Consider the following 115343-nt stretch of genomic DNA (forward strand, 5'->3'; position numbering starts at 1 on the left):
TAGACGCGACAACGCGCCCGGAACATGCCCGCAGTGCATGCCGGGGACGCCGCCCCTCAGCCCGCCGCCCCTCACCGGTCGACGCGGTCGAGCCACGCGCGCGCGTCCTTCTCCAGCAGCGGATCCCCGAGCCGCACCGACAGCTCCAAGAGGTCCTCGAACTCCCGCCGCGCCAGCGCGTCATTGCGCGCGTTCTTCAGCAGCATCGCCGCCGCCCAGCGGCCCTGCAGCACGTCGTGCCAGTAGCCCTGCTCCTCCGCCCGCGCGATGAGCGCCTGCAGCCGCTCCCGCGCGTCCCCCGCCCCGGCCACCCCGTCCAGGTACGCGAGGTACAGCCGGTTCGAGGCGGCCACCCGGTCGTACCCCGCCTCGTCCGCCCGCTCCAGCGACTCCGCAAAGAGCGACCGCGCTCGCTCGTGCTCGCCCAGCCGCACGCACGCGTAGCCCAGGTTGTGAAGGCTCACAATCCCGTCGAACCCCAGCCCGAGCGCCCGGTCCAGCGCGATCGCGCGCTCGCACGCCCCCGCCGCGGCCCGGAAATCCCCCGCGTAGAGCTCGATCGCCACGAGCAGCTTCGCCCGCACCGCCTCCGCGACCCGATCGCCCGGGGCGGCCGCCTCCCAGCGCGACAGCGCCTCCAGCGCCCCGGCCCTGTCGCCCGAGGTCGCCCGCGCCAGCGCGATCGACTGGAGCGCCCGCGGATCGTCCGTCGGCCCGAGCGCGGCGAGGTCGAGCGCGGCCCGCCGCGCGCGCGCGAGCTGCCCCTGAAGGCACGAGACCTCCACGTCGACCGTCAGCGCCTCCTGCAGGAGCTCGCGGCGACCTACCGCCATCTCGACAACGTCGTCGAGCAGGTCGTGCGACAGCCGGAACAGGTTGGTCGCCCCGAGCGCACGCGCAAGCTCGATGCGCAGCTTCACCCGGAGCTCCAGCGAGCCGACCGCATCGACGCGCGCGAGGATGCGGTCCGACGCCGCCGGCAGCGACGGCGCGCGGCGCGCTTGGCCGACCGCCTTCGAGAGGATCGCCACCCACCGGGCGAGCTCGTCGGGATCGCGCCGCGCGACGTCCGAGAGCTCGAACGCCCGCGTCATCGCCGCGATCGCCGCGTCGAACTCGCCGCGGCGCACGCGGACGCCCGCCGCGCGCGCCAGGTGCCCCGCCGCGCCGTCCGCGTTCCCGAGCGAGAGCGCCCCGTCCACGGCGCGGCCGAGGTGGCAGTCGACGAGCGCGAGCACCGCCGGATCGTCCCCGCCCACGCGCTCCAGCCACTCGGCCGCGAGCCAGTGGCCGAGCGCCCGGTCCGCGTCCGTCAGCATCTCGTAGGCCGCGTCCCGCACGAGCGCGTGACGGAACGCGAACTCCGGCTCCCCGCGGAACATCGACTCCGGCCGCGGCTCGAGGAGCTCCCGCTTCTCGAGCGTCAAGAGCCACGACTCGAGCTGCGGCACCTGCCCGCCCCCGCCGAGCATCGCCTCCAGACCGCCCCGCCAGAACACCTCGCCCATCACCGCCCCGGCCCGGAGCACCCGGCGCGCCTCGGGCTCGAGCGCCGCGATCCGCGACTGCATCATCGCGAGCACCGTCTCCGGCACCTCCCCCGCCCGCCTGTCCGCCGTCGCGCGCACGAGCTCCTCGAGGAAGAACGCGTTCCCCGCCGACCGGTCGACGAGCGCCGCGAGCTCGGCCTCCGGCGGCGCGTCGCCGAGGACCTCCCGCACGATCCGCTCGCACGCGCGGCGCGACAGCTCCCCGAGCCGCATCTCCGTCGCCTCGCGATCCTCCCACAGGCCCGGGAACGCCTCGCGCACCCCGGGGCGCGCCAGCGCCAGCACCATGAGCGGCTGGTGCCGCAGGAACCGGAGCGCCGCGTCGAGCGTCTCCACCGTCGCGCGATCGCAGAAGTGCAGGTCGTCCAGCACGATCAGCACCGGCCGCGCGTCGCACTCGGCCCGCAGGAAATCGAGCCACGCGCGCCGCGCCTGCTCCTCCATCACCGCGCGGTCCTGCCGCGCCGCGCGCAGCGCCGGGCTCTCCGGGAAGGGCGTCCCGACCAGCTCGCCGAGCAGCTCCGTCACCCGCTCCCGCGAGGCCTCGCCGACGTGCAGCGCGACCCGCGCCGCGAGCTTCTCCCGCCGCGCCTCCGCGGGCTCGTCGTCGAGCAGGCCCGCCGCGCGCCGCACCGTCTGCGCGAGCAGCCCGAGCGGCGCCGCGCCGCACATCGGATCGCCGTGCGCGCGCCACACCGTGATCGGCTCGCTGCGCGCCTCGACACGCCGGAGCAGCTCGTGCGCGAGGCGCGACTTGCCGACGCCCGCCCCCGCCGTGACCAGCACCACGCGCGCCACCCCCTCGGTCGCGCACTCGTCGAGCACGTCCTCCAGCGCCCTGAGCTCCCGCTCGCGCCCCACGCACGTCGTGAGCTTGCCGAGCACCTTGCGCCCGCCGTCCTGCGGCTCGCGCGCGCCGAGCAGCGTGGGGCCCTGGCTGCCCGCCGCGATCTCGAAGCGATCGCCGAGCAGCGCGGCCGTCATCTGATCGATGAGCACCGGCCGGCCCGAGGACGGATCCTCCGCGGCGTGGCGGACCCGCGCGTCGAGCAGCACGCCCGCGCGGTCGATGACCTGCCCCACCGCCTGCGTCCCCGCGATGACGTCCCAGCCCGTCGCCAGCGCCACCCACGCCCCGGGCAGGAGCGCGTGGATCGAGAGCGCGCAGCGGGCCGCCTTGCCGGCGAGATCGGTCGGCGAGCCCGCGCCGGCGACGACCGCGGCGACCGAGCCGTCGGCGAGCACCTCCAGGACCGCGCCGTGCGCCTGCGCGGCCTGCCGGACCTCATGGAACGGCGTGGTCGGCGGCGGGGCGGGCCGGGGCTTCACCGGCGGCGCCGGCGCGAGCAGGCCCTCGGGCAGGGCGTCCTTGCTGCCGGAGACGACGGTCGCGTGGTGCCCCGACAGCATCGTGTCGCTCGCCCGCTGGGGGCCCGCGATCGCCTGCGGGCGGGCCGACGGCGGGCCGCGCCTGCCGGCGCTCATCTCGGCGGCGAGGACGACGCTCACGAGCCGCCGCTCGCTCTTCGTCAGCGCGGGCGTCGGCAGGCCGTTGCCCGTCGACATGTTGCCCTCCACGACGCTCAGCATCCGGAGCTCGGCGGCGACCTCGCCCGCGTCCGCGGGGCGCTCTGCGGGGTTCTTGGCGAGCAGGCGGGCCACGAGCAGATCGAGCGACGGCGGGATGTTCGGGCAGAAGGTGCTCGGGCGCGGCGCGGCCTCGAAGAGCACCTTGGCGAGGACGGACAGCGGGTGCTGGGCGACGAACGGCGACCGCCCGGTGAGGCACTCGAACAGGAGGCACCCGATCGAGTAGAGGTCGGCGCGCGCGTCGACGTCGACGTCGCCGCGGACGCGCTCCGGCGCCATGTAGGCCGGCGTGCCGATCGCCGAGCCGGTAAGCGTGAGCTCGTACGTCGCGTCGGCCTGGCGCGCGATGCCGAAGTCGATGAGCTTCGCGCTCCCGATGTCGCCGCCGGGCAGGAACACGTTCGTCGGCTTGAGGTCGCGGTGCACGATGCCGCGCGCGTGGACGGCGGCGAGCGCCTCGGCGACGCGGCCGACGAGCAGCAGGCTGTGCTCGATCCCGAGCGGCCCGCGCGACAGCCGCGCGCCGAGGTCCTCGCCCTCGAGCCACTCCATCGCGAGGTAGTAGAGGCCGTCCGCCGTGACGCCGTGGTCGATGTAGCGGGCGACGACGGGGTGCTCGAGCTCGGCGAGCAGGCGCGCCTCGCGCTGGAAGCGCACGACGTGCTCCCTGCCCTGGTTGAAGATCACCTTGAGCGCGACCGCCTGGCCGCTCTGCCGGTCGAGCGCCCGCCACACCGCGCCCATCCCGCCGGAGCCCGCGAGGCGTTCCAGCTGGAAGCGGTTGGCGAGGACGTGACCTGAATGCATGGCGCAAGTATCGGTGTGCAGACCTCCGCGGTCCAGGCGGCCGGGGCGCGCGTGGACCGCGAACCGTGGGCCCACCGCCCACGCGGAGCGCGAGGATACTCATCTCGCGGCGCGGCTACGAGCCTCGAAGGCCGCGGGCGCAGCCGCCGGGCCGGCGGGAGCGGCGGGAGCGCGGCCTCGGCCCGCCCTCGCCGGCCGACGGGGCCGCTCACGCCCGCGCGAGCGCGCCTGTCGCGCCCGCAGGGGCGCGCTCGCATGGGCGCGCTCGCAGGGGCACGCGGCCTCGCGCCGCCCGCGCCGCCGCGGCGGAGACCTCAGCTGGCGAGGCGCTCGAGCCGCGCGTCGACCTCGCGCTCGGCGTTCAGCCAGTCTTCAACGGGGTTGTTCCGGAAGCCGGCCCTCTCGGCATATCCATAGGCCACCTTGGCGATCAGGCCGTGGCGCTCCTCGCGCGACAGCCGCGGGCGCGGAGGCGCGGCCTTCGGGGCGCCGGCGCTCGCGCGCTCGGCGGCGCGCTGCACGGCCGCAGAGGGCGTCTCGACGGCGGCGGGGGCAGAGACCGCGCTCTCGGGCTGCGCCGAGGCGACCGGGCTCGTGGCCCGGGTGGTCTTCGTGCGGGCCGGGGTCTTGCGCTTCGAGCTCATCTCGTCGTCTCTCCTTTCGGGTACACGGGTCGACTAACCCAGGTCCGCGCGTACGCACAAATTTTGAGCACGTAGTTTCTCGGCGCCCCCCCCCCGCCGCCGGTCGGGATCTCCCTTCCAAGAGACCGTGATTCGCGGTAGAGTCGATGTCGCTGACCGGGTGAGATCACCCGGCATGTGTCAGCCATCATCCCTCGTTGTTCGTCGCCGCCTCGCGGCCGACGTTCATCCGCCATCGTCCATCTGTCGTTCCCACCATCGTTCCCACCGTCGTTCCCGTTTTCGCTCACGGCGGCCCATCCCTGGTCGCCGCCTGCGCTGAGGACAGCTCGGTAATCCAGAAAACGGCAGGCGCGCCGCTCGCCGTCTGCCCACGAATCGAGGAGATGCGATGTGGAAGAAAGCGCGGCCCCTTCCCGGCGCACGGAACACCTCTGCTCGTCCGGCGGCGGGATGACGCGCGTCGTCTGGGTCGAGGACGACAGCGAGGTGCGGCTCATCGGCGCCTCGGAGCGCTGGGCGCGCGCGATGGAGCAGCTACGCCGGCTGGCGGAGCACGAGCGCGCGCCGCTGCTCATCACGGGCGAGCCTGGCACGGGCAAGGAGCTCTGCGCGCGGCGCCTTCACGCGGCGAGCCCGCGCGCGGGCGGCCCCTTCGTCGCGGTGAGCGCGGCGCGGCTGCCGGCCGAGCGCCTCCGGGAGGAGCTCTTCGGCGTGGCGGCCGGGGCGGACGGGCGGCCCGCGGCGCGCCCCGGGCTGCTCGAGCTGGCGCGGGGGGGCACGCTGTTCCTCGACGAGATCGGCGCGCTCCCGCTCGAGCTCCAGCCGCGGCTCCTGGCCGTGCTCGACGGGGAGCCGCTCTGCCGGATCGGCGGCGGGGAGGCGCTGGGCGCGGACGTGCGGGTCATCGCCGCGACGAGCCAGGATCTCGCGGCGCGCGTCCTCGGGCGCTCGTTCCACGAGGCGCTCCACCGGCGCGTCGGCGGGCTCACGCTCTCGCTCCCCCCGCTGCGCGAGCGCGACGGCGACGTGCGCAGGTTGGTCGAGCACTTCCTCCAGCGCCAGAGCGGCGCGACGGGGCTCGCGAGCGCCGGGGTCACCCCGCGCGCGCTCGCGCAGCTCGAGGCGTACCCCTGGCCGGGGAACGTCCGCGAGCTCCGGGGCGTCGTCGAGCGCGCGTTCCTCCGGGCCCACGGCGCGCCGCTCGATCTGGAGCACCTGCCGCCGGAGATCGGCGCGGCTGCGCGTCCGCCCGCGCCGCCGCGCTCGGGCCCGCCGGGCGCGCCGCGGTCGTCGCCGCCCGCGCGCGGCAGCGCGTCGCTCGGGGAGGCCGTGCGCCGCCACATCCTCGCGGTCTACGCGGCCCAGAACGGCAACGTGACCCGCACGGCGAGCGCGCTCGGGATCACGCGGGTCTCCCTCCGCCGGCACCTGCGCCAGTACCTCGCCGCGGACGCGCGCGACAAGGAGCCGCTGAGCGATCGCTAGGGCCGCGCGCCAGGAATCCCGCCAGAGAAACCGGTCTCGAGCGCAGACAGCCACCGGAGCGGGCGCGCGCCGAAGCAGGCCCAGCTGGCTGCCGCGGTGCCGGTGGCTGGGGATCGCGCCGGCTTGATCGAGATCCAGTCCGCGCCAGCGGACGCGCGGTTTGTGTTTGGCGACTCGACCGTCCAGGGAGGACGCCGCTGTTTCAAGCCTCGGGCGCGACGCAGCCTGTTCGAGTAGACTTCGCAGGCATGGGTCTTCCTCGCCGAGCCCGGACAATTGTGATCGACGACGAGCGCTACCGATGGCTCGTTACCGAGCCGGAGCGTTGGATTGAGAACGCCTCCGCATGGGACGATGTCCTCAGGGCCCGCAGGCTCACCCTCGTCGTTCAGCATGAAGGCGGTCGTGGTCAGAAGCTGCTCGCGTGGGTGCCGGTCTATCGCACGCCCATCCACCACGCTGATGTGACCGTTCCTTGCGGGAACGGCGTCGTCTCCCTGCTCACCCCTCATCAAGAGGCCGTCGTCTCATCGGCTCTCGTACGACGGGTCATCGAGTATGCATTGCAGCGAGGGTGGAGACCGTCAGAGTCCGGCAGCGACTTCACCGTTCCAGAAAATGCGCTCGGAACGCTGCTGCACGAATCTCAACCTGGGCTCAAGTAAGAGCTCGCGGCTTGACTGCTACCGCGCGAAGCGCGGTTTCGTTCTGGACGCGGCCGAAGCTGCGCCGCTGGGCGGCCCAACATGCTTCACGACCATGTTGAAAATTTGTCAAACAGCCCACCAACTTGGCCAGGGATCGCTCCTGATGGGCGGCGACTCGAAGCATGTCACGACCAGGTGCTCAATGAGTAGACGCGTGGGACGCGGCGCGAGATGTTGGTCAGCACCTCGTACCCGATGGTTCCGGCAGAGGCCGCAAGATCGTTGACGCTGATCCGCTCGCCGCCCTGCTCGCCGAGCAGCACCACCTCGTCACCCACCTGGCAGCCGAACACGTCGGTGACATCGAGCATGGTAAGATCCATTGACACGGTGCCCGCGACCGCGCAGCGCTGTCCGCGCACGAGCATGGCACCCCGGTTCGAGTTGGAGCGCATGAACCCATCCGCATAGCCGAGCGGCACCGTCGCGATGCGCACCGGTCGAGTAGCGCGAAACGTGTAGCCGTAGCCGACCGGCGCGCCCGCTGGCAGGTCGCGCATGGCGATGATCTCGGTGCGCAGGCTCATGGCGGGTCTCAGGCCACCGCCCGTGCCGGGCGCGGGCGCGACGCCGTAGAGCGCGATCCCAGGGCGCACCATGTCGAGCTGGGCCGCCGCGTACCCGAAGACTCCGGCGCTATTGGCAACGTGCACTGTCGACGGCCGGTGTCCGCGCGCCGCCACGATACGGCGCGCCTCGGCCATGCGCTCGAGCTGCTCGTGCGTGGCTTTGGGATCGTCGTCGGCGCGCGCCAGATGCGTCATCAAACCCTCGATACGGGCGAGCGGGAAGCTCGCCGCACGCGCGAGGAAGCCACAGAGCTCGTGTACCGGGATCCCGAGCCGCGCCATGCCCGTATCCACCTTCAAGTGGACTGCGAAGGGCGCGCCGCCGCTCGCCCGGTGGAATGACTCGAGCTCCTCGATATCGTAGATCACCGGTGTCAGCCCCGCGCGCAGCACGTCGCGGTGGGCTCCCCCGTGCACGCCGTTGAGCACCACGATGGGCTTACGGATCCCGGCCTCGCGCAGCTCGATCCCCTCCTCCGTGAGAGCGACACCGAAGCCGTGCACCCCCTCTCTCTCCAGGCGGCTCGCAACCTGCACCGCGCCGTGTCGGTAGGCATCCGCCTTCACGACCGCGAGGACCTTCGCGCGCGGCGCCGCGGCCCGGATCACGCCGAGATTGTGTGCGATGGCGTCCAGATCCACGTAAGCGCGCGTGGGGCGCAACGATGAGCCGACGAGCGGGACCCGAGGAGGAGCGGCGACCGTCTGTGCAATCTTGGATGCGGTTCTCATCAAACAACTTCCTCCTGGGGCCCCCAGAGCGCCGACGTGCACTCGAAAACCCAATACTCAATATTCGAAGGCAGGACGTCAATTCACCCGCCGGCCGGCGTCGAGGAGAATACGCTCACAGAGCGCCGCATAATCGATGCCGGCATGGCGAGCGATCTTGGGCAGCAGCGAGCTGCCAGTCATCCCTGGAAGAGTGTTGACCTCGATCACCCAGGGGTGCTCCTCGGGATCGAGCCGCACGTCGACGCGGGCGTGTCCGATGCAGCCGAGGGCGCCGTATGCGAGCAGAGCCTGCTCGCATACTCGACCGCTGGCGCACGCTCCGATGGGCGCCGGGATCAGGTACTCCGTGTCGTTCGACTCATATTTGGCAGCATAGTCGTAGAACGCCCTCGTCAGGCGGATCTCGACGATGCCGAGGACCTCGCCGCCGAGAATCGCCACCGACAGCTCGCGCCCGGGGATGTAGGTCTCGACAAAGGTCTCGCCGTGACATTTGCGCGCGCACTCGAAAGCGGCCGCGAGCTCGCCTTCCTCCTGGACGATCGTGATCCCGACCGTCGAGCCCTCGCGCGACGGCTTCACGACAACTGGGTAGCCGAGTTTCGCAGCGGCGATGGCGGCGTCCTCGGCGCGACGGACGACGACGTGCTCGGGCGTCGACACCCCATTGGCCCGGAACAAAGCCTTCGAGACGAGCTTGTCCATCGCCGCGGAACTGGCAATGACGCCGCTACCTGTGTAGGGGATGCGGAGGCACTCGAGCAGCCCCTGCACGCAGCCGTCCTCGCCGTAGGTACCGTGAAGGGCGTTCCAAACGACTGTGACGTTCTCCCCCCGGAGCAGCTCTGCCAGGTCGCGCGATTCGGTCCAGTCGATGCCTACGGCCTCGTACCCGCTGGCGCGGAGCGTCTCGAGGACCCCCTTGCCCGTACTCAAGGAGACCTCGCGTTCTGCAGAAACGCCGCCCATGAGAACGCCGATCCTCTGCTTTTTCATCTGCTCTACAGTCTTCATAGAATGGGTCCCTTCGTTTTGTCGCGCTCACCAGCACATCTCGTCATCACGAACAGACGGTGGTCCCGGACCGCCGTGCCGGACGTCCTCGAGATGTGCTGACGGATCCGATCTCGCTCGATCTTGACGTTGTGCCTCGGGTCGACGGGGAACGCATCGTCGTAAAAATAGACCGCCTCGATTGGGAAGCCATATTTCTTCGAAATGTCGATGATCTTTGCGTAGATCACGTCGTTCGAGCACGCTCCCTCGCGCTCCTTCTGCACAGCCAGGGCGATCGCTGTACTGCCGTCTCGCTCAAACGTGGTGGCTGCCGTGCGATATACGTCGAGCGCCGCGTTGAACACGGCTTCAACCTGATCGGGGAAGTACCAGGCCCCGTCGACCTCGATCCCGAACGTGATCCTGCCACAGTACCAGACGCGCCCCTTAGAGTCGATATAGCCTGCGTCACCCAGGCGGTGCCACACGTCGACGCGGCCATCTGGCAAGGTCTCATGGATCTTCGCCCGGCGAGTCGCTTCGGGGCGGCGATGATACCTCGTTGTCACGGTGGGCCCCTTGACGATGAGCTCACCCACCTGTCCCGCATTGAGCACGGTCGCTTCGTCCAATGTCGAGATCGGATGATCGACGATTGGGATCACCGAGACAGTGAGGCCGGGAACGGGTCGCCCGAGGCATATGCCCTTTCCGGCGTCGGTCTCCTGCCATGTCTCCTCGCAGATCTCCACTGCGTCGATTGTTGAGATGGGCAGTATGGCCTCGGTGGCACCGAAGGGGACGCACACTTTGGCGTTCGGCGCCACGTCGACGAGCCCCCTCACCGTCTTCAGCGGGACCGTAGCCCCAGCCGACGTCGTGTACCTCAACCCAGGGATCCGCGTCCCGCGACGCCGACAGAAGTCGATGATGTTGTGCCATACGACGGGCGATGCGAAGCAATAGGTCGCCCTCGTCGTGTTCATCACCTCGACCAAGACCGACGGGTCGAAAGCCGCCGGTGACGAGAAATCGACGGGTGGCAGAACGCAGGTGCGCCCCTGGGCGAGGGCCGTCAGCATGAAGAATGGAAACGTGACCAGGTCGATGTGGTCATCGCCGGAGCCATAGAGCTTCTCCTGAATCCGGAGGTGCTGCAGCAGGATCTCGTTCGTCCAGACCACGCCTTTCGGGATCCCGGTGCTCCCGGTGGTATAGAAGATACAGAGGGGATCTTCCTCTTCAAAGCCGCTGTCCGGCGGCAATCCCGCCTCGACGGCAAGAGGTTCAGGCCGCTCGAAGCGCAGCACGACGTCATCTTCACGGCTCGAGACCTCGATGATGCCCTCTACCGCGCTCAGGGACCCGCGGTGCTTCATGTAGTGATTTACGAAATGACTGTCGCCAATCAGATGAGTCGGCGCGCACTCGCTCATGCATGCCGACATCCCGCTGAGATCCATCGTCGCGTCGATGAAGACTGGCACTGAGCCGATGCGGAACAGCGCGAACAGGAGCTCTGCGTATCCGCTCGTCGGATGAACCGAGAAGGCGACAGTTGATTTGGGTCTAATTCCCAGCCGTACGAGCTGCTCGGCGAATGTGTCGCTTCGCCTGAGGAGCGACGTGAATGTCATGCTACGATATGCCAAGGCGGAGGTTTCGTGGTCGCGACTGCAAAAGATGACAGCGGGGTCATCGCTGCGCCGGAGACATGCGGTTTCGACCGCTCGAAAAAAAGATCCCATATTACGCTTGGTTTCAGTAGAAGCGACGATGCGCTGATCGAGCGCCGCGTCGCGCGCCGCCTCCGCGCGGGCAGGGTGGTCGGCTAAGGTCGCGCTGATCATGGTCTGCTGCAGCTATGTTCGGAGCCGGGCGCCGGGATCACGGAATCGTGAGCCGATGCGAGCGGCGGGCTCGACGTTCGGCCCAAGCTTGCTCACCCCTCCGGTGCCACCGGCAGCCCGAGCAGCCGACCGATCGTCTCGTGAACGACCCGGGCCGCCACCTCGTCCCCGAGGGCGACGGCGCGGCTCAGGGTGCTGGCGAGCGAGGCGACCACCGCAGCCCGACGCGACGGCTCGATCACGGCGAGGTCCCCAGGCCCGGGGCTTGGCCGCTGGGCCCGGGTTGTGGGAGCCGCCGTCCCGGTGCTCATCTCCCCAGACAGCTCGCTGCCCTGCGCCTCACGCCGCCACAAGCTTCGTGCGTGCACCTCGATCGCGGCGGCGGCGTGACACGCAGCCATCAAGCCGAAGTGTCGGATCTTCACGAAGCGATGAGGCAGCACGTGCAGCAGGAAGCGACGCAGAAACTCCTCTGCGGAGAGCGTCACGGTCTCGTCTCCGCGGGTCCGGAAGCACACTCCGCGCTCATCCGTCCAAGGAGCCGCCTTCACGCCACAGCCTGCGGGGCGGACCGTCAGGGAATTAACACCGCTCCTCGCCCCTGAGTCCACCCGCCAGAATGTTAACGCATCTGGTCCGCCCTAGCTAAAATTCCTCTCCTGCTAAACCATGGCAGCTTTACCAAACTTGACGATTTCCCTCGTGAAACCGTGGGGAAACCGATGCGACGGCGAGAACCGTGCGAATCGCTGGGAGAGCAAACTTCCCGTGTCCACATGGGGTGACGCCTGTGATACAGGGGTACGAGTTTGTTCGACGTGGGTGAGCCCACGGAGGTTGGAATGCGCGCATTCAAGTGCTCGATGTTTCTTGCCCTGCTCGCGGCCGCGGGTTGCGAGGATGGGCCGGCTCAGGTGTTTCGGCCGATAAACACCGATCCCCCCGCAAAGTCGGGGGATCCGTGGACACAGCCGGGCTCGCGGGATTTCGGATCGAAGACGAGCGGCGACAGCCAGGGCCGAGCTCGCTTCTGCGACGAGGCCAAGACATCGGCGCTCGTCGAGGGCCTCGTCAGCAAGCCGATCATCCCGGACGTGGGAATCGCCGGCATGCGCCTCTGGGGCGACGACGGCAAGCAGCTCCGCGCGGACGATCTCGTCGGGCTGCCCGAGGACGGCAAGTTCTGCGACCCGACCAGCGTCTACTCCAACGCCTTCACGTGGGGCCCGACGGACGAGATCATCGTGTTCTTCAACGAGGAGACGCGGCTCGTCGAGGCCATGATGGCGTATCAGTCGTACCTCGGCTCGATGGAAGGTCAGGTCAAGATCGGGAACAAGGCGGAGGACGTCGTCGTCAAGCCGCGCGAGCGGATCCAGATCGGCGGCAAGGAGCTCGACCAGTACACGGGGCGAGACCAGCAAGGCGAGCGCACGAACTCGTGGCTCAACGACGCCAACATCACGAAGATTTACGGGATGATCCGGCAGCAGTTCTTCGGCTCGGATCCGCTCCCCGAGGGGTTCAACTGCGTCGAGGCGGCGCTGTGCGACGTCATCTACACCGCCGCGGACGAGTCGGTGCCTCAGGACACGTTCCTCGACTTCCAGGACTCGGGCGTCCAGCTCCGGTTCACGCCGGAGGGGCAGGTCACCTTCGTGTACCTCCAGCCGGTGCGCATCGCCCAGTTCGAGGTCGCGGGCGGGCTCACCATGGGCGACGCGGCGCTGGCGCCGGCGTACACGAGCACGTCGCGCGACGAGTGCGTGGTTGGCCTGAACAGCGACGTCACATGGCAGTCGTTCCGGTCGCGCTGCATCGATAGCGAGCGCGAGCTCTCGCGCGCGAACCTCGACGTCTATACGCAGCGCGACGCGGTCTCGGTCGAGTTCAACGGCATCACCTACGACTTCCTCCGCGATACGACGAAGTCCGACGTTTTCCACAACGGCGAGGCCCCGGTCGACTCCGACGTCCTCTTCGGGATGACGTTCACGCGCTCGCTGCAGGCGCCCGTGGCGCAGTTCGTGCCGGAGGCGCTCGCGGCCCAGTACAAGACCCGCCTCGAGGCGCGGCTCATCGCCGCGGTCGATCCGGAGCACGCGGCCACGCACCCCATCTCGAGCTTCGCCGTGACCGTCCCGGCGTCGCTCTCGACCACGCCGCAGCGCATCGGCGCGCTCGCGTACGAGGGCGGCGAGAGCTGGGTCGGCGACGTCGTCGCGGAGGTCCGCGACATCTATGGCCGCCTGTCCCCGGCGGAGCGCGCGGCGGTGGACCCGCGCGTCGCGGACCCCGTGTTCCTGATCGAGCCGTTCGTCGACGCGGTGCTCGACGCGTTCAGCTTCGGCGCCGCGGCCGCGCCGGACGCGTTCAAGGTCTTTCGCACCACGGACGACGAGCGCTGGTCGATCGGCTTCGGCCACTTCCTCCAGGGCGACGTACCCTACCGGCTCACCGTCCAGTACAGCCTGAACTTCGGCGCGGTCACCGCGGTGACGGTCGAGCGCGGTCAGAGCGAGCTCGATCGGGTGTTGCACAGCGTCAGCGACGCTGTCTTCGGTCAGCCCTACTACCTCTTCCAGATGTCCTCGGCGCAGCTCGCCGAACAGAACCCCTACGCGCTCGGGTCGTCCGGGGCCATCGAGGTCGGAGAGGCCGATCGCGGGCTCCGCACGCTGGACGTCACTCTCCTTTCGGTCAACGCGGCGGGAGAGGTGGAGCCCGTGCAGATGACCGTCCCCGGCGAGCACATGGACGATCGCGCCGGCTTCCTCCGGCAGATCCGCGGCGAGCGCTCCGAGTTCGTGCCCGCGCACGAGATCCGGCTCGCGGGCAAGGAGACGCAGCTCCTCGTCCACGCGGCCCCGGACGCGTCGGGCGCCCTCCAGCTGCTCCGCGTGGAGCAGTCGACCTACAAGGGGAAGGCGCGGCTGTGCAGCGGGCTCGACGTCGCATACGGCGACGACGTGCGCCGCAAGGTCGAGGCGTGGCATCAAGGTGTGAGCACGGAGGAGTACCAGGGCTGCGAGCTCGTCTTCAACTACTCGGAGGACGGCAACATCCTGCTCAGCGTGGCGTCCCTCAAGAACCGTGTGTCCGTGGGTGTGGTGGCCGAGCGCGCTGTCAGCGCGGCGACGTGGCTGTGAAGGAGAACGGTGGCGTCATGAAGGTGAAGTCTTGTTTGCTCATGCTGGCGGGGTTCTACGCGGCGGGCTGCGTCGATCATCGTCCCGTCCGCAACGGCCTCGTCAACGAGTCCATCTACGTCGAGAAGGCGGCGCTCACCGAGCCGGCCGAGGGCCGCGACGACGCGTGGCTCTACAAGGTGACCGTGGTGGAAGCGAGCTCGCCGAACGTCCTCGGCGACTACGCCTTCCCCGGCATGGAGAGCGATCTCTACGCCGTGAACTTCCGCTTCACGGAGGACAAGCTGCAGGTCCTCGACGGGCGCAGGCTCCAGCCGGACGACCCGGAGGACCCGAACGACGACACGTCCACGCGCGCCGAGCGCGTGGTGATGGAGTTCGAGGGGGAGCACGTCGACGTGAAGCTGCGAGAGAACCTCGACGGCGAGCGGACGAACTACCTCGAAGAGAACACCGAGGAGCGCTGGCAGCGTCGCCAGAAATTCAAGGTGGACTTCGAGACGGCGTCGATGGACCCGATCACGGCGATGGCCTGGTATTACGGCGACTACCTCACCGAGTGCGCGCGTCCGACGAGCGTGAACCTGGTCGACGACACGTACCAGTGGGAGCCCGACGACGACTACCTGAGCTTCGTGCTCGAGGCGAACTACGCGGTCACCACCGAGGGCGGCTGCTACGACCTCGTCTCGCTCGCGACGGGCACGGGCACGGTCACGATCCGGTACCGCCTGTCGTTCTGGCGGCCGCCGGTGTCGGAGTACAAACCCGAGGTCGTGGCGGAGAAGGACCCCGTCAACAAGAAGTACGGGGCGTTCCAGCAGCTCAGCCTCTACCGCGACCCGGTGACGGGCCTGCTCGACGCGAAGAGCCTGCTCAAGCGCTTCGATCCGAACCGTGAGGAGCCCGTTGTCTACTACTTCCACCCGGGCTTCCCGCCGAAGTTCAAGCCGATGTTCGACGAGATCGAGGAGGAGACGAACGAGGTGCTCGCGGAGTCCGGGGCGCGCCTGCGGGTCGACTTCCGCGACCACGACGACGGCGGCGTCGAGCGTGAGTTCGGCGATCTCCGGTACTCGTTCGTGGCGTGGCACCAGGACATCGACAGCACCCGGGGTCTGCTCGGCTATGGCCCGTCGACGGCGCAGCCGCGCACGGGCGAGACGATCTCGGCGAACGTCAACCTCTACAACGTCGGCCTCGACTACTACCGGTACCTCATCGACGAGTTCCTCACCTACAGCGGCGCGGAGCAGCCGGATCTCGAGAGCTCCTGCGAGCCGGGCGAGCGCGCCGCGAAAGCGGCGCCGTCGGCGCGCCTGCGGAGCGCGCTCTTCACCGAGATGCGCCGCGTGATGGACCTGCCCGATCCGGGGCCGGACGACGAGCCTGCGGAGCTCTTCCTGCCGACGCCGGCGCGGGGGCGCGACGCGTTCCTCGCGGACTACCACCGGATGCTCCCCGAGTACCGTTACGTGCGGCCCGAGTGGAACCAGTACGTCTATATGCAGAGCCGGACGCCGATCGCGAACTTCCAGGAGCGCATGGCGGTCGAGCGCCAGTTCGACGAGACCATGCACTCGATCCTCATGAACGAGAACCCGTACGGCCCCGTGGGGCTCTACGGCCGCGACGGCATCGAGGCGCAGAACGACTTCGCGGACGAGATGCGCCGGTTCCGCCGCAACCACGACGAGCTCGAGGCGGATCGCGAGGACCTGCTCGCGCGGAAAAACATCTACGTTTTCAACGCGCAGGACGCGATCAGCGCGGTCGCGAACGGCGCGCGCGTCTGCAAGGACGACGGTACATGGGAGACGGACGCCGAGTTCACGGAGCGCGTCATCGAGGACGTGGTCGCCCACGTCGCGATCCACGAGTTCGGCCACACGCTCGGGCTGCGCCACAACTTCTACGGGAGCGTGGACGCGAAGCACATGGAGGGCACCGAGCTCTCGTCCTCCGTCATGGACTACGTGCAGGCGTACCAGGAGGCGGGCTCGCAGCACGGCTGGGGCGGCTACGACCGCGCCGCGCTCACGTGGATCTACGGCACCGAGGAGAAGCGCGACGAGGTGATGGCGCACGACTACCTCTACTGCACCGACGAGCACCGCTACCGCTCGCCGCTCTGCACGGCGCACGACCTCGGCATCACCCCTTCGCAGATCGTGCTCAACTCCATCGAGCGTTACGACTGGCTCTACAACATCAGGAACCGTCGCGCGTACCGCACGTTCTGGGACACGAGCGCGTACACCGGCACGGTCTACAACGACATCTTCTCGCTGCAGCGCATGTGGTACCTCGGGATCTTCGACTGGGCGGGCGGCGGCGTGCAGCAGACGCTGAAGAGCCTGGATCAGGTGACGCCTGGCCGGAAGGTGCTGACCGATGAGGAGTACGACGCGATCTCGGTCGATTTCTACGACGACATCTCGTCCGCGATCGACCTCACGATGGCGTTCTACGACGCGATCATCAACCAGCCGGCGAGCCAGCGCAATTACCAGACGGAGTTCGATCCCTTCTTCGGCGACGTGCTCCGGCTCGGCATCGTTGTCGACAAGCTGTACGCGTCTTATGCCTTCATGGATCTCCAGGACGTCTACAACTACAACCCGAACGTCTCGACCTACGTCTCGATGTACGACGCGCCGTTCGGTGAGCGCAACGCGGCGCTGTCGCAGCGCGTGCTCGACAACATGCTGGGCGCGAGCTACGACACATTCCCCTGGTTCCGCTTCCTCGCGGTGAACCTCTTCGCGTCGGCGACGAACACGAACCTGGTCGACAACCTGTCGCTGAAGGAGCGCATCGCGATCCAGCGCTTCGAGAACCAGGAGGAGTTCGAGCTTGTCTACGGCGCCGAGGCGCTCGCCGAGGCGACGAGCCCGGACAACCCGGCGCAGCTCTTCGTTCACGACGGCGAGCAGTTCTCCTACGCGTTCCTGCCCGACCAGGGCTGGCACCTCGTGGCGAGCCGCTCCAGGAGCCCGGTGAGCTTCCAGTTCATGAAGGACTACAACGAGGATCTCAACGCGGGGCGCCCGGGCGATCTGGACAACTATGGCCTGAAGATCCTGCTTGCCTACTACGAGTACTACAACAACTTCACCGGGTTCTGACGTGAAGCGAGCAGCAAGCACCCTGTTCGCGCTGCTGGGGGGGTCGCTCATGGCGACGCTTCCGGCGGCGGCCCAGACGCTGAACCCAACGCCCTCGGTGGCACCGGCTCCGTCAGCCGCACCGGTTCCGCCGGCTGCACCGGTTCCGTCGGCTGCACCGGTTCCGCCGGCTGCACCGGTTCCGCCGGCTGCACCGGTTCCGCCGGCTGCACCGGCTCCGCCGGCCGCACCGGCTCCGCCGGCCGCACCGGCTCCGCCGGCTGCACCGGTTCCGCCGGCTGCACCGGTTCCGCCGGCTGCACCGGTTCCCGCTGGCGCGGCCGCCGCAGACGCGGCCGTCCCCCCCGCGACCGCACCCGCCGCGGACACGGCCGCATCCGCTGCGGCCACGACTGCGCCCGCCGCGGCCACAGCCGCACCCCCCGCGGCCAAACCCACCGCGGCCACGACCACACCCGCCGTGGTCACCATGGGCTTAGCGCCGGCTCACCCCCAGAAGGACGAGGTCTCGGACGGGGAGGGCCAGGCGAAGGACGAGCGCTGGTATCACGTCTCCGGGAAGGTGCAGTACCGGCAGACGGTGGTGAGCGACGACGATCCGGCCAACGACCGGTTCATGGTCTATAGCCTGATGGGCGCGGTCGATATCCCCAGGGTGAAGGGGCTGACGGGCTGGCTGACCCTGGAGGTCTTGCAGAGGACGTGGAGCGCTGAAGAGGGCGAGTCGGGGCTGTTCTTCCAGGACATGTCCCTGGGTGGCACGTACGAGCACAAGCTCGAGGTGCTGCCGAAGGGGAAGCCCTGGTTCTCCTTCGAGCACTCGCTCGGGGTGTACCTCCCGACATCGCGGTTGAGCCAGGCGCGCGACATGATTCTCACACCGGAGCTCCTGTCGCTCGGCCGGGTCCACACGACACTGCACAACCTCGTCGCAGGGATCAGCTTGCTCGGGCAGTGGCGGTACCACCGCTACGCCGAGCGCGCCGGACCCGAGGGGACGATGAACACCAAGTTCGTCGTCGCCCCCGGCCTGTTCCTCGAGGAGGCGATCTTCAAGGACAAGCCGTACGGCAAGCTCGACGTCCGCTTCAGCCTGGCCCGCTACTGGGCGGTCCGCTACGCATCGCGCGAGGACTACGCGTCCGAGGCGAGCGACGAGCGGTACGTCGCGAACGCGTACTCGTGGTCGATGGCGATGACCTACTCGCCCATCAAGTACGCATCGGCCAGGATCGGCCTGGAGCACAACGCCCCGATGATCCGCGGCGACGGCGCCATGAACGCCGACGTCTTCAACCGCAACGACACCCAGATCTCGCTCGCGGTCACCGGCAAGTACTGACCTGCCCCCCGTATAGCAGCTGGACAATCCGCACGTGGCCGAGGGCAGTCGCCTGCGCAAGGCGCTGAGCTACCGTCGGCGCGACCTTGCTCGCCCGTCCGGTGCTGGCGTCAGGGGAGCCTGTGGAGCAACTCCGTGTCCAGGTCGCCCAGCAGGTAGGTGGCGATGAAGGTCGTGGGGGCCGAGCTGGAATTGTTGTCGAAGCGCTCGATGGGCGTGCTCGCGGGCTCGAAGATCGTCTGCCCCGCCGTGTAGTACCTGGCCGGTTGGCCTTTCACCTGGAATAGAATACGCCCTTCGGTCACATAGCAGACGGCCGGACCGGGATGCGTGTGCGGCCCGGCCTTGAACCCAGGGGGCAACGTCAGCCGCTGCACCTCGACGCGGGTCACGGCCTTCCCGCCCGCGACCGCGTGAGTCCCGAGCGAGGCTCGCTCCAGGACCGAGTCTCGCGTGCATCCCGCGCCGGCACAGAGCAAGGCTGTCGCTATCGCGAGCGCAGCCCGGGATAGGCGGCGCCCGCTCCCGGGGAGCGCTCTCCCCGGACGCCGCGTGCGACGAGGGCTGTCGGCGAGATCGCGAGGGAGGTCCCCTTCGCGCAGCGGCGGCTCGCCATTCCGCCGTGATACGTGAGCGAAACGCATGGAGTGTGGGTCCTTGTGCTCTGTCAGGCGGCTCCGGTTCGCCTTGACGCCACCAGCATGACGGAGCACCATCGTGCTGAAAATCAGGTAATTTTGTATTGATAGTTCAGAAAAACGGGACGGTTGACATGCAACGCGTCACCTTCGATCTCGACGTGCTGCGCAGCTTCGTCACGGGGGTGGAGCTGGGCAGCTTCGCCAGGGCGGCGAGCCGGGTGGGCCGGTCGACCTCGGCGGTGAGCGCTCAGCTCAAGAAGCTGGAGGAGCAGGCGGGCACGCCGCTCTTTCGCAAGGCCGGGCGCGGTCTCGCGCTGACGGAGGCGGGCGAGACGATGCTGGCGTACGCCCGCCGCCTGCTCGAGTTGAACGATGAGGCGGCGGCCGCGGTCCGCGGCGTCGATCTCGAGGGCTGGGTCCGGCTCGGCCTGCAACAGGACTTCGGTGACGTGCTGCTCTCTGGGGTGCTCGGGCGGTTTTCGCGCGCCCACCCGAGGGTGCGGATCGAAGTGCGGGTCGCGCGCAATGCGGAGCTGCTCGAGCAGGTCACGTCGGGCCGGCTCGATCTCGCGCTCGCGTGGGGCGACGGGATGGGCGCGCCGCATGGCGAGCGTCTGGCCGAGCTGCCGATGCGCTGGATCGGGTCGGCCGCGGGGTGCCCTGCGTGGACCGGGGCGGAGGGCGAGCCGCTGCCGCTCCTGGCCATCGAGGCGCCGTGCCGGTTCCGGGATGCCGCCGCAGCGGCGCTCGATCGCGCTGGCATCCCGTGGCGGCTCGTGTTCACCAGCCCGGACCTGGGCGGGCTCTGGGCCGCGGCGGCGGCAGGGCTTGGGCTCACGGTGCGCACGCCGATCGGCCTGCCCGCCGGCGTGCGGGCGCTCGGCCCCGGGGAGGCCGGGCTGCCGGCGCTGCCCGCGCTCCCCCTGGCCCTGTACCAGGCAGAGGCGGAACCGGGGCTCCCGACCGCTCGCCTCGCGGCCCTCGTGGTACAGGCGCTGCAACGTCCCGTCGAAATCGCTCGTGGAGTCCAGCGCGAAGCCGTCGTGCGATGAGCGAGAACGCGATGCGCGAAGGCACGAGCCAGAGAGCGGTGTCAGCCCGAATCAGCCGGCCCGTGGCCCGCCGCCCGCCTCGACATCACATCGTTATGGCGTCTCATGGCGTCCTGGCGGTTCAAGAGACCCCACCTTCGGCCAAAGTACTCCTCCATCCCCTCGGCTCCGCGCCGCAAGGCCCAGCTGGCAAAAGGCGGCCCGCGCGCCCCTCTCCTCAGGACGGCTGCGCGAGGCCGAGCTCCCGCTCCGGCTCGACGGGCAGCACGACGACGAAGGTGGTCCCCGAGCCCAGCTGACTGCGCAGATCCACGCGCCCTCCGTGCGCTCGCACGATCTCCCGGACAAGGTACAGCCCGAGCCCGAGGCTCTGCGCTTGATGAAGCCCCGTCGCGCGCTCGAACGCCTCGAACACGCGCCGCTGGTCGGCCTCGGAGATCCCGATGCCCTGATCGGAGACCGACAGGCGAGCGACGGCCCCGTCCCCGTCGGTGACGATCCGGACCGGCTTTCCGGCGCCGTACTTCATGGCGTTCGTGAGCAGGTTCGTCACGACCTGCTCGAGCCGCAGCCGATCCCACTGGCCCACGACGGCGCGCTCCGCCTGCACGTGGAGCGCACACCCAGCCAGCTCGGCCTGCTCGCTCAGCCGCCCTACGACGTCCCGCACGAGGGCCGCCAGGTCCACCGGCTCACGCGTCAGGGCGAGCCGCCCCTTCTGGACGCGCGAGAGGTCGAGCAGGCTGTCGATCAGCAGGTTGAGCCGGCCGAGCTGGCGCTTGAACGACGTGAGGGACGACGACAGCCAGGACGAGGAGACCGTCTCCTGCTGCTTGATCGATCGCGCGAGCGCGTCGAGCTTCAGATGGAGGCCTGTCACCGGCGTCTTCAGCTCGTGGGCGAGGAACGCCGTGCGCCGCTCCGCGGCCTCCGCCGCCGCCCGCGCCTCGCGCTCCCTGGCGAGCAAGAGCGCGTTCTCGAGCGAGATGGCCGCCTGCGTGGCGAGCAGCTCGAGGGCGAGGAGCCGCTCGGGCGTGAACGCGTGCGTCGTGACGTTGTTCTCGAGGTACAGCAGACCGAGCACCTCGGCCTGCCGCAAGATGGGGACGCAGAGGACCGATCTCGGGTTGTGCCGGACGATGTACTCGTCCCCCGAGAACCTGCCCGCCTTCGCGGCCGCGTCATCGAGGAGCACGCGCTCCTTGGTGAGCCGCACGTAGTGGAGGAGCGAGGCAGGGAGGAGCGGAGAGGACGACACCGGCAACGACTGGAGAACCCTGGTCACGGTCCCCTGTCGCTCCTCGATCGCGGCCTCCGCCTCGATCGTCAGGCCGCCGTCCCGCACCAGGATGAGGCAGCCCTTCTGCGCACCTCCCTGCTCGAGGACGAACTCGAGCAAGGTCCGCAGGAGCTTCTCGAGGAGGATCTCGCCCGAGATCGCCTGCGATGCCTTGACGACCGCGAGCACGTCGAGCTGCTCCGCGCGGGCCGCGAAGGTGGCGGTCGGCTCGATCGGCCGCCGCTCGAGGAGCTGCGAATAGCGCTGCTCAAGCTGCTTCACCTTGCCGTCGGCCCCCCAGCGCACGTAACACGAGCGGGCCTCGCGCAGGTACGTATCGGAGAAGCGCTCGAACCCCCGCGCTCGATAGAACCGAGACGCGAGCTCGTAGGCGAGCGCTTCGATGTGGACGAAGCCGCTCTCGCGCGCCGCGCGGATGGCCTCTTCATAGAGGCGCATCGCGTCGAGGTCCCGGCCCTCGATGCGGGCGACCTCGGCGGACACCAGGGCGTAGCGGCTCCGGAAGTTCTCGGGGCAGCTTTCGGCCCAGCGCCTCAGCTTCTGGAGCGGCGCCTCGAGCGCCTGAGCGAATCGCTGCCGCTGCTCGGCCGGCGCCTCCGCGTGGAGCGCCGTCACCGTGAGCGCGTGGTAGAAGTGGTGCGTCGCTTCCATGGCCAGAGACGCCGCCTGCCCCTGCATCAGCGCGGCGGTGGCCGCGGACTCCAGCGCTTCGGCGTGACGCTCGTGCGTGAACGCGGCGATCTGCTTCATGATATGAAACATCGCGATCCCGAGGCCGAAGCCCGCCTTCTGAAGGATCGCGAGGGAGCTCGCCTCGTCGAAGTCGCCGCCGTCGAAGCTCGTGGGCCCCCGCGTCGCTCCCTTCAGGCTCGCCGCGAGCTGCTCTTCGAACCGGACCACGTTGTACACAACGTCGTTGTGGGTCTGCCGGGCGAAGGCGGTGTATCTCCGCGCGACCTCGATGACGCGGTCGAGCGGATCGCCGTTCTCGAGGACGATCCACACCATGTTGTACGTCAAGTAGCCGGCGAAGATGAAGTCTCCGACGTCGAGGCAATCGAAGAATGCCTTGTCCATGAGCGGGATGCTCGTCGCGTAGTGCCTGTGCCAGATGCTGATGACGCCCGCGTGGTGGAAGAGCAGCCTCCCCTTCAGCATGGCCGTGATGCTCTTGAATTTCTCGTTGAGCCGGATCGCCATCTCGGAGAACTGGAACGCGCAGGGGACGTCGCCGAGGAGGGACACCATGACCGCGGCGTAAATGCTATAAACGAAAGAGGACTCCTCGGCGTGTCCGTGCTGCAGGGACGCGTTCACCCCCTTGGCGGCGAGCAGCGGCCAGAGCGCCGGTCGCACGGAGAACATGAGGGGAGCCGACTCGGCGACCAGGCTGATGAACGCCCGCACGTCCTCGTCGGTCGCCACGGGCGCATCGACGAGATCGGCGACGCGACGGCCGCGCAAGGCGATCGGGACCTGCCGGATCTCGGCCTCCACGGCGGCGTGGATCTCCTCGTCGACCTCCGGGAGCGTGGCCCCGTAGAGCCGCAGGGCCTCGATCATCACCGCCATGGCGTCGCGGTGCCGCCCGGCGATCTGGTAGAGCCGCATGCGCAGCCGGTGGGCCCTGGCCCGGTCGGGCCTGGAGCGGGCGTTCTGGAGGATCAGGTCGAACAGCTCGTCGGCCGGCTGGAAATTGCCGGTGATGGACTCGCATTCGGCGAGCTCCAGGTGGAGCCTGAACGTGTCCTCGTACCGCGCGCTCCAGGCGTCCTGCGGCAAGAGGGACGTCGCCTGCGCCAGGTAGCTGCGCGCGGAGGCATAGGCGACCGAGGCCTTCGCCTTGAGCCCTGCCAGGAGGTTGAGCCGGCAGAGCGCCTCCCTCTCGCGTGGATCGGTGATGAGGTGGGCGCCGTGATTGAGCTGGGTCGCGACGTCGAAAGCCCGCTCCTCGACCGCCCCGCCGGGCAGACGGGACACGAGGCGCCGGCCGATCTCGAGGTGCACAGCGGCCCGCCGCGCCGCCGGGATGAGCGAATAGGCCGCCTCCTGGACGCGGTCGTGGAGGAACTTGTAAGAGCCTTCGTGGCAGAGGACGAGCCCGGCGAGGATGGCCTGCCAGACCTCCGCGTGCAGCGCCTCCTCCGAGCGGTCGCACGCTATCGTCAAGACGCCGACCTCCGCGGCGCTCCCGAGGCAGGCGAGCTGCTTCAGCGCCTCCTGGGTGCCAGCGGGGAGCCGCGCGAGCTTGTCGACCATCAGATCGACCACGTTGTCGGTGAAGCCTTTGGCGCGGATCTTCGCCATGTCCCACCGGAAGGCGCCCGCCTGCGGGTCGAGCTCGATCAGCTGCTCTTCGTGGAGGGCGAGGAGGAACTGGATCGCAAAGAACGGGTTGCCGGCCGTCTTCTCGTGGACCAGGGCCGAGAGCGGCGCGGCGTCCTCGGGGCGGCACTGAAGCATATCGCTGACGAGCATGGACAGGTGCTCGCGGGAGAGCGGGCCGAGCACGAGCTCCTGGACGTGCGCGCCCCCCCTCCTCGCCTCGTGCAGCGCCGCCATGAGCGGGTGCGAGGGGGTCACCTCGTTGTCGCGGTACGCGCCGATGACGAGGAGATGGCCCGTGTCGAGGTGGGTCACCAGATCCTGCAAGAGCGCGAGGCTCGCCGAGTCGGCCCACTGGAGATCGTCGAGGAAGAGGACGAGGGGGTGCTCCTTCCGGGCGAACACCCCGATGAAGTGCCGGAAGACGGTGCGGAACCGGTTCTGCGCCTCGACCGGCGGCAGCTCGGGAGCCGGGGGCTGCGGGCCGATGACGAGCTCGAGCTGCGGGATCAAGTCGACGATGAGCTGCGCGTTGACCGTGAGGACCTCGAGCAACCGCTGCTTCCAGGCCGCGATCCGCTCGCTTTCGGCGAGGAGCTCGAGCACGATCTCCTGAACGGCCTGCACGATGGTGGAGTAAGGGATCTCGCGCTTGTGCTGATCGAATTTTCCCGAGGCGGAGAACCCCCGCTCGCCCGCGACGGCCCTGTCCAGCTCGTGGACCAGCGTCGACTTGCCGATGCCGGAGTAGCCCGAGAGGAGCACGAGCTGTGGAGATCCGGTGTCGACCACGCGCTCGAAGGCGCGCAGCAGCGCCGCGATCGCCTCGTCGCGCCCATAGAGCTTCTGCGGGATGCGCAGGCGGCCCGACGTGTCCTGCTCGCCCAGCGGGAAGGGCGCGACGCTGCCGTCGCAGCGCCATGAGTCGAAGCACCGCTTCAGGTCATGGCCAAGGCCGCGGGCCGTCTGGTAGCGCTCCTCGGGCATCTTCGCGAGGAGCTTCATCACGATGCGCTCGACCGCCTCCGGCACGTCGGGGACCACCTTGGACGGCGCCGCGAACGCGCGGGCGACGTGACAATGGATCCATTCGAGCGGGTCCCGGGCGTCGAAGGGGAGCTTCCCCGTGAGCATCTGATAGAGCGTGACCCCCAGGGAGTACAGATCGCTGCGGCTGTCGACCCCACGGTTCATCCGCCCTGTCTGCTCGGGCGACATGTAAGGGAGGGACCCCTCGATGACGCGGGCCGGCTCCAGGGCGTGCTGTTCGCGGGAGAGCCGTGAGGCGAGCGCGAGATCGGCGATCTTCACCTCGCCCGTGGCGGGAATGACGAGGATATTTGCGGGCTTGAGGTCTCTGTGAACGACGTTTCGCTGATGGATGTCGGAGACGGCATCCGCGATGCGGACGGCGAGATCGAGGAACCTGCCAATCGCCATCGGCGCGCCGAGCAGCCGATCGAGCGGCTCAGCGCCCGAGTCTTCCATGACGAGGGCGAGCGCCCCGTCGTACATCTCGAGGGCGAGGGGCCTGACGACGGCTGCCACGTCGAGCATCTTGCCCATCTCGTACTCCCTCGTGAGCCGGGCGAGGTCCTTCGGCCGGCAGCTCCTCGGGTCGAGCACCTTGAGGACGACCGGATGGCCGTCGGCGTTTCGAACAGCGCGGTACACGGCGGTACCGCGGCCCTCGCGAATGGTCTCGGAGATCGTGTACGGGAAGGGAGGGGACGGGCTCGTCATGCAGGCGATGGGCAAGGCAGCCTCGGCAGTGGCAGCAGGAGCCCCTCCCCGACAAGGTATACCATTCCCCGCTCCCGCATCATGGCCAGCGTTGCGGGCGATCCGGCGCGGATTCGCGTCGGCCGGCGGGCTCGGCCGCGCGCGGCTACCGAGGGCGCCGTCGCCAGGCCGGCTCGGCCGAGAGCCGCTGCGTTCAACGCGCCTCAGGCGATCGAGGACGGCACGCTCGACGCCCCGGGCATGCGGGCTGTCGGGCGCACGTCGTTCCAGGAGGACCCGCCGGTGCCTGCCTGGCGAGCGATGGAGTCCGCCAGGTCACCTGGCATATCACGGTCACCCTCCGTGCATCGGCACGGTCATTTCGGTCAGCGCCGCGCGCTGGCCGCCGAAATAGCCCTGGGGCGCGCAGCCGAGGGCGCGCGTGAAGACGCGGTGGCATTGCGCATAACTCCCGAACCCGACGGCGTACGCCGCGCGCGCGAAGCTCGCGCCGCGATCCACCTCGGCGATGAACTGCATCAGCTTGAGCCGCGCACGGTATTCGACGACATTCACGCCCACGTCCTTGCGAAAACGCCGGCTGATCCCGCTCTCGCCCGTGCGCAGGCGCGCCGCGAGGGCCGCCCCGGGGAGATTCGGATCGAGCCGCAAGAGCTCGAAGATGCGGCGGCTCACCACGTGGGGGAGCGGCACGTTCGACAGCGACCGATCGAAGAGCTCCGCGAGGCGATGCTCCACGACCGAGATGTCGCGCGCTCGGTCGAGCGCGCCGAGGAGCGCGAGCTCGTCGGCGAGCACGGCCGGCGTGAGCTGCACAGCGTCGAGCGCGACCTTCGACGCGGCCCCCGCGACGCGAGCCCCCAGCTCGGGGCGGAGCGCCGCGACGTACAGAACGAAATCGCTGCTCTCCTCGAGGAGCGCGTGATCTTGCCCCGGCGCGAAATAGAGCAGCGTGCCCGCCACGAGCGGCACCACGCGCTTTCCCACGCCCATGATGCCCGTGCCGCGGGCGACGAGGTTGATCTCCGGCTCCTCGTGGAAATGTCGGGGCCGACGGTACTGCGGCTGGTGACGGAAGACCTGGGCGCGCCGGCCGGCGAGCATCGGAAAGGGCTGGAACAACGCGGGCCGAGCGCTCAAGGCCAGGTCAGTGTGAGGCAGCGGGGACGCGGACAGAAAGCAAAAAATGCGAAGCGCTCTCGCACCCGGCGCGCCACGTGGAGCTCATGATGTCTTCGACGCGCTGCACGGTCGCTTCGCTTCTGTTCTCCGCATTCACCGCGCTGGCCTGTGACGACGCCAGCCAGCTCCCGGGCTCGACGACGGGGGCTGGCGGGGACGGCACCGGCGCGGGGGCTGGTGGTGGTTCCAGCGCCGGAACGGGTAGCTCCAGCTCCGTGGCGGGGGCTGGGACTGCGGATAGCGCCTCCAGCGCCGGAGCCGGCGCGGGCGGCGCAGGCGGCGCAGGCGGCGCAGGCGGCGCAGGCGGCGCAGGCGGAACGGCGGGTGGCACAGCAGCGGCAGGCGCCACGGGTAACGGCGGCTCAGCGGGCGGCCCTCCCCCGGACGAAGAGGCCTTCACGCTGCTCTTCCGCGACGATTTCGATCGGCTGGACGCGACTCGCTGGCAGCTGATGACACATTCCTGGACCGAGAATCTGGCGCTGTTCTCGGGATCCGCCGCGACCATCGAACGTGGCCAGCTGGTGCTCCGGCTCACGCCGGCCCCTCAGGGCACCACCGACAGCTCCGGAGCCGCCAAGACCTTCCTGGGTGCCGAGGTTCGCTCCATCGACGCGCTCACGTACGGGCGCGTGCGCGCTCGCGTCAAGCTGGCCCGAGGATCGGCGGTCGTCTCGTCCCTGGTCACGATCTACACCCCCTGGCCAGCGGACAACTGGAACGAGCTCGACATCGAGTGCCTGGGGGCCAAGCCGAATGACGTGCAGTTCAACGCCATGGTGTACACCGGCGCTCCGGTACGGCCGCCGGTGACGCAATCCGTCAGTCCGACTCAGCATCCGCAGAAGGTGGACCTCGGCTTCGATCCGAGCGCGGACTTTCACACGTACCAGATCGAATGGACACCGTCCGGCGCCCGCTTTTCCGTCGACGACGTGCTCCGACACGAATGGTCGGAGCGCATCGACCTCATGGTGCTGCCGCAGAACGTGCTCATGACGATCTGGGCGTCGTCGAGCGCGGCCTGGGCCGGGGCCGTGACGGCCGAGACGGGCACGGCGAGCGCGACGTACGATTGGATCGAGCTCTATCGGTACACGCCTTGATCGGGTCGCGAGACCAGGCCGCTCCGGGCGCGTGAGCTCACGCGGTTCGGCCCGGCGAAGCGCGAAGCGAACGCCCGGGTGCGGGGCGGAGCCCCGACGGAACCTGCGCGCGCCTGTTAGCGACACGACAGCATGGGCGGAGCATCGCTGTTCTCCACAGCGGCTGCGGTGATTCAGGGCGACGCGCGCGCTGACATGCCTCTCGCGATCGGATACTGCTCGAGGCCATGTCGCGCCGCCGTTCTGCCGTCATGATCGCCGCTGTCTCCGCCGTCATGCTCCCTGCCGTCCCGCTCGCGTGTGGGGGTGATCGCGATCTCGACGCGGGCCAGGGGCAGGGCACGAGCGGCGCCGGGACGGCAGGCGCCGGTGCTGCAGGCGGCGAGGCGGCTGGCGTGGGCGGCGCAGGCGGCGAGGCCGCGGGCGCCGGCGGGGCAGGCGCCGGCGGGGCGGGCGGAGGCGCGCAGTACGGGAACGTGCTCTGTCCGACCTCGTTCACGTTCAACGCGCCTCCCGGGGCCACGGATGTCCGCGTCGCCGGCGAGTGGAACGGCTTCGATCTCGGCGCCGCCCCGCAGCTGCAGGGCGGTACGCAGGGCCGGCTCACGGCCACCGTCGACCTGCCGCCGGGGCTTCACGGCTACAAGATCGCCTATCGGTCCGGCGGCGAGGTCTCGTGGGTGCTCGACCCGGCGGAGGGGCGCCGCAAGTACGTCGACGGGGTCGAGAACTCGGCCGTCAAGGTCCCTGACTGCCGCCTCCCGTCGTTCTCGGTCGCGTCCAGCCAGGCGACGCGGCCTGCCGCCGGACAGGGCGCCTTCGAGGCCCGGCTCGTGTACCGGGACGGCATCGAGGGCGCGGGCCCCGAGGCGGCCGCGTTCGAGGCGGTCTTACAGGACCAGGACGGCGAGGCGCGCCCGCTCAGGGATCAGGAGCTCTCGGTCGACGCGCGCGGCGACGTGCGGATCCAGCTGGGAGGCCTCGGCGACGGCAAATACCGCGTCACCCTCCGCGGGGCGACCCGGAGCGGCCGCGCCGGTGAGCCGCTCCGGCTGGTGTTCTGGGTCGAGGCCGAGCCGTTCTCCTGGGAGGACGCGCTCATCTACATGGTCGTCACCGATCGTTACCGCGACGGCGATCCCGCCTTGAACCCGCCCGCCACGCCGGGCGCCGATCCGCGGGGCGACTGGGCCGGCGGGGATCTCGAGGGGCTGCGGCAGGCGATCGAGGACGGCACGCTCGACGCGCTGGGCGTTCGGGCCATCTGGCTCACGCCGTTCCAGGAGAACCCCGCCGGCGCCTACCTGGCGAGCGATGGAGTCCACCAGGTCACCGGATATCACGGTTACTGGCCCATCAAGGCGCGCGAGGTGGATCCGCGGCTCGGCGGCGCCGGGGCGCTCCGGGCGGTGGTGGCCGAGGCGCACCGCCACGGGATCCGCGTCCTCCAGGACTTCGTGGTGAACCACGTCCACGAAGATCACGAGTACGTCTCGTCTCACCCGGAGTGGTTCAGGACGGGGTGCGTCTGCGGGACGGACGGGTGCGACTGGACGTCGCACGCGCTCGATTGCATGTTCGCGAGCTACCTCCCCGACGTGGACCACACGGTGCCCGAGGCCAACGCCGCGTTCGTGGCGGACGCGATCCACTGGCTCGACGCGTTCGATCTCGACGGGCTCCGCGTGGACGCCGTGAAACACGTGGAGGAGATCGCGACGCGCAACCTCGCCGCAGAGGTGCGGGAGGCGTTCGAGCCGGCCGGCACACGTTATTTCCTGATGGGCGAGACGGCGATGGGCTGGAGCGACTGCGCCGACCCGTGCAACGACGAGAACTACGGGACGATCGCGAGGTACATCGGCCCTCATGGGCTCGACGGCCAGTTCGATTTCGTCCTCTATCACGGGGTCTCGTACCGGACGTTCGGCTGGGGCGAGGAGGGCATGCTGCACGCCGCGTACTGGGTCGAGCACGGGCAGCGGCGGTGGCCGGAGGGCGCGATCATGACGCCGTACATCGGCAGCCACGACACGGCCCGGTTCGCGACGCTCGCCGACTACCGCGACGAGGCGGGGCCTCGCGGCCGGGAGGTCCCGGGCCGCCAGTGGTCGGACACCGCGGGAGCGCCCGAGTCGCCCGAGGTGTACGCGCGGGCGCGCCTCGCGATGGCGTGGCTCCTGGGCCTCCCGGGCGCGCCGCTGCTCTATTACGGCGACGAGTACGGCGAGTGGGGCGGCGCGGACCCGAACAACCGCGGCGTGTGGCGTCCGGAGGAGGATCTCACGGCGGACGAGCTGGAGACGCTCGATTTCGTGCGCGCGCTCGGGACCGCGCGCCGGGGCATCCCCGCGCTCCGCCGCGGCGCCTACGTGAACCTCACCGCCACGGAGGACACGCTGGTCTTCGGCCGCCGGCACGGCCGGGGGGAGTCCGCCGTGGTGGCGCTGACGCGCGCGGGGACGGAGCAGCGCATCTCGGTCGAGGTCGCTCAGGCGCTCGGCCTCCCGCCCGGCACCGGGCTCAGGGACGCGCTCGGCGGCGCGAGCGAGGTCGTCTCCGCGGCCGGCGTGCTCTCGATGAGCGTCCCGCCGGGCGGGGCGGTGATCTTCGCGCCGTGATCGCTGGCAGGCCGGCGGGAGCGGGCTGCGGCGGCGAGCGCAGGCGCAGCGGGAGCGGCCAGGCGCCTGGAAGAGCGCGGGAGGACGCGGCGACGCGCGCGCTGTCCGATTGAGCTCCGCGGCCGCCCCGGGTATGTCGGAGCGGTACGACATGCAGCCGCCCGACGCGAGCCAGTTGCCCGAGGAGCTCCGCGCGCCGCCCCCGCGCCCCTGGGCGGCCTTGCGGCACGTCCGGCACCAGCTGACGGGCGTGGGGTACTCGCTGCTCTTCTGGGCGGGGCTGGTCGGTGTCGGCTGGTTCTTCCGGCACATCGATTTCGTCGCGATGATCCTCGCCTTCTCGTACGCCGTCATGCCGGTCGTGCTCCTGTATCAGCTGCTGGGCAGCTATGCCGCGTGCCGCCTGGCGCTCCGCGGCGCGCCGTCGGCGGCGCACGTCTACGAGGGAGCCGTCGTGACGAGGTACGGGACGGTGAATATCTGGCACGTCGTCGTCGCCGGCCAGCACGTGCGGATTCGCGCGAACGCGCCGCTCGACAGGAGCGTGGTGGTCCTCGTGACGCCCGAGACGCGGAGCGGCAAGCGCCGAGTCGGGGTCTATCATCCCCGGCTCGGGATCTGCACATCGCTCGTGTGAGCCGCGCTCGCGGCGCTGTTGTTGCGGGCGTGACCGCGTGAGACATTCGCCGGCATGCGAGCTGCGTCGGGTCTTCGCGTGCTGGTCATGGCCGTCCTGGTGCTGGCCGTTGTGGGGTGGATGGGCGCGCTCGGGTGCGCGGCGGGGCACGACGGCGCGGCGGCAGCGGCGCTCGTGCAGCGCCGGTTCCCGGCGCAGGCCGCCGAGGTACTGGGCAGCGGCGCTCCCGGCGCGCCTGTGGCGACCGGCGGCGGCTTCGCGCTGGGCGCGCCTGGCCTCTCGGGGCGCGGGCCGCGGCTCCAGGCCGAACTGCCGCTCCAGGCCGAGCTGCCGCACGACGGCGGCGGCTGGATGCGGCTCTCGGGCGCTGGCGGCTTCGAGGTGCGGGTGCGCGAGGCCGGCGCGTCCGGCCAGGGGGCGGTGGTCGACGGCGCGGTGATCTATGGCCGCGCGGGCGGCGCGTCGTTCTGGCGGGCGGTCGCCGGGGGCATCGAGCAATGGCTCACGGTGGAGCCGGGCGCGGTGCCGGCGGGTGAGCCCGCGGCCGTCTGGGAGGTGGACGGCGCGGCGCTGCGGCAGCGCGGCGAGGCCGTCGAGGTGGTGGACGCGGCGGGGATACCGCGGCTGCGCGTCACCGCGCCGCGCGCGTTCGCGGAAGGCGGGCGGCCGATCGCGGCGCGCCTCGAGGCGCGCGGGGCGGAGATCGCGCTGCTTGTCGAGGCGTCGAGGGAGCTGCTGCTCGTGGATCCGCTGTGGCGCCCCGTCGGGGCGATGGCCACGAGGCGGGACGCCGGGCACACGGCCACGCTGCTGGGCGGCGACGACGGGCGGGTCCTGGTCGTGGGCGGCTATGGCGGCGAAGGCTATCTCGCGAGCGCGGAGCTGTACGACCCGGCGGACGACAGCTGGGCGCCGGCGCAGCCGATGAGCGGTCCGCGCTACGATCACGCCGCCCTGCTGGTGGACAGCGGGCAGATCCTCGTGGTGGGCGGCTCCGAAGGCTCGATCGTGCTGGCGAGCGCGGAGCTGTACGACCCGGCGGAGGACCGCTGGACGCCGGCGCGGTCGATGAACATCGCGCGCCAGGGCCCCACGGCGACGCGGCTGGACAGCGGGTTGATCCTCGTCGTGGGCGGCTGGAGCGACGGCATCCATCACGCGAGCGCGGAGCTGTTCGACCCGCGGGAGGGCATCTGGATCGCGGCGGCGCCGATGAGCACCGGGCGTTACGGGCACACGGCGACGCTCCTTGCCGACGGGCGGGTCATGGTCGCCGGCGGCTTCGCGGGGCAGGGCGACGTCCCTACCGTGGAGGTGTACGATCCGTCGACGAACACCTGGACCCCGGCGCGATCGATGAGCGCCGCGCGCCGAGGGCACACGGCGACGCTGCTCGACGGCGGGCAGGTCCTCGTCACGGGCGGCTTGATGAACGACGGCACGTCCCTCGCGAGCGCGGAGCTGTTCGACCCGGTGAATGGCGGCTGGACACCGGCGGAGCCGATGAGCTTCGGGCGCTTCGACCACACGGCGACGCTGCTCGACGACGGGCGGGTCCTCGTCGCGGGCGGCCTCCACTCGTCGTACCTCCACCTGGCGGACGCGGAGATCTACGACCCGGCGGAGGGCTCCTGGTCGAACGCGCCGGCGATGGCCGTCGGCCGCAGCTCTCATACGGCGACGCTGCTCCCGCGCGGCGGCGTGGTCGTGACGGGCGGCAATCAAGGCATCGAAACGAACGCCGAGGTCTACGACCCGCCGGGCACGAGCCCGTGGGCGGAAACCGCGCCGATGCGCGACTCGCGTTACGTGCACACCGCGACGCTGCTGGACGACGGACGGGTCCTCGTCGCGGGCGGCTACGGTGGCGACTACACCGACCTCACGACCGCGGAGATCTACGACCCGGCCGACGGCACCTGGACCGCGGCGAAGGAGATGCGTGACGCGCGCTACACGCACACGGCGACGCTGCTGGACGATGGGCGGGTCCTGGTCACAGGCGGCTACGGGAGCAGCACGGAGGGCCCGCTCGCGACCGCAGAGCTCTTCGACCCCACGACGAGCAGCTGGACAGCGGCAGCGCCGATGATCGCCGCGCGCCAGGGGCACGCGGCCACGCTGCTGGCCGACGGCCGGGTCCTGGTCACGGGCGGCGTCGGGGCCGACTACGTCAACCTCGCGAGCGCGGAGATCTACGACCCGCGGGAGGACACCTGGACCGAGGCGGTGGCGATGATCGCCGCGCGCCAGGGGCACACGGCCACGCTGCTGGCCGACGGCCGGGTCCTGGTCACGGGCGGCTACGGGCCCCGAGGTGAGGCCCCGAGCGCCGAGATCTGGAGCCCCGGCGAGCGCGGCTGGACAGCGGCAGCACCGATGATCGCCGCGCGCCGGGCGCACGCGGCGACGCTGCTGGACGATGGGCGGGTCCTGGTCACGGGCGGCTCCCCGGATTCGGAGGGGATCAGCGGGCTCGCGAGCGCGGAGGTGTACGACCCGGCGACCGATCGCTGGACGACGCGAGCTCCCATGAGCGCCGCGCGCCAGAACCACACGGCGACGCGGCTCCTGGACGGGCGGGTCCTGGTCGCGGGCAATGCCTCGGTCAATGGGCATGGCAGCGCGAGCGCGGAGGTGTACGACCCGGCCGAGGACAGCTGGTCTCCGGCAGGGACGATGTACTCCGAGCGATCCCAGCACGCGGCGACCCTGCTGCGCGGTGGCAAGGTCCTGATCACCGGCGGCGTGGGCCCCGGCGTCTATATCGCCAGCGCCGAGCTCTACACCGCGGCCTTCCCCGGCGACCCTTGCGAGACCGACGCGGACTGCGCCGGCGCCTCCTGCGTCGACGGCGTCTGCTGCGACATCCCTTGCGCGGGCGCGTGCATGGCGTGCTCCACCGCGAAGAAGGGCGCCGGCCCCGACGGCGCATGCGGCCCCATCCAGGCCGGCGCCGATCCGGACGGCGACTGCGCCGCGGAGCCTGCCCTCTCCTGCGGCACCACCGGCCTCTGCGACGGCCGCGGCGCCTGCCAGCTCCGGGCGCGGGGTACCCCCTGCGGCGCGGCCTCGTGCAAGGACGCCTCCGAGCTCGTCGAGGCCCCCCTCTGCGACGGCCGCGGGGTCTGCGCCGAGGGCGACACCCGATCTTGCGCCGAGTACCGCTGCGTCGCGGGCGCCTGCCTCACCGGCTGCACCTTCGATACCCAGTGCGCCGACTCGGCCTACTGCGCGGAGACCGGCGGCGACTGCCTGCCGAAGAAGCCCGTCGGCGCCCCGTGCTCGCTTCCGAAGGAGTGCCTCAGCGGGCAGTGCAGGGCCGGAGCCTGCGCGCTCGACACCGACGAGGACGGCATCGCCGACAGCGAGGACAACTGCCCTGCGGTCCCCAACACGCTCCAGGCCAACACCGATGCTGGCCTGCCTTCGGGCGATCTCCTCGGCGACGCCTGCGACGAGGACGACGACGCCGATGGCGACGGCGATACGGTGGACAACTGCCCCCTCGTCGCGAACCCCGAACAGGCCGACGTCAATGGCGATGGGGTCGGCGACGCGTGCGATTGCGACAACCCGCGCAAGCCCGACGGCAGCCCCTGCGACGACGGCAACGCCTGCACGCAGACCGATACTTGCCAGAACGGCGCCTGTGTCGGCAGCGATCCCTTCCTCTGTCCGCAGCCCGACACCTCCACCTGCAGGCGCGCCGTCTGCGCGCCGGCCACCGGCACCTGCCAGAGGCGCTACAAGCTCGACGGGGCCCCCTGTCCAGGCGGCGAGTGCATCGCCGGGGGCTGCTTGCTCGCGGAGGCCGCCAGCGGCTCCGGAGGCGGCGCGGGGGGCGAGGGCCAGGGCGGAAAGGGCGACGGCGGCGGCGGCCAGGGCGGCGAGGGCGGCGGCGGGGGCCAGGGCGGCGACGCCGCCGCGAACGGCTCCGGCGGGTCCGGCGGCGTCGGCGGCGATGCCGGCGGCGCGCCTCCGGCGCCTGCTCCGGAGGGGAGCGACCCGCCGCGCGCGCACGGCAACGGCTGCGCCCTGGCGCCCGGCGCTGGCCATGACCCGGGCGGCTCGCCCGCGCCCTGGCTCCTCCTCGCCGCGCTGCTCGCCGCGCGGTCCAGGGGTTTCCGGCGAGCCGTCGCCTCGGGCCGCCGTGGTCGCACGAGCGCCCGCGCTGGCCGGGCCCGACTCGCCGATTCGGCGCGCCTACTCGCCGACCCCGGCTGAATAGAGGCCAGCCGTCGTACCGGGGAGGTCCGTCGTGAAGGCGAGGCGGCGGCCGCCGTGGCTGCTGAAGTAGGTCAGGTTCGCCCCCGGCGCGATGAGCCGAGGCTTCAGGGGCTTGCGCGACAGGTCGACGACCTTCAGGTCGGCCGTCGACCTCGCGAAGTCTTCCGCGTCGAAGTGGGTGTTGTCGTTGAACGACACGAGGCCGCGAACGGCCGGCAGGTAGCTCCAGCCCCCCTTGTCGCTGAACTGCCGCACGCCGCCCTCGGCCGAGGCGAAGAGGGGGGCGGTGCCGGCCGTCAGGTCGACGATGCGGGCGAACAGAAAGTGCTTCGAGTCGGCGCTGAAGGGCGGGCCGCCGAGCACGTTCCGCGCCTGCGGGTCGACCGACAGGGGCGGGGTACCGTCGCGCGCGTCGGCGAGCGCCACGTCGGAGAGGCCGGTCGCCGGGTCGCGCTGGGTGAAGAAGGGCACCTTGCTGCCGTCCGGCGACGCCCACGCGTCGGTGATGACCTTCGACCCGGCCAGGACGGTGAGAATGCCCCCGACCTCGTCGGCGATGGTCTCGGTCGACGGACAGTCGCCCGGCGTGGCGCGGCGCAGCTCGAGGCCAGCCTGCGTTTGCGCGGTGTACACGACGAAGCTGCCTTTGGTGAAGAAGCCTATTCTCGAGCGCACCTCGTCGAGCGCGCTCACCTCGCCGTCGTCGGAGACGACGACGGGGTGCCCCGAGCCCGCCAGCGTCGTGAAGAACGACCCGCCGTCGGCGTCGGCGCTGAAGAAGGGGGGCGTCGCGACGCCGCTGAACAGGTCGACCCTCTCGCCCCGCTCCCAGCTCGACAAGGTGGCAGAGCTCGTGGCGCCCTCGCAGTGCAGCGCGACCGGGTGCGAGCGGCCGTGGCGGCCCACGAACGCGGCGAAGGGCCGACAATACCCCAGGGGGAAGCCCATCGGCACGGCGCCGAGCAGCGTCGTGCGCTCGCTCATGTCGGTCGAGGCGAGCTCGACGTCGCCGACGCTGCCGTCGGCGTTGCTATGGGTAGGGAAGAGCACCGAGCGGCCGTCGGCGCTCGCCGAGGTCGCGAAGGTCCCGATGGGTGAGGCGGCAGACGCCTCGTGCGGGCCGGATGCCGCGCTCCACACGACAAGGGGGCTGACCCCGAAGCCGGGCAAGGTCCGGTCGGGGTTGGTCCAGCAGAACGCGACCTTGCCGACGGTATAGACGAACGCCGTGTTCCCGAAGGGCACCTGGGCGACTCGCTGCCTGGTCGCGCCCGGCTCGAGCGCGGTCGCGTACACGATCTCTCCTTCCTGGTAGAGGGCGTGATTGTCGCTGGTGACGCCGAGCAAGACCAGGCGCGCGCCCGGCTGCACCAGCCATTTCGTGGACGTCGTGAGCGATGCCTGGCTCTCCAATTCCCCCTCCGCGGAGGGCGGGTTCGGCGCCTCGGTCTGGGCGCAGCCGAGCAATGCCACGCCGAATGTCATCCCGGCGAAGAAAGCTTTGACCATGTTCGGGTCTCCTGTTCGGTCAGACCCTAGCCCACGCAGGCACCCTGCATTGGGGCCAGATCGTCGATGTCGAGTAGTCCAGTCGCCCGCGCGCCGCGGGGAGCGAGGCGCGCGTCAGGGGCGATCACCCGCGGGCCTCGACCGGGCCTTCGGCAAGGTCTGCGCGAGCCGCCGCGCCGCGTCCGCGAGCTGGGCCTCGTCGCACGCGGCAAAGCCGAAGCGGGCGAAGTCGAGCGGCCAGCGACCGAGCGCGAAGTGACTCGCGGGCTGGAAGGAGACGCCCGCCGCGTGCGCGCGCCGGGCCCACGCGTCGATGTCGACGCCGGGGGCCCGCGCCCAGAGGGCCATGCCCCCGCTGGGGGGATCGAACTCGAGCCCGGGCAGGTGGCGCGCGAGCGCCTCACAGAGCGCGTCGCGGCGGGCGCGGTAGGCGCGCCGGACCCTCTGCGTGTGCCGATCGATCTCGCCGTCTTCGAGCAGCTCGGCGACGGCGCGCTCGATCGCGTGGTCGCCCTGGTGGTCGACGAAGGCCCGGTAGGCCGCGATCCGCTCGGCGACGTCGGGGGTGGAGACGACGAAGCCGAGCCGCAACCCAGGCGCCAAGATCTTCGACAGGGTGCCCAGGTAGACGACCACCCCGTGGCGGTCGGCGGACGAAAGGGGCAGCACCGGCCGCCCCTCGTAGCGGAACTCGTGGTCGTAATCGTCTTCGAGCACGAGCAGGCGCCGGCGCCGCGCCAGCTCGAGCAGGCGCACGCGCCTCGGCGCGGTCAAGGTGACGGTCGTGGGTAGCTGGTGGTGGGGCGTCGTGTAGACCGCCTTGATCCGCCTGGCCGCGCAGAGGGCCTCGAGCGCGGCGACGTCGAGCCCCTCGCCGTCGAGCGGCACGGGCACGAGCTCCACGCCGGAGAGCTCGAGCGCGCCGCGGGCGGCGGGGTGGCTGTACGCCTCGATCGCCACGCAGTCGCCCGGCTCGAGCAGCGCGCGCGCCGCGAGGTAGAGGCCCTGTTGGCTGCCGCGCACGATGTTGACCGACTCGACGCTCGCCCGCACGCCCCTCGCCCGGGTCAGCGACTCGACGACCGCCCGGCGCAGGCGCGGCTCGCCCCGGGGGTCGCCGTAGTCCATCAGCGCGCGCGCCCCGGCGCCGAGCAGCGCGCGGCGGTAAGCGCGGCACAGCTCCAGCCTCGGCACGAAGCCGAGCTCGGGCACCCCGCCGAGCAGGAGCAGGCCGGCGCGCGGGGTCGAGGAGGGGGCCGGCAAGGGGCGTCCGGGCAGGTCGAACCCGGCCCGGTCGGCGAGGGCTCGTCGGCGGAAGGGGGGCAGCTTGGCGGGCAGGTCGCTCGAGACGTAGGTGCCGGAGGCGGGCGCGCTCGTTATCCAACCTTGGCGCGCGAGCTCGAGGAACGCGGCGATCACGGTCTTGCGGTGCACGCCGAGCTGGATGGCGAGCTTGCGGCTGGAGGGCAGCCGCTCGCCGGGGCGCAGGCGGCCCCGTTCGATGTCTTCGACGATGGCCCGCGCGATCTGCAGAAAGAGCGGCCCCTGACCCGCCGCGCCGAGCTGAAGAACGAGTTCTCGGGTCACCGCCACGCCGCCCGTGCCTGCGTCGGAGGGGCGGAGCGCCCTGGCGCCCGCCCCCGAGCTCTCGATGCCCCGCCGCCCGGAATCTGTCAACCGAGGCGCGCCGCGTGCGGCTACCACGCGCTCGACGCTGCGGTGGTGTCCCAACATCATCGGTCCCGGCGGCGGGCTGAGTAAGCTCTTCCAGACGCTCGGTCCACGCAGGAGGATGTCCGCTTGCCGAGGCCCCCTCTGCGACGGGCTCGGGGTCTGCATCAAGGGCGACATGCCCCCGCCGGGGAGGATGCGTGCAACTGCGCGCCTGGGCGCGTACTCTCGGCGCATGGCACGTCCGCACCTGCTCCCGTTCACCCTGGTGTCGATTGCTGCGCTCGCAGCCTGTGACCGCTCCGAGCCCGCGAGCCCCGCTGCGTCCGCGAGCGCGACCACGCCGGCTGTGCCTGCCCCGAGCGGCGCGTCCGCCGCGGCGCGGGCGGCGAGCTGCCCGACAGGCAAGTGGGAATACGACTATGCCGATATGTTCCTCGAGACGCTGGCGCGCAGCTCGTCGGGCGCGCGCGTCGTCAGCGAGCGCGGGAAGTACATCTGCACGTTCAACGGCAACGAGCGTGGCAGCTACGTGTGCGAGACGAGCGAGGGCGGCGTCGAGAACGTATTCGAGGCGCCCACGGCGGGGACGGCCCTGAGGATCACGCTCAAGATGAACGGCCGCTCCAGCGCGGAATACGAGCCCGCGGGCCCTGGCCGCTGGAAGACGACGCGCGCCGACATGAGCGGGCTGCGCGTCGAGACCAAGGCCACGCTCGGCGGCCGCGACATGCCCGTGCCCGCGACCAACGCCTTTTCTGGCATGGACCGCCCCGGAACCCTCTTCGAGTACCGCTGTGAAGGCGACGTGTTCAAGCTCAAGCCCATCGTCGAGGGCATGGCGACCGACTTCATCACGATGAAGCGCGTGCCTTAGCGCCCGTCCCGGGGCAGCGCGGACCGAGCCAGGCGGCCGAGGTGGGGTGCAGCGCCAGACGCGGCGAGGAGTCCTGCTGTAATTGCGGAAATTGAACAGGGAGACGGAGAGATCGGTGGGATTTTACTCCCCGTCTCCTCGCCTCCCTGTGAATTTTCCCGAAGAATTCGAGCGGGCGCTTCAGATCGCCGACTTCACGAGGCGCAGCCGCTTCTCGGCCTGTCCCCGCTCGCCGAGCCGCAGCTCCGAGGCGGCGGGCGCGCGGCGCCGCACCGGCTGGTGCAGCCTGGCGCTCGCCAGGATGGCCTCGCACAGGTCGCCGAACTCGTAGCCTGCGGCCTCCGCGATCTTCGGCAGGAGGCTTGTCTGGGTCATGCCCGGCAGGGTGTTCACCTCGAGCACGTACTCGTTCTCTCCGCCGGTCACGAGCAGATCCACCCGCACCGCGCCCGTGCACCCGAGCGCCTGGGCCGCCCGCTCCGCCAGGTTCAGGACGCCGCGGTAGCGGGTCGGCGGGAGGCGCGCTGGCATGTGGTACTCGGTCATGCCCGGCGTGTACTTGGCCTCGTAGTCATAGAGCCCCTTCTTCGGGACGATCTCGATCGCGCCAAGGACCTTCCCGTCCAGGATGCCCACGTTGACCTCGGTCCCCGCCACGAACCGCTCCACGATGGCGGCGTCGTCGAACTCGAACGCCAGCGCGAGCGCCGACTTCAGCTCCTCGAGCGACCCGACCTTGGTCACGCCGAGGCTCGACCCCTCGCCGCGCGGCTTGACGATGACGGGGAACCCGAACGAGCCATGAACGGCATCGAGCTCCTCGAGGTCCTGATTCGCACCCACAGTGTAGTAGGGAGGCGTCGGCACGTTGTGCAGCCGGAACATCTCCTTGGCCTTCAGCTTGTCCATCGCAAGGGCGCTCCCGAGCACGCTCGACCCCGTGTACGGGATCTGGGCGAGCTCCAGGACGCCTTGCACGCACCCGTCCTCACCGAGACGTCCGTGCAGTGCCAGGAAGGCCGCGTCGAGCCGCGCGCGCTGCAGCGTCGCGCAGAGCTCCGCGCCGAACCTGTCCCCGAGCGTGATCCGCACGACATCGTACCCGCGGGCCTCGAGCGCCTCGGCGACGGCCGCGCCCGAGCGCAGGGACACGTCGCGCTCACCCGACGAGCCGCCCATCACGACGCCCACCCGCTTCCGGACTTGCCGCTCCACCATCGAAGAACCTCCGTCGCCTTCCCGTGCGGACACCAACACCACGTCAGCTCCTTCCAGTACAGTCCAGCTGCCGGAGAGGTGCTGCGCAAAAACCAAGCCAGCTGCTCCCAAGGCCAAAATCCACGGCCTTGTCAGCGGAGGGCGCTATTCCTGAGCTGTGGTTGAGGAAAACCGCGCCCGCCCGCCGTGTTCACCTGCCCACGGCGTGCCGACCGCCAACCCGGTATCAAGGCCCGCGGCGGAGGTCAACTAAACGGAGCGATCGCGCCGTCGAGGGAGACGGGCGCGGCTGGGGCCATCTCGCGGCGTATTCGGGAGTCTGCGGCCACGGCGGGGCGGCTCCGCGCGCGCTCTCCCCCCCGCGCGGCGGCGCAGGCGCGTCGGGCGCTTCGCACCTGGCAAATCGATGGCGCGGAGCACCCGAGATCCGGCACGTGAGATCCTCTGAAAGGCGATCGCGCTCTCGCCTGCTCGCGGCGCCGGCGGCGACCGAGCGAGGCACTCGATTGCAGATGACCTGATAATTCTTCGCCCCTCCCCGCAAGTGGTTCCAAGCGGGAGTGACCGTCATTCCGGCGCGGGAGAGCGCTTTTCTGCTCCGCCGCCTTACACCCTTTGGTAGGCTCTCTCGGCCCATGCGGAGAACACTTGGCGCCCATGGGCCAGGTTCGATCCTGCGGAGTTCCCCGGCTCGGTTGCGGAGGACACCCTGCAGCGGCCTCGTCAAAAGACCCGTCGAGCGTGAGCTCTCGAGGTGCCAGGGTAGGGTTGCCCGCGTGCTCGTTTCCGACCTTGTCGCCACCTCCGAGCGTGTCGCCGCGCTCTCTCGCCGTGTCGAGAAGATCGGCGCGCTCGCCGCGCTCCTGCGCCGCCTCTCGCCCGCGGAGGTGCAGATCGGCGTCGACTGGCTCACCGGTCGGCTGCGCCAGGGGCGGCTCGGCCTCGGGCCTTCGGTGTTCGCCGAGGCCCGCCGGGCCTCTCCTTCCGTCGCCCAGCCTGCGCTCACCCTGGGGGACGCCGACGCGGTCTTCACGGAGATCGCGCGCGCCTCGGGGCCGGGTGCCGGGGGGGAGCGCCGCGCGGCGCTGGCGGGGCTGTTCGCGCGCGCCACCGATCTCGAGCGCGACTTCTTCGCGCGGCTCCTCGCCGGCGAGCTCCGCCAGGAGAGGCTCGAGCCGGTCATGGTCGACGCGGTGGCGCGCGCGGCGCGGGTGCCGCCGGCCTCGCTGCGGCGCGCGGTGATGCTGGCCGGCGACGCGGCGGACGTGGCCAAGGCCGCGCTCCTCGAGGGGGCGCTCGGCCTCCAGCGCTTCTCGCTGCAGCTGCTCCGCCCCGTGCAGCCGATGCTGGCGCAGTCGGCCGACGACGTCGCGACGGCGCTGAGCGAGCTCCGCGCGATGGCGCTGGAGTGGAAGCTCGACGGCGTGCGCGTGCAGGCGCACAAGGCCGGCGACGAGGTGCGCGTCTTCAGCCGCGGCCTCGGCCCGGTCACGAAGGCGGTCCCCGAGATTGTCGAGGTCGTCCGGGCGCTCCCGGTCCGCTCGGTCGTGCTCGACGGCGAGGCGCTCACCTTTCGCGCGGACGGCGCGCCGCACCCGTTCCAGGTCACGATGCGCCGCTTCGGCCGCGCGCACGACGCGGCCGCGCTGCGCGCCGAGCTTCCGCTGCGCGCCCTGTTCTTCGACGTGCTGCACCTCGACGGCGAGGATCTGCTCGACCGGCCCGGCAGCGAGCGCACGGCCGCGCTCCGGCAGGTGCTCGACCGGTCGCTGCGCGTCCCGCGCATCGAGCTGCCGACGGCGGCCGAGGCCGAGGCGTTCTTCGCCGACGCGCTCGCCCGCGGCCATGAGGGCGTGATCGCCAAGTCGCTCGCCGCGCCCTACGAGGCGGGGCGGCGCCGCGGCTCGTGGCTCAAGGTGAAGCGGGCGCGCACCCTCGACCTGGTGGTGCTGGCGGCCGACTGGGGGACCGGCCGGCGCCGGGGGCTGCTCAGCAGCCTGCACCTCGGGGCGCGCGATCCCGCGGCCGGGGGCTTCGTCCTGCTCGGCAAGACGTTCAAGGGCATGAACGACGAGGTGCTCGCGTGGCAGACGCAGCGGCTGCTGGAGCTCGAGATCGGCCGCGACGCAGACACGGTGTACGTGCGGCCGGAGATCGTCGTCGAGGTCGCCTTCGACGGCGTGCAGGCGAGTCCGCGGTACCCCGGGGGGGTCGCGCTGCGGTCTGCGCGGGTGAGGAGATACCGGCCTGACAAGCCAGCAGACGAGATCAGCACGATGGACGAGGTGCGGGCGATCCAGGCGGGAGCGCTCGCGCGCGATGCGGGCGAGAAGGGGCAGGCGGAGGGGGGAGGAGAGGAGGCGGAGGGGGGCGGATGACGCTCGGGGCGAGCCGTTCGCCCTTGCTGCTATTGAAGCGCGCCGCGCGAGGGCGGGTCGTCGAAGCAAGCTCCGTCGAGATCGGTTGACAGCGCCGCGAGCGGCGTCCCGCTGCTCACGGCGGGGCTGTCCGGCTTGAGGTGATAATCCCCGCCGGCGACGTCGACGAACCCCGGATCGATCCCCGCCATCGAGCCGTCGTCCGTGAGCGGCAACCCGACCGGACTCGACGCCTCCGGATCGTCGGCCGCGTACCACAGGTTCGTGTGCAATGAATTCGTCGCCAGCGTCGGGAACGACGGGGGATAATACTCCTTCGCCCCGACGTCGCTGCGGCGATAGTACGTGATGTTGTTGACGAAGCGATTGTCCGCTGTCGCCCGAACCCTGGGGTTTTCGCCCACGCCTCCCGACCCGGGAAAGAACGACAGCAGGCTGTGGTTCGGGAACACGATGGTGTTGTTGGCGACCAGGCACCCCACACAGCCGTTGAAAGAGACCGCCGCGCCGGGCGCCACGATCAGATTTCCGAGCACGCGGACGTCCTGCACCTCGATGATGTCGGCCCCCGGCGCGACCGGCGGGCGAAACGCCTCGGGCGACACGAATCAGCAGAGCAGAACCGATGATGCGCATGGCATGACCTCCGCCGAACAGGCTAGGTCCCCGCCGCAAGACCCCCCCTTAATCCCATCTTAAACCGACTCGCGCGCGCCCTCCCGCGGCGCCCCCGCCCTCGCTCTCCCATCCAGTCCGCAGGCCCCCGGAGAGGGTGTTCTTGGGGCGGGGTGGGGGATGGGCCGATGTTTGAGGCGGAGACATGGCTCATCCGGCGTTGCCGGATGAGCCATGTCTCCGCCGAGTTCGGCGGGGCCCCCACCCCGCCCCAAAAACACCCTCTCCGGGGGCCGGGCAACCGGCAGCCCCCCTCCCCCTACCGCCTCTCCCCCCCGCCCTCGCCCGTCTCCCCCCCGCGCGACTCGCCCCCTCCCCCCGCGGCCGGCTCCACCGCGACGTAGTGGACCGGCAGCGCCGGATCCAGCGAGTACCCCTCTGCGTCTCTCCGGAGCCACGGCTTCATCCCGAGCTTCCGCAGCTGGTTCATCGCCACGTAGATCCGGTTCGCCGCCGCGTCCGGCAAGATCCGCTCGCCGGGCCACCCCGCCTCCTTCAGCGCGGCCAGGGAGAGCCCTCGGCCGGGCGCAGACCGCTGCTGCTCGGCCAGCGCGTGCAGCAGGCGCCGCGCCGCGTGGCGCTCGCGCAGGTCGTGCCAGCCGCCGCCCGGCGGGCGGACGAAGCGCGCCCCCTCGGTCAGGAGGAGCTCGCCCTCCGCCCGCGCCTCGGGCAGGCCGCCCAGCGCCGCAAGGCTGCGCTCCAGGATCCGGAGCAGCAGCCGCACGTCGTCGGATCGGCTCGCGCTCGACGGCGATCCCTCCCGGGCGCGCGCGATCCTGCGCCGCGCCTCGCCCGCGTGCGCCGCCGCCTCCTCCCCCCGCCCGGCGCGGCGCGCCGCCTGGGCGAGCGCGAGGTCGACGAAGCCGGACGCCACCCGCGCGAGCTCCACGTCAGGCTCGTCCCCGAGCTGCGCGAGCAGCCGCTCCGCGGGCTCGATCGCGCGCCGCGCTTCCTCCACCTCGCCGACCGACGCGAGCGCCGCCCCGAGGCGGCAGAGGGCGATCCCCTCGGAGCGGCGGTCCCCGACCTCGCGGAGCAGCCCCACCGCGCGGCCGTGGCACGCGCGCGCATCGGCGAGGCGCCCCTCCTCGTGGTGGAGCGCGCCGAGGTTGCCGAGCGTGATCGCGAGCAGCCGGAGATCACCCACCTCGCCGAGGATCGCGGCCGCGCGCTCGTAGCGCCGCCGCGCCTGCGCGGGCGCCCCGCGCTCCTGCTCGAGCAGGCCGGCGTTCGTCGAGAAGATGCCCTCCATCCGGCCGTCGCCGATCTCCGCCGCGATCGCGATCGCCTGCTCGTAGTAGGCGGCGGCCTCGCCCTCGCGGCGCTCGTCGTGGTGGAGCGCGCCGAGGTTGCCGAGCACCCGCCCCTCGGCGCGGCGGTCGCCGAGGGCGCGGTGGAGCGCGAGCGCCTGCGCGTAGTGGTCGCGCGCGCGCTCCATGTCGCGCCGGCCGTGGTGGAGCACGCCGAGGTCCGCGAGGATCCCCGAGAGGAGCGCCCCTGCGCCGAGCGCCGCCGCCTGCGCCCGGGCGCGCTCGAGGTCCTCGAGCGCGGCCTCCACCTGCCCTCGGAGCCGCCGCGCGCGCCCCCGCGCCCCGAGCGCGCGGGCCACGACGCGCGGATCGGCCGCGAGCGCCTCGGCCGCCGCGAGCGCCCGGTCGAGCAGCTCGAGCTGCGCCCCGAACGGGCCGCGGGTGCTGAGCACGGGCTCGATGGCGCAGAGCGCCCGCAGCGCGCGCTCGGCCGCCGCCTCGGAGCCGGCGCGAGGCGCCGTCGCCACGGCGAGCGCGCCCTCCGCGACGGCGAGCAGCTCCTCCAGATCGCCGGCGATGCGGTTGAGCGCGTCGAGCGCGCCGCGCCGCTCGAAGTCCGCGGCCGCCGCCTCGCCGGCGGCCAGGTAGAACGCCGCGTGCCGCTCGATCGCGGCCTCGCGCTCCCCGCGCTCGGCGAGCTTCTCGGCGGCGAGCTCTCGCACCACCTCGTAGAGCGCGAAGCGCGTCGCCCCGTCGCTCCTCGGGGGCGCCGCGCGGAGCAGCGACTTGTCGCGCAGCGCCTCGATCCGATCGATCGCGGCGGCGTCGGGCTCCGCGAGGACGGCGGCGGCCGCCGCGAGCGTGAACGGCCCGTGGAAGGCGGAGCAGCAGGCGAGCGCCCGTCGCTCGCGGTCGTCGAGGAGGTCCCACGACCACTCGATCGCGCTGCGCAGCGTCGCCTGCCGCGCCTCCCTGCCGCGCGCCGCACCCGCGAGCAGGTCGAGCCGGCTCCCGAGCCGCGCGAGCAGGCCGCGCACGCCGAGCACGCCCTCGCGCGCCGCGGCGAGCTCGATCGCGAGCGGGATGCCCTCGAGCCGCCGCACCAGCGCGGCGACGTCGGCGAGGTGCTCGTCGCCGGGCGGCGGCGGCGGAGCGGAAGCGCGGTGGGCCGCGGCGCGATCGAGAAAGAGCGCCACGGCCGCGCTGCGCTCGGTCGAGCCCTCCGCGGGGAGGCCGAGGGGGCCGAGCTCGTAGCTGATCTCCCCTGTCAGGCGGGTGCGCTCGCGCGACGTCGCGAGGAAGCGGAGCTCGGGCGCCGCGCGAACCCACGCGTCGAGGGCCGGCGCGGCCTGCTCGATCACCTGCTCCAGGTTGTCGAGCACGAGCAGCGCCGGCCCCTCGGTCGCGAGGGCGCGGCCGATCCGCTCGACGAGCGTCGCTTCCCGGCGCCCTGCCGCGACCTGCGCCCCGATCCCGCGCGCGACCGCGCCGCAGACGGCGCGCAGGTCGCGGCAGGCGGTGAGCTCGCAGACCCACACGGCCTCGCCGGCGTGCGCCTCGGCCCAGCGGCTGGCGAGCTCCAGGGCGAGCCGCGTCTTGCCCATGCCGGCCGGGCCCCAGAGGGTGACGAGCCGTTCGCCGCGCCGGAGCAGCTCGGCGATCGCGACGAGCTCTCCCTCCCGGCCGATGAAGCGCGACGCGGGCAGGGCAAGGTGCCGCCTCCGCGGCCGAGCTGCGTCCGCCATACGCCGACCTTCGATCGGACGGGGGCTGGATTCAACGCCAGAGCGGGCGGACGGCGGGGCTGCGGCGGGACGGCGGAGGCGTGGCGGGGCTCAGGGTCGCACGAGCGGGGTCACGAGCAGCTTCTTCCGTGCGCCGTTGAGCTCGACCTGCACCTCGATCCCGCGCCGATCGAGCACCGACAGCGGGCGGATCGGCGTCACCTGGGCATAGAGATCGCCGGCGCCGCACCAGGTGCCCTGGAGCGCTGGCGCCTCGGTGTCGTCGGGCGTGAAGACGACGGCGCCGGTGCGGCAGCCGCCGTCGACCGCCGCGTAGAGGCCCTCGATGCGGTCGAGCGCCGCGGGGCGCGCGCGAAAGGCGAGCTCCGCGCCCTCGGGCGTGCGCAGCTGGCCGGATTCGCCGCCCGGATCGGCGGTCGCCGTCCACCCGTCGCTCTCGAGCGAGAACGCGCCGCTCGGGTCCTCCGGTCCCTCGAACCACCGGGTCATGGTCGCGTAGCTGCTCACGCCGCCGCAGACGTAGAACGTGACAGCGCCCTCGCCGCGCACGAGGGCGAGCACGGCGTCCGTGCCGTCGACCGTGCCGACCGAGATCTCGGGCGGCGGGGCCTCGGGGTCTGCCGCGCACGCCGCGCAGAGCACGGCGCCGAGCACCCCGGCGGCGCGCGCGAGCGCGCGAACGCTCTTCATGGAGAAAACGATCCCACCGGAGCGATGAAAAAAGCGCATGGGGCCTTATTTTAGTCGAGACCCGGGGCGGAGGGAGCGGCAGTTCCGTGCCAAAGGCAAATGGGAGTCCGTGAGCGCTACGCCCCCCCCGTCCGGCGGAACATCGTGAGCGCTACGCCCCTCCGCACGGCGGAACATCGCCGGACAGCCCCTTTCGTCGCGCGGCGCGGACCGCCGCGAGCCAGTGCACCTTGGCCGGGTCGCTGTCCCACGGCGGGGCCTCGCGGTAGAGCGAGTCCCAGAATTCGCGCGCTGCCGCCTCGGCGGTCGCGAGTTCGCTCTCGCCTTCGGGCGCGTCCTCGACGGCATCCACGAGAGCGCGCCATGGGTCCGAGTCGTAGCCTCTCAGGTTCGGCCACTGCCTTGCGGGCTCTCCGTCGAAGAGACCGTCGCTGCTCTGGAGATAGCCCTCGTACGCGCTCTGCGCCACGGCGTCTCGCCGGCGACGGTTGACCTCGTTCACGCAGGAGTGGCGGTAGGACTCGGCCCATTCGCGGTCCTCCTCCGGCACGTCGTCTCGCCAGGCGCTCGCATAGAGATCGCGCAGTTCCTGCAGGAGCACCGCCGACTCCTTGAGAACCGTCGTGTGACGCAACGCGTCCGCGAGGGCTCGGTTGCGCGCCGCGCTCGGTCCGGGGAGAGGAGGCGCCCTAAACGTCCAGAACCGCGCAACATCCACAATCGGGCGGATGGGCCTCGTCATGGAGCTCGGGAGCCCGCGGCGCCCGCGCCGAAACCCCCTTCGAAAGGCGCGGAGCGCCGAGGGCCGGTCCACGTCGGGGGCGTCGTCGACCGTCAGCGCCCGCCAGACGGACGTCCGGTGGAGGCGCGCTGTCGGATCGCCCGTCGCGCCCTCGCCCTCATCCGCGACCGTCTGCCCGAAGTCGACGACGAAGGCAAAAAACGCGCTCTTGACGGCTTTGAGCAGCATCGGCCACGGCGGAGCGGGTTCCTTGTCGAACCTGCCCGTGAGGCTCTCGGGAGAGCCCGCGTCCACCCTCGGGCGGATGGCCTCGGGCCGTGAATCGTCGACCCACCTCCCGAATTTCTCGCGATGCGCCTCGGCCCAGGCGCGGTCCGCCTCGGGCAGGTCGTCGTGCCATGCTTCGGCGCACAGCCTGCCCAGGGTCTCGAGGTCCATGTTCCGACCCCAAATATCCTGCGGCGAAAATAGGTGACTCGCCGTGCCCGCCTCGACCTCGATGCGCCGCATGAGGTACCACACGCGTGACGTTCTGAGCTTCATGGATGATCCCCTGGCTCACCGCCCGTCGGGTCGGTGGGTTGCTCGCCCGGAAGGTCCGTCGGCCGAGGTGGGCACCCCCAGCCTGGCCCCGCGCCAAGCGGGCAGAGGAGCGGGACGAGCTGAGGCAAGGCAAATCCCGGAGGCGGCGCCGGGAGCGAGATCAGCCAGTCGATCAGCTCGTCGAGTGTGATCGCTCTGGGGTTCGTCAGGTTGGACGGCACCTTCTCCGGCTCGTAACGAAAATCCCACACGAACCTGCACTCGACCTGCGTCACGCCCGGCACCTGCTCCTCGTGCAGGATCTTGAGATTCATGGCCGCATTGCCCCTGCCTTGAAATTCGTCGGCACACATCGTGTACGTCACGGCGATATCTCCTCCTTCAAGGAGACACTGGATCAAGTCCGCGACGGTGTACGTCGGCTCCTGGTCGTTCCAGCCGCTCCAGGTGCCGCCGGCCTTCAACCGGCACTGGAGCTTGCCCACCTGATCGTGTTCGTCCTTGTAGGTCAGCAGCCAGCTCAACGCATTGGTGTTCATTTTCGTTTTCTGCAAGCGCGATAGCGTCGCTGCCGGAAGCGTCGCGATCCGTCGTCTCAGCTCGTCGCGATCGTCGGGGTCCATGATCGAGCAGCCAAGGGCGATCACGGTGACCGCAGCGGCCGCCATAACCTTCAGGAGCAGCTTCATGCGCGCAGGGTCCCATGGACAGGCGGTGAGCATCAAGCCATCCGCGCGCCCAGTCCCCGCGCCGCGCCTTCCCGATGCGTACCTGCGGGCGTCGCTGTTCCTGAGCAAGCTCGCAGGGGCGAGAGAGAGGACCGCGCTTCACCCCCGCGCCAGAGCGGCGCCACCGCATCAAACCCGACGTTTACGCCTGGGACGATATCGCCTGAGGCCGGAGCGACGAAAAAGGCCCATAGGATCGTATTTTAGTCGAGACCCGGGGCGGAGGGAGCCGGAGTTCCGCGGTGGACCGCGCCGAGTGCGTGGTGCCCTCTCAGCCCAGGTCGAGCGGCGCGAGCGTTCGCGGAGCCGCGCTCGACGGAGCGGCCCAACTCTACGCTGCTGGTGAAGGGCAGTTCGGGCGGGCTTCCTCGACTCGGCGATGTTGGGCAAATGGTTCGGCACCGTCACTGCCACTTCTTCAAAGGCGAGGCCCCGGCCAGTGGCCGCGCTTGGGCGCCGGTCACCGTCCTCCAGGTGGTCCGTCGCAGCTTGACCTACGGCGGCGACCGCTGGTAAGGTCGGCCACCGTCTGCGGGTACGTGGCTCGGTGAATCAGGGGGGAACCGATGAATCATCGGCGCAGCGTTCTGCTCGTCGTGTTTGCCTGCGGCCGCTCAATCGTGGATTCCAGCGATCGCGACGAGCTGAGACACCGAATTGCGGCAATGCCATTCGATCCGACCGGCGGCCAACCGGGAGATCGGCCGTGAAGTGGTGGTCGAATTTTCCACCGGGAGGAGTTGGGGTTCAACTGCGCGAAGCAGTCTTCGGATACGGCCTCTTTGAAACCAAAGACCCCAGGTCATGGAACTGGGACCTCGAGAATCTAGGCAGGCATTGCGCCGAAGCGTGGCGAGACGACTTGCTGGAGGAGGACCGCACATGGGCAGAGCGGCACCGCAAGAAGTTCAGGCGGTGGATTGACGATTCGCGCCCCCTAGGCGTCGGCCAAAGAAACGCAGGCGCTCTCCCGGGCCGCCACGGACGCTTCGACGGACAGCCGGCTCCACCTTGGCCGATGCTGCTGGAAGCCGTCCAGAGCGCATTCCATTTTATGCTCGAGGCCTTCAAGGAAGAGCACGGGGACACAAGCGAGCTCGCTCCGATTGACCCCACGTCTCGCCTCCACGGGACCTATTTCTGGCGAACGCTGACGTCCGACGATACGGCCGTGGAGATCCGGGCCGAGGCGCTCCGCGCCTTTCGTAGGGGATTTCGGATCGGCCGCCGCGGAAAACCGAGGACGTTGACGCAGCCCATCCCGCCGATGCTGACGTCACCCCGTTACTGGGGGGGACCCGGATATCCTGAGTTCCCCGGACCGAGCGCCGCGCGCGAGCGCGCAATCAAGGCGCTGCCGTTTCCGGCGAATCGAGAGGAGCTTACGGCGCGCGACGAGGAACTGCGCACGCTGTATGCGACCGCATGGCGAGACGATGTGCCGGAGGAGGACCGCATCTGGGCCGCAGAGTTCCGCAACGCGTGCACGATGTCGGTCAACAGTGCCCGGCGAAACGCCCTCGCGCAAAGCGCCTACGAAGGCTATCTACAGAGCAGCGATGGACGCTTCGGTGGGGAGCCTGCTCGGCCGTGGCCGAGCCTGTACCACCTCGCCGCGGAACCATGGCGTTCGTTCGTGGACCGCGTCGAGGAGGCGCCCGAAGGCGAGAGCGAGCAGGCGACGGCCGAGGCGGCCGTATGGGAATACTGGGACACGCTCTACCAGGAGGCCCCGCCATGGGACAGCGACCCCGACCGGGCGCACTGGCTCGCAGCGGTCCGCGCCGCTAGAAGGAAGGCGCAGGCCGACGATGGTCCGCCGGCGATGGGCAGGTAGCGCTCGGACGGGGTCGCGCGCCGGGCTCGTCGCGCTGTCGCTCCTGCCAGCGGTCGCGCGGGCGGAAGAGGGCGCGCCGCCGCGCTGGGAGATCGACGTCAAGGCGACCTACGTCGTGTTGGGGTCGCGTGCCACGCGCGCAACGGGCGGCATCATGCCGTCGGTCACCGGCTTGCGCCGATGGCCCGTCCGCAACGCCGTGGACATCGGCATCGGCGCCGACGTGGGCCTCTTCGGTCTGGGCGGCGACGCGCGCTGGCTCGGCGTGCTGACCGGCCCCACGGCGGCCGTCCGGAGCATGCCGTTCCGTGCGCCCCTGTCGTTCGAGCTCGCCGCGCGGCTCGACTTCGGGCGCATCCCTGTGTGCAACGCATGGGGGTTGTGCCTGCGGTATTTTGGATTCTTCCCGGCCATGGAGGCCGGCGCTGCCTATCTATCGACGCAGCATGTGGCGCTCGTGGCGACGTGCGGTGTCCGCTTCATTAGCACGCTCACGTGGTCTGGTGTCAGCGTGGAGCCAGCAGCGGCTGGTCGAATCTTCTGGTAGGTATGACCCCGATGGGCGGAGAGCCCACCGACCCCACCGGCGGTCAACCCGGAGGTACTGATGAATCTTTCGATGGGGGAAACGAAGTCCCTCGTGCCTCGCGTCGTGCGCGAGGCGGCCATCGGACACGCGCTGTTCTCGACCAAGGATCCCGAAGAATGGAAGTCGCGCTTCGAGGATCTGGCCGAGCTGTGCGCCGAAGTGTGGAACGACGATCTGCCGGAGAGGGACCGCGCATGGGCGGCGGGCCCACCGCGAGAGCTTCAGGAAGTGGGTCGACGATCCGGGACCGAACGGCATAGAGCCGGGGCCCAGCGAGAGCGCTCTCCGGGGCAGCCATGGGCACATTCCCCGGGCGTTCACCCCGCCATGGCCGATGCTGCTCGCCGCCGTCGAGCGCGCGTTCATCGCCTTCGTTGACGCGTTCGAGGAAGCGCCTGCCAGCAACAGCGAACAGGCCGCGGCCGGGGCAGCCTCGCGCCTCCACCGTACCTACCTCTGGCGGATCCTTTCTTCCGACGACACGGCCGAACAGCACCGGCCCGGGATGCTCCGCGCCTTCCAGCGGGGTTTTAGGCTCGCTCTCCGCGAGCGAGCCCTCCGTGCCGAGCGCGACCAGGCCCTCCAGGCTCCGCCAGTACCCGGCGATCGACAGGGGTGGCTGACACGCCAGCAGGAGCTGCGCGATCTCTATGCGAGCGCATGGCGGGACGACGTGCCGGAGGAGGACCGCGAGTGGGCTCAAGCGGTTCGCGATTGCTGCGCGTGGCATGTCAACCGCCGCCGGCGCAATGCCATCGCACAGAGCGCCTACGAGAGCTATCTCCAGAGCAGCGGTAAGGTCTTCGACAGGGCACCCGGCCGGCCGTGGCCGAATCTGAACCACCACGCCTCGGAACCCTGGCGTGCCTTCGCGGACCGCGTCGATGACGCGCCCGACGGCGAGGGCGAGACGGCCGAGGCGGCGGGCGCGCGAGTACTGGGACACGCTCTACCGGGAAGCCCCGCCGTGGAACAGCGACCCGGACCAGGCGCACTGGCGCGCAGCGGTCCGCGCCGCTCGAGCCAAGGCGCAGGCCGACGACGGTCCGCCGGAGAGGGCGTGATAGCCCCGGGAGAGCCCGTCCGCCTAATCCGCTCCGCTGCAGTCCGAGACGTGAAAGACCGCCGTCTCCAGGCGCGCCTTTGCGCCGTCGAAGAGCCGGATCAGGTCGCACGGCCCCGCCGACACGTCAGCCTCGTACGGGTCATCTTGCAGACCCTCGATGATGATCTCGCAAGCCCCCTGGTACAGTTCTCCGTCGATCTTCGCGGATGTGTGAGGCGAGCCGGCCTCGTCCATCACGTCAAAGAAGGAAAGCGACTCGCCATCCTTCGCGACCGCCACGCTCAGCTCACCTTGATCGCGCACGATGCACCACCCTGAAACATCGTCGCTTGCATCCACGGCCCTCGTGCCGTTGCCCCCGGTGTCGATCACCAGCGCTTCGCCGCCCCGCGAGACGGTGACCTTCCCCGCAACCTCGGGATCGGGGATACACCCGCTGCTCGAGGCGCTGACGGCACCCCAGAACAGGAGCCGGCAAGCCCGCTTGAGGACACCTGCGCCCCCGTCGCTCATGTCGTGCATCCGTCGTAGCTTTGAGCGGTCACCGTCGGCGGCGCCCCCCTGGGGGTGCAGCACATCTCGTGTTCTTCTCCATCCTCTTCAACATACGTTGTTCTGTCCTCGTACCCCTCCCAGCAGACGTCGTCCACCAGGCTGGGGATCACACAGAGGGTATAGCCCTCCGGAATATCGCTTCGAACAACGCCGGCACAAGCACGTGCGAACGTCGGCGACTCCGGCGCGGTAGAGGTATCTTTCTGCCATCCGTCCCAGAGGACATCCGTATCTTCCGCGCAGTCGTGCGCCTCGCTCTGCGTACCCTTCCAGAGCCACACGGCAGGGTATCCCTCGCGGGGACCTCGGCCGGGGCAGTCGCGATCTGGGGCGCAACCTACCCCAGCGCTCACGGCGATGAACAGAAGAACGCATCGCATCGACAGAAGCCCTCCTAATACAACGCAGGACCACAGCTGAAATCGCCGCCCTCGCAGTACGGCCGGCGCCGTTCGGCCTTCACCGTCGCGCCTGCTCGCTGCGAGAGCGCAACACGCGGGCGGCTATCCGCTTCCGTCGGGGCGGCCCTCGCCGCACCTTCCGGCGACGGTAAACGCTGCTGCTCACGCAGCGGCGACGCCCGCTCCACCAGCACCGTCTCAAGCTTCTCCGCGCGGAGCGCCATCGTAGTCGGGCGCGCAAGCCAGAGAGCGCCTGCGCATAGCGCGGCCGTCGCAGCAAGCGAAACGGCGACGCGGCTCGCGAGCTTCCGGGGCGGCGTACCGCCAGGGCCGCTCCCGGCCATCATGAGCTCTCGCCCAGGCTCTCGGCCGAGGGAGAGCGGCGGCAGGACGGGCTCCTTCGATGCGGGCGCCGTCGGCGATGGCACGTCAAGCGGAGGGACCTGCAACAGCAGAAGCTCATCCTCATTCGATGGCGCCGCCAGCGGCCTCTTCTCGGACGGCCGGGTGCCCGACGCTTCTATCACGGGCGCCGGCGCACACGGACTCTCCAGATGGGAGCTGCGTAAGGTCGACGGCGCCGCGCCGGTGACGGGGGCGTGCTCTTCGCTCCGGCACGGTGCCCGGTCCAGCGTGGGCCATGCCTCCGCGAGGCCCTCGAGCACCGTGATGAAGTGGTCGACGTTCCTGTACCTACGACGCGGCTCCTCTTCCAAAGCCATCTCGATGGCGGCAGCCACGGCGCGCGGAATGTCGATGGGGATCGCAGGCTTATCCCGTTGTGCCCCCAGCACACCTGAGTGGCCGACGTCGAGCGGGCGACGACAGACGAGCTCGTACAGCAGGGTCCCGAGGCCGTAGACGTCAGCCCGGGGCCCCACCCGGTCGCCGCGAAGAAGCTCAGGAGGCGCCACGAGCGGCTCCAGCGCGGCCTCGTGCGGCTCGATCCGGAACAGCCGGACGAGGCCGAACTGGCTGATGCTGTAATCCCGATTCGACGTGATGAACACGCGGTCTGGACCAAACGCCCCATGGCACCAGCCCAGCGCGTGACACCGCTGGATCGTCAGGGCAATCTCGATCACCATGTGCAGCGCGGTGGATCCGAGATCGGCACCGCGCGTGGCATCTCTGATGCTGATCCCATGACTTCGCTTGCACGCGACCCAGGCAGAGACGCCGGCCGCATCTCCGTAGAGCACAGGCTCCACCTGCGGGACCGCTCGTCCGACTTCCTGCAAGCGCTGGAGCTCCGCAGCGAAGGCCGTCCGGTCGATGGTCTGGCCCTCGCGCAGGTGCAGCCAGACGGCGGCGCCCTCACCGCCTACCTGTTGGGCGAGGAACGTGCGGACCATGCCGTTGTGAACCTCGCTGAGGATCCGGTGCCCTTCCCAGACGGTACCAGGCTCTACCACGAGAACCGCACCTCCGCGCCGCCCGCGCTTGCGCGGACCTGAGCACCTCTCGGCAGCACCGCGATCGCCAGCGTCGCGGCCCCCAACACGCTACCAGCGACGAGGGCTGCCGTGCTGAGGTGCTGCTCTACATCGATAGCGCGCATCGCGCTTCGCGTCTCGCTGTTCTCCTCCCACTCGAGCCTGCACATCTCGGCCCTCAGAGCGCTGTTCTCAGTCGATGCCACGATGTGCAGCACGATCCCAGACACCAAGAGCGCGCCAGACGTAGCGGAGCCCGTATAAAGAAGCCACGGCGCTGGGGGACCTGCTGGTCCTGCGAGCGCGCTTGCCGGCGTCACCTTCAACGGAGCGACCGAGCGCACGCTCGCGGGTTCGGCGCTCAGGAGGACAACGCGCGATTCTCTCGCGGTGACGTGCACCGTGGAGCGTACCTTGCGGCCATCCGACAACATCGCCGTGATCTCATGCTGCCCAGGCGCCACGTAGATCTGACCGCTCTCGTCCACGAGGCGCCCGTCCACGAGCACGGGCGCCGCCCCGGCGGGCGCGAACACGTGGAGCTGCGCCACCTCGAGCCGCGCAGCCGCCAGGTCCGCGTGCCGCGTCTCGTAGAGCCGCCGCTCCGTAGGCGTGACCGGCGGACGCATCTCCTGCACACACCGCGTGAGCTCCACCACGGCGTCCACCCAGCGCCCGAGTCGGCGGTCGAGCTGCCCGAGCTGGCAGATCCCCACCGTAGAGCGCTCGATGTCGTAGATCTGCGCCCACAGGTCGCGAGCGCGCGCGATGTCGAGTCGCTCCAAGGCGGCCTCTGCCTCCTTGATCAAAGCTGTCACGCGCGGCGACCGTGGGGGCGGCGACGCGGCAAACGCCGGCTGGAGCCCGAGGAGGAACATCGCTACGGCGGCCACATGCGACCAACAGACGACCAGCGCAGAACGCAGCAAGGTTCACCTCGGCCCAACGCGGGGGCCTGGATGCCGCGCTGGCCTAGTCCGGCACAGCATCACTCTTCCCGCCCAGCCTCGGCCGGGCGGCATCTATGCCTCGCGCAGAGGTTGACTACCATGGATCTCCTTGCGCTTTGAATCCTCAATGGACCGAATTTCCGCGTGCGCGTGCATTACAGATCACGGCCAGAAATTCTCATGCCCTATCGCGATTTGTGTGCATTGCAGATCGCGACCAGAAATTCTCATGCCCTATCGCGATTTCACGACCGGGCGATGGTAACCACCTCAGGCCCTTCGCTCGCCCCCGCGGGTCTGTCCGAGCCGACCAGCGCGGTCGCAGACGCGCTGCCGGGCGCGCGGCGCGCGGCGCGAGCCGGCGCCGGCCAACGACATGGCGCCGCCCCCGCCGGCGCCAACAACGACGATTCCCGCGACGGCACCGGAGCCTAGCGCTCTTGCGCTCACCGCCCGCAGCCCATCCCCGGCCCCTCGGCCGTGCCTGCAGCAGGCGCTCGCGTGGCGCCCCGGCGCCGCGAAACCGCCGCTCAGCCGAACCGGTAGTGCTTCCGCACCGGCGAGCGCACCTCCCAGGTGCAGCTCAGCCCCGCGGGGAACGTCACCAGATCCCCCGCCTGGATCCGCACCGGCGCGCCGCTTCCCTCCGCGGGCGTCACGATCACGTCGCCCTCGAGCAGGTAGCAGATCTCCCGCTCGTCGTAGTGCCACGAGAAGGTCGACACCTCCTTCGTCCAGATGGGCCAGCCGCGCGCCCCGAGCTTCGCCAGCTGCTCCTCCGACGGACCGTGCTCCAGCTTGATCGACTCCATGGCTCCTCGTCCTCGCTCGATGCGCCGCCCGCGATGCGCCGCCGGGCCCGCCCCCGCGGCGCCCTCCGCGATCGTCGCGCCGGATGCTAGCAGCTCGGCCCGTCCCCTCGGCACAGCTCGCGCACCTCGCGCGCGATCGCCTCCATGCGCCCGAGGCTCGCGAGCAGCGCGTCCGCGCCCTCGCCGGGCGCGGCGAGCGCCGCCTCCACCCTGTCGGCGAAGCCCTGAGGACACCGAGAGAGCGCCCGCGTCCTCGGCAGGGCTCCCTTCTCGTTCGAGAGGTAGCGCTCGTTCAGCGCGAACAGCGCCTGCACCAGGCAGGCCGCGGCGCGGAACAGGCAGCCGCTCACGTAGAACACGTCGCCGCGCCGCCCGGCCTTCTTCGCGGTGTCGATGGCGAAGCCGGCCTCCCACAGGAACCTCTCGAGGAGCGCCCTCCGCAGGGCCGGCGGATAGGGCGTCACGAGCGCCTTCAGCGGGGCCAGCGCGCCCTCCGGATCGTAGAGCGGCCGGCAGTCGTGGATGTCGGCCAGGTAGTTGGCGCTGAGGAAGCCGTGCGGGTGACCGGGCTGGTAGTCGCACGTCACCTGCCCCGCCCGGCACTCCCCGATCACGCGCCGCACGCGCGCGAGATCCCGGTAGAGCCAGTCGACCCGGTGCCCCTCGATCTCCAGCCACGCGCCCCCGTTGATCCACGGTCCCCAGGCGCCCGGCGGCGTGACGACGTCCTCGGCGGCGCTCCCGTGGAGCTCCCGCGCGAGCGGCGCCACGTCGCCCTCGGCCCCACCGGCGCAGAGCTCCCGCGCGAGCGCGCGCAGCGCCGCGAGGTCGGGCGGGCTCTCGGGCTCGTAATAGATGCCCAGATCGACGTCCGAGTCCGGGTGGCCCGCGCCGCGAGCGCGCGATCCGCCCAGCACGACCGCCACAACGCCCGGGATCGCGCCGAGCCGAGCCGCCACGCGCGCCGCCACGTCCACTGCCTCGTCCATGCCGCCTCCGCCTCCTGTCGATCCCCACCGCGACGCGGCGACCCTAACATCGAGGCGCCGCGCGGTCCCACCCGCGCGCTGCGCCCTCGGCGCCTCGCCCGCTGTGCCTGCGCCCGCCGTTCTGCTACACGGCAACCCGTGCCCGACCTCATCGTCCACCCGGCGGAGCGGCCGCTCATCGGGAGCGTGCCGGTCCCTGCGGACAAGAGCATCGCCCACCGAGCGCTCCTCCTCGCCGCGCTCGCCACCGGGCAGAGCCGCATCCGGGGCGGGACGCTCGGCGGCGACGTCCTCTCGACCGTGGGCGCGCTGCGCGCCATGGGCGTCCGCGTCGAGGAGCCGTCGCCGGGCGACCTCGTCGTCCACGGCGCCGGGCTCTCCGGCCTCCGCGCCCCCGACGGCCCCATCGACTGCGGCAACTCCGGCACCACGATGCGCCTCCTCGCGGGCATCCTCGTCGCCCAGCGCTTCGCCGCGCGGCTCGTCGGCGACCCGTCGCTCTCGCGCCGCCCCATGGAGCGCGTCGCGAAGCCGCTCCGGCTCCGCGGCGGGCGCATCGAGGGGCAGCTCGATCCGCGCAAGATCGGCGAGATCACGGCGCCGCTCGACGTCGGGCCGCTCCCCGAGCCGCACGTGCTCTCGTCGATCGAGCACGAGATCCCCGTCCCGTGCGACCAGGTGAAGAGCGCCCTCCTCCTCTCCGGCCTCTACGCCGACGGCCCCACGTTCGTGCGCGAGCCGATCGTCTCGCGCGATCACACCGAGCGCATGCTCACCGCGCTCGGCGTGCCGATCGACTCGGTCGGCGCGATGGTCTGCCTCGACGCGGCCCGCTTCTCCGGCGCGCTCCCGGCGTTCGAGCTCGACGTGCCCGGCGACCTCTCCGCGGCCGCGTTCCTCGTCGCCGCCGCGCAGATCGTGCCGGGGAGCCGCGTGACCGCGCGGCGCGTGGGCCTCAACCCGACGCGCACCGGGCTGCTCGAGGTGCTGCGCGACATGGATGGCGGCGTCGCCGTCGAGATCAAGGGAGAGGCCCTCGGCGAGCCCACCGGCGACATCCACGTCGCGCCCGCCTCCTCCGGCGCCGGCCTCCGCGCCGGGCGCGCGGGCGGCGAGCTCGCGTCGCGCGCCATCGACGAGCTGCCGATCCTGCTCGGCCTCGGCGCGCGGGCGCGCGGCCTCACCGAGGTGTTCGACGCGCGGGAGCTGCGCGCGCAGGAGACCGACCGCATCGCGGCCATGGCGTCCGTGCTCGGCGCCTTCGGCCTGCGCTGCGAGGAGCGCACCGACGGGCTCCTCGTCGAGGGCAGGCCCGACCGGCCGCTCGACGCGGCCGACGTCGACAGCCGCGGCGATCACCGCATCGCGATGACGGCCGCCGTGCTCGGGCTCGCCGCCGGCGGGCCCACGCGCGTCCGCGACGCGGGCTGCATCGCGACCAGCTTTCCCCTCTTCGTCGGGACGCTGCGCGCCCTGGGCGCGCGCATCGAGGTCGAGGGCGCCCGCGCCGCGTGAGCGCGCGATGGTGAGCGAGAGAGGAGGAGGAGCGCAGGTGACCGAACGACAACGACAGGACGACGCGCACCACCTCCCGGCCCGGGGCGAGCCCCGGCGGCTGCGCGTCGCGATCGACGGACCGGCCGGCGCCGGCAAGGGCACGGTCGCGCGTGGGCTCGCCGAGCGGCTCGGCTACCTGCTCGTCGACACCGGCGCGATCTACCGCGCCGTCGCGCTCGCGGCCCGCCGCGCGAGCCTCACGTGGGAAGAGGAGGGCGAGATCGGCGCGCTCGCCGAGGATCTCGCGCGCGGCGGGCGCATCGCGCTGGAGCGGAGCCCGCACGGCATGCCGCCCGACTCCTCCGCCCCCCCGCCCGCGAACGCCCCGGTCCAGTCGGGCCTTGGCGGCAGCGGCATGCGCGTGCTGCTCGACGGCGAGGACGTCTCCAGCGCGATCCGCGCGCCCGAGATCAGCCTCGGCGCGAGCCGGGTCTCGGCCATCCCCGCCGTGCGCCAGGCGCTGCTCGCGATGCAGCGGCAGGCCGGCGCGGGCGGCGGCGTGGTGCTCGAGGGGCGCGACATCGGCACCGTGGTGTTCCCGGACGCCGAGGTGAAGTTCTTCCTGACGGCGCCGGCCGAGATCCGCGCGAAGCGGCGGTACGACGAGCTCGTCGCGCGCGGCATGCCCGTCAGCTTCGAGGCGACGCTCTCCGACGTGCTCCGCCGCGACAAGGCCGACAGCGAGCGCGCCGTCGCGCCGCTCCGCAAGGCCGACGACGCGATCCTCGTCGACTCCGGGCACAGGAGCCCGCAGGAGATCATCGACGAGATGGCGACCCTCGTGGAGATCCGTGCGCGCGGCGGCTGAGGTCCGCGCCGCCGCCGTCGCTGCCGCCGCCGCCGCCCTGATGGCGCTCGGGCTCCCGGCCTGCGGGGACGCGGGCGGCGGCCCCCCCGCGCGCGACGCGGCGAGCCCGGCCGGCCCGCGCGTCGTCCGGCGCATCGAGCCGGCCGATCTGCTCCCGGCCGATCTCGATCTCGTCGTGCGCGTCGACGTCGCCCGCATGCGCGACGGGCTGGGCCAGGCGGCCTCGGACGAGCTCGCCCGGCGCGCGCTCGACGAGGTGCCCGACGAGGCGCTGGAGAGCGCCCTCCAGCGCGCCGACGTCGTCTGGCTCGGCCTGCGGCTCGCCGATCTCGAGGAGGGCGATCGCGTGGTCGTCCTCGAGGGCCGGATGGCCGGGCTCACGCCCGATCCCGGCCGCTGGGAGCCGGCGCCGGCGGCGCAGGACGGCGTCGCCGTCTTCGACCGCCGCGGCGGCGTCGCGGGATCGCGCGCCGACACGGCGCGGATCATCGCGCTCGGCGATCGCGCGGTCGCGCTCGTGTCGGCGGTCGAGGTGAGCAGCGTCGCGCGCCTCCTCCGTGACGGCCCCGACGCGCGCCGCGGCGACCCGGCCGCCGAGGGGCTCGTGAGCCTCGACCTGCGCGCGCGCCGGCTCCCCCCCTACCTCGCGCGGCGCTTCCCGTCGATCGGCGCGCTCGTCGCGGGCGTCGCGCGGGTCCGCGGCGTGGCGTCCCTCCACGACGAAGGGGTGCGCCTCGACGTGGAGCTCGTCGGCGTCGACGCGGCCGGCGCGGCGCGCGCCCGCCGGTTCCTCGAGGTGTTCCGCGACAACGTCGAGGATGTACGTTACGCAGATCTCATGAAGGAGCTCTCGATCGAGCAGGTGGAGAGCACCGTGCGGCTCCGCTGGCTCTTCCCCGCGCCCCTCGTGCTCGCCCTGCTGTCCGGGCGCTCCCCGGGCTAGTGCCTCGGGTGTCGCGAGGGGAGAAAGATTTCAACGCAAAGACGCAAAGGCGCAAAGGCGCAAAGGCGCAAAGGCGCAAACCTGCATAAAATCTGTTCTTTTTTGCGTCTTTGCGTCTTGGCGCCTTTGCGTTGAAATCTCTCCCCAGATCGCTGGCCCGACCTCCGGCGGGCGGAACTAGTCGATGCCTGACACCCTGATCGAAGAACCGATCCGACCGACCGTGACCGACGACCTCGCCGCGCCCGCGCCGGCGCCCGAGGGCGACCCCGCCCCCGCGGACGCGCGCCCTGCGCCGCCCGGCGAAGCCGCCCCGCAGCGCCCGGGCCTCCCCCGCGGGGCCGCGTGCCTCGTGGCAGCGATCGCGCTCGCCGCGCTGCTCGCCGGCGCGGCGCTCGGCGTCTACTTCTTGTTCTGGCGCTATGTGCCGACGGCCCGGCAGCACATCCCTGGCGACGCGAACATCGTGGTCCGCCTCGAGACCGCCGACCTCGCGCTCTTCGGCCCCGTGCGCCAGCACTTCCTCCCGCTGCTCGACGACGCGCCCCAGACCGCGTCGCGCAAGGCGCGCATCGAGGCGGCCACCGGCCTCGATCTCCCGTCGGATCTGCGCGAGATCGTCGTCGCGTCGACCGACGCCGCGAGCTGGGTCGCGCTCGCGGGCGGGCGCATCCCGAAGGGCCGCTTCGTCGCCGGCATGGAGAAGGTCGCCCGCGACGAGGGCTGGACCGGCGTCCGCCGCGAGGGCGAGCTCCTGCTCGTCGGGCCGCGCGCCGTGCTCGGCCAGGCCGACGACGGCACGCTCGTCCTCGGCACGGACATCGAGATCGTGAAGGCCGCGCTGCCCGCGTCGCCCGACGCAGACGAGTGGCGGCGCCTCGATCTGCCCGAGCAGGGCGCCGTCACCTTCGCGCTCACCAGCGCCGCGTGGTCCGGCGCCGCCACCGCGGTCTCCGGCGTGCTGCCGCGGGCCGGAGCGCTGTTCCGCCGCATCGACCACGCCTCGGGCGCCCTCGCCCTCGGCGCGGAGCCCGAGCTCTCGATGCGCCTCGCGCCCGCTGCGGGTGAGGCCGCCGCGGCGCTCGCCCCGGACACCCAGGCGTTCCTCGGCAGCCTCAAGCTCGCGCTCGCGCTGCTCCCCGACATCGCCGGCGCACGCGCCGCGCTCGAGGGAGCCCAGGCCCTCGCGCAGGGAGAGCGCGTCGAGATCCGGACGAAGTGGCCCCACGAGGGCCTCGATCGCGCCTGCGCAGAGCTCGCACACCGCGCCCGAGCCGCGCGCGACGCGCTCAACGCGCGCGACGTCGAAGAGCGCGCGCCGGGCGCCGCGCCCTGAGATCGCGCTGCTTTGGGCGGGCGGGCACATCCTTCCCAGCAAAACGGACCGGACCTACAAAAACCTCCAGTGGCTCGGTCGTTGCATTGACAGAGGCCCCTCCTCAGACTACAGGCTCGCCTCTCCCGAGGGGCCCGGGTGCATCGGTACGCGTGTGCCTGCCCCTCCGCCGCTCGTGCGTGGCACCTAGGGTCCACGCCTGCGCCCGCGCGGCGAATCCCAGGGAAGGAAAGGAAACAAGAACGAACAACATGACTAGTAACATCCATATGGAGGCTGGCTCGTCCGGGGCGAGCATGGAGAGCTTTGCCGCGCTCTTCGAACAGAGCGTGGAGGGGGGCGATTTCGCGCGTGAAGGAGAGATCATCTCCGGCACCGTGGTCGCAGTGAACCGCGACTCCGTCGTGGTCGACATCGGCGGCAAGAGCGAGGGCGTGATCGCGCTCCGCGAGTTCGCGGACGCCGCGGGCCAGAGCGCCGTCAAGGCGGGCGACAAGGTCGACGTCTACATCGAGAGCCGCGAGAACGACGACGGCCTCGTGACCTTGTCGAAGGAGAAGGCCGACAAGATGAAGGTCTGGGATGAGATCTCGAACGCCTGCGAGGCGGACGAGCTCATCGAGGGCACCATCAGCCAGCGCGTGAAGGGCGGCCTCTCGGTCACCATCCGCGGCGGCGTGAAGGCCTTCCTCCCGGGCTCTCAGGTCGATCTCCGCCCGATCCGCAACTTGGACAAGCTGATCGGCCAGACCTACAAGTTCAAGGTCATCAAGTTCAACAAGAAGCGCGGCAACATCGTGCTCTCGCGGCGCGTGCTCCTGGAGCGCGAGCGCGACGAGATGAAGGCCAAGACGCTCGAGACGTTGACGGAAGGGATGACCGTCAAGGGGACCATCAAGAACATCACCGAGTACGGCGCGTTCGTCGACCTCGGCGGGATCGATGGCCTCCTGCACATCACGGACATGTCGTGGGGCCGCGTGAACCACCCGAGCGAGGTGTTCCAGGTCGGCGACGAGGTCCTCGTGAAGGTCCTCAAGTACAACGCCGACACCGAGCGCGTCTCCCTGGGCCTCAAGCAGACCCAGGAGGACCCCTGGAACCACGCCGAGGAGGCGTATCCGGCGGGCAAGAAGGTCCGCGGCAAGGTCATGTCGATCACCGACTACGGCGCGTTCGTCGAGCTGGAGCCGGGCGTCGAGGGCCTCATCCACGTCAGCGAGATGAGCTGGACCAAGAAGGTCAAGCACCCGTCGAAGCTGCTCGAGGTGGGCCAGGAGCTCGAGTGCCAGGTGCTCGAGGTGGACGCGCGCGCGAAGCGCATCAGCCTCGGTCTCAAGCAGCTGGAGCCCGATCCGTGGATGCTGTTCACGGACAAGTACCACCCCGGCGACAAGATCGCGGGCAAGGTCCGGTCGCTCACCGACTACGGCGTCTTCGTCGGGATCGAGGAGGGCGTCGACGGCATGGTCCACAAGAGCGATCTCTCGTGGTCGGTGCGCGTCAACAACCCGAGCGACCTCTACCACAAGGGCGATGACGTCGAGGCGATCATCCTCTCGATCAACCACGACGAGAAGAAGGTCTCCCTCGGCATCAAGCAGCTCTGGGACGACCCGTGGCCGAGCATGCTGACGGAGTACCCGCCCGGCCGCGTCCTCGACGACGCCCAGGTGGTGAGCATCGTCGACTACGGCGTGTTCGTGCGGCTGCGCGAGGGCGTCGAGGGCCTGATCTCCCAGGGCGACGTGCAGGAGCCCGAGGAAGGCAAGCTCAAGGTCGGCGACAAGGTGAAGGCCGAGATCTCGTCGCTCGACACGGTCGACCGCAGGCTCTTCCTGACGATGAAGAACATCGGCATGGAGCGCCCCGCCCCGGTCCGGCAGCAGCAGCAGAAGCGCAAGGACGACGACGACAAGCCGGTGGCCGGGACGATCGGTGATCTCATCAAGGAGAAGTTCGGCGCCAAGCTGGACCTGAAGTGACGCGGATCGGCGCGCGGCGTCGCTGAGGCGGCCGCGCGCCAGGCGCTCACCCGCCGCACGTCACAGGTGCGGCGGGCCGAGGGCGCCCCCGGTGCCCCCGGCTCGCCGTGTGGACCCGATGTCGACGAGAGGCGAGGCCCTCCCCAGGGCCTCGCCTCTTGCTTTTTCCGCGAGGCCGCGGACGATGCCGCGATGACAGGCCTCCTCGCGCGCTCCGCCCTCGGGGCGCCCGTCCTCGCCGCCCTGGCGCTCAGCGCGCTCCCTGCCCGCGCCGACGGCCCCCGCGCCGCAGCCGCCGACCCGTGGTTCGGCGATGACAAGGCGCGCCATTTCTGCGCGTCAATGGCCCTTGCCGGCGGCGGGTACGCGCTCGGTTCGCTCGCGACGAACGACGTCCGGCAGCGGCTCGCGCTGGGGGCCGCGCTCGCGCTCGGCGCTGGCCTGGCGAAGGAGGCCTTCGACGCCGCCGGGCACGGCACCCCCTCGGTCCGCGACGTCGTCTGGGATGCGCTCGGCACCTCCGCCGGGCTTGGCCTCTCGCTCTGGTTCGATCTCGCCGCCACGCCGATCCATTTCTGAGCCCGCATCGACGGCGCTGCGGCGCGCAGGCGCGGCAGCTGCGAGGCGAATGCGAGGGCGGCGCGGCGACGAGCGAGCGGTGGTCCCGCGCGCGTTGCCGCCGTGCTAGCGTCTCCGCGACATGGGTAACCCCCTGTGGGCGCCCTGGCGCATCGAGTACATCCTTGCGCCGAAGGGCCAGGCCGACTGCATCTTCTGCGGCATCCCCCGCGCATCCGAGCAAGAACAGCGCGACCGGCTGGTCGTGGCGACGACCCGCCGCGCGTTCGTCATGCTCAACCGCTACCCGTTCGCCTCGGGCCACCTCCTCATCGTCCCGCACGCGCACGTCGCCTCGCTCGACGCGCTCGATCCGGCCGATCACGAGGCCCTCTTCCGCCTCGTGCGCGAGTCGACGACCCGCCTGCGCGCCGCGCTCAAGTGCGAGGGCATGAACGTCGGGATCAACCTTGGCACCGCGGCGGGCGCCGGCATCGCCGAGCACCTGCACGTCCACATCGTCCCGCGCTGGCCAGGCGACACCAACTTCATGCCGGTGCTCGCCGACGTCCGCGTCGTCCCGCAGGCGCTCGAGGCGACGCGGGACCACCTGCTCGGCTTCTTCGCCGACCTCCCTGCGTCGCTCGTCGACGAGGGCACCCACGGCCGGGCCGCGCGCGGCGAGGCGCTGTGAGCGAAGGCCCCTCGCAGCGCACCGTGTTCCTGACGGTCAGCGCCGTCCTCACGGCGGCGCTGCTCATCGTCTCCCACGCGGTGCTGCTCCCGTTCGTGCTCGCGCTCGTGGTCGCCTACGTGCTCACGCCGGCGGTCCTCCGGCTCGAGCGCGCGCGCGTCCCGCGGTGGGCGGCGATCCTCGTCGTCTACGCGCTCGTGCTCTCCGGGATCGCGGGCTTCTTCGCCCTCAGCGTCCCGCGCCTCATCGCCGAGGGGAAGGCGCTCACCACCGAGGCCCCGCGCCTCGCCGCGCGCCTGCGCGAGGAGTACCTGCCCGCGCTCGACGCGCGGCTCAACCGCTGGTCGGGCCGCGAGCCCGCGGCGGCGCCGCCGGCGATCGCGCCCGCCCAGGAGCCCGATCAGCCCGCGCGGCCGCCTGGCTCCATCGAGGCCTCTCCTGGAGGAGAGGAGGGCGTCGAGCGCCCGCCGATCCGCATCCTGCCCGGGCCGGACGGCTCGTTCGACGTGCAGATCGCCGATGACGTCGAGGTCCGGGAGACGCGCGACGGCGTCTGGCAGATCGCGCAGGCGCGCCCGAGGCACGCGCTCTCCAGCGCGAACATGCTCCAGGAGGGCTACGAGAAGGCGGCCGTCTACCTGAAGGAGAACTCGATCGCGGTCCTCCGGATCGGGCAGGCCATCGCGACGGCCATCTCGCGCGGCATCTTCAACCTCTTCATGACGTTGATGCTCGCCGGCTACATCATCCTGACGCACGAGAAGATCCTGCGCTTCTTCCGCGATCTCTGGCACCCGACCTCGCGCGACTCGTTCGATCGGTTCCTGCGCCGGCTCGACCGGGGGCTCTCCGGCGTCGTCCGCGGGCAGCTCCTCATCTGCCTCGTCAACGGCGTCCTCTCCGCGATCGGCTTCTGGCTCTTCGACCTCAAGTACTGGCCGATCCTCTCCGTCCTCGCGGCGGTGATGTCGCTGATCCCGATCTTCGGCTCGATCCTGAGCTCGATCCCCGCGGTCCTCATCGGCCTCACGCAGTCGTTCGGCACGGCGGTCGGCGTGCTCGCGTGGATCGTGGGCATCCACCAGCTCGAGGCGAACTTCCTGAACCCGAAGATCATCGGCGACGCGGCGAAGATCCACCCGGTCCTCGTGGTGCTCGCGTTGCTCGTCGGCGAGCACTTCTTCCAGATCACCGGCGCGCTCTTCGCGGTGCCCTGCCTCTCGCTCGCGCAGACGATCTTCCTCCACTTCCGCGAGTCGACGCTGGGCCTCGCCGATCCGACGGCCACGATCCCGCCGCAGCGCGGCGTCCCGATCATCGCCCCTGCGATCGAGCCGCTGCCGCCGCTGCGCGGCTTCGAGACCGCCCGCCCGGCCTCCACGCCCGTCCCCGCCCCCGAGCCCGAAGGCGAGCCCAGCGCCCGCAGCAGCGACCCCGACAGGGCCGCGAGCTAGCCCTCCACCGCCCGAGCCCCCTCCCGGGGCCGATCGGCTCGTCCGTCCGCCTCCGCTGGCCGCTCCCCCGCAAGCCGGCTATGAGACCCCGCGCCCCGCGCAGGAAATCAGCTCCACGACCTCGATGAAGACCCCCGGCAAACCCACCCCGAAGAAGCAGAGCCCCAAGCAGCAGCGCGAGCAGGCCATCGCCGCCCTCCGCAGCGGCGGAAAGCCCCCCGCCGACCCGCTCTCCCAGCTGAACCCGCGCTCGCTCGCCATCCGCGTCGGCATCCCGGCGCTCATCGTCTGGGCCATCGCCCTGGCCATCCCGGGGATCTGGCCGAAGGCGGTCGCCGGCGTCCTGACGGTCATCGTGGGCGGCGTCATCGTGTGGGCGCTGCGCTTCGCGACCCGGACGCGCGCCGTCGCGAAGATCGTGCAGACCGCCGACTCGGCCGAGGCCCGCAAGGACGCGATCGCCAAGCTCGACACGGATTTCAAGAAGGACGACACGGCCGCGACGTTCGCGAAGGCGCAGCTCCAGATGCAGGAGGACCCGCGGGCCGCGCTCCGGACGCTGGAGACCATCAACCTCGACAAGGTGATGGCCCCGATGGCCGACGAGGCGCGCGCCCAGCGCGGCATGATCCACCTCATCCTGAGCGAGACGGACGAGGCGCGGGCGCTCGTCGACAAGATCGACATGACCCGCCACAAGGAGCCGAGGATCCGCGCCATGATGGCCGCCATCGTCGGCGAGGCGTGGGCGCGGACCGGCCAGGCCGGGAAGGCGGTCGAGCTGCTCGAGACCTTCGATCCGAACGACGAGGCGTTCGCCGAGCTCAAGCCGCAGCTGCTCCGCTCGCGCGCGTTCGCCTATGCGTGGGCGAACAACACGAAGCAGATGAAGACCACGCTGCGGAGCCTGAGCGCGCTCAACCCTCAGTACCTGAGCGGCTTCGTCACGAAGAAGAAGAGCCCCATGGGCGTCCCGCCGCGCGGCGTCCACCCGATGCTCGAGAAGGAGGCGTTCGAGATGCTGATGCGCTCGGGCGCCATCCCTCGCAAGATGCAGCAGATGCGGCGCGGCTGACGCGTAGCGCGCGGTGCGCGGTGCGCGGTGCGTGGTCGACCAACGAGCGGCCGAGGCCGACCAGCGCAGCGCCTCGCCGCCGGCGCGCCGAGCCCGCCCGCCGAGAGCGGCCCCTTGACGCGCGGCGCGGCGAGCGGCTCAGATGCGCGCCCTCATGAGAGGAACCGCGCTGCTCTACAGCTCCCATAACCGCTGCAACTTCATCCACGACCACTACATCGCGCAGCGGGCGCTCTCGGGGCGGGACAACAAGCGCATCCTGTTCCTGCCGATGTCGGAGGCGCCCCGCGACGGCAACGAGCGCGAGCGGCAGGAGTTCGCGTACGGCAACTTCAGCTGGTTCTTCCGGTTCTACGAGCGCTTCGGCCTCGAGCACGTGCCGTTCTACTGGAGCAGCGACCTGCGCAGGGAGGACGTCGACGTCCTCTGGCACTACCTCGCGTCGTCCGAGGTGGTGATCCTCGGCGGCGGCTACAGCACGACGGGGCTCTGGCGCTACAAGCAGCTCGGCGCGATGTTCGACGGAGAGCCCGGCAAGTTCGGGCGCCTCCTGCACGAGCGCCGTCAGCGGGGCCTGCTCACCGTCGGGTTCTCCGCCGGGGCCGACCAGCTCTGCCAGCACCTCTTCCGCCGGGTGTGGGACAGCCCCGGCGACAACGACGCGTTCGGCCTCGCGCGCGACACGCTGGTCACGCTCCACCACGAGCCGAGCCGCAACGGCGATCTCTGGCACGCGGCGCGGCGCATGCCCCGCTGCTTCGTCTTCGGGCTCCCGAACGACTCCGGGGTCCAGGTGGACTGGGGCGTGCTCCCGTCCGGCAACATCTGGCAGGTCTACGAGCTCATCATCGACACCTCGTGGGACGATCCCTCCGACGCGCTCCACGTCAAGACGCGGCAGGGCGCGCTCATCGACCACTTCGACCACACGGGCCGCCACTGGGCCTTCCACGGCGGCGACCACGTCGTGCGCGTCGCGTCGCAGGACGGCCGCTTCGACCGAGCGTGGATGACGGCCGGCGGCCTTCTCCTCGATTACTGGACGCGCGAGCCTGCCACCTACGGATCGATCGACGACATCCTTGCGAGCCACTGATCGCGCGCCCCCTGCGCAGCTGCGCCCGCCCTGTGTGGCCACGGTCGCGCGCTCCCAGCGTGACCGCGGACGCGCTCCGCTGCCCGCGCCCCCTGCATTGACGCCAGGCAGGTGGCGCGGCATCGAAGAGCGCGAGGCCCGCCATGCCGCCCCGCCCCTGCGTGTTCTGCAGCATCGCCCGGGGCGAAACGCCGGCCCACGTCGTGCTCGATGAGCCGGAGGTCATGGCGTTCCTGGATCACCGCCCGCTCTTCCCCGGCCACTGCCTGCTCATCCCGCGCGCCCATCACGAGGTGCTCACCGACGTTCCGGCGTCGCTCGTCGGTCCGCTCTTCGCGACCGCGCAGCGCCTCGCACGCGCCATCGAGTCCGCATGCTCGGCTGAGGGCTTCTTCGTCGCCATCAACAACCGCGTCAGTCAGAGCGTCCCCCACGTGCACATCCACGTGGTCCCGCGCCGTCGGAGGGACGGTCTCAAGGGCTTCTTCTGGCCTCGTTATAAATATGCGGGTGAGCACGAGATGTGCGGCCTTCGCGACGCCATCGTGACGGCATTGGCTGCGGGTTGAATTCTGTCGCTGGTACGGGTATTTGGACGTGGCGCCGTGCTGGCTCAGGCGCGAGACGTCCGTCCCAGATCGGGACATTCTGCCACACACCGTCTGCACCTCGTTGTGTCTTGCGATGAACCGAGACCGCTGCCAGGTTAGGGAATAGACAGGGCGCTTCCCTGGTTCCCGGGGCCGACAGCCTCTCACTCCTCGAACGATGCTGGCTCTCCGGTCATTTTTCCCTCGGATCGCGCTTCTCTTCATGCTGATCCTCGCCCCCGCTGCGCTGGGACGGGCGAATATCAGCATCATCGAAGCCGGCAACTCCGACGTTTCGGGATCGTTTCGTACCGGGGCCAGCGAGAACGACGCGGGGGGCCTCGAGGCCTTGCAGCCGCCCCACCGCGACGGGGCCCATCGTTCGGTCGCCTCGCGACCGGCGCCGCGCGCCGGCGCGGCGCGGCCGCGAGGCGTTCTCGTGGCCGATCTCCGGCCTGTCCGCGTCCCGTCCCCCGTCCCCCACCCTCCCCTCCGTCGTCCTCCACCACGCTTCCTGAACTGACAGGCTAGCTCCGTGGCTGAGGCCGCTCGCGGTCCGGCTCGGAGTCGCTGGAATCCGGAGGTGTTCATGACGATCGCCGCGCCCGATGGGCGCGGTCAACGAGAGGGTTTATTCCATGCAGAAGCTCGCGGACGGGTTGCACAAGTTCCATGCCGAGGTGTGCGGTACACATCAGGACCTCTTCCGCCACTTGGCGAGGGGTCAGCGGCCCGAGGCGCTGTTCATCACGTGCTCGGACAGCCGCATCAACCCCAACCTCATCACGCAGACCCAGCCGGGCGACATCTTCATCGTGCGCAACGTCGGCAACATCGTGCCGCCGTACGGCGCCAGCAACGGCAGCGAGTCCGCCGCGATCGAGTTCGCGGTCGCGCACCTCGGGATCAAGCACATCATCGTCTGCGGCCACACGCACTGCGGCGCGATGCGCGGGCTGCTCGATCCCGCGGGCCTCGACGAGCTGCCGGCGGTCAAAGGGTGGCTCCAGCACGCGGAGCTGACGCGCCGCCTGGTGCAGGAGAACTACCCGCACATCGAGGGGGAGGATCGGCTGACGATCACGGTGGAGGAGAACGTGCTCGCCCAGATCGAGAACCTCCGGACGCACCCGACGATCCGCGCGCGGCTCGCGCGCGGCGATCTCTCTCTCTACGCCTGGGTCTTCAAGATCGAGACCGGACAGGTCTTTCAATTCGAGGCTTCGACCGGCCAGTTCGGGCCGATCGGTGACGCTGCGCCCCCCTCGGCGCTGCCGGAGTCGACGGTCTACCGGCGGGCCATCTGAGCGCCCGTTCGTCGCCGATCCACGTCTTAACTCGAATCGAGAGGGCCAGTCCGATGCAGCTTCCGAATCCTATCCATGCAGGCGCGGGGGTGAATCCCGCCGGCGCCGTGGCGCTTAGTTCCGAGAGCCCGGGTGCGAGCCGGGAATCGCCGCCCGCGGAGAGCGCGCCGCCGCTCGACCCGCGCCTCACCGCGAACCTCAAGTACGACATCCCCGCCGGCCTCGTCGTCTTCCTCGTCGCCCTGCCGCTCTGCCTGGGCATCGCGCTCGCGTCGGGGGCCCCGCTCCTCTCCGGCATCGTGGCCGGCATCGTGGGCGGGCTCGTCATCCCGCTCGTGAGCCGCGCTCAGCTCAGCGTGAGCGGCCCGGCGGCGGGGCTCGCCGCCATCGTGCTCGCGGGCATCACCAGCCTGCAGAGCTTCCAGGCCTTCGCGATGGCCGTGGTGATCGGCGGCGTCCTTCAGCTCGGGCTCGGCGTGCTGAGGGCCGGCGCCATCAGCCATTTCTTCCCCTCCTCGGTCATCAAGGGGATGCTCGCGGCCATCGGCGTCCTGCTCATCCTGAAGCAGCTCCCCCACGCCGTCGGCTTCGACAAGGACAACTTCGCCTCCGAGTCGTTCAAGGCCGAGGGCGGCAACACGTTCACGATGCTCGGCCAGGCGGCGCAGGCCATCGAGTGGGGCGCGTTCCTCCTCAGCGCCATCTGCCTCGCCATCCTGGTCGGGTGGGAGAAGTCGCGCCTCGCGAAGATCTCCTGGCTCCCCGCGCCCCTCGTCGCCGTGGTCGTCGCGACGCTCGGCAACGAGCTGTTCAAGACGGCGATCCCGTCGCTCGCCCTCGAGCAGAAGCACCTCGTGACGCTGCCCACGGGCGACCTGGTCAGCGCGCTCCAGCTCCCCGACTGGTCCGCGATCCTGCGGCCCGAGGTGTGGGTGCTGGGCGTGACGCTCGCGATCGTGGCCAGCCTCGAGACGCTGCTCAACCTGGAGGCCGTGGATCGGATCGATCCGTGGCACCGCAAGTCGCCGCCGAACCGGGAGCTCGTCGCGCAGGGCCTCGCCAACATGCTCTCCGGGTTCGCCGGCGGTCTCCCGGTCACGTCGGTCATCGTCCGCAGCAGCGCCAACACGAACGCCGGCGCGCGGACGCGGGTCTCCGCCTTCGCGCACGGCGCGCTCCTGCTGCTCGCGGTGGTCTTCGCCGCGGGGCTGCTCTCGCGCATCCCGCTCGCGTGCCTCGCGACGATCCTGCTCGCGACCGGCTACAAGCTGGCCAAGCCCAAGATCTTCGCCGAGATGCGCCAGCTCGGCTGGAACCACTTCATCCCGTTCGTGGTGACGATCGTGGCCATCGTGCTGACCGATCTCCTGAAGGGCATCGCCATCGGCCTCGCGGTCGGCGTCCTCTTCGTGCTGAGGACCCATATGTCCCGCGTCTTCGACGTGATCCACGAGGGGGCTCGCGTGACCATCCGGTTCAACAAGGCGGCGTACTTCTTCACCCAGGGCAACCTCGTCGCGCTGCTCGAGCGGCTGCCGAGCGACACCCACGTGGTCGTGGACGCCCAGGGGGTGTCGTACATCGACCATGACGTCGCGGAGCTGATCCGGCGCTTCCAGCAGTCGGCGCATCGGCGAAATATCCACGTCGAGCTCCGCGGCTTTTAGAGACACTCAGACACCTACCCATCCCCGCCCCGCGCGACGAGCCCCCTCCCCGGGGGCGCGCGAAAACAGCGGCCAATTTGGCCCGCCGAGCCGCCTCGAGCGAAGCTGGTGGGATGCGCGCTGCTCTCGATCGGGCCAGGACGACGGGCGAGATTCTTACGCCACGGCTCGACGAGATCCGACGGAGACCGCTCTACTCGCTCCAGGGCTACAGCGGGCTGCACCGATCGTGCGGAGACGTGTACTTCCCGGCGTCGGTCGAGGAGCTGAGGGTGCTGTTCCGCATGGCGAGGCGGACAGGGCGCAGGATCACGTTCCGCGCCGGAGGGCAGTCGTTCGATGGCCAGGCGCTGAACGACGACATCGTGATCTCGATGCACCACTTCCGATCCATCGAGATCGACACGCAAGGAGCGCGGATGACCGTGGGCGCCGGCGCGACCTGGGGAGCCATCGCCCGCGCGCTCGCCGCCCGCGGCTTCGTGCCCTACACGGTCGTCTCGACGAGCCACGCCACCGCGGGAGGCACGGTCTCGGGGGACTGCCTCTCGCGCTTCTCGGGCATCGCCAGCAAAGAGGGACACTACGTCGAGCGGCTCTCCCTCCTCTCCCTCGACGGACAGCTGCTCTCCCTCAGCCGCGATGAGGCGACGAGCGCGCTGTTCCACGCGGTGATCGGCGGGCTCGGCTACCTCGGCGCGGTGATCGATGTCACCTACCGCATCGCGCGCGTCGCCCCGGAAGGGACGCCGATCCGGGTCGTCACCCAGGCGACGCGCTGCGCCTCGCTCGAGGAGCTCGCGACGGCGCTCCTCCCACGCGCGGAGCAGCTCCTGCAGTCCGAAGGAGGCACCGCGGACGAGGACGGGTGGATCCCGGAGGCGCTCTTCTCTATCGCCTTCCACACCCTGGAGGGGAGCAGGGGCATGGTCCTCCGGTCGCAGTACGTCCCGGGGACCTCGCACGAGCTCCGCCCGCTGCTGATCCATCGCCCCCGGCACGCGCTCCGCGTCCCGATCGAGTGGCTGATGCGCGCCTCCGTGGTGAGCCGGGGCCTCTGGACGCTCATCGACCGCTTCCTCTTCGATGTCTCACGCCCGTACGTCGATGAGCTCATGGGCTACCTGTTCTTCATGGACGGTAACGTCCGCGCGAAGCGCATCGCGCAGACCTTCGGGATGCCCATGCTCACGGTGCAGCAAGCGTTCATGATCCCCTACGACCCGGGCGCCCGGGAGGACAGCCTGCGCCGGCTCGTCGACTTCCTGGGCAAGGTGGATGAGATCGCTGCCCGAGACGGCATACCGCCGCTCCTCCTCGACGTGCTCCACATCCAGGGCGACCAGTTCCTCCTCTCGGCGAACCACGGGACCGATGGGTTCGCGGTGACGCTCGCGTTCGAGGCCTCGGAGGAAGAGAGCGCCCACCGGATCGGCCTCCGCCTCAGCGAGCTCAGCGCGCGCGCGCTCGAGCTCGGCGGCCGCGTCTACCTGGTGAAGAACGTCCACGCGACAGCGGAGCACCTCCAGGCGATGTACGCGCACGCGCTCCCGGAGTTCGTCCGCCTGAAGCGGCTCGTCGATCCCGACGGGCTCCTGCGCAACGAGTTCCTCGAGCGGGTGTTCCCCGCGCACTTCGGCGCGGCGCCACGGCCCGCCAGCCCGTGAGCACGGCGCCCGGGGGACGGACACCCTCCCTGCTTTCCGGTGAGTCCAAGGCGCGAGGACGCCGCTCGGGCTCGCGAGAGACGGAACCGCGAGGGCGCAGCGAGAGAGAGAAGAACGTTCTCCGCGCCCGCCTCGCCCCGGTCTTCGCGGCGCGCCGAACAACAGCCCGGACAGCGGCGGGGAATCGGTGGTTGGGATCTTGCAGCTCTCGACGTGAGCGACGTGAGCGACATGAGCTGACGTGAGCGATGTGAGCACGCGTGCGGACGCGTGGCGAACGCGCGGAGGACGCCGGGGCCATGCATGGCAGTCAACAGCGGGATCAGCCCCTCCGTGCGCGCGGCGCGTACGGGTGGGCTCGACGCCTCTCAGGGGTGCTCACGCCGCTCGTCCCGCTGGCGGTCAGCGCGTGCCGCGGCGACTGCCCGCGCGTCGAGGCCTCGCAGCAGCGCGTCGAGGCCTCGCAGCAGCGCGCCGAGGACACGCAGCAACGCGCCGGCGCGCCGGCGAGCCCGGCGGCCACCGCAAGGCCAGAGAAACGCGACAACCGGTCGAGCCGCGCGCCGACAGCCACCTCCGTCCCGGCGCCCTGGCTGCTCACCATCCAGCCGACCACGGGGGAGGGCGCGAGGATCGCGAGCATGGATATCCGCAGCTTCACGTCCCCGCTCCTGGAGCCGGGCGACGTCATCCTCGCGGTCGACGGGCAGCCGGTCCACTCGCTGGCAGGCCTCGAGGGCTACCTGCGCGCCCGCGTGCCCGGCGACATGGTGGTGCTCACCGTGCTGCGCAACGAGACCACGATCAACTATGCAATGCTCCAGGTGCCGGCCGGCGACGCTCCGGCGCCCCCGTCGGCCGCGGCGACCAGGCCGAGAGGCGGCGGCTGACCACCTCGCGTCCGCCCGCGGACCCGGCCCGTGTTCGTCAGGGCGGCGGCGCGCGCTCGACGACGAGCGCCTCGATGCGCGCCGCGAGCGCCTCGATGTCCCCGTCCGTCGTCTGCGGGTTCATGATGACGAGGCGCAGCCACGACTCGCCGCGCAGCGTGGTTCGCGTGATGTAGAAGCTCCCCTCCTCCACGATCTGCCGCCGGACGCGGTCCTGCGTCGCCGAGTCGCGGCCGATCCGGAAGCAGAGGATGTTGGCCTGCGGGGCGCCGAAGCACTCGAACGCCGGCCGGCGCGCGAGGAGGCCGTGGAAGCGCCGGGCGGCGTCGAAGAGGCGCTCGACGTGCGCGGACAGGCCGGCCTCGCCGACGAGGGCGAGGTTGAAGAACAGCTTGAGCGACAGCTGCGCCTTCGTGCACTCGAACGTGAGCTTGGAGAGATCGACGCCCTGCCGCTCGTCGTCGCCGTGCAGGTACGGCGCGTACTGCTCGTAGGTGCCGGCGAGCGCGGCGGGATCCCTGACGAGGACCGCGCAGGCCAGCGTCGATGTACCGAGCATCTTGTGCATGTCGCAGACGAGCGAGTCGGCGAGCTCGACGCCGTCGAGGAGGTCCCGGTAGCGCTCGGTGAAGCGCGCCGCCGCGCCGTGGGCGCCGTCGACGTGGAGCCAGAGCCCCTCCCGCCGGCAGAAGGCGCCGATCTCCCGCAGCGGGTCGAAGGCCCCGTTCGGCGTCGCGCCCGCGTTGGCCACCACGGCGAGCACCCGCTTGCCCGCCCGCTTCACCTCGTCGTACGCCCGCCAAAGCGCCCGCGGGACGATCCGCAGCGTGTCGTCCACGGCGACCTTCACGACGGCATCGACGCCGAGGCCCATGATGGCTGCGGCGCGCGCCACCGAATAATGCGCCGCCTCCGAGGCGAGCAGGACGAGGCCGGGTGGGACGCCCGCCTTGAAGCTCCCCGGGGCGACGCGCTCCCTGCACGCGAGCAGCGCGCTCAGGTTGCCCAGGCTCCCGCCGTGGGTGATGACGCCGTCGCCCTCGGCGCCCCAGCCGATCTTGCCCCGCATCCAGCGGAGGAGCCCGCGCTCGATCGCGGTCCCGGCCGGCCCCATTTCATAGACGGCCATGCCGTTGTTCAGGACGCCGTGCACGAGGTCGGCGAGCGACGACGACAGCATCGGCACGGCCACCTGGTGACCGAAGTAGCGGGGGTGGTGCAGCCGGTTGCTGTTGTCGAGGACGGTGGCGACGAGTGCGGCGAGATCCGCGCCGCCGTGCGCGATGGTGCGATCGAAGTCGAGCGCGGCGAGGATCTCCTCGATCGATCGCTGCACGAGCACCGGCCCTTCCCGGCGCTGCGCCCTGCGCACGTGATCCGCGAGCAGCGCGCCCAGGCGGGCCGCCTCGCGCTCGAGGAAATCGGGGGAGAGCGCGGTCGTCAGCGCGTCCTTCATCGCGCCCGCGCTCCTCGCCCTCTGCCGGGCGCCTTGTCGCCACCGCGCCTGCCGCTCAGGAACGCGAACGCTTCGTCGACCTGCTCGTCGGTCATCGCGTGCCCGGCGCGCGGCTTGCCGAGCGACCTCGATGGCCACTTCAGCGTGCGGAGCATCTTCGCGAGCGCCACCTGGTCCTTGTGCGCCGGGTCCTTCCCGCCCCAGCCGACGAACACCGGCGCGCGCAGCTTCGTCTGCGCGCCCGCCCGCTGCAGGTAGCGCGCGCCCGAGCCGCCTGCGAACGCCGCGTAGCCGTCGACCGGCAGCCGCCCGCGCATCGCCAGCGACGTCGCGTAGTACGCGCCGTTCGAGAAGCCGAACACGAGCACCCGCTCGAAGCGCGCGCCCGCGCGCCGCTCGAGCTCCGCGCGCGCCGCGTCCCACTCGGCGAGCAGGGCGTCCTCGTGGGCCGTCTGCGCGGCGGAGGCGGTGGGCCAGCACCACCAGTCTTCCATCGATTTCATCGATTTTGGCATCGCCTTCGGACCGATACCGCGCCGGCCGCGCGGCATCATCACGGCGGCCCCGTGCCGGGCGCCGGCCCGCGCCGCGCCCCGCTGCTGCGCCCACTGCCACCCGGAATCGGGCTGGACGACGCCGTGCAGGAAGATCACGAGCACCCGCGGGCCAGGCGCCGGCCTGGCCGGCAGGAAGGCGCACACCTCACCGGGCAGCGACGCGAGCTCGGGCGCACACCAGCGGGCCGCCGCCGGGTCCGGCGGGGACGCGGCCGCGCTCGCCACGGGCGCGGCCTCGGGGGGCGCGCTCGCCGTGGGTGCTGCTGCGGAAGGAGCGCTCGCCGCGGGCGCGGCCGCAGGGGGCGGCGCGCTGGTCCCGTCGCCGTTGGCCGAGGCAGATGCGCCCGCGGCCAGGAGCGCGGCCAGGGACAGCACCGTCACGAGCGAGCGCATGGGCGCGCAGTACCATGTCCGCGCTTCCGCCGGGAATACCCCTCGCCGCCTCTCTTTTGCGTCTTTGCCCCGCGACCTGGCGTCGAGCGCTCGCCGCGCGCCGTGGGTTCAGCGCGGGCCGCGCGGCGTCAGAGCCGCACCTCGATGCCGGCGCCGGACGCGCTCAGCCACGGCGTCACGGAGCCCGCCTTGGTCGTGCTCGGCGCGGGATCCTTCAGCAGCAGGTAGAGCCCGACGCCCACGGTCGCGACGCCGGCGACGCCGAGGACGTCGCCGGCGATCCCCTTGGCCCGCGCGGCGCCCGCGTCCGCGCCCGTGCTCGAGCGCGCATCACCTGCCTGTTTCAGGCCCGAGAGCCCGAGGATGGCTCCGCCGGCGAAGAGCGCGCCGCCCGCGCCCAGGACGACGAGCGGGAGCGTCCGGCTCGAGGATGCATCGGCAGCGCCGGCCACGGGAGGCAGAGCGCCCCCGGCAGCCGAGGCCTGCCTCGTCTCGGTCGTGGCTCGCGCCAGGGTGATCGGGACCTCGACCGAGCTGCCCGCGCCGACGCTGAACCGGGCGACCGAGGCGCGGAACCCCGGAGCGCTCGCCGCGATCTCGTGAGCGCCCGGATCCAGCTCGATGACCTGACCAGCGGTCGCGCTCAGCGGCCTCCCGTCCATGGTCAGCGTCAGCCCGCCGATCTCGGCGGGCCTGACGGCGATCGTCGCTCGGCCGATGCGCCCTTCGAGCGCCGCGACCGCCTCGCGCGCCGGCACGACGTAGGGAGAGGTCGTCGGCGTCGGCGGCTCGGCCAGGAATGTGCGAAAGCTGGCGAGCGCTTCGACGAGGTGCCCGGTCTCCTTCTGCGCGACGCCGAGGCTGTAGCGCGTGAGGGGAGCCGCCTTGATCTGGAGCGATCGGGCGTACAGCGCGCGCGCCTCCTCCCAGCGTCCCTGCTTCGCCAGCTTGGCCCCCTGGACGAACAGCACGCGCGCGGACTCCACATCGCCCGCGCCCTGCGCCGACGCGGCGAGCGGGACCGCGGCCATGAGCAAGGCCGCGGCGAGCGCGACGCCGAGGCGTGTGGATCGCGCTGCGGGGCGCGCGCTCATGAGCACTCTCCTTGCCGGCACTTCGTACGGGCGGGACATCTGTTGTCACAGGCGCCGCAATGAGCGTCGTTGTTCCACAGGTTGGTCTCGCAATGATGCGCCGCGTCCCCGTCGCAATCGGCGTAATGGCCATTGCAGGTCGTCTCGGTGCCTGCGCCGCTGCTCGCTGCAGCGCCTCCCGCGCCGCTCCAGCTGCTCGCGCCCTCGCCTCCCGCGCCGCTCCCACCAGCGCCGCCTCCGCTGCCGTCGCCTCCCGCGCCGCTCCCGCCGGCGCCGCTTCCGCTGCCGTCACCTCCCGCGCCGCTCCCACCAGCGCCGCTTCCGCTGCCGTCGCCCCCGCCGACGCTCGCGCCAGGACCGCTACCGCCGCTAGCGCCAGCGCCGCTCCCATCACTCGCACCAGCGCCGCTTCCGCTGCCCTCGCCTGCACTGCTACTCGCGCCAGGGCCGCTCCCATTGCTCGGGTCAGGGCCGCTCCCGCTGCTCGGGCCAGGGCCACTCCCGCTGCTCGGGCCAGCGCCGCTTCCGCTGCTCGGGCCAGCGCCGCTTCCGCTGCTCGGGCCAGCGCCGCTTCCGCTGCTCGGGCCAGCGCCGCTTCCGCTGCTCGGGCCAGCGCCGCTCCCGCTGCTCGGGCCAGCGCCGCTCCCGCTGCTCGCTCCAGCGCCGCTCCCGCTGCTCGCTCCAGCGCCGCTCCCGCTGCTCGCGCCAGCGCCGCTCCCGCTGCTCGCGCCAGCGCCGCTCCCGCTGCTCGCTCCAGCGCCGCTCGCGCCAGCACCGCTCCCGCTGCTCGCGCTCCCGCTGCCTCCGCTGCTTGTCGCGCTCTCGTCGCCACCGCTGCCCACGGTGGTCCTGCTCGCGCCGCTGCTCCCGATGAGGTCGCCCCCGCCGCGCCCGTCGCCGACCTGGTCCTCGAGCCCTCCAGCGCCCTCTGTTTCGTCGGCCTTGTCGGACAGCTCCTCGCTGATCAGAGCGGAGCAGCCTCCCGGACCGAGCCCCGCTGCAGCGAGCGTGACCAGGAGGAGCATCAGATCGCCAGAACCACGAAGGGAGCGGTGCTTCACCCCGGGAGTGCGCATGACCACCTCAGAAGTCGGGCGCCGCCGGCAGCGGCATGGACGTGGAGACAGGCCGCGGACGCGGCGACGCAGCCCGCTGAGCGCGCGGCTCGGCCATCTGAGCGCGCGGCTCGGCCACCTGGGCGCGCGGCGCGGTCCGTTGGCCGGCCGGCTCGGCCACCGGAGCGCGCGGCTCCGCAGGCGCCGGCAAGAGCTCATCCCATGGATCGCTGGGCTCCTCCCACGGCTCGCTCGGCTCGTCCCGCTCGGCAGGCGCGCTGTCCGCCGCCGCACCCCTCACGGCCGTCTCGGAAGCAGCCGCGCGCCGCGCGCCGGCGTCGGGGGGCGCGGCGCCGATGGAGGACGCAGCGGACGCCGTTCCCCGCAGCGCTTCCGACGCGCCCAGGGCGACGGCAGGAGCAGCCGCCATGACCGCCGGCCGAGCGGTGCCCGCGCTCGCGCTCCCACCCCGCGCGCCCAGCCCCAGGACGACCACCAGAGGCGCGGCGAAGGCGAGGACCCCGGCCACGAGCGCCTTCTGGAGCCACGGCGAGGCCGTGAGCCCGAGCCGAGCTCCGCGCCATGCCTCGGCCATCTTGATGGTGCCGCCCCGGCGCGCGACGGGCGCGGCCGCCGGCGTCGGCAGCGCGCCCGGCGCCTCCCGCGCGCCGGCCGAGAGCTGCGCCGCCACCTCCGCCCCGGAGGCCGCGCCCGCAGGCGCGGCGATCGTAGCCGCATTCTCCGCCGCGAGCGGCGGCTCGGCCCCTCGCGCGAGCCACTGGTGTGCGAGCGACGTGCCCGCCACATCCGCCGTCACCCCGCGCTCGACCGCCCAGGCGGCAAGCGCGCGGCCGAGCGCGCGCATGCTGGGCCATCGATCGGCCGGCGACTTGGCCAGCCCGCGCTGGAGGATCGCCCACAGCGCCTCGTCGCCGGCGCCGAGCTCTGTCGTCGGCACGGGCTCCTTGCTGAAGATCGCCACGATCACCGCGCTCAGCGTCTCCCCGCTGAACGGCCGCCGCCCGGTGATCATCTCGTACATCACCACGCTGAACGCCCAGACGTCGGTCTGCTCCCCGACGTCCAGCTGGCCGTCGGCCTGCTCCGGCGACATGTACTCCGGGCTGCCGACGATCATCCCTCGCTGCGTGATCGCAGGGCTCGCCGCGTTGGCGAGCTTGGCGATGCCGAAGTCGACGACCTTGGGGACGTGGCCGCCCGCGCCGTCGGGCACGATGAGGATGTTGGCAGGCTTGATGTCGCGATGCACGATGCGCTGCGCGTGGGCCGTCGCGAGCGCGCACGCGACCGGCAAGAGCATCTGGACCGCCTGCTCCGCCGGCACCCGGCCCCTCGCCTCCAGCCAGCTCGAGAGCGGCGTGCCCTCGAGCAGCTCCATCACCAGGAACGGCTCACCCGCGTCGGTCTCGCCGAAATCGAACACGCGCACGATCGCCGGATGGCCGAGCTTCGCCGTCGCGCGCGCCTCCCGGAGCAACCGCTCGGCGGCGTGGCCGTCGAGCTGCTCCTCGTGGAGCACCTTGATAGCCACGTCGACGTCGAGCCAAAGGCTGCGCGCACGCCACACCGTGCCCATGCCCCCCGCGCCCAGCCGGCCCACGATCTGGTACTTGCCCGCGAGGACCTCGCCCACGGCGCGCTCCCTCTGCGGCGATCCACGGACGCTCGACGAGACGCCGCCCGTGCTCTCATCGCCTCTCCCGGCGAGCGCGAGCCATCCGCTCTGGCCGGGGACATGGTGCTCGTCCATCATGGGTCGCCCTCCTGGAAAGCAAGCGGCGAACCAGGAGCCGTCTCCTCACCTCCGCCGGCGCCTGCGCGACCCCCCAGCCCACGTCCCGCCGCGCGCGCAGCGTCCGGCGAGCTCGACGCTCACCCGCGCGCCCTCGGGGCGAGACGACAAGACGAGCACGGATCCCCCTTTCCGGCCGGGAATCGGCCGCGCGCATCGGTCACGCTGAGGCAATTTGCACCAAGGCATTGGGCGGAGGAGCGAGGCGACCGCCATGATGCTCGGCAAAGCCTCGCTCCCGGGCTCATCGATTCGACCCGGAGATCGTCGGATCGATCCCAGCGAGCGCGCATAGCGCCCGGGGCTGCGCAGCAGCGCTCTCACTCGTGCAGGCGCACCGCGGTCTGTCTCGTCAGGACGGCGGCCGAGTGTCCCGCATGCAGCGTGTACACGCCGGGCTCCACCTGCCATCGGCCTGCCGCCCAGTGCGCGAAGGCCCGCGGCTCGACGGTGACGGCGACGTCGACCGTCTGATCGGGCTCGGCCTCGACGGACGCGAAGCCGGCCAGCCAGAGCGCGGGGCGCTCGACCCCGGAGTCCGGCCGCGACAGGTAGAGCTGGACCACGTGGCGCCCGCGGCGCGTCCCGACGTTGCGCACGCGCACCCGCGCCTCGACCGCCGCGCCGGCGGCGACGCTCGGCGCTTCCACGTCGAGGATCTCCCACCGCGTGTAGCCCAGGCCGTGCCCGAACGGGTAGGCCGGGGTGACGCCGGCGCGCGCCCAGGCCCGGTACCCGATGTGCAGGCCCTCGGCATAGACCAGCTTGCCGTTCTCGGGCTTCGTCGAGAGCACGGGCACGTCCTCCGCGCGCGCGGGCCAGGTCGTGGGCAGGCGGCCGCCGGGCTCCACGGCGCCGAGCAGCACGTCGGCGACGGCGGCGCCGAACTCCTGGCCCGGGAACCACGTGAGGAGCACCGCGGCCACCTCGTCGCGCCACGGCGTGGTCACCGGCCCGCCGGAGTTCACAAGCACGATCGTCCGGGGGCTCACGGCCGCGACGGCGCGGATCAGCTCGTCCTGGCGGCCAGGGAGCCCGAGCGTGGTCCGGTCGAAGCCCTCGCTCTCGATCGCCTCGGTGGTGCCGACGACCACGATCGCGACGTCGGCGGAGCGCGCGAGCTCCACGGCCCGCGCCAGCTCCTCCTCGTCGGACAGCGCCGGAACCTCGGCCCCCAGGGAGAACGCCACCGCGAGCGTGCCCACGGGGACGGTGTGCGTCAGGGCGAGATCGATCTCCTGGCCAGCGACCAGGGACAGCTCGGCCGCCCGCTGCGGCGGGGCGAGCAGGGCCGCGGCCATGTCGTCCTTGTCCGGCAAGACCGCCTCGTCGAAGAGGACCTGCCCGCCGGCGGTGAGGCGGTAGACGCCCACGCCGGCCACGCCGATCCGGTAGAGCCCGGCCTCGGCGGCGCGGAACCGCGCCGTCACCTCGATCGTCGCGGCCTCGTTCGCGCGCTGATCCCCGATGAACGTGAGGCGCCCGACGTCGCGGTGCTCCTCGTGCAGGACGCCGCCCTTCGCGTCGAGGAGCCGCACGTGGACGCCGTGCTGGCCGCTCACGGGGTCGACGACCTGGTCCCCGGCCACCGGCACGAGCCCTTCGTGGATGCGGGTGCCGACGGCGTGGAGCACCTCGGCGCGCCGGCCGAGCGCGGCGCGCAGCCCGTCCAGCGGCGAGACCGCGTAGTGCGGGTGGACGCTGGCGCTGCCGCCGCCCTGGATCCGCCCCGCCGCGGCGCTCGGGCCGATCACGGCGACGCGCCGCAGGCTGGCCGCGTCGAGCGGGAGCGCGTCGCCCTGGTTGCGCACCAGCACCATGCCGGCCGCGGCGGCCTCGCGGGCGAGCGTCCCGGCCTCGGCGCTGGAGAGCGGGGCCGGGGCGGGCGCGGCCGGTGCGACGCCCTCGAGGGCGCCGACCCGGGCGGCGAGGCGCAGCAGGCGGCGGACCTTGTCGTCGATGGCCTTCTCGGGCACCGCGCCGCGGCGGACGGCGGCGACGAGCGCCTCGCCCCAGGGCCCTCCCGGGCCCGGCATGGCGAGGTCCAGCGCCGCGCGCGCCGCGGCCTCGGTGGAGCGGGTCGCGGTCCAGTCGGAGATCACGACGCCGTCGAAGCCCCACTCGTCCTCGAGCGGCGACGCGAGCAGCGGGCTCTCGGTCAGGGTCACCCCGTTGACGGCGTTGTACGAGGCCATCACGAGCCACGCGCCCGCGCCGGTGATCATCCGCTCGAAGGGCGCGAGGTAGAGCTCGCGCAGCGTGCGCTCATCGACCCGGACGTCGACCGTGAACCGCTCGGTCTCCGAGTCGTTGGCGACGTAGTGCTTGGGCGTGGCGCCGACGCCGTGGGTCTGCAGCCCTCGGACGTAGGCAGCGCCGATCCGGCCGGTCAGCAGGGGATCTTCCGAGAAGCACTCGAAGTGCCTGCCGCCGAGCGGGCTGCGGTGCAGGTTGACGGTCGGCCCCAGGACGACGTCGACGCCCTTGCGCCGCGCCTCCGACGCCAGCGCGGCGCCGACGCGCTCCAGCAAGGCCTCGTCCCATGTGGCCGCGAGGGCGGTGGAGGAAGGGAGGCACACCGAGGGGTCGCGCTCGTCCCAGCGCTCGCCGCGCACGCCGACCGGGCCATCCGAGACGACCATGCGGCGCAGGCCGATCGCGGGCTCGGGGTGCGTGCTCCAGAAGTCGGCGCCCGTGAGCAGGCGGACCTTCTGCTCGAGCGACAGCGCGGCGAGGGCGTCCGCCACCCGCCGTTCGACGGCCTCGGGCAGGTGATCGGTCTTCTGGGGACGAGCGGAGCGCGAGTCAGCGACGGCCATGAACCCTCCTGGAAGCGCGGAGGCGCCCCGGCGAGGCGGCGCCACGCACGGGACTACCACGGTCGAGGAGTTGCGCGGGGATGGGAACGGCGCGATGCTCGCCGTCCCTCGAGCGAGGCCGCTGCCATGAGCCTCTCCACCGTGCTCCGCGTCCTCGGCCGCAAAGACGGCGAGGTCCACAGCGTGTTCCGCGCCGGGTCGCGCGTGTACGGCACCGCGTCCGCGACGTCGGACGAGGATTTCGTCGCCGTCCTCGCGCGGCGCGACGCGCGGCAGGACCTCGCCTTTGCGCCGGGCGTCAACGTCGTCGTCCACGGCCTCGACACCTTCCGCGACGCCATCGCCGAGCACAGCGTGTTCGCGCTCGAGTGCCTGTTCCTGCCGCCCGAGCACCGGCTCAAGGAAGGAAGACCGCCCTTCCCGTTCAAGCTCGACAGGAAGAAGCTCGCCGCGTCGGCCGCGAGCCGCTCCGCGTCCGACTTCAAGAAGGCCGGCGCCCGCTTCGACGACGAGCCGGAGGCCTCGAAGAAGAAGCTCTTCCACGCCCTCCGGGTGCCGCTCTTCGCCGTGCAGATCGCCGAGTCCGGCGTCCTCCACGATTACGGCGCCGCGAACCCGTACTGGCGCGAGATCGTCGCGGACGAGCGCCTCGACTGGGAGGAGTACCGCAAGGCCTACGGCCCGATCCGCGAGGGCCTCTGCGATCGGCTCGCGACGCTGGCCTCACGGCGGTGACGCGTCGACTGGCGCCGGCGCCGGCCCCGGGGCGAGGCGCTGGGGCCGGATCTCCTGGTGCATCCAGTGCTCGTCCGTCTGCACGTGCCCGCGCCGCACCCACTTGGCGAGGCGCCGCTGGAACGCCGCGTCCGGGAACTCGCCGGCGGCCCGCACAACCACGCCCTCGCGCGGGCCGCCGAACGCCGAGGGCTCCCGCGCGAGCGCGGTCGTCAGCGCCTCGAGCTCGCGCTCGCCCTCGACGGTGCCCCGGAACAGGACAGGCACCGTGGGGAGCCCCAGATCGTTCGCCTGGGCCACGACCATGTCCCACTCCCAGAAGAGGCCCCGCACGTCGTCCCGCACGCCGAAGACCAGCGAATACCCCGGGAGCGCCTCGTACTCGATGGAGTGGATCGCATAGCAATACTCGCAGAAGAGCGACATGCCCTCCGAGAGCAGGTGCGCGATGCTCGCGTGCGTGGCCTTCGCGAGGTCGAAGCTCGGGTGGGACGGAGGGCCCGAGTGCGATCGGGAGAAGACGCTCGCCCGCGTGTACGTGAGGTTGCTCCCGTCGCACTTCTCGGTGATGACGATCTCGACGCCGAGCAACCCCGACACGTCTGCCATCCTCTTGTCGTCGGACGTTCCGCCGGGGGACCACGGCAGGTGGAACGAGCGAGGGTATTTGGCGGACATGGCGGTGCCAGGGTAGCACCGGCGTCCTTTCGCGGACATGCTACGGCCCTCACGCGCGCTGCGCGTCGCGCGGCGCCGAACGCGGAGCCGATCGCGCGCTCGCCAGGGGTCCTCCGTCATGTCCTCCGCGTCCTCGCTCCTCGACCTGCTCACGCCCGATCCGGGGCGTGTCCCCTGGAACGAACTCCAGGTCTTCGACTGGGTCCGCGCGCTCGAGGCGTGCCCGCAGGACCCGATCCACCACGCCGAGGGCAACGTCTGGATCCACACCCGGATGGTGCTGGAGACGCTCCTCGGGCTGCCCGAGTGGCAGGCGCTGCCGGCCGAGGAGCAGCGCGTCGTGTACCTCGCGTGCCTCCTCCACGACGTGGCGAAGCCGGCGACCACCCGCGAGGAGGGCGGGCGGATCACGGCGAAGGGCCACTCTCGCGCGGGGGAACTCCTCGCGCGCCGCCTTCTCTGGGAGCTCGGCGCGCCGTTCGCGCTGCGCGAGCAGGTATGCGCGCTGGTGCGCTATCACCAGATCCCGTTCTATCTCATCGAGCGCGACGACGCGCGGCGCGTCGCCGCCGAGATCAGCCTCCACGCGCGCTGCGACCTGCTCGCGCTCGTGGCCGAGGCCGACATCCGAGGGCGCGTCTGCGCGGACATGGGGCGCGTCGTCGACAACATCGAGCTCTTCCGCGAGTTCTGTCGCGAGGAGGGGTGTTACACCGCGCCGCGGTCCTTCGCCTCGACGCACACGCGCTTCGTGTACTTCCGCTCCGATCCCGCCGGCGGGCGCCACCCGGACGTCGAGGTCTACGACGACACGCGCTCCGAGGTCGTGGTGATGAGCGGGCTCCCGGGCGCCGGGAAGGATACCTATGTTCGCCACCACCTCGCCGACTGGCCGGTCGTCTCCTTGGACGCGCTGCGGAGCGAGCTGGAGATCGATCCGGCGGACACGCAGGGACAGGTGGTCCAGGCCGCGCGCGAGCGGGCGAAGGAATACCTGCGGCGCGGCGAGCGGTTCGTGTGGAACGCGACGAACCTCTCGCGGCAGCGGCGCGGCCCGCTGCTGCAGATGGCGGCCGATTACGGGGCGAGGATCCGCGTCGTCTACGTGGAGGTGCCTGCATCGACGCTGTTCGCGCAGAACCGGGCGCGGGAGGCGGCGGTGCCGGAGGCCGTCATCCGCCGGATGATCGAGCGCTGGGAGATCCCGGCGAAGACCGAGGCCCACGAGGTGGTGCTGGCGGTGCGCTGACGCCTGACGTCGCCTGCCCTCTGCCGGAGCCGCCGGATGGAGCGGCACGAGCCGCCCGGCTGCGCCCGCACGCGGCATGGGGTACGCTGCGCCTGGAGCGACGTATGCCCTTCCAGAGCGAGAATTCTTTCATCCCGATTCCCCCGCCCGGCGAGGACGAGCTCCCGTACGACGATGGAGAGCCGATGGAATCCGAGCGCCACCGCGCGCAGATGGACCTGCTCATCGAGGTGCTGAAGCTGTTCTGGCGCGACCGCGACGACGTCTACGTCGCCGGCAACATGGCCATCTATTTCAGCGAGTTGCAGGCGAAGAAGAACGACTTCCGAGGCCCCGACGTGTTCGTGGTGCTCGACACCAACAGGCGCGAGCGCAAGTCCTGGGTCGTCTGGCAGGAGGACGGGAGGACGCCCGACGTGGTGATCGAGCTGCTCTCCGAGAGCACCCAGGCCGTCGATCGCGGCGACAAGATGCGGATCTACGCGAAGCTCCTGCACGTGCCGGAGTACTACCTGTTCGATCCGTTCTCGGGCGTGCTCGAGGCGTATGTGCTCGATCGAGCCACGCGGTCCTACCTGCCAATGCCGCCCGAGACGAACGGCGACGTCGTTAGCGCGTGCCTCGGCCTGCGCCTCGGGGTGCGCCACGGCACGTACCGCGGCCTCGCCGTCGACTGGCTGCGCTGGATCGATGCCCACGGGCGCGTGCTGCAGACCGGCGAAGAGCAGGCTCGCGCCGCCGAAGAACAGGCGCGCGCTGCCGAAGAGCAGGCTCGCGCCGCCGAAGAGCAGGCGCGCGCCGCCGAAGAGCAGGCTCGCGCCGCCAGCGATGAGGCGAAGCAGCTCGCCGCCCGGCTCGCGGCCTACGAGAAGCAGTTCGGTCCGCTGCCCGGCGGCGGCTCGAGCTAGCGGCCACCCGGCCGCCGACGCCAGGTTCAGCCCCAGCCGACCCGCTCGCCCCGCCCGAAGCCCGGCGCCAGCATCGCCGCCCACCGCGCCGGGCTCTTGATCCGCTCCCGCGCCATCACCGCGTCCGCCACGAGGAGCCGCTGGAGCCCCTTCTCCCCGCCGAGCAGCTCGCCCGCCTGGCGCCGCGCCGCCGCCGCATAGAGCGGCATGTCCGCCGCGTCGAACCCGGCCGCCGCCGCCTCCAGCCGCGCGATCGCCCCCTCCCTGTCGCCGCGCAGCTCGGCCGCGCCCGCGCGGATCAGCGGCACGAACGGGTCCGACCACGCCGTCTTCTCCCGGGCGAGCGCCGCGGCGTCCCGGAGCGCCGCCTGGATCAGCGGCTCCGGCTCGGGCGCCGCCTCGGCCACGGCGAGCGCCGTGCACGCGCGCTCGACGTGGGCCATCACCCGGCTGTTCTGCATCATCAGCAGCATCGAGCCCTCGAGCCTCGGCCAGGCGTCCGTGAGGCGCTTCATCGCGGCGCCGGCGCGGCCCGCGTACCGGTCGACGTAGGTCTCGCCGAGCAGCCCGACGAAATGCTCGAGGTGGAACCCCGACGTCGTCCACCTCGACAGCGCCCCCGCGATCGCGCCGCGCGCCCCCGCCACGTCGTCCGACGCGAGCGCCACCCACGTCGCCTGCACGCTGAAGATCGCCGCCGCGTAGAGATCCCCCCGCTGCTCGGCGGCGCGGAGCACCGCCGGCGTCGTCCGCGCGAGCGCGTCGATCTGCCCGCGGTAGTACCGCGCCCACGACGCCATCAGCTGCGTCGTCGCGAGCTCCCAGGACACGCCGGCGCAGCGGTCGCGCAGGAGCTCGTCGGCGACCTCGTACCACGCGGACGCCGCCTTCCAGCGCCCGGCCGTGAACGCCTCGAGCATGCCCGACACCATCATCGACAGGCCGAGCAGGTGCGGGCTGTCGAGCCGCTCCGAGAGCGCCCGCACCGCGGCGACGAGCTCCTCCGCGCGCGCCCGGCCCGGCGCCCCCATCATGCACGCGGACGAGGCCTCGAACGCGAGCGCGCGGCCGACGCGGTACGGCTCGCCGGCCCGCAGCGCGAGCAGCAGGGCGCGCGCCGAGAACTCGGCGGAGCGGACCATGTCGACGCCGGACAGCCCCACCGTCACCGTCCAGCAGGCGTCGATGCGCGCGAGGTCCTCCGGCCGCACCTCCGCCTCGGACCGCTCGCGGAACCGGAGGCCCCTGAGGCGCAGCTCGGCCCGGTGCAGGAGCAGCGCCACCAGCGCGCGCCGCGGCGTCTCCGGGAACGACAGGCCGACGGCCCGGAGGACGGCGCGGACGAGCTCGATCCCCTCGTCGATGTGCCCGCTCCGCAGGTACTGCTCCGCGGCCCGCCGGCGGAGCTCGAGCGAGAGCGCGCCGTCCGCCCCCTCCGCCGCCGCCGCGTAGATCCTCGCCGCCTCGGCGCTCTTGCCCGCGTTGACCAGGGCGTCGGCGCACCGCACGCCGAGCGCGCGCCGCTCGGCCTCGGGGACGTCCGCCTCGCGCGAGCGCAGGTCGAGCGCGAGCTCGTAGAGCCGCGCCGCGCGCTCGAACGCGAGCGCCTCCGCCGCCTCCTCGGCCGCGCGCTCGGCGAGCCGCCCCGCCCGCGCCGCGTCGCCCGCGCCCAGCCAGTGCCGCGAGAGCGCCTCCGCGTCCGCCGTCCCCAGCGCCTCGAGCGCCCGCCCCAGCCTCCTGTGCCGCGCCGCGAGCTGCTCCGGGCCGAGCCGACCGACCACGGCCGCGCGCACCCTGTCGTGCGACGCCTCGACGAGCTCGCCCTCGCCGGCGCGCCGCGCGGCGATCAGGTCCTCCATGAGCAGCAGCGTCATCGCCGGGGCAAGCTCGTCGTCGCGGAGCTTCGCCGCCCGCGCCACGACCGCCGCGTCGATCGGCTCCCCGGCGACCGCGATCACCTCCAGCAGCCGGAGCGCGTGCTCCGGCAGGCGGCGGAGCCGCGCGTCGAGCGCCCTGCCCCACGCGGCGTCGCCCCTGGCGCCGTCCTCGACCGAGAGCTCCTGCGCGTCGCGGGCGAGCTCGCCGAGCAGCCGCGGGTTGCCCCGCGAGGCGCGGGCGATGGCGTCCGCCCGCGCGCGGGTCACGTCGTCGCGCGCGAAGAGGAGCGCGAGCGAGAGCTCCTCGGCCTCGAGCGGCGAGAGCGGGCCGACCGCGATCTCGCGCAGCTCGCCGTCCCGGCGCGCCGACTCGATCCGCCCCCGCGCGCCGGCGGCCTCGGCCTCGGCGTCCCGGCGCTCGAGGCCCATCCCGTCGAGCAGCGCGCGGAGCGGCGCGCTCGTGGCGACGTCCTCGTCCCGGAAGCTGCCGAGGAACATCATCGCGGGCGCGTCGGGGGGCCGCGTGAGCTCGAGCAGGAGCGCCACGCTGTCGATGTCGCTCCACTGCAGGTCCTCGATCGCCACGACGAGCGGGCTGCGCTCGGCGATGCGCCAGAGCAGCTGGCGGAGCGCGGCGAAGCTGCGCTGCCGCAGCTCCTGCGCGTCGGGCGACTCGCACGCGCGCGGCGCCGACGCGACGGCCGGCACGCTCGAGAGCACCGGGAACACCCGGGCGAGCGCGCGGACGTCGCGCGGCAGGAGGCGCTCCACATCATCGCGCGAGACCCGCCGGAGGAAGCGGCTCAGCGCCTCCATCACGCCCCCGAACGCCTTGTAGGACTCGGCCGCCGCGAGCGCGCAGCGCCCCCGCAGGATGACCGGCCCCTTGTCGCGGCGGAGCCCCATCAAGAAGTGGTGGATGAGCGCGCTCTTGCCCATGCCCGCGGCGCCGTGAACGAGCACGGCGACGGGCCGCTCCAGCACGATGACCTCGGCGGCGCGCTGGAGCGCGCGCAGGTGCGGGCGGCGGCCGATGAAGTGCTCGATCGTCGGCGGCGCGGGCGGGAGCAGCGCGCTCGCAGGCGCGGCCTCGGCGATCGCAGGCGCGAACTCGGCGCTCCCCGGCGCGGGCTCCGCGCCCTCCGGCGGGGGCTCGGCGCCCTCAGGGTACTGCCGCTCCGCGCCCTCCACGCCGCGTCACCGTCACTTCTTGCTCAGGAACGTATCCATCGCACGCCGGTGCTCCGGGCCGTTCCACTGCTCGGCGAACGCCCGTCGCTCGACCTCGGCGGCGGAGGCGCGCAGCGCCTCGCGCACCTTGTGCAGGGACCGCTTCATGGCCGCGACCGACGCGCGCGGGCCCCCGGCGATGCCGCCGACCTGCGCGATCGCCCGGCTCCGCGCCGCGCCGGTGGGGACGACCTCGCTCACGAGGCCGACGCGGAGCGCCTCGGCGGCGTCGATCCTCTCCGCCGTCAGGAGCAGCCGCGCCGCCGCGAGCGGCCCCACCCGCTCGCAGAGCCGCGTCAGCCCGCCCCAGGCCGGGGACAGGCCCATCTTGACGTGCCGAAACGAGAGCGCGGCGTGCTCCTCGACGACGACGAAATCGCAGAGCAGCAGGAGCTCGCAGCCGCCGCCCAGCGCGTCGCCCTGCACGGCGGCGACGATCGGCACCTCGCTCTCCTCGAAGGCCGCGAGGCCCTCGAACAGCCGGAGGACGTCGCCCCCCTCCGCGCCGCCGGCGGCGAGCGCGTGGAGCTCGCGGATGTCGCCGCCCGCCACGAAGACGTCGCTGCTCGTCGCGGTGAGCACGACGCCGCGCACGCGCGGGTCGGCGCTGGCGCGGCGGATCGCCTCGCCGAGGCGGCCCGCGAAGTCGCTGTCGATGGCGTTCCTGCGCTCGGGACGATCGATGGTCAGGACGACCGCATCGCCGGCCGCCTCGACCCGCAGGGTCACGAGAGGACCCTCCGCGCGCCCCTCCCGCCGGTGAGCGCCGCGGCCTTCCCGCGGCTCGCGCCCGCCCCGTTCTCCGCCGCCGCGCGGCTCAGCCGCCGCGGCGCCGGCATGCGCTCGTCGTGGATCACCTCGGCGATCCGCGCCTCGAGCGTGCGGCGGCTGAGGCCCCGCTGCTCCGCCGCGTACCGCTCGGCGTAGCTGATGATCGCGCCCGCGACGTCGACGCCGCTCGCGCGCTCGATCCCCTCCAGGCCGGGCGAGCTGTTGATCTCGAGGATCTTGGGCCCGGAGCGCGCCTCGAGCATGTCGACGCCGGCGACCTCGAGGCCCATCGCCTTCGCGGCGCGCATCGCGACGCTCCGGTAGGCGCGCGGCAGCTTCACCCGATCGCCCTTGCCGCCGCGGTGGAGGTTCGAGCGGAACTCCCCCGGCTTGGCGACGCGGCGCATCGAGGCGACCACGCGGCCGCCGACGACGATGACCCGGATGTCGCGCCCCTTCGACTCGCGCACGTACTCCTGGAGCACGATGTCCTGGCCCATGGCCCAGAACGTCTCGAGCAGGGCGTGCACGGCGTGGGGCGTCTCGGCGAGCATGGTGCCGATGCCCTGGGTCCCCTGCTGGAGCTTCACGATCGCGGGGCAGCCGCCGACGAGCGAGAGCGCCGCCTCGACGCCGGCCGGGCTCCGGGCGCACACGGTGATCGGCACGTTGAGCTTGCGGCGCGTGAGCAGCTGGAGCGCGCGCAGCTTGTCGCGGCTCCTCGCGATCGAGACGGCGCCGTTCAGGACGGGGACGCCCATGAGATCGAACTGACGGACGACGGCGAGACCGTAGTTCGTGATGCTGGCGCCGATGCGCGGGATCACGATGTCGAAGCGGGGCACCGCCGAACCACCGACGAGCAACGACGGGCGGCCGCGCGACACGACGATCTGGAAATCGAGCGGATCGATGACGCTGACGTCGTGACCACGCGCGCGCCCCGCGAGCACGATCCGGCTCGTCGAATAGAGGGACGCGTTGCGGGACAGGACGAGGAGTCGCATGTGGCCCGGAGGCTAGCAGAGCCGGCAGACTGCGTGGATGGATGCGCGTGCCGATTCATTTTTCGCTCTTCGGCGGTTCTTCTGACGCTCGCGCCGCTCGCGCCGCTCACACCGCGCCCGCACGGTCGCGCGCCGCGCCATCGGCCCTCGTTTTCCATGGGGCTCCGCGCGGCCCGTCCGGCGGACCAGCGCGGCAGAAGCGCGGAGGTGCAGCGCTTGCGCTGAAAAATGTTTCGTGTACGAATCATCTCGGTCGTGCCGGCGAGGAGGGGTTCGCGATGTGGCAGCCGTTCACGGAAGAACATCAGCAGTTCAGGAAGACGGTGCGGGCCTTCGCAGAGAAGGAGCTCGCTCCTCATGTGGAGGAGTGGGAGTCGTCGGAGTGCTTCCCCAGCTGGGTGTTCAAGCGCGCCGGCGAGCTCGGGATCCTGGGCGCGCATTTCCCGGAGGAGCACGGCGGCGCCGGGCTCGACTACTGGTTCTCGGCGGCCAAGGCCGAGGAGCTCGTGCGCTGCACGATGGCGGGGGTCTCGATGGGCCTGCTCGTGCAGAGCGACATGGCGACCCCGGTGATCAGCGACATCGGCACGAAGGAGCAGATCGAGGAGTTCCTCAAGCCGGCGCTCGCGGGCGACAAGATCGCCGCGCTGGGCGTCTCCGAGCCGGCGGCCGGCAGCGACGTGGCCGGGATCCGGACGATCGCGCGCAAGGACGGCGAGGATTACGTGCTGAACGGGCAGAAGACGTTCATCACGAACGGGACACGCGCCGATTTCGTGACGCTGCTCGCCAAGACGTCGCCGGACAGGGGCGCCCACGGCTGCTCGTTCTTCCTCGTGCCGACGGCGCTCCGCGGCTTCAACGTCGCGAAGAAGCTGAAGAAGATCGGCAACAAATCCTCGGACACCGCGGAGCTCTTCCTGGAGGACGTGCGGGTGCCGGGGCGCTACCTGCTCGGCGAGCCCGATCAGGGCTTCGCGTACCTGATGCAGAACTTCCAGACCGAGCGGCTGGTCGCTGCGGTGAGCGCGATCGCGAGCTCGTTCATGACGCTCGACGGCACGGTCGAGTACGGGCGCGAGCGGGTGGCGTTCGGCAAGCCGATCATCAAGCGCGAGTCGTGGCAGCACAAGCTCGTGGACCTGTACACGCGCTGCGAGGCGGCGCGCGCGTTCGCCTACAAGTGCGTCGACCACTACAACGACGAGCGGTACGTGCGGAAGGTGCCGATCAGCTTCGACACGGTGAAGCTCATCTCGATGGCGAAGATCCTGGCCGGCGACGTGGCGAACGACGTCGTGGACACCTGCCTGCAGTTCCACGGAGGCTGGGGCTACATCGAGGACTTCCCGATCGCACGCGCCTGGCGTGATCAGCGGCTCCTCCGCATCGGCGGCGGGACGACCGAGACGATGAAGTACTACCTGGCAAAGCTGATGAACTTCTGAGCGCCCCCGCGGCCCGGCGGCCGCATCGCCGCGAACCGAGGCCCTCGGACACAAAAGCGCGCCGGTCGAAAAAAAGTAGAGACAAGCGGCGCGAGAGGCTGTAGATATGCCGCTCCCAACGACCGGGGCTGTAGCTCAGCTGGGAGAGCGCATGACTGGCAGTCATGAGGTCAGGGGTTCGATCCCCCTCAGCTCCACCGATAGGACCGAAGGACTCCTGTTCCTGTGAAGGAGTCCGCATCGCCGTGCCCGCTCGCCGGCGTGTCGGAGTAGAGAACCCGGACATGGCTCTCTCGCCTCACTGGGTCTTCCCGGAGCTCGACGCGAGCGCGGTGAGCGCGGCGCGGGCGCGGCAAGATACGTTGACCAAGCCGCGCGGCAGCCTCGGCGTGCTCGAGGATCTCGCCGTGGCGCTCGCCGGCATCCAGGGCGGGGCGCCTGCGAGCCGGCCCGCGGCGGCGGTGCTCTTCGCCGCCGATCACCCCGTCGCCCGGCACGGCGTGTCGGCGTACCCGCCAGAGGTCACGGCGGCGATGGTGGCGAACTTCGTGCGCGGCGGCGCCGCCGCCAGCGTCCTCTGCCGGAACCTCGGTGTCGATCTGCGGGTCGTGGACGTCGGGGTCGCCCACCCGTACGAGGGCGTGGGCGGCGGCGATGGCGCGCGGCTGCGGCGCGATCCGGTCGCCGACGATCCCATCGGTGACCTGCGGATCGAGGACGCGCTCTCGGAGGCCGTCTACGAGCGCGCGCTCCGCGCGGGCGCCGCGGAGATCGACGCGCTCGGGGGCGACACGCGCGTCGTCCTGCTCGGCGACATGGGCATCGGCAACACGACCGCGGCGGCGGCCATCACGGCGCTGCTCCTCGGGATCGCGCCGGAGGACGTCGTCGGGGCGGGGACCGGCGTCTCCGGCGACGCGCTGTCGCGCAAGATCGAGGTCGTGCGCGACGCGACGCGACGCGCGCGGGAGGTCTCGGGCGTCCAGCGCACCGACCCGCACCGCGTCGTGCAGGCGGTCGGCGGGAAGGAGATCGCCGCGCTGGTGGGCGCCATGGCGCGGGCGATCGAGCGGCGCATGGCGGTGCTCGTCGACGGCTTCATCGTCTCGACGGCGGCGCTCGCGCTCGTCCGGATGTGCGCCGAGGCGCGGTCGGGCATGATCTTCGCCCACCGCTCGGCCGAGCGCGGCCACGCCCACGTCCTCGCGGCGCTCGACGCGCGCCCCTTGCTGGACCTCGGGATGCGCCTTGGCGAGGCGAGCGCGGCGCTGGCCGCGCTGCCCCTCCTCGACGCGGCCTGCGCCCTCCACGCCGGCATGGCGACGTTCGCGAGCGCGAGCGTGCCGGATCGCGCGCGGCCCGGGACTCCATGACGACGCCGCCGGTGCTGCGCGGCGCCCGCGCAGCGGCGACCTTCCTCACGCGCGTCCCGGTCGGCGGCTTCCCCTACGCCGAGGCGGACTGGCGCTGGGCCTCTGCCTGGTTCCCGTTCGTGGGCGCCGCGCTCGGCGCCGTCCAGGCCGCGGTGTGGCTGCTCGTCGATCGGAGCGGCGCGCTCGTCGCGGCGAGCGTCACCGTGGCCCTCGGGCTGCTGCTGACCGGGGCGTTCCACGAGGACGGCCTCGCGGACACGGCCGACGCGCTCGGCGGCGCGCTCGATCGCGCTCGGATCTTCGAGATCCTCAAGGACAGCCGCATCGGCGCGTTCGGCGCGGCCGCGCTCATCGTTGTCCTCGTGCTGCGCGTCGCCCTGCTCGCGCGGCTCGACGCAGCGGCGCCCGTCGCCCTCGTGTTGACGCAGTGCCTCTCGCGCACCCCGCCGATCTGGTTGATGGTCGCGCTGCCCTACGTGACCCAGAGCGGCTCGCGCAGCCGCCCGGTGGCGCAGGCGGCGCTCCCGCAGGCGCTGCTCGGCTCGCTCTGGCCAGCGCTCGCGCTCGCCGCGGCGCACGCCGCCGGGGCCCTCACCGCGGCCGAGGCGGCGGGCATGCTCGTCGCGGCCGCCGCCGCCGCGGCGATCTGCGGCCTCCGCTTCCACGCCCGCGCCGGCGGGCTCACGGGCGACTTCCTGGGCGCTGCGCAGCAGATCGCCGAGTGCGCCGCGCTGCTCGCCCTCGCGCTCGTGCGGGGCGGCTGAGCCGCGGGCGCGCGCGTGGATCCCCTCGCCCACGGCCTCATCGCCTTCCGCCACGCCCCCGTCGCGCTCTCCGGCGTCTGCTATGGCCGCCTCGACGTCGCCGCGGCGCTCCCCCCCGAGGCTGCAGCGGCCGCGATCGAGCGCGCGCTCCACGAGCTCTGCGTCCGCCCCGGCGTGGTCTTTTCGTCGCCGCTCTCCCGCTGCGCGCTCCCGGCCGCCGAGCTCGCGGCGCGCCTCGGGGTGCCGCGCGCGATCGACGATCGCCTGCTCGAGATCTCCTACGGCGCGTGGGAGGGGCGCGCCTTTGCGGACATCGAGCGCGACGATCCGGCCGCGTACGCCGCGTGGCTCGACGGCTGGGAGCGCGTCGGGCCGCCCGGGGGCGAGTCGGCGCTCGACGTCGAGTCCAGGGTGCGGTCGTTCTGGCGCGAGATTGTCGCCCCGCGCGGCGTGGACGTCGCGGACGTCCCGGCCGACGCCGACGTCGCGTCCCGCGCGCGCCCGCCGCTCCTTGTCGCGCACGCCGGGGTGCTGCGCGCGCTCCGGGTCGTCGCGCGCGGCGCCAGCTGGCTTGCGGCGATGAGCGCGCCGGTCCCTCACCTCACGGCCGAGCGCTTCCCTCTCCCTGCGTCCGCCCTTTCGCTGGCGGACCTTTGAGGGGCGCGTACCCTCGTCGGGCATGACCCCGCAAGAAGAGCTCGCGCTCCTGCTGCGCCCGGCGGCCGGAGGTCTCTACCTCGTCTCGACCGGCCGCGCGCAGCAGCTCGAGGTCCAGCGGCGGCTCTACGGCGCCGCGACCGAGGACGAGGTCCTCGCGCGGTTCCGCGCGTCGCTCGACCGCATCGCCGGCGCGCGCGCCGTCTTGCTCGGCGTGCCCTCCGACGTCGGCGCGGGGTTCCTCCGCGGCTCCAACATGGGCCCGCAGGCCATCCGGACCGCGCTCCTCGACGCCTCCCCGGACTTCCCCGAGCGGGCGCGCGAGGTCGGGCTCGTCGACATCGGCGACGTGTTCGTCGTGCCGCAGCTCCTGCACGACGACATGCTCTCGGAGGCGCAGAAGGCCGCGTCGCGCCGCGCGCTCTACCCTGGCGTGCCCGAGCCCGTGGCGTCGCGGCTGCCGGTCTCGCCGCTCTCCATCGCGGAGCGCGCGCTCGATCTCGTCTTCTCGATCAACCCTGGCGTCGCCCCCATCGTGCTCGGCGGCGATCACTCCACGGCCTTGCCGGTCGCGCGCGCGCTCGCCCGCGCGCGGAAGCGGCCGTGGGGCATCGTCCAGCCGGACGCGCACACCGATCTCCTCGAGGAGCGGCTCGGGGTCGCGTACTGCTTCGCCACGTGGTCGTACCACGCGAACGAGCTGGTCGGGCGGGGCGGCCGGCTGACGCAGGTGGGGGTCCGCGCGTCGCAGAAGCCGCGCGAGCACTGGGAGAGCCGCTACGGCGTGCGGCAGTTCTGGGCGGCCGAGTGCCGCGCCGATCCGGCGGCGGCGCTCGACGCCATCGTGGCCCACGTGAAGAGCACCGGCGTCGAGGGCGTGTATTTCTCGAACGACATCGACGGCACGGACGCCGCGTACGCCGACGCCACGGGGACGCCGGAGCCGGACGGCCTGTCGCCCGAGTTCGTCGTGGCCCTCATCCGCCGGCTCGGGCGCGAGGTCGGCCTGATCGGCGGCGACGTCATGGAGGTCGCGCCGGCGCTCCAGCCGACGCCGGAGAGCGCGGCGCGCACGGTCGCGCTCGCCGCGCGCTACCTGCGCGAGACGATCGAGGCCACCGTCGGCCGCGCGCTCGCCTGACGCCGCTCAGGGCTCGGGGCCGCTGGCCGCGGGCAGGGCGGCGTCGCGGGCCCAATCGCTCCAGGACCCCTCGTAGAGGATCGCGTCCTCGCGGCCGAGCGTCGTCAGGGCGAGCAGGTCGTGGCAGGCAGTGACGCCGGAGCCGCAGTAGCAGACCACGGTGGCTGCATCGAGCGCGCCGAGGTCGCGGTAGCGCCGCTCGAGCTCCGCGCGCTCGCGGAAGGCGCCCCCGGGGGCGCTGAGGTTCTCGACGAAGGGGGCGGAGCGGGCGCCGGGGATGTGGCCCGGGCGGGCATCGACGGGCTCGGTCTGCCCCTCGTAGCGCTCGCGCGCGCGCGCATCGAGGATCACCGCCGCGGAATCGCGGCGCAGCCTGTCGACAGCGGCCTTGTCCGCGACCGGAGCGCCGCCGGGGGCGAGATCCATGGCGGGCGCTTCCGCGATCGTGGGTGCCGCGGTCGAGAGGGGGTATCCCGCGGCGGTCCACGCCTGGAGTCCCCCGTCGAGCACGCGCCCGCCTGGATGGCCGAAGTAGCGCAGCAGCCACCAGAGACGGGCGGCGATGGCGCCACCGGCGTCGTCGTAGCCGACGACCACCGAGCCTGGGACGACCCCGATGCGGGCGAGGACGCTCGCGAACGCCGCCGCGTCGGGCAGCGGGTGGCGGCCTGGTCCGCCGAGCGCCGGGCTGGAGAGATCGGCGTCGACGTCCAGGTGGACGGCGCCCGGGATATGCCCGCGGGCGTACTCGTCGGCGCCGCGGCGACCGCCGAGGTACCAGCGGCAATCGACGACGCGGACGCGGGGATCGCCCGCGTGCGCTGCGAGCCAGGCGACATCGACGAGCGGACCGGGGGGCACGAGGAAGGGATCGCGCATGGGCGAAGGGTACCCACCCTGCTCGCGCCGGGCCACATCGCATCCTCGCCATGCCCGACGTGCTCGGCTGTGCCCGATGGCGCTGCGCGGCCGGACGCGACTCCGGCGCTCGACGGAGCGCCGAAAGCGACGGCATTTGCAAGCACTTTTGACAGTTGAAATGGGGCTTGAGGGCATCAGGCATGAACGTCAATCGACGCGTGCAGCACGCCTGGTTGCGAGGGTAGCCGCCACAAACCGCTTGATCTTCAAACGCATTGGCTCGCCTACCCGCCCTCAGCACCTCCCATCCCGGAAGACGCCCCTGGCCTCGCTCAGCGCTTCACCGAGCGAGAGCCGCCGGCGCCACGGGCGACGTGCTCACAAAAGTTCACCAGAGCCGTTCATTGATCACGCCTCGTCTTGAAGGCCCGACGGATCGAAGCCTTTCCCTTTGTTTCAATCGGCAAGAGGGCTGTACTTTGCTCTCTAACCACTTTAATTACGATCCATGAAACTTCGACTCTCAAACTTCGCCGCCGCAGCGATCCTCACCCTCCTGTCAGCTCTTTCAGGCTGCTCCGATGATGGAAGCACCGGCAGCTCGGAAGCCGGCACGACCACTACCTCAAATGCGTCCGGGTCTGGCGGGCAGGGCTCGGGCGGGGATGGCGCCGGAGGCGCCACGGCCTCGAGCTCGACGTCCGCTGGAACCGGCGGTGGCGGCTCGGCGGTCGAGCCGACCTTTGAAACGGTCAGAGCGGTCGTCGCGCAAACTGGCTGCTCCGATGCGAGCTGCCACAACGGCGAGGCGGAACCGAGGCTGCTCGACGACGAGACCCTCTACGCGACCCTGACGACGCACATCTCCGAGGCGTGCGGAGACATCCCGCTCGTCACCCCCGGCGAGCCAGAGCAGAGCGCCCTCGTCAAGATCCTCAAAGGCCCCTGCGGGGATATCGCCCGCATGCCCAATGGATGCGTCAGCGAGCCCGGCCCGGAATACACGTGCCTGCCCCAGGCATACATCGAAGCGATCGAGCAGTGGGTCGCCGACGGCGCGCAGCAGCAGCAGTGAGCGGCCGATGACGACGACGCGGGCTCCGCCCCGGAGCTCCGCGTCGTTGTGCTGAGGACACGAGGTCATCGCGGTCGCTGCGACCCAGCGCCGAGCAAAAGGCCCCTCCTGAGGGGAGGGGCCTGGTCTTCATTTCCCCCGAGCCGGCAGCCCCGGCGCGAGCGACGATCAGCCGTTCGCGCGAAGCGCCTTGAACTCACCAGCGTCCTTGATGGACACTGGATTGGTCTCGCTGGCGAAGAGCTTCGTGTCGTCGTGCTTGCCGAAGTGGGTCACCTCCGCCGAGCCGCCGATCGCCGGGAAGCCGTCCGCGCCGGCCTTCACCCCGATGGCGTTCAGCAGGTTGCAGAAGTACTTGTTGATCGGCTGCGTGGCGACGTCCGGCGGAGTCCCCGTGCCGTCGATCTCGCCGAACTCGAGCTTCGTCTGGCCCGGCCCGCAGGCAGCCTCGCTGTTACCGACGGCCAGGTCAGCCTTGCCACCTTCGACGTTCACGGCCTGACCCGTCTTGAAGTAGCCGCCGCAGCTCCCTGCCTGGAGGATCGGCAGGTTGTTGAGGTTGTGGCTGTTGCCGTCGGAGTCTTCCTGGAACCAGACGGTCGCGGTGTTGTCGAGGAGCTTCCCCTCGCCCTCATCGATGCTGTCGAGCCGACCGACGAGGTAAGCGAACTTCTTCGCGTACCAGTCGTCGATCTGCTGGATCATCTCGATGACACCAGGAACGCAATCACCACCCATGTTGGCGTCGCCGACGCGGTGGGAGATGCCATGGGAGTCCTTCGAGTGATTGATGCCGTCCCACTTGAACGTGAGGGTGCCGGGGAACTTCATGAAGATGACGCGGTTCTGGTCGCAGATGGCCGAAAGCACCGCGAGGTCCATCATGACGTTCGTCGACTTCGACAGGTCGATGCCGAGGCCACCCCCCTGCGAGGCCGCCTGCACGGACTGGGCCGTCAAACCGAGCGCCTCTGCCTGGGCGGCGCTGCACTGGGCCCTGACCGTGTTCGTGGTCTGGTGGAGGAGGTCCTTCCAGTCGGAGAGCCGCTGCTTGTCCGCCTGGCTCATCCTGACCCGCTCGAGGGTCTCCAGGTCCTCCCGCACGACGTCGATCACGCTCTTGCCGCGGACCACCTTGTACGTATCCTGCGACACGGGGCCCTGACCGAAGAGGCCCGTGAGGTTGTTGTAGATCGTCGTCGGAGACCCGATGCCGGGGAAGATCTGCTTGGGCTTGTCGTACGAGAAATTGGAGAACGCGTCCTGCCGCACCCCGCCGATCTGCATCACGAGGGGGGCGGCGCCGTTGGGGTTGACCTGCTCCGCGGCGATGTGATCGAGCGACCGCCCTGTCGACTTCGCGTTGAACTTGTCGCTCTCGGGCGTCACCGGGTAGCAGGTGAAATACGACCCCATGACCTGACCGTGGGGGTCGTTGTTCTGGCCGTGGGTCCGCCCGAAGCTCCACTCGTTCATCCCCCGGATGCCACGGGGCATCAGGAGCTTCTTTGCGAAGGGCGCGAGGTGCTTGAGCGTCGTCGCCTGGTAATCGGCGGCGGTCAATTCGCCATGGGACTTCTTCGGGAACCACCGGTTCGTCAGGCAGCCATAGTGCGTGAAGAGCACGATCAGCCGCTTCGGAGCGCCGCCGCCGGCCGACTGCGCCTCGGCGTCACGCTCGGCGACAGAGCCCAAGAAAGGTGCAGCGACGACGGCTCCACCCAGGCCTCGGAGGAATACTCTTCGATTGAGGTTCTTCATCATGGTCGTATTCCTTCTCAATCCCCGAGGACGGTGCGCAGGCGGAACGAATCGGCCTGGGTAAGATCCGTGAGCAAATTGATGATGGTATAGCCGTCGCTCGACAGCTTGTCGCTGAGCTCGTTGACGGTGCAGGCGTCGTTCGTGTTCGGCACCCTCCGGCGGGCCCAGGAGACCCACTGCTCGGCATAGTGACGCTTGGCGATCGCACCAGCGCCGAGCTCGGTCATCATCTCGAGGGGCGACGTGATCGTCTTGGTGTTGGTCTCGCTGAAGTAGACGTCGTCCGTCGCGTCGATGTCGCCGCCGAGCGGATCCTTCGTCTGCACCTTGCCGACCGAATCGAACCTCTCGAGCACGAAGCCCGGCGGGTTGACGAGCTTGCTGTGGCAGTCGACGCACCCCGCAGGGGAGGTCAGCGCCTCGATGGCCTCACGCTCCGTGGAGAACGGGCCCGGAGGCCGCGGCGTCTGGTCCGCGCCGGGCGTCGGCTTCAGGGTGAGCCCGAGCAGCCTGTTGGCGACGAACGCGCCCCGGAGGATCGGGCTCGTGGCGCCGAAGGACGAGTAGGAGCTCAGGAACCCGACGCGGGTCAAGAACCCCGGCCGCACGTTCGGGTCGAGCTCCACCCGCGTCAGCTCCGCGCCATAGTCGGCCGCGTTGAGCCCATAGATCGGAGCGGTGTCCTTGTTCACGTAAGCGACGTTGCTGAGGAAGATGTCCTTGAACGACCCCCCCTCGAACGCCACCTCCTCGAAGAAGGCGTCGACCTCGGCCAGCATCGGAGCGACGATGTCCGGGGAGTAGTCGGGGAACTTGGTCGTGTCGTGCTCGACCTGTCCCCAGTGCGACCCCTCACGAATGTCCGCATAAGCACGATGGAACAGGGCCACGATCGGCGCCGTCTTGGTGCGGTCCTGAACCATCCGCTCCGCCTGCGCGAGGATCTGCTCCCTGGTGGTGAGCTGACCCGCGTCTGCGGCGGTGTTCAAGGCGTCATCCGGAATGGAGCCCCAGAGCAGGAACGCGAGCCTCGTCGCCACCTCGTGGCTGGAGAGCTTGATGGCGCCGTTCTCCGTGTCGTCCGTCAGCTCGGGGACCGCGATGAACGAGGGCGAAGCGAGCATGGCGAAGAGGATGGCCTCGGCGACCTCCGCGGGCGTGCCCTTGGGCTCCAGCGCGTTGAACCGCATGTAGCGCTGCACCTCTTCGTCCGTCACAGGGCGGCGGAAAGCCCTGCGGCCGAAATCGCGGATCGTCGACTCGAGGCACCCGGCCGCCGCCGGATCGCAGGCGATGAACCTGGACTTGTTCGCCCCAGCCATCACCTCGGCCGCGATGCTCTCGGCGGCCACGAGGTAGGAGTTCCAGGCGATGTCCGTCATGCTGCCCTCGAAGTCGGACACGAGGAGCGAGGACGGGTTGCCCGTGGGAGCGTTTGGCACGTTCATCACGCCGAGCAGATCCCTCACCACCGCGTCGTACTCCCGGTTCAAGAGCCGCGGGACCTGGGACGTCGCCCAGATGCCGGGAGTGCAGACATCCGGGTCGCCGGGGTCCGGCTCCACCGGCCCGCCCCCCGTACCGGTGCCAGAGGTCTCCCCGCCACCGGAGGAGACCCCAGGTTCACCGGGCGCAATCTCGCCAGTGCAACCAGCGAGAAAAGGTGATGACGTCAAAAATGTTGCCGTACCGATGTACGCTAGTTGCCGCAGCGTTCGCATAATGTGACTATCCCCGCCCTGCGTCGAGCTGATCCCCCTGCGCATGATTCCAACGCAGGCCCAACCGGCGAGCCCCCGACTCGGGGAGCCGGCGCCCGCAAGCGCTGCAAAGGCCGCCCGTGCGGCGGAATCTTCGCGCATGGCTTGACGAGAACGTGTCACGGGCGCGGAGCACCGGGCGCACGCGGCGCATTCATCACCAGAGGGCGCGACAGGCTCGGGAACGAGATCGCTCAGGCGTTCGCCCTGAGCGCGGCGAACTCCCCTGGATCGTGGATGGTGGGAGGATTGGTCCCGCTACCGATGAAGTCTTCCGTCCGGTCATACCTGCCGAAGTGGGTCACCGGCTCCGAACCGCCCCGTGCCGGGAAACCATCCGTGCCTGCCCTGACGCCGAGGGCGTTCATCAAGTTGCAGAAGTACTTGTTGATCGGCGCGTTGGCGAGCGAGCTCCTTCCAGGCTGCGAGCTTCTGCTTGTCGGCGCGGCTCATGTCGAGCCGCTCGACCCTCTGCAGATCGTCCTTCACGATGTCGAGGATGCTCTTGCCGCGCATCGCCGCGTAGGTGTCCGGAGACGTCGGCTTCCCCGCCTCGAAGACGCCCGTGAGGCTGCTGAACGCCTGCGACACGTTGAGGCCCTTGAAGGAGGTCTCGGCGGCGGAGTAGGAGATCGCCGAGAAAGCGCCGTCATTCTGACCAGTTTGGTTTTCGCTCGGCCGGGCGCGCTCGCCGAGCGGCCTTCGCCTCAGGATCGAGCGCAGAAACGGCGCCAGATGTCGCGGTAGATCGACTCGAGATTGCGGGCGAAGCGCGGGCCGTCCATGAGCGGCGACTGCTGCATGCGATCGCGCAGCGTTCGGCGAAGCTCGCCCAGGTGCTCGAGGTTCTCGGCGAGCGAGCTGGCGACCCGAACGTAGTGTTCCGGCGTCGTCGCGATGAGCTCCGGCAGACCCAGGTTCATCGCCTGGCAGACGCCGGCGCGGCCGACCACGGTTTCACCTGCGAGGGTCACCACCGGGACGCCCATCCACAGCGCGTCGAGGCTCGTGGTGTGGCCGTTGGAAGGGAACGTATCGAGACAGATGTCGATCTCGCGGTACCTTCGCAGATAGTCGAGCCGCCCGCACCGATCGACGAACTCGATCCGATCGAGCTGTACGCCCCCCTCCTCGAAGATCGAGCGCACCCGGTCCCGCGCCCTTCCCCGAGGCGCCATGAGCGTGAGCCGCGACCTGGGCACCGCGGCCAGCACCCTCGTCCAGACATGAAGCACCCCTTCATTCACCTTCCTGAAGTGGTTCAGGCAGCCGAAGTTGACCCTCCCCTCCGTGAGAGCGGGGAGAGCGCTCACGTCGGGCACGTCGGTGAGCGGGTCGTAGCACCAGAAGGAGTCGGGGAGCCGAAGGGTCTCCTCCGTGTAGACGTCCGTGCTTGCGCCGGGGGGATCGAGGAAGGGATCGGACAGGCGATAGTCCATCGATTCGAGGCCCGTCGTCCCGGGGTACGCCAGCCAGCACACCTGAAGGGGAGCGGGCCGGCGGGCAAAGACCAGGACGCGGCGGTCGGTCATATGCATGGTGAGATCGACCAGGATATCGATCTGATCCCGTCGGATGACCTCGGCCAGGGCAGCGTCGTCCAGCGCCGCGACCTCGCGAAAAACATCGGCATGACCGCGAATGCGATCCGTCAGGCTATCCGGCTTGTCCGTGCTCGAGTAGAAGAAGATCTCGAACTGCCGGTGGTCATGGTTCTGGAACAGCGGGATCGTGAAGAGAGACTGGACGTGGGTTCGGAAGTCGGGTGACACGTAACCGATGCGGAGCCGCCGGTCGGACGAGCGATCGGTCGTGTGAGGGGGAGCCTGCGCGGCGAGGGGGCGGGCATGCCGGGCATTCCACGCGCGCGCCTCGGCGAGGATGTCGCTCTCGGTGACGTTCGGCCAGAACGGCATGTTGAAGAGAAGAGCGCTGTGCGCGGCGGGGTCGTCGGGACACAGGGCGACCGCTTCGCGGTACATCGCCTGGGACTCGTCGAGGAGCCCCGACTCGCCGAGCGCGGCGGCGAGATAATCCCGAGCGACATGGAAATTTCGGTCGATCTCGAGCGCTCGACGCAGATCGTCGATCGCTTCGTCGAAACGGCCCGCGTCCGCGTGAATCGCGCCGAGCGCAGTGTACGCATTGGCCATCCGCGGGTTGAGCTTCAGCGCCACGCGGTACCAGGCCGCGGCGTCGTCCGACCGGCCGCCGAGGCGCAATGTCTCGCCGAGGGCCGCCAGGGCATCGGAGGCGCTCAAGCTCGACTCGGGGCTGCGCGCCGCCGCCGGACCGACCCCGGCGGCGGATGCACCCCGCTGGTCTCTCAGGCTCGCGAGGCGCTCGCCAGCCTGCAATAGCCCAGGTTCGAGATCGCGGGCGCGCTCGTAGCACGCCGCCGCCGCGTCCAGGTCCCCTTGCTCCTCGAACGTGAGAGCGAGGTTGAACACCGCTTCGGCGAAGTCGGGCTTCCGAGCGACGGCCATGAGCAGCACGGCGACCGCCTGGGGTCTCCGGCCGAGGCAGCGATACACGTCGCCGAGATGCGACAGGTAGAGGGCGTTGTTCGGGGCGACGCGGACGGCTCGCTCGAGGAGCGCGGCGGCCTCCGCGAGCCGACCGGATTGGACGGTGATCACGCTGAGAAGAAGCAGCGCGTCGCCATGCCCGGGCGCTTGCTCGAGCGCGCCGCGATAGAGGAGCTCTGCGCGATCGACCTGCCCGACCCGATGAAACTGCACTGCCAATTCGAAGAGCGAAGCGGCGGTCACGGGGAGTTCCTTGTCGGAAGAGTGCGGGATCTCGCCGAGCAGGATGGCTGCGCCCGGGCCCTGAGCGCAAGCCGGTTTTCTTGTCGACCGGCGCATCCAGCGTGGCTGTACGATGGGAGGGCCACTTCGGGACGGCCACTTCGAGGAGCTTGACCTTCGGATCGCGCCTGGAGCTCCTCGCCCCTCCCGACGTCGATCGTGCCGGACCAACCCAGGCAACCGAGCTCGGGCGCGACGCCTGGCGCGGCGAAGAGCCCTGCTGACATGGTGCGACGAGGAGCAACGACGCGACGCGGCCGTCCGCCTGCCTGGTGACGGGAGGTTTCGAGAGGCGCTCTTGGGCACGTGAGACCGGCTTGAGCGCGCAAGGCACGAGTGTCAATCGACGCGTACAGCATGGCTGTACCCCAGAATGGCCTCCACGAACCGCTTGATTTTCGGGTGACGTTTGCTCATTCTACCCACACAAGAGGACGTTGTTCGTCTCGCGCAGCTCTTGCCTACGGGCGACGTGGATCGCGCGTCGCCTCTGCAATCCGAAGCTCGAAGCCCTTTGCTTCGATCCACGGGAACGAGAGCTAAACCTTCTCTCTCACCATCCTCGTCGTGAACCATGAAATTTCGATTCTCAAGCTTCATCGCGGCAGCATTCGTCGCCGTCCTGTCACCGCTTTCAGGCTGCTCCGACGACCCTGACGATACCGGCACAGGAGGCGCCGGCGGCACGGATGCCGGAAGCACGAGCGCCAGCGTGTCTACCTCGAGCGCGGTCGGGTCCGGCGGCTCGGGCGGGGCTGGCTCGACCAGCGCGAGTACCGGTGGCGACGGCGGCTCGACCGGCAGCGGCAGCGGGGAAGCGCCGACGTTCGAGACGTTGCAGTTCGTCATACAAAACGCTTGTTTCGGGGCGGGTTGCCATAACGACGATATGAACCCCCTGAACTTGATGGTCGACGAAGAGCTTCACATGAGGGTGAGCTCCCACGTAACCGAGCATTGCGGCGATCTCATCAACACCGAAAATCCGGAAGAGAGCGCGCTCATCAAGATCTTGAAGGGGCCGTGCGGCGGAACTCCGCGAATGCCCCTTGAGTGCGTCAACGATGACGATTCCAAGTGCATCCCCCCCGCCTACATCGAAGCGCTCACGCAGTGGATCGCCGACGGCGCGCAGGAGTAGCCGGGCTTCGCGAGTAGCCGCCGACGGGTCGCGGCGCCCCACGGGCGCATCGTGTCAGGGGATAGCCGAGCGACCCGTCGGATGGTTCACTGCTTTCCCATCGCGCCTGCCGGATATGCGGCTTGATCAGCGCCAGGCATGTCCACGGTGTTCGTCTCGAAGGCCCAGCTGCCACCCGGCGGAATCTGGACTGTGCCGGTGGCGATCGCGACGCCGAGCGGACGCCCGACGCGATTGACCGAGAAGACCGTGACAGAGGGGTCGCTCACCGCCACGTCGAGTCCGTTGGAGAGCGTGCCCGTGTACACCGTGCCGGCGCCGCCTGTCACGGCCGTCACGTCGCTGGCGGTGAGGCCATCGATGGGAACGACGTCGAGAGCAAAGTAGGGGCACCGGTAGACGACGTACCCCACATCTTCGATCGCGATGTCCGAGGGCAGATCCGTCACCGCGGTCATGGTCACGTCACCTGGACCCACGCACGCAGCGATCGCGTCCGAGCCATCCGTGACTCGATAGAAATGCTGGGTCAACAACCCGTTGATCCCGGATGCCAGCGACTGCTGAGCCTTGTTGTAGAGCTCGACGGAGAGGGCCGCGCTGCAGGCCGGGATATCCCCGTCGTTCCTCAAGGCGGCGTAGAGCTCGGTGTTGGTCGGTCCTTTGCGGAGAGTCAGCGCGATCACGTTGAGCACGCCGTTCCCGCCGGGGAGCGCCATGATGGTGAGGTCTTCGGGGACGATGATCGCGTCGTCACCAGCGTCCCCGCCCACCCCGGCACCGTCGCTCGCCTCGCTCGAGCAGGCCAGCGGGAGGAGCACGGCAGCAGGGAGGAGGAGACGCTTCGCCAGCATGAACATGAGAAGAGATGCCCAGCCTATCGCTGCCCGCCATCGTTGGACAGCACGGAGTCGCGACGTGAGGCACATCACGGAGAAAAGCAATTTCGCGATGCCCGCGATCGCCGGCGGCGCACAAACGCAAAGACCCCTTCGGTAGGAAGGGGTCTTTGGACCCGCGCTCGTCGGGGTGTTCAGGGCCTGGCTCCGGGAGTGGTCAGGCCTTGAGCTCCGTGAACCCGCCCGGATTCTTGATCGAGGCGCCGGCGACTGCGCCCTTGCCGCCGATGAACTCTTCCGTCTTGTCGGAATAGCCGAACTTGGTCACCTCCGCGGAGCCACCCTTCGCAGGGAAGCCGTCCGCGCCCGCCTTCACGCCCATGGCGTTCATGATGTTGCAGAAGTACTTGTTGATCGGCGCGTTGCCGACCTTCGCATCGGTCCCGGTGCCCTGGTTGATACCGTTGACCTGGCCGCTGCCGTTGGCGCACTGCGACTCGCTGTTGCCGTTCGTCGGCGTCGACGCGGGGTCGACGTTGATGATCTGACCGGTCTTGAAGTAGCCGCCGCCGCTGCCGGCCTGGATGATCGGAGCGTTGTTGAGGTTGTGCGCGTTGCCGTCCGACATCTCGTTGAACCAGATAGCGACGCTGGTGTCGAGGACCGTCTGCCCGTTCCCCTGGGGGATGCTGTCGAGCATTCCGACGAGCTTCGCGAACTTCTGCGCGTAATAGGTGTCCACCTTGACGAGCCACTCGAGCGCGTTGGGCAGGCAGCTGCCGGTCATGCCGGCGTTGTCGAGGCGGTGCGAGAGGGAGTGCGACTCCATCGTGATGCCGAGCCCCTTGAAATTGTAATTTCCCGGGTACTTCAGGAAAATGACGGGGTTCGCGTTGCAGGCCGCCGCGAGCGCCGCGATGGCCGAGCTGATGTCCGCTCCATCCAGATCGCCGGAGACCTTGGTCGTGAGGACGTCGACGCCCAGGCCGCCCGACGACGCCTTCGAGGCGTTCGCGGAGGTCGCGCCGAGCATCACGCCGAGCTCCTCGCTGCACTGCGCGGAGGCCACCACGGTCCCTGTCTGGTTGAGGAGCTCCTTCCAGGCAGCGAGCTTGCGCTTGTCGGCCTGGCTCATGTCGAACCGCTCGAGCGTTTGCAGATCATCCTTCACGAGGTCGAGGATGCTCTTGCCGCGGAGCGCCGCGTAGGTGTCCGGATTCATCGGCTGCCCCGCCTCGAAGAGGCCCGTGAGGCTGCTGAAGGCCTGCGACGCGTTGAGGCCCCTGAAGATGGTCTCGGCGGCGGAGTAGGAGATCGCCGACTGAGAGTTGTCATTCTGGCCAGCCGTGGCGATGAGCAACGGCGTGCCCTGCGGGCTGAGCTGCTGGGCCATGACGTGATCCAGCGAAGGACCGACAGGCTTCGCGTTGAACTTCGTCGCCTGGTTGAAGCTGAACGGGTCGTTGCTGTTCGGGGTGACCGGCTGGCAGGTGAAGAACGACCCCACGATCTGCGTGTGGGAGTCGTTCCCCTGTCCACGCTTCATGTTGGAGGTCCACTCGTTCATCGAGCGGATGCCGCGCGGCATGAGGAGCTTCTTCGCGTAGGGAGCGAGGGACGCGAGGCTCGTCGACTGGAGGTCAGCAGCCGTGAGCTCACCCTGGGTCTTCGTGGGGAACCACTTGTTCGTGACGCACCCATAGTGGGTGAACATCACGATGAGCGCTTTCCCACCACCCGAAGCGGACTGGGCCTTTGCGTCGCGCTCCCACACGGAGCTGAGGAACGGCGCAGCCAGGGCGGCTCCGCCCAGGCCACGAAGGAAGATTCTGCGGTTCAGTTGCTTGCTCATGGTCAAGTTTCCTCAGCTTTCACGGCGTTTCGCGGACGCGCACGCGGAACGAATCCGCTTGAGTGAGATCGGCCAGCAGGTTGAGGATGCTGTAGCCACCCTCGGACAGCTTCATGTCGATCTGATCGACGACGCACTTATCTTTCCCGTTCGGATCCCGCCCGAAGGCATAGGAGACCCACGACTCGGCGTAGAGCTGCTTGGCCTTATGAAGCTGAGCGATCTCCTGCATGAGCGCGAGCGGAGAGGAGATCTCCTTCACGTTGCCGTCGCCGAAGTCGATGGTGTTCGTCGTGACGCTCGCGTCGATCGCACCACCAAGAGGATCGGTCGTCTGCAATTTTCCGATGCCGTCGAAGCCTTCCATCACGAATCCCGGAGGATTGATGACCGAGTGGCAGCCTTTGCAGCTAGCCGGCTCCGTCAGCTTTTCGATCCTAGCGCGTTGCGTTGCGAAGTCGCCGGTGACGGTCTGCATGGTGGCGCCGGGGATGGGCGGACCCGGATTGACACCGAGCAGGTACACCGAGATGAACGCGCCTCGCAGGATCGGGCTCGTGGCGTCGTAGCCCGCGTAGGAGCTCAAGAACCCGACGCGCGTCAGGAAGCCCGGCCGCACGCTGGCGTCCAGCTCCACCTTGGTCAGCTCGGTGCCGTAGCTCGCAGGATCGAGCCCGTAGATCGCCGCGTTGTCCTTGTTGACGAAGGCGACATTGCTGAGGAGGAGATCGTCGAACGAACCGCCCTCGAACGCGACGTCTTCGAAGAAGGCGTCGAGCTCTGCCTGCCAGCTGGGCTTGGCGGCGTCGGAGTACAGCGGATACGTCTCGGTGTCGTGATCCATCTTCCACCAGTGGGCGTTTCCGTTGTTCATCTGCGCCCAGTTGCGGTGGAACGCTGTCACGAGCGGCCCGGTCTTCTCGCGCACATCGATCATTCGCTGCGCCTGGGCCAGAATCTGCTCCTTGGTCTGGAGCTCGCCGTTGTCGGCGGCCGCGCTCAGCACCTCATCCGGAGCGGAGCCCCAGAGCAAGTAAGAGAGCTTCGTCGCCACCTCGTAGCTGGACAGCTTGATGCCCTGGCCGGACGCATCCGCGTCGGTCGCCAGCTCGGGGAGCATGAGGAACGAGGGCGACACGAGGAAGCCGACCAGCGTTGCCTCGGCGACCTCGGCAGGCGTCCCTGCCGGCGTAATCTGGCCCAGCTTCTGGAATCGCGCCACCTCCAGATCGGTCAGTGGGCGACGGAACGCCTTGCGGCCAAAGGTCTTGATCGTCTGCTCCAAGCAGCCGGCCGCCGCAGGGTCGCAGCTGATGAACTTGGACTTGTTCGGCCCAGCCATCACCGCCTTGGCGATCTTCTCGGCAACCTCTTGATAGAGCCGCCACGCGTCGGGGGTCATCGGGCCGTCGAAGTCGTCGACGAGCTGCTCGGACGGCAGCTTGCTGTCGACGCTGGTGACGCCAAGGAGATCCCGCACCGTGTTGTCGTACTGCCGGTTCAGCAGCCGAGGGATCTGGCTCGTGATCGGGATGCCGGGGATGCACTTCTCGGGGGGGCCGTTGTCGGGTTCGTCCGTGCCCCCCGAACCGGTGCTGCCGCTGCCGCTGCCGCTGCCGGAGGTCTCCCCGCCGGTGATCCCACCTTCGCCGGGCGCTATCTCGCCGGTGCACCCGGCGAGGAAGGTCAATGAGGTGAAAAATGTTGTCGTACCAATGTACGATAGTTGCCGTAACGTTCGCATGACCTCACTATTCCCGGTCCGCGCCGGAGTGATCATGGGAGCGGATCAAAAGTGATGGATCGGCCCGAGGGTCGCCGTCCGCGAGATCACGCGCGTCTTGCCGAACGCTTCCTCTGGAGACGTGATAGTGAAACGCCGGCGTACGAGCGGCGCCCTGATGCTCTCTTCGATCTCGTGAAGCTGCCCGATTGGCGCGCGGACGCCGAGTTCGCTGTGGAACAGCGACGCGCGCGGGCCACTGCAGGGGCCGCCAAGCGCGTCATTGCGACGCGGCGCGGCGGCGCGGTCAGGGCCATAGAGCGCTCGACGAGAGCTCGCTCGGCCGCGAGAGGCCGGCCCTTCCTGCGCGAGCGCACGGGCCTCACGAATCCAGTAGGTTCTCAAATGTGCAACCCTGGCATTCCAAGCTTCGAGTCGTTCGTGGGCAACGCGCCGCATCACCCAACGTGAGGGCCATCACGCCAATCGGGTCATGCGCTCAGGGCGGTCAATTCTGGCTCGTAAAGCCGGGTTCGCTCGCGACGTCGTCGACCCGGTTGATTGAGAAGGACGCGGCGTCTCCTTCCTCAGGGGCCTTCGCGAGAGCGGGCGCGGGGCCCCGCTCGACCGAGCGTTGGGTGGATGATGTGCGGGTGTCGACCGGGCGCGTCGAGGCGCCTGTCGAGGAGATTCGCCCGGCGGCCGCTGAGAACGCGCGGGCTACCGCGGATGAAGACTCGGTGTCGTCGTCCTGGAGTCGTGGGCGTGTGAACTTGGACACTCGCTCTCCAAGCGTCAGAAGGTTGGCGCTTGCCCGTGAGACGGTGTGACGCTAGCGTGAGCCCCGGAAGCCAGCTCCCCTGCCCATCGCCCTCTGCACAACGATGCAATCGAAGTCCTTGATCGTCATCGGGGCTGTCGCTCTTGCCCTCCCTCTCGCGTGCTCGGCGAGCCCCCTCGATGAGGGGGCGGGCAACGGCGGGAGCGGCCCCGGCAGCGGCGGGGGCGGCGGCGAGGCGGGAGCTGGATCGAGCGGCTCGGAGACGGGCGGGGGCGGCATGGGCGGGGACCCCGGCGAGGGCCTGCATTTCGTGCCGGAGGGCTTGTCCAGCACCGACACGGACGAGGACGGGGCCGGGCTCAAGCTGGTTGCCTTCACCCTGGTGCAGGGGGCGACGGGCCCCGAGCTCTACGCCGCGGTCAGAAATGACGGGGAGACCCCGGCCTGCGACGCCGGCCTGATGTTTTACTTCATCGACAAGGCCGATCAGCTCGTGACAACCTGGGGCGGTAGCTTGCTCAGCGGCCGGCTCTATCGGCTGGACGACGGCTCTGGCGTGATGATCCCCTGCATCGCCCCGGGCGAGATCGCGATGACCGGCTCAGCGGATCTCCCCGGTAACCTCGTGATCGAGGAGCTCGGGTATCTGAAGCACAGGTTTCCGGCCTTCACCGTGGACGTGGTCCCTGTCGATGCCGTCACCGTCAGCGAGGTGAAGACCGTCGGCGGGGGCGCCGGGAGCGCCTACACGGGCACGCTCGAGAACCGACTCGATGTGGCAGTGAGCGACGCCAAGATAACGGTCTTCCCGGTGAATCGAGTCGGACGGCCGCTCGGCATGGCGACGAGCAGCGCGGCCGCCGACATTCCGCCCGGCGGGTTCTGGACCTTCGAGACGACTACCGTGGACGACGTCGGCGTTGATCACGTCGCCTATCCGGCGGTTTCGGTTCCTCCGTGAAGCGGGGTGCAGGTCCGTGGGATACGGATTTGGCCGGGGCAGGCGAATGATGTGCAGGAAAGTACGCCGCCGGGGCAAGAGCTTCGGCGTCGGGGTCCTCTGCGAGGAGCTGCTCGCCGCCGGCATCCCTGTCGTCGCAGGCGCTCGCGGCGCGCGGGCGCCGCCCGAGCTGCGCTAGCAGTAGGAAACGAAGATCAGGCGGATCGTCGCCAGCGTCCCGAGCACGAACAGCCCTGCATAGAAGATCGTCCGCTTGCGCCTCATCTGCTCGGCGCTGAGCCCGGTCGTCGCGGGCTCCTCACCGGGCGCCACCTCCCCGCCGGCGTGCACCGCCGGCACCGCGATCGGCTCGCTGCCTGCCGGCGGCGCGCTCGCTCCGGAGGGCCTGCGCGCGACGGGCGGCGTGCTCGCTCCGGACGGCCTGCCCGCGCCGGGCGGCGTGCTCGCTCCGGATGGCCTGCCCGCGGCGGGCGGCCTGCTCGCCGTGGAAGCAACGCCGTTCGCAGCCTGGGCCGCGGGCAGCCCTCGCTGGAGCTCCCCCTCCGGCGTGGTCGACATCGCGTGCTGGCGCGGGCGCTGCGGAACATCGTCCGGGCCGTCGAAATCGAGGTACTGCACCGAGAGCGAGCCCGTCGCGGCGCCGAGAGGGAGCGGGGCGTCGCTGCGGCCCGCCGCAGGAACGCTGTGCCGTCCATCGGGCGATGAGGGGCGGACCGACCTACGGTCGGCGGACGTGGTCCCGACCGCCGGCGGCTTTCGCCCGAGGCCCGGCGAGCTCTGTCTCGGCGCGCTCTCGGGAGGGAGCGACGGTGAGGCGCGGTAACCGGCGCCGCTCAGCGTGCCCGTCCTCGCGATGCAGGTCTCGACGTGCTCTTTCAGCTCGCTCCGGGCCTCTTCCTCGGCGCCGTGGCCCATGTCGCGGAGCACTTGCTCCAGATCACCGGCCAGCTTGCCCGCGCTGGCGGTCCGCTTCTCGATGGAGAACTCGGTCGCCGCGTCGAGCGCAGCCGAGAGCCGCGCGCCCAGGTCGGGCAGGAGCTCGCGCGCGCGAGGGATCGGCAGCGACGCGAC

The 115343-nt window shown here is 71.0% G+C and carries 82 protein-coding genes, 1 tRNA gene and 1 pseudogene (1 of these 84 running past the window's edge); 43 read left to right on the forward strand and 41 right to left on the reverse strand.

Annotation, left to right across the window (positions count from 1 at the left end):
* Positions 1-71 precede the first annotated feature (71 nt).
* Both WME97_RS36280 and WME97_RS36285 read right to left on the reverse strand, forming a co-directional pair.
* Entirely contained in the window at positions 72-3947 is a 3876-nt protein-coding gene (locus WME97_RS36280) for a protein kinase domain-containing protein (RefSeq protein ID WP_437544553.1), read from the reverse strand.
* A gap of 314 nt (positions 3948-4261) precedes the next feature.
* Positions 4262-4591: a DUF2934 domain-containing protein gene (locus tag WME97_RS36285; protein ID WP_437544555.1), complete on the reverse strand. Its 330-nt coding sequence runs from the start codon at positions 4589-4591 to the stop codon at positions 4262-4264.
* A gap of 393 nt (positions 4592-4984) precedes the next feature.
* Between WME97_RS36285 and WME97_RS36290 the strand changes: the two genes are divergently transcribed.
* Complete coding sequence (locus WME97_RS36290; RefSeq protein ID WP_437544557.1) at positions 4985-6079, forward strand: sigma 54-interacting transcriptional regulator; 1095 nt, start codon at positions 4985-4987, stop codon at positions 6077-6079.
* A 278-nt stretch (positions 6080-6357) separates the two neighbouring features.
* On the forward strand, positions 6358-6744 hold the full coding sequence (locus tag WME97_RS36295; RefSeq protein WP_437544559.1) for a hypothetical protein: 387 nt from the start codon (positions 6358-6360) through the stop codon (positions 6742-6744).
* Between the two features lie 167 nt (positions 6745-6911).
* Here WME97_RS36295 and alr read toward each other — a convergent pair whose 3' ends face one another.
* From alr to WME97_RS36315, 4 genes and pseudogenes are all read right to left on the reverse strand, one after another.
* Positions 6912-7997 (reverse strand): alanine racemase, encoded by a 1086-nt coding sequence (gene alr, locus WME97_RS36300; protein WP_437544561.1) that lies wholly within the window; start codon positions 7995-7997, stop codon positions 6912-6914.
* A 168-nt stretch (positions 7998-8165) separates the two neighbouring features.
* Positions 8166-9104, reverse strand: coding sequence for a D-alanine--D-alanine ligase (locus WME97_RS36305; RefSeq protein WP_437544563.1), 939 nt, complete (start codon positions 9102-9104; stop codon positions 8166-8168).
* On the reverse strand, positions 9101-10936 hold the full coding sequence (locus WME97_RS36310) for an AMP-binding protein (protein ID WP_437544564.1): 1836 nt from the start codon (positions 10934-10936) through the stop codon (positions 9101-9103). Before WME97_RS36310 ends, WME97_RS36305 begins: the two co-directional genes overlap by 4 nt.
* Before the next feature lie 389 nt (positions 10937-11325).
* Positions 11326-11418: pseudogene (locus WME97_RS36315) on the reverse strand (transposase); the annotation flags it as partial.
* Between the two features lie 432 nt (positions 11419-11850).
* Here WME97_RS36315 and WME97_RS36320 point away from each other — a divergent pair.
* From WME97_RS36320 to WME97_RS36330, 3 genes are all read left to right on the forward strand, one after another.
* Complete coding sequence (locus WME97_RS36320) at positions 11851-14085, forward strand: hypothetical protein (RefSeq protein ID WP_437544566.1); 2235 nt, start codon at positions 11851-11853, stop codon at positions 14083-14085.
* A gap of 17 nt (positions 14086-14102) precedes the next feature.
* Positions 14103-17213 (forward strand): zinc-dependent metalloprotease, encoded by a 3111-nt coding sequence (locus WME97_RS36325; RefSeq protein WP_437544568.1) that lies wholly within the window; start codon positions 14103-14105, stop codon positions 17211-17213.
* Between the two features lie 469 nt (positions 17214-17682).
* Entirely contained in the window at positions 17683-18555 is an 873-nt protein-coding gene (locus WME97_RS36330) for a hypothetical protein (RefSeq protein ID WP_437544570.1), read from the forward strand.
* A 110-nt stretch (positions 18556-18665) separates the two neighbouring features.
* Here the strand turns inward: WME97_RS36330 and WME97_RS36335 are convergent, their stop codons facing one another.
* Positions 18666-18947: a cupin domain-containing protein gene (locus WME97_RS36335; protein ID WP_437544572.1), complete on the reverse strand. Its 282-nt coding sequence runs from the start codon at positions 18945-18947 to the stop codon at positions 18666-18668.
* Positions 18948-19327: 380 nt separating this feature from the next.
* Here WME97_RS36335 and WME97_RS36340 point away from each other — a divergent pair, with 380 nt between their 5' ends.
* Positions 19328-20248 (forward strand): LysR substrate-binding domain-containing protein, encoded by a 921-nt coding sequence (locus WME97_RS36340; RefSeq protein WP_437544574.1) that lies wholly within the window; start codon positions 19328-19330, stop codon positions 20246-20248.
* A gap of 217 nt (positions 20249-20465) precedes the next feature.
* Here WME97_RS36340 and WME97_RS36345 read toward each other — a convergent pair whose 3' ends face one another.
* Entirely contained in the window at positions 20466-25631 is a 5166-nt protein-coding gene (locus WME97_RS36345; RefSeq protein ID WP_437544576.1) for an AAA family ATPase, read from the reverse strand.
* A gap of 318 nt (positions 25632-25949) precedes the next feature.
* Positions 25950-26738, reverse strand: coding sequence for a helix-turn-helix domain-containing protein (locus tag WME97_RS36350; protein ID WP_437544578.1), 789 nt, complete (start codon positions 26736-26738; stop codon positions 25950-25952).
* A gap of 104 nt (positions 26739-26842) precedes the next feature.
* Between WME97_RS36350 and WME97_RS36355 the strand changes: the two genes are divergently transcribed.
* From WME97_RS36355 to WME97_RS36370, 4 genes are all read left to right on the forward strand, one after another.
* The gene (locus WME97_RS36355; protein WP_437544579.1) at positions 26843-27904 is read left to right on the forward strand and encodes a glycoside hydrolase family 16 protein; all 1062 of its coding nucleotides are present in this window, start codon (positions 26843-26845) and stop codon (positions 27902-27904) included.
* 227 nt (positions 27905-28131) lie between these two features.
* A complete protein-coding gene (locus WME97_RS36360; protein WP_437544581.1) occupies positions 28132-30525 on the forward strand; it encodes an alpha-amylase family glycosyl hydrolase in 2394 nt (797 codons plus the stop codon).
* A gap of 151 nt (positions 30526-30676) precedes the next feature.
* Entirely contained in the window at positions 30677-31162 is a 486-nt protein-coding gene (locus WME97_RS36365) for a hypothetical protein (protein WP_437544583.1), read from the forward strand.
* Positions 31163-31216: 54 nt separating this feature from the next.
* Positions 31217-35389, forward strand: coding sequence for a kelch repeat-containing protein (locus tag WME97_RS36370; protein WP_437544584.1), 4173 nt, complete (start codon positions 31217-31219; stop codon positions 35387-35389).
* On the opposite strand, the gene WME97_RS36375 is transcribed toward WME97_RS36370, so the two are convergent.
* Together WME97_RS36375 and WME97_RS36380 are read right to left on the reverse strand one after the other, a co-directional pair.
* Positions 35369-36901, reverse strand: a complete 1533-nt coding sequence (locus tag WME97_RS36375; protein ID WP_437544586.1) for a hypothetical protein — start codon at positions 36899-36901, stop codon at positions 35369-35371. The genes WME97_RS36370 and WME97_RS36375 overlap by 21 nt on opposite strands.
* Before the next feature lie 114 nt (positions 36902-37015).
* Complete coding sequence (locus WME97_RS36380; protein ID WP_437544588.1) at positions 37016-38578, reverse strand: PLP-dependent aminotransferase family protein; 1563 nt, start codon at positions 38576-38578, stop codon at positions 37016-37018.
* Positions 38579-38807: 229 nt separating this feature from the next.
* Between WME97_RS36380 and WME97_RS36385 the strand changes: the two genes are divergently transcribed.
* Positions 38808-39449 (forward strand): hypothetical protein, encoded by a 642-nt coding sequence (locus WME97_RS36385; protein ID WP_437544590.1) that lies wholly within the window; start codon positions 38808-38810, stop codon positions 39447-39449.
* 180 nt (positions 39450-39629) lie between these two features.
* On the opposite strand, the gene WME97_RS36390 is transcribed toward WME97_RS36385, so the two are convergent.
* Positions 39630-40667, reverse strand: a complete 1038-nt coding sequence (locus WME97_RS36390) for a D-alanine--D-alanine ligase (RefSeq protein ID WP_437544592.1) — start codon at positions 40665-40667, stop codon at positions 39630-39632.
* 776 nt (positions 40668-41443) lie between these two features.
* On the opposite strand from WME97_RS36390, the gene WME97_RS36395 reads away from it, so the two are divergent.
* Positions 41444-43045: an ATP-dependent DNA ligase gene (locus WME97_RS36395; protein WP_437544594.1), complete on the forward strand. Its 1602-nt coding sequence runs from the start codon at positions 41444-41446 to the stop codon at positions 43043-43045.
* Positions 43046-43074: 29 nt separating this feature from the next.
* Here the strand turns inward: WME97_RS36395 and WME97_RS36400 are convergent, their stop codons facing one another.
* The 5 genes from WME97_RS36400 to WME97_RS36420 all read right to left on the reverse strand — a co-directional run bounded on the left by WME97_RS36400 (position 43075) and on the right by WME97_RS36420 (position 49379).
* Positions 43075-43650: a hypothetical protein gene (locus tag WME97_RS36400; RefSeq protein ID WP_437544596.1), complete on the reverse strand. Its 576-nt coding sequence runs from the start codon at positions 43648-43650 to the stop codon at positions 43075-43077.
* A gap of 329 nt (positions 43651-43979) precedes the next feature.
* A complete protein-coding gene (locus WME97_RS36405) occupies positions 43980-46715 on the reverse strand; it encodes an ATP-binding protein (protein WP_437544598.1) in 2736 nt (911 codons plus the stop codon).
* Between the two features lie 90 nt (positions 46716-46805).
* A complete protein-coding gene (locus tag WME97_RS36410; protein ID WP_437544600.1) occupies positions 46806-47405 on the reverse strand; it encodes a hypothetical protein in 600 nt (199 codons plus the stop codon).
* A 151-nt stretch (positions 47406-47556) separates the two neighbouring features.
* A complete protein-coding gene (locus WME97_RS36415) occupies positions 47557-48690 on the reverse strand; it encodes a hypothetical protein (protein WP_437544601.1) in 1134 nt (377 codons plus the stop codon).
* Entirely contained in the window at positions 48687-49379 is a 693-nt protein-coding gene (locus WME97_RS36420) for a hypothetical protein (protein ID WP_437544603.1), read from the reverse strand. Before WME97_RS36420 ends, WME97_RS36415 begins: the two co-directional genes overlap by 4 nt.
* Before the next feature lie 1057 nt (positions 49380-50436).
* Here WME97_RS36420 and WME97_RS36425 point away from each other — a divergent pair.
* From WME97_RS36425 to WME97_RS36435, 3 genes are all read left to right on the forward strand, one after another.
* Entirely contained in the window at positions 50437-51255 is an 819-nt protein-coding gene (locus WME97_RS36425; RefSeq protein ID WP_437544604.1) for a hypothetical protein, read from the forward strand.
* Positions 51230-51802 (forward strand): hypothetical protein, encoded by a 573-nt coding sequence (locus WME97_RS36430; protein WP_437544606.1) that lies wholly within the window; start codon positions 51230-51232, stop codon positions 51800-51802. The genes WME97_RS36425 and WME97_RS36430 overlap by 26 nt, the downstream gene beginning before the upstream one ends.
* Before the next feature lie 926 nt (positions 51803-52728).
* The gene (locus WME97_RS36435) at positions 52729-52908 is read left to right on the forward strand and encodes a hypothetical protein (protein WP_437544608.1); all 180 of its coding nucleotides are present in this window, start codon (positions 52729-52731) and stop codon (positions 52906-52908) included.
* 23 nt (positions 52909-52931) lie between these two features.
* Here WME97_RS36435 and WME97_RS36440 read toward each other — a convergent pair whose 3' ends face one another.
* The 5 genes from WME97_RS36440 to WME97_RS36460 form a co-directional block, all read right to left on the reverse strand.
* A complete protein-coding gene (locus WME97_RS36440; RefSeq protein WP_437544610.1) occupies positions 52932-53423 on the reverse strand; it encodes a hypothetical protein in 492 nt (163 codons plus the stop codon).
* Between the two features lie 436 nt (positions 53424-53859).
* Entirely contained in the window at positions 53860-55221 is a 1362-nt protein-coding gene (locus tag WME97_RS36445) for a protein kinase domain-containing protein (protein ID WP_437544612.1), read from the reverse strand.
* 53 nt (positions 55222-55274) lie between these two features.
* Complete coding sequence (locus WME97_RS36450) at positions 55275-56087, reverse strand: hypothetical protein (protein ID WP_437544614.1); 813 nt, start codon at positions 56085-56087, stop codon at positions 55275-55277.
* Between the two features lie 695 nt (positions 56088-56782).
* Positions 56783-57064, reverse strand: a complete 282-nt coding sequence (locus WME97_RS36455) for a cupin domain-containing protein (protein WP_437544616.1) — start codon at positions 57062-57064, stop codon at positions 56783-56785.
* A gap of 86 nt (positions 57065-57150) precedes the next feature.
* Entirely contained in the window at positions 57151-58053 is a 903-nt protein-coding gene (locus WME97_RS36460; protein WP_437544617.1) for a nucleotidyltransferase domain-containing protein, read from the reverse strand.
* A gap of 138 nt (positions 58054-58191) precedes the next feature.
* Between WME97_RS36460 and aroA the strand changes: the two genes are divergently transcribed.
* The 15 genes from aroA (at position 58192) to WME97_RS36535 (ending at position 75680) form a co-directional block, all read left to right on the forward strand.
* Positions 58192-59568: a 3-phosphoshikimate 1-carboxyvinyltransferase gene (aroA, locus tag WME97_RS36465; protein WP_437544619.1), complete on the forward strand. Its 1377-nt coding sequence runs from the start codon at positions 58192-58194 to the stop codon at positions 59566-59568.
* A gap of 37 nt (positions 59569-59605) precedes the next feature.
* Positions 59606-60418 carry a (d)CMP kinase gene (cmk, locus tag WME97_RS36470; protein WP_437544621.1) on the forward strand — a complete coding sequence of 271 codons (813 nt, stop codon included), beginning with the start codon at positions 59606-59608 and terminating at the stop codon, positions 60416-60418.
* Positions 60402-61361, forward strand: a complete 960-nt coding sequence (locus WME97_RS36475; RefSeq protein ID WP_437544623.1) for a hypothetical protein — start codon at positions 60402-60404, stop codon at positions 61359-61361. The genes cmk and WME97_RS36475 overlap by 17 nt, the downstream gene beginning before the upstream one ends.
* Before the next feature lie 184 nt (positions 61362-61545).
* Positions 61546-62697 (forward strand): hypothetical protein, encoded by a 1152-nt coding sequence (locus tag WME97_RS36480; RefSeq protein ID WP_437544625.1) that lies wholly within the window; start codon positions 61546-61548, stop codon positions 62695-62697.
* Between the two features lie 179 nt (positions 62698-62876).
* Positions 62877-64682 (forward strand): 30S ribosomal protein S1, encoded by a 1806-nt coding sequence (locus WME97_RS36485; protein WP_437544627.1) that lies wholly within the window; start codon positions 62877-62879, stop codon positions 64680-64682.
* 192 nt (positions 64683-64874) lie between these two features.
* Positions 64875-65261 (forward strand): hypothetical protein, encoded by a 387-nt coding sequence (locus WME97_RS36490; protein WP_437544629.1) that lies wholly within the window; start codon positions 64875-64877, stop codon positions 65259-65261.
* 121 nt (positions 65262-65382) lie between these two features.
* The gene (locus WME97_RS36495; protein ID WP_437544631.1) at positions 65383-65934 is read left to right on the forward strand and encodes an HIT family protein; all 552 of its coding nucleotides are present in this window, start codon (positions 65383-65385) and stop codon (positions 65932-65934) included.
* Positions 65931-67388, forward strand: coding sequence for an AI-2E family transporter (locus WME97_RS36500; protein WP_437544633.1), 1458 nt, complete (start codon positions 65931-65933; stop codon positions 67386-67388). Before WME97_RS36495 ends, WME97_RS36500 begins: the two co-directional genes overlap by 4 nt.
* Positions 67389-67512: 124 nt before the next feature.
* Positions 67513-68463, forward strand: coding sequence for a hypothetical protein (locus WME97_RS36505; RefSeq protein WP_437544634.1), 951 nt, complete (start codon positions 67513-67515; stop codon positions 68461-68463).
* A 154-nt stretch (positions 68464-68617) separates the two neighbouring features.
* Positions 68618-69559 (forward strand): hypothetical protein, encoded by a 942-nt coding sequence (locus tag WME97_RS36510; protein ID WP_437544636.1) that lies wholly within the window; start codon positions 68618-68620, stop codon positions 69557-69559.
* A 143-nt stretch (positions 69560-69702) separates the two neighbouring features.
* Positions 69703-70128 carry an HIT family protein gene (locus WME97_RS36515; RefSeq protein WP_437544638.1) on the forward strand — a complete coding sequence of 142 codons (426 nt, stop codon included), beginning with the start codon at positions 69703-69705 and terminating at the stop codon, positions 70126-70128.
* 659 nt (positions 70129-70787) lie between these two features.
* Complete coding sequence (locus WME97_RS36520; RefSeq protein ID WP_437544640.1) at positions 70788-71456, forward strand: carbonic anhydrase; 669 nt, start codon at positions 70788-70790, stop codon at positions 71454-71456.
* 107 nt (positions 71457-71563) lie between these two features.
* Positions 71564-73123 carry a SulP family inorganic anion transporter gene (locus tag WME97_RS36525; protein WP_437544642.1) on the forward strand — a complete coding sequence of 520 codons (1560 nt, stop codon included), beginning with the start codon at positions 71564-71566 and terminating at the stop codon, positions 73121-73123.
* Between the two features lie 113 nt (positions 73124-73236).
* A complete protein-coding gene (locus WME97_RS36530) occupies positions 73237-74790 on the forward strand; it encodes an FAD-binding oxidoreductase (RefSeq protein WP_437544644.1) in 1554 nt (517 codons plus the stop codon).
* Positions 74791-75089: 299 nt separating this feature from the next.
* The gene (locus WME97_RS36535; RefSeq protein ID WP_437544646.1) at positions 75090-75680 is read left to right on the forward strand and encodes a PDZ domain-containing protein; all 591 of its coding nucleotides are present in this window, start codon (positions 75090-75092) and stop codon (positions 75678-75680) included.
* A 37-nt stretch (positions 75681-75717) separates the two neighbouring features.
* On the opposite strand, the gene WME97_RS36540 is transcribed toward WME97_RS36535, so the two are convergent.
* The 6 genes from WME97_RS36540 to WME97_RS36565 form a co-directional block, all read right to left on the reverse strand.
* Complete coding sequence (locus WME97_RS36540) at positions 75718-77136, reverse strand: pyridoxal phosphate-dependent decarboxylase family protein (RefSeq protein WP_437544648.1); 1419 nt, start codon at positions 77134-77136, stop codon at positions 75718-75720.
* On the reverse strand, positions 77133-78086 hold the full coding sequence (locus WME97_RS36545) for an alpha/beta hydrolase (RefSeq protein ID WP_437544650.1): 954 nt from the start codon (positions 78084-78086) through the stop codon (positions 77133-77135). The genes WME97_RS36540 and WME97_RS36545 overlap by 4 nt, the downstream gene beginning before the upstream one ends.
* 128 nt (positions 78087-78214) lie before the next feature.
* Positions 78215-79180: a hypothetical protein gene (locus WME97_RS36550; protein ID WP_437544652.1), complete on the reverse strand. Its 966-nt coding sequence runs from the start codon at positions 79178-79180 to the stop codon at positions 78215-78217.
* Entirely contained in the window at positions 79177-80256 is a 1080-nt protein-coding gene (locus WME97_RS36555) for a hypothetical protein (protein ID WP_437544654.1), read from the reverse strand. The genes WME97_RS36550 and WME97_RS36555 overlap by 4 nt, the downstream gene beginning before the upstream one ends.
* 7 nt (positions 80257-80263) lie before the next feature.
* A complete protein-coding gene (locus WME97_RS36560; RefSeq protein WP_437544656.1) occupies positions 80264-82009 on the reverse strand; it encodes a protein kinase domain-containing protein in 1746 nt (581 codons plus the stop codon).
* 359 nt (positions 82010-82368) lie between these two features.
* Positions 82369-84867: a beta-glucosidase H gene (locus WME97_RS36565; protein ID WP_437544658.1), complete on the reverse strand. Its 2499-nt coding sequence runs from the start codon at positions 84865-84867 to the stop codon at positions 82369-82371.
* Between the two features lie 126 nt (positions 84868-84993).
* Here WME97_RS36565 and WME97_RS36570 point away from each other — a divergent pair, with 126 nt between their 5' ends.
* Positions 84994-85602: a hypothetical protein gene (locus WME97_RS36570; protein WP_437544660.1), complete on the forward strand. Its 609-nt coding sequence runs from the start codon at positions 84994-84996 to the stop codon at positions 85600-85602.
* Here the strand turns inward: WME97_RS36570 and WME97_RS36575 are convergent.
* On the reverse strand, positions 85591-86280 hold the full coding sequence (locus tag WME97_RS36575; protein WP_437544662.1) for an RNA ligase family protein: 690 nt from the start codon (positions 86278-86280) through the stop codon (positions 85591-85593). The genes WME97_RS36570 and WME97_RS36575 overlap by 12 nt on opposite strands.
* Positions 86281-86398: 118 nt before the next feature.
* Between WME97_RS36575 and WME97_RS36580 the strand changes: the two genes are divergently transcribed.
* A complete protein-coding gene (locus WME97_RS36580; protein ID WP_437544664.1) occupies positions 86399-87529 on the forward strand; it encodes an AAA family ATPase in 1131 nt (376 codons plus the stop codon).
* Positions 87530-87633: 104 nt separating this feature from the next.
* Entirely contained in the window at positions 87634-88437 is an 804-nt protein-coding gene (locus WME97_RS36585; protein WP_437544666.1) for a Uma2 family endonuclease, read from the forward strand.
* Positions 88438-88463: 26 nt separating this feature from the next.
* Here the strand turns inward: WME97_RS36585 and WME97_RS36590 are convergent, their stop codons facing one another.
* The 3 genes from WME97_RS36590 to WME97_RS36600 are packed head-to-tail and all read right to left on the reverse strand — an operon-like array spanning position 88464 to position 93322.
* On the reverse strand, positions 88464-91505 hold the full coding sequence (locus WME97_RS36590) for an ATP-binding protein (RefSeq protein WP_437544668.1): 3042 nt from the start codon (positions 91503-91505) through the stop codon (positions 88464-88466).
* A 12-nt stretch (positions 91506-91517) separates the two neighbouring features.
* Positions 91518-92273: an enoyl-CoA hydratase/isomerase family protein gene (locus WME97_RS36595; protein ID WP_437544670.1), complete on the reverse strand. Its 756-nt coding sequence runs from the start codon at positions 92271-92273 to the stop codon at positions 91518-91520.
* Complete coding sequence (locus WME97_RS36600) at positions 92270-93322, reverse strand: RimK family alpha-L-glutamate ligase (protein WP_437544672.1); 1053 nt, start codon at positions 93320-93322, stop codon at positions 92270-92272. Before WME97_RS36600 ends, WME97_RS36595 begins: the two co-directional genes overlap by 4 nt.
* A 278-nt stretch (positions 93323-93600) precedes the next feature.
* On the opposite strand from WME97_RS36600, the gene WME97_RS36605 reads away from it, so the two are divergent.
* The 6 genes from WME97_RS36605 to WME97_RS36630 all read left to right on the forward strand — a co-directional run bounded on the left by WME97_RS36605 (position 93601) and on the right by WME97_RS36630 (position 98705).
* Positions 93601-94770, forward strand: a complete 1170-nt coding sequence (locus tag WME97_RS36605) for an acyl-CoA dehydrogenase family protein (protein ID WP_437544674.1) — start codon at positions 93601-93603, stop codon at positions 94768-94770.
* Positions 94771-94894: 124 nt separating this feature from the next.
* Positions 94895-94967, forward strand: a tRNA-Ala gene (locus WME97_RS36610).
* An 87-nt stretch (positions 94968-95054) separates the two neighbouring features.
* Complete coding sequence (gene cobT / locus WME97_RS36615; RefSeq protein ID WP_437544676.1) at positions 95055-96143, forward strand: nicotinate-nucleotide--dimethylbenzimidazole phosphoribosyltransferase; 1089 nt, start codon at positions 95055-95057, stop codon at positions 96141-96143.
* Positions 96140-96907 carry an adenosylcobinamide-GDP ribazoletransferase gene (locus tag WME97_RS36620; RefSeq protein ID WP_437544678.1) on the forward strand — a complete coding sequence of 256 codons (768 nt, stop codon included), beginning with the start codon at positions 96140-96142 and terminating at the stop codon, positions 96905-96907. The genes cobT and WME97_RS36620 overlap by 4 nt, the downstream gene beginning before the upstream one ends.
* A 15-nt stretch (positions 96908-96922) precedes the next feature.
* Positions 96923-97564, forward strand: a complete 642-nt coding sequence (locus WME97_RS36625; RefSeq protein WP_437544680.1) for a histidine phosphatase family protein — start codon at positions 96923-96925, stop codon at positions 97562-97564.
* Between the two features lie 22 nt (positions 97565-97586).
* Positions 97587-98705 carry an arginase family protein gene (locus WME97_RS36630; RefSeq protein ID WP_437544682.1) on the forward strand — a complete coding sequence of 373 codons (1119 nt, stop codon included), beginning with the start codon at positions 97587-97589 and terminating at the stop codon, positions 98703-98705.
* Positions 98706-98711: 6 nt separating this feature from the next.
* Here WME97_RS36630 and WME97_RS36635 read toward each other — a convergent pair whose 3' ends face one another.
* Positions 98712-99584 (reverse strand): sulfurtransferase, encoded by an 873-nt coding sequence (locus WME97_RS36635; protein ID WP_437544684.1) that lies wholly within the window; start codon positions 99582-99584, stop codon positions 98712-98714.
* Between the two features lie 490 nt (positions 99585-100074).
* Between WME97_RS36635 and WME97_RS36640 the strand changes: the two genes are divergently transcribed.
* Positions 100075-100641 carry a hypothetical protein gene (locus tag WME97_RS36640; protein WP_437544686.1) on the forward strand — a complete coding sequence of 189 codons (567 nt, stop codon included), beginning with the start codon at positions 100075-100077 and terminating at the stop codon, positions 100639-100641.
* Between the two features lie 168 nt (positions 100642-100809).
* On the opposite strand, the gene WME97_RS36645 is transcribed toward WME97_RS36640, so the two are convergent.
* The 4 genes from WME97_RS36645 to WME97_RS36660 form a co-directional block, all read right to left on the reverse strand.
* Positions 100810-102405 carry a DUF1552 domain-containing protein gene (locus WME97_RS36645; protein WP_437544687.1) on the reverse strand — a complete coding sequence of 532 codons (1596 nt, stop codon included), beginning with the start codon at positions 102403-102405 and terminating at the stop codon, positions 100810-100812.
* A 14-nt stretch (positions 102406-102419) separates the two neighbouring features.
* The gene (locus tag WME97_RS36650; RefSeq protein ID WP_437544689.1) at positions 102420-103970 is read right to left on the reverse strand and encodes a DUF1592 domain-containing protein; all 1551 of its coding nucleotides are present in this window, start codon (positions 103968-103970) and stop codon (positions 102420-102422) included.
* A gap of 477 nt (positions 103971-104447) precedes the next feature.
* The gene (locus WME97_RS36655; protein WP_437555563.1) at positions 104448-104900 is read right to left on the reverse strand and encodes a DUF1552 domain-containing protein; all 453 of its coding nucleotides are present in this window, start codon (positions 104898-104900) and stop codon (positions 104448-104450) included.
* Positions 104873-106936, reverse strand: a complete 2064-nt coding sequence (locus tag WME97_RS36660; protein ID WP_437544690.1) for a tetratricopeptide repeat protein — start codon at positions 106934-106936, stop codon at positions 104873-104875. Before WME97_RS36660 ends, WME97_RS36655 begins: the two co-directional genes overlap by 28 nt.
* Positions 106937-107549: 613 nt before the next feature.
* Between WME97_RS36660 and WME97_RS36665 the strand changes: the two genes are divergently transcribed.
* On the forward strand, positions 107550-108116 hold the full coding sequence (locus WME97_RS36665; protein ID WP_437544692.1) for a hypothetical protein: 567 nt from the start codon (positions 107550-107552) through the stop codon (positions 108114-108116).
* Between the two features lie 86 nt (positions 108117-108202).
* Here WME97_RS36665 and WME97_RS36670 read toward each other — a convergent pair whose 3' ends face one another.
* The 3 genes from WME97_RS36670 to WME97_RS36680 form a co-directional block, all read right to left on the reverse strand.
* Positions 108203-108970, reverse strand: a complete 768-nt coding sequence (locus WME97_RS36670) for an FxLYD domain-containing protein (RefSeq protein WP_437544694.1) — start codon at positions 108968-108970, stop codon at positions 108203-108205.
* A gap of 202 nt (positions 108971-109172) precedes the next feature.
* Entirely contained in the window at positions 109173-110807 is a 1635-nt protein-coding gene (locus tag WME97_RS36675; protein WP_437544696.1) for a DUF1552 domain-containing protein, read from the reverse strand.
* Positions 110808-110826: 19 nt separating this feature from the next.
* Positions 110827-112587: a DUF1592 domain-containing protein gene (locus WME97_RS36680; RefSeq protein WP_437544698.1), complete on the reverse strand. Its 1761-nt coding sequence runs from the start codon at positions 112585-112587 to the stop codon at positions 110827-110829.
* An 827-nt stretch (positions 112588-113414) separates the two neighbouring features.
* Between WME97_RS36680 and WME97_RS36685 the strand changes: the two genes are divergently transcribed.
* Positions 113415-114272, forward strand: a complete 858-nt coding sequence (locus tag WME97_RS36685) for an FxLYD domain-containing protein (RefSeq protein ID WP_437544700.1) — start codon at positions 113415-113417, stop codon at positions 114270-114272.
* Between the two features lie 46 nt (positions 114273-114318).
* Entirely contained in the window at positions 114319-114450 is a 132-nt protein-coding gene (locus tag WME97_RS36690; RefSeq protein ID WP_437544701.1) for a hypothetical protein, read from the forward strand.
* Here WME97_RS36690 and WME97_RS36695 read toward each other — a convergent pair.
* On the reverse strand, positions 114447-115343 hold the 3' portion of the coding sequence (locus tag WME97_RS36695) for a serine/threonine protein kinase (protein WP_437544703.1). Its footprint extends 735 nt past the window's final position; 897 of the gene's 1632 nt are visible here — the last part of the coding sequence; the start codon falls outside the window, past its right edge; its stop codon occupies positions 114447-114449. The two genes, WME97_RS36690 and WME97_RS36695, sit on opposite strands and share 4 nt — an antisense overlap.

This window comes from Sorangium sp. So ce367 (assembly GCF_051520455.1).
GTDB lineage: Bacteria > Myxococcota_A > Polyangia > Polyangiales > Polyangiaceae > Sorangium > Sorangium cellulosum_B.

Excerpts from the sequence above, each read along its gene's own strand:
- WME97_RS36550 (WP_437544652.1), bottom strand. The coding sequence starts at position 79,180 with ATGAGCGCGCGCCCCGCAGCGCGATCCACACGCCTCGGCGTCGCGCTC.
- WME97_RS36480 (WP_437544625.1), top strand. The coding sequence starts at position 61,546 with ATGCCTGACACCCTGATCGAAGAACCGATCCGACCGACCGTGACCGAC.
- WME97_RS36575 (WP_437544662.1), bottom strand. The coding sequence starts at position 86,280 with ATGTCCGCCAAATACCCTCGCTCGTTCCACCTGCCGTGGTCCCCCGGC.
- WME97_RS36305 (WP_437544563.1), bottom strand. The coding sequence starts at position 9,104 with ATGAAGACTGTAGAGCAGATGAAAAAGCAGAGGATCGGCGTTCTCATG.
- WME97_RS36570 (WP_437544660.1), top strand. The coding sequence starts at position 84,994 with ATGAGCCTCTCCACCGTGCTCCGCGTCCTCGGCCGCAAAGACGGCGAG.
- WME97_RS36605 (WP_437544674.1), top strand. The coding sequence starts at position 93,601 with ATGTGGCAGCCGTTCACGGAAGAACATCAGCAGTTCAGGAAGACGGTG.
- cobT (WP_437544676.1), top strand. The coding sequence starts at position 95,055 with ATGGCTCTCTCGCCTCACTGGGTCTTCCCGGAGCTCGACGCGAGCGCG.
- WME97_RS36580 (WP_437544664.1), top strand. The coding sequence starts at position 86,399 with ATGTCCTCCGCGTCCTCGCTCCTCGACCTGCTCACGCCCGATCCGGGG.
- WME97_RS36460 (WP_437544617.1), bottom strand. The coding sequence starts at position 58,053 with ATGGACGAGGCAGTGGACGTGGCGGCGCGCGTGGCGGCTCGGCTCGGC.
- WME97_RS36425 (WP_437544604.1), top strand. The coding sequence starts at position 50,437 with ATGCTGCTGGAAGCCGTCCAGAGCGCATTCCATTTTATGCTCGAGGCC.
- WME97_RS36515 (WP_437544638.1), top strand. The coding sequence starts at position 69,703 with ATGCCGCCCCGCCCCTGCGTGTTCTGCAGCATCGCCCGGGGCGAAACG.
- WME97_RS36565 (WP_437544658.1), bottom strand. The coding sequence starts at position 84,867 with ATGGCCGTCGCTGACTCGCGCTCCGCTCGTCCCCAGAAGACCGATCAC.
- WME97_RS36640 (WP_437544686.1), top strand. The coding sequence starts at position 100,075 with ATGAAACTTCGACTCTCAAACTTCGCCGCCGCAGCGATCCTCACCCTC.
- WME97_RS36540 (WP_437544648.1), bottom strand. The coding sequence starts at position 77,136 with ATGAAGGACGCGCTGACGACCGCGCTCTCCCCCGATTTCCTCGAGCGC.
- WME97_RS36385 (WP_437544590.1), top strand. The coding sequence starts at position 38,808 with ATGGCACGTCCGCACCTGCTCCCGTTCACCCTGGTGTCGATTGCTGCG.
- WME97_RS36680 (WP_437544698.1), bottom strand. The coding sequence starts at position 112,587 with ATGATCACTCCGGCGCGGACCGGGAATAGTGAGGTCATGCGAACGTTA.
- WME97_RS36535 (WP_437544646.1), top strand. The coding sequence starts at position 75,090 with ATGCATGGCAGTCAACAGCGGGATCAGCCCCTCCGTGCGCGCGGCGCG.
- WME97_RS36555 (WP_437544654.1), bottom strand. The coding sequence starts at position 80,256 with ATGCGCACTCCCGGGGTGAAGCACCGCTCCCTTCGTGGTTCTGGCGAT.
- WME97_RS36690 (WP_437544701.1), top strand. The coding sequence starts at position 114,319 with ATGATGTGCAGGAAAGTACGCCGCCGGGGCAAGAGCTTCGGCGTCGGG.
- WME97_RS36520 (WP_437544640.1), top strand. The coding sequence starts at position 70,788 with ATGCAGAAGCTCGCGGACGGGTTGCACAAGTTCCATGCCGAGGTGTGC.
- WME97_RS36455 (WP_437544616.1), bottom strand. The coding sequence starts at position 57,064 with ATGGAGTCGATCAAGCTGGAGCACGGTCCGTCGGAGGAGCAGCTGGCG.
- WME97_RS36505 (WP_437544634.1), top strand. The coding sequence starts at position 67,513 with ATGAAGACCCCCGGCAAACCCACCCCGAAGAAGCAGAGCCCCAAGCAG.
- WME97_RS36370 (WP_437544584.1), top strand. The coding sequence starts at position 31,217 with ATGCGAGCTGCGTCGGGTCTTCGCGTGCTGGTCATGGCCGTCCTGGTG.
- WME97_RS36390 (WP_437544592.1), bottom strand. The coding sequence starts at position 40,667 with ATGGTGGAGCGGCAAGTCCGGAAGCGGGTGGGCGTCGTGATGGGCGGC.
- WME97_RS36405 (WP_437544598.1), bottom strand. The coding sequence starts at position 46,715 with ATGGCGGACGCAGCTCGGCCGCGGAGGCGGCACCTTGCCCTGCCCGCG.
- WME97_RS36325 (WP_437544568.1), top strand. The coding sequence starts at position 14,103 with ATGAAGGTGAAGTCTTGTTTGCTCATGCTGGCGGGGTTCTACGCGGCG.
- WME97_RS36445 (WP_437544612.1), bottom strand. The coding sequence starts at position 55,221 with ATGGTCCGCACGTTCCTCGCCCAACAGGTAGGCGGTGAGGGCGCCGCC.
- WME97_RS36560 (WP_437544656.1), bottom strand. The coding sequence starts at position 82,009 with ATGATGGACGAGCACCATGTCCCCGGCCAGAGCGGATGGCTCGCGCTC.
- WME97_RS36495 (WP_437544631.1), top strand. The coding sequence starts at position 65,383 with ATGGGTAACCCCCTGTGGGCGCCCTGGCGCATCGAGTACATCCTTGCG.
- WME97_RS36635 (WP_437544684.1), bottom strand. The coding sequence starts at position 99,584 with ATGCGCGATCCCTTCCTCGTGCCCCCCGGTCCGCTCGTCGATGTCGCC.
- WME97_RS36630 (WP_437544682.1), top strand. The coding sequence starts at position 97,587 with ATGACCCCGCAAGAAGAGCTCGCGCTCCTGCTGCGCCCGGCGGCCGGA.
- WME97_RS36645 (WP_437544687.1), bottom strand. The coding sequence starts at position 102,405 with ATGATGAAGAACCTCAATCGAAGAGTATTCCTCCGAGGCCTGGGTGGA.
- WME97_RS36545 (WP_437544650.1), bottom strand. The coding sequence starts at position 78,086 with ATGCGCTCGCTCGTGACGGTGCTGTCCCTGGCCGCGCTCCTGGCCGCG.
- WME97_RS36430 (WP_437544606.1), top strand. The coding sequence starts at position 51,230 with ATGGTCCGCCGGCGATGGGCAGGTAGCGCTCGGACGGGGTCGCGCGCC.
- WME97_RS36280 (WP_437544553.1), bottom strand. The coding sequence starts at position 3,947 with ATGCATTCAGGTCACGTCCTCGCCAACCGCTTCCAGCTGGAACGCCTC.
- WME97_RS36330 (WP_437544570.1), top strand. The coding sequence starts at position 17,683 with ATGGGCTTAGCGCCGGCTCACCCCCAGAAGGACGAGGTCTCGGACGGG.
- WME97_RS36510 (WP_437544636.1), top strand. The coding sequence starts at position 68,618 with ATGAGAGGAACCGCGCTGCTCTACAGCTCCCATAACCGCTGCAACTTC.
- WME97_RS36420 (WP_437544603.1), bottom strand. The coding sequence starts at position 49,379 with ATGAAGCTGCTCCTGAAGGTTATGGCGGCCGCTGCGGTCACCGTGATC.
- WME97_RS36490 (WP_437544629.1), top strand. The coding sequence starts at position 64,875 with ATGACAGGCCTCCTCGCGCGCTCCGCCCTCGGGGCGCCCGTCCTCGCC.
- WME97_RS36620 (WP_437544678.1), top strand. The coding sequence starts at position 96,140 with ATGACGACGCCGCCGGTGCTGCGCGGCGCCCGCGCAGCGGCGACCTTC.
- WME97_RS36285 (WP_437544555.1), bottom strand. The coding sequence starts at position 4,591 with ATGAGCTCGAAGCGCAAGACCCCGGCCCGCACGAAGACCACCCGGGCC.
- WME97_RS36355 (WP_437544579.1), top strand. The coding sequence starts at position 26,843 with ATGATGTCTTCGACGCGCTGCACGGTCGCTTCGCTTCTGTTCTCCGCA.
- WME97_RS36665 (WP_437544692.1), top strand. The coding sequence starts at position 107,550 with ATGAAATTTCGATTCTCAAGCTTCATCGCGGCAGCATTCGTCGCCGTC.
- WME97_RS36410 (WP_437544600.1), bottom strand. The coding sequence starts at position 47,405 with ATGAAGAGCGTTCGCGCGCTCGCGCGCGCCGCCGGGGTGCTCGGCGCC.
- WME97_RS36340 (WP_437544574.1), top strand. The coding sequence starts at position 19,328 with ATGCAACGCGTCACCTTCGATCTCGACGTGCTGCGCAGCTTCGTCACG.
- WME97_RS36440 (WP_437544610.1), bottom strand. The coding sequence starts at position 53,423 with ATGAGCGACGGGGGCGCAGGTGTCCTCAAGCGGGCTTGCCGGCTCCTG.
- WME97_RS36415 (WP_437544601.1), bottom strand. The coding sequence starts at position 48,690 with ATGAAGCTCAGAACGTCACGCGTGTGGTACCTCATGCGGCGCATCGAG.
- WME97_RS36600 (WP_437544672.1), bottom strand. The coding sequence starts at position 93,322 with ATGCGACTCCTCGTCCTGTCCCGCAACGCGTCCCTCTATTCGACGAGC.
- WME97_RS36360 (WP_437544581.1), top strand. The coding sequence starts at position 28,132 with ATGTCGCGCCGCCGTTCTGCCGTCATGATCGCCGCTGTCTCCGCCGTC.
- WME97_RS36375 (WP_437544586.1), bottom strand. The coding sequence starts at position 36,901 with ATGGTCAAAGCTTTCTTCGCCGGGATGACATTCGGCGTGGCATTGCTC.
- WME97_RS36530 (WP_437544644.1), top strand. The coding sequence starts at position 73,237 with ATGCGCGCTGCTCTCGATCGGGCCAGGACGACGGGCGAGATTCTTACG.
- WME97_RS36365 (WP_437544583.1), top strand. The coding sequence starts at position 30,677 with ATGCAGCCGCCCGACGCGAGCCAGTTGCCCGAGGAGCTCCGCGCGCCG.
- WME97_RS36685 (WP_437544700.1), top strand. The coding sequence starts at position 113,415 with ATGCAATCGAAGTCCTTGATCGTCATCGGGGCTGTCGCTCTTGCCCTC.
- WME97_RS36585 (WP_437544666.1), top strand. The coding sequence starts at position 87,634 with ATGCCCTTCCAGAGCGAGAATTCTTTCATCCCGATTCCCCCGCCCGGC.
- WME97_RS36435 (WP_437544608.1), top strand. The coding sequence starts at position 52,729 with ATGACGCGCCCGACGGCGAGGGCGAGACGGCCGAGGCGGCGGGCGCGC.
- WME97_RS36675 (WP_437544696.1), bottom strand. The coding sequence starts at position 110,807 with ATGAGCAAGCAACTGAACCGCAGAATCTTCCTTCGTGGCCTGGGCGGA.
- WME97_RS36670 (WP_437544694.1), bottom strand. The coding sequence starts at position 108,970 with ATGCTGGCGAAGCGTCTCCTCCTCCCTGCTGCCGTGCTCCTCCCGCTG.
- WME97_RS36310 (WP_437544564.1), bottom strand. The coding sequence starts at position 10,936 with ATGATCAGCGCGACCTTAGCCGACCACCCTGCCCGCGCGGAGGCGGCG.